The sequence below is a fragment of the Kitasatospora sp. NPDC098652 genome (assembly GCF_044760155.1).
In the GTDB taxonomy this organism is placed as follows: domain Bacteria; phylum Actinomycetota; class Actinomycetes; order Streptomycetales; family Streptomycetaceae; genus Kitasatospora.
This window is the reverse complement of sequence record NZ_JBIWAQ010000003.1, coordinates 436348-550647: the sequence shown is the minus strand read 5'-3', so window position 1 is coordinate 550647 and position 114300 is coordinate 436348. Positions and strand designations below refer to the sequence as shown.

The window sequence follows — 114300 nt, the reverse complement described above, 5'->3', positions numbered from 1 at the left end:
GGTCGCCGTCCTCCTGGTGGTCCGCTCCTACCCGCTGTTCCTGCTCGCCGTCTGCCTCTACGCCACCGCGCAGTCCGGCCTCACCGCCGCCCGGCAGGCCCTGGTCGCGGGCCTGGTCCCGACCGCCGAGCGCACCGGACTGCTCGCCCACCTCCAGTCAACCCTCAACGGGGGACTGGCCGTTGGCGCCGCCATCGGCGGCATCGCACTCACCGTCGGCACCCCCGGGGCCTACTTCGGGGCCTTCACCGTCACCGCCCTCGGCTTCCTGGCCGGTGCGCTGGTGCTGCGCCGGCTGCCCGAGGCCCCGCCCGCACCGGCCGACCCGGCCGCCGGCCCGCGACTGGCCGTGCTGCGGGACCGCCGCTACGCCGCCGTCACCCTGGTCAACACCGTGCTGCTGCTGCGGATGCCGATGCTCAGCCTGATCCTGCCGCTGTGGATCGCCCAGCGCGCCCCCGGCCTCGGCTGGCTCGGCTCGGCGCTGTTCGTGCTCAACACCCTGGCCGTGCTGGCCTTCCAGGTCCGGGCGGCCCGCGACGTCAGCGGACTGGACTCGGCCGTCCGGGCCGTGCGCTCCTCCGGGGTGCTGCTGCTCGCCTCCTGCGCGGTCTGCGGACTGTCCGTGCTGTCCGTCCCGGTGTGGGCGTTCGCCGCCCTGCTGGTGGTCGCGGCCGTGCTGCAGGTGGTGGGCGAGATGCGGCAGTCGGCCGGCTCCTGGCAGCTCGGCTTCGACCTCGCGCCGCCGGAGCGGATCGGCCAGTACCAGGGCTTCTTCGGCACCGGCGTCGCCGTCGCCCGCACCCTGGGGCCGTTGCTGCTCACCGCGCTGCTGCTCGACGGCGGGCTCGCGGGCTGGCTGGTGCTGGGCGGGGTGTTCCTGGCCGCCGGGTACGCGATGGGCCCGGTGGCCCGCTGGGCGGCGCGCGACCGCGACTACCTGCCCCCGGTCCCCGCGCCGTCCTCCTCGGCCGTCGGGGCCACCGCCGCCGAGGCGCCGTAGAGATCGTCGTCGCCGCCGTACGGCGCCGCGGGCCCGCCCGTGGGGGCCCGCCGCTCGGAGCGGTCGGCGAACAGGTCGTCCGGCGCTTCCTCCGCCAGGCCGTCCGGTACTTCCTCCACCAGGCCGTCCGACCGGACCGGCCGGCCGTCCCGCCGCTCGTTCCCGGCCATCGCACGCTCCAACCGCCGCTGCCGCTGTTCCGGATACGGCCGATGCTACTCCGCGGGCCCGCCGCGCAGGGCCCCGCGCGGGGGCATCGGAAACCGCTGGCACCGGCCCGCCGACCGCTGGCATGCTGGCCGCGTGGACAGACCCCAGATCTGGCTCGACTTCGCCCCTGAGCTGCACCTCTTCGTCTCCGCGCCCCGGCGGGCCGGCCGCACCGCGCTGCGTACCGACGGCACCTCCAGCCTCGGCCACCTGGTCGAGTCCCTGGGCGTGCCGCTCACCGAGGTCGGCAGTCTGCTGGTGGACGGCCGCCCGGTGCCCGACTCGTACGTCCCGGCCGACGCCGAGCAGGTCAGCGTCGCCGCCGTCGCCCGGCCGCAGCCCTCGCCCGCCCCGCCGCGCTTCCTGCTGGACGTCCACCTCGGCACCCTCACCCGCCGACTGCGCCTGCTCGGCATCGACGCCGCGTACGAGAACCCCGACATCGGCGACGCCGCGCTGGCCGCCCGCTCCGCCGCCGAACAGCGCGTCATGCTCTCGCGCGACCGCGGCCTGCTGCGCCGCCGCGAACTGTGGGCCGGCGCGTACGTCTACAGCCACCGCCCCGCCGAGCAACTGCGCGACGTGCTCTCCCGCTTCGCCCCGCCGCTGGCCCCCTGGAGCCGGTGCACCACCTGCAACGGCACGTTGCGCACGGTGAGCAAGACCACGGTGCGCGAACAGCTGCACGACGGCACCGAGCGCTCCTACGACGCCTTCGCCCAGTGCGCGGACTGCGGCCAGGCCTACTGGCGCGGCGCCCACCACGCCCGGCTGGAGGCCATCGTCACCGACGCGGTGCGCGAGTTCGGGGGAGTCCCGAGGTAGCGGAGCCGGGTTCTCCCGGGGTCGGATACGGACCGCTGCGGCTGGCGGGCCGCTCGGCGGGCATGGTCTGCTCTCCGGTGGGGGACGAACCCAGGAACTCCTTCGTACGAGAGAGGCCGGGCCGTCGGATGAGCGATCAGCCGGTGCACCAACCCTTCGAGAGCGCCGAGACAGCGGACGCCCCGGTGGTGACCGCGCCCGACGGCGCCGAGGTCCGCCCGCTGCTGGTCCTGGACGGGCTCGGCAGCCTCGCGGTCTTCGAACTCGCCCCCGGGCAGGTCACCCACGCCGTCTCGCACGCCACCGTGCAGGAGCTGTGGCAGGTCACGGCCGGCCACGGCGAGCTGTGGCGGCGCCAGGACGGCCGGGAGGAGGTCCACCGGCTCGCCCCGGGGACGGCCGTCTCGATCCCGCTGGGCACCGCCTTCCAGTTCCGGGCCGATCCGGACACCGACGGGCCGCTGCGCATCACCGCCGTCACCATGCCGCCCTGGCCGGGCACGGACACCGAGGCGCGCCCCGAGGAAGGCCCCTGGAAGGCGACCGGCCGATGAGCCGGGGGAGGACGGGGCGGACGGGGCGGACGGGCCACCGGCGGTCACGCCGCACCGCCGCAGCCACCCCGTTCCCGCAGGGGCGGGCGCGACGGGCGGCGATCGACCTCCGGCCGGTCTCGGTGCAGTAACTGCCGCTGGTACGAGGGCAGTTGCCCTGATCAGCCGGTCCGCAGGCCGAGCGTCCAGATGTGCGAGCTGTAGCGGCCCATCCGGGTCGGGTGGCGTTCGACCAGGGTCGCGGTCAGGCCCTCGGGGCTGCGGCGCAGCGAACCGGTGAAGCGGTGCCGGTCGGCAGGGTCGAGCGGGAGCAGTTCGGCGAGCACCGCGTCGTCCAGCTCCCGTCCGACGGCGCGCAGCACTCCGGCGTCCAGCACCAGCAGGGTGCCGTCGGGCAGCACCAGCGGCTCGGGGGCCAAGGCGTCGCACAGCAGGGGGCCGGGCTGGACCACCCCGCCGGGCAGCAGCCGCACCACCCGGCTGCCGGTGGGGTGGCGGCGGTCGGTCTCCACCACCCGCAGGCCGGTGCCGACCGCGCCGACCACGTAGTGGCCGTAGCTGCGCCAGGAGTCGACCACGGCGCCGTCCCGGTCGTGGGCCCTGGTGTCGAAGGCGCCGTAGCCCTCCAGGCCCAGGAGAAAGCGCCCGTCGCCGAGCGCCGCACCGCGCTCCCCGCGCAGCTCGGCGACCAGGGTGCCGTCGGCGAGGTCCAGCAGCAGGGCCGGGCCGAGGTGGCCCCAGGCGGTGTAGTCGAAGGAGTCGGTGGTGACCAGCACCCGGTCGGCGGAGAGGTGCGCCGCGTTCGGCCGGCCCGGGCAGGGGCGGCGCCAGCGGACCTCGCCGTTGGGGTCGACCCAGCTGAGCTCGCCGTCCCCGCCGTGCACGGCCCAGCCGTCGTGCCGCGCCAACGGCCCCGCCGGGCGTCCCTGCGGACGGCCGCCGGACTCGCGACGGTGGTTCATGACCGTGACCTGCCAGCTCCCCATGGTGCGGATGCTATCGGCCGGGCCCGAACGACGGGTGTCGTTCCGGTAGCTGCTCACGGAGCCCTGACGGCGGACAATCTTCCCAGGACCAGTGGAGGAGGCGAGGGTGGAACCCGTGGAACTCGTGGAGCCCGTGGAACCGGCGGAGTTCGAGGTGATGATCGAGATCCCGCAGGGATCGCGCAACAAGTACGTGATGGACTTCGACGCGGGCCGGATCCGGCTGGACCGCACCCTCTTCACCGCCACCCGCTACCCCGCCGACTACGGGTACGTCGAACGCACCCTCGGCGGCGACGGGGAACCGCTGGACGCACTCGTGCTGGGCGGCGAACCCGCCGTCCCCGGCTGCGTGCTCACCTGCCGGGCGGTCGGGATGTGGGTGATGCGCGACGAGCGCGGCCCCGACCAGAAGGTCCTCTGCGTCCCGGCCCGCGACCCCCGCTACGCCGAGCTGCGGGACATCGGCGACCTACCCGAGTTCGACCTGCTGGAGATCACCCACTTCTTCCAGGTCTACAAGGACCTGGAGCGCGGCAAGTCGGTCGAGGGCTCGCACTGGGCGGGGCGGGACGCCGCCTACGCCGAGATCGCCGACTCACGCGCCCGGGCGGCGGGCACCCGCTTCGCCCGCCCGGCCTGAGCCCGGGCCGCAGCTGAGCCCGGGCCCGGCCCGGGCCCGGCCCGGGCTCAGCGGGGTGCACCGACTCAGAGCCGCGCGCTGCTCAGGATCGCGCGCACCTGGGCGGCGATGGCGGCCTCGTTCTGCTCGAACGCCGCTGAGGTGACGCGGTCCTGCTGGTCCGGGAGGCCGGTGAGGACGGGGGTGTGGAGGTGGCCGCCGGGCAGCCCGGGGGCGAGGTCGAGGCGCAGGCGGTTGGACCGGTAGGCGACCTCGTTGGAGAGGTAGCCCCCGCCGCCCCCGGCGACGGCGCGGGAGCCCGGGGTCGGGCCGTCGGGGCGGTCGACCGGCTCGGTGGCGCCCGCGGGGATCTCGGTGACGGGGGTGTTGAGCAGCACGGGGTAGGGCTGCTGGACGGCCGTCATCGCGTCGGTGGGCAGGGTGGTGCGGATGAACTGCGGGCCGTCGCCGAGGCCCGGGGCGTCCACCGGGTGCTGCCAGGTGCCGCCGGAGAGCGCGCCGAGGTTGTCGGTGGCCGGGTCGGCGGAGCGGGCGCGGCCGGCCCAGGCCTCCAGGGTGAACGTGCCGGGGTAGCCCTGGCTGATGCTGGTGATCAGGTCGGCGGACTGCGGGCCGCCGGGCTCCAGATGGGGGCCGAAGGCGCGTTCCACGATGCCCTGGTCGAAGTCGCGGTAGCGCACCGGCAGGACGACGGCCCGCACCTCGGCGGTGCTGCCGTCGGCGAGGGTGATCCGCTGCCCGTGCAGTTGCAGGACGGCCGCTCCGGAGGGGTTGGCGCGGCGCGCTTCGGTGTCCAGGCCGTACGGGTCGAAGCCGCTGACGAAGATCCGTCGGGCGCCGGGGCCGGGTTCGTCGGCGAAGCCGTCGCCGAGGCCGCGCGAGGCGTCCTCGAAGCGGGCCCGCAGGGCGGCGTGGTCGACGTCGAACCGGGGCTGCCACTGGGCGAGTCGGACGGTCATGGCGAGTCGTGCCCAGTACAGCGGGCGGTCGTCCAGGGCGGGCAGTTCGCCGCCGGGGCGGCGACCCTGGGCGCGGTCGAGGCCGGCCTGCCAGAGCTTGCGGCCCCAGCTGTCGACCACCCGCTGGGCGCGGTCGGCGGTGCGGGCGGAGCAGAGCGCGGCGGGGAAGCCGTGGAGCAGGTCGGCGAGGCCGGAACGCTCGGTGAAGGCGGTGGTCCGGGCGTCCTGGAGTCGGGCCTGTTCGGCGTCCAGCGGGGCGGTGGTGACGGTCCGGCAGCCGGCCGGTGCGGCCTGGGCCCCGGCGGCGGGGGCGAGCAGCGCGGCGAGGGCGCCGGCGAGCGCGGTCACCACGGCGGCGGAGCGGCGGGCGGTCCGGTCGGCGGTGGAGCGGGTGAGGTCGGAGCGGGTCGTGTCTGAGCGGGTGGTGTCGGGGCGGGTGAGGTCGGAGCGGCGGGCGTTTGTCATGCCCACTGACACTAGGCGGCGGGCTGACACCCCGCCAGGGTGCCTGCGCCGTACCCGTAGGCTGAGCGGGTGACACCCCTCGATCCGACCGTGAAGTCCCTGATCAGCGACCCCTACGGCGCCTACGCCGCGCTGCGCGCCGAGGCGCCCGTGCACCGGGTCACCGGCCCGGACGGGCTGCCCGTCTGGCTGGTCACCCGCTACCCGGACGTCCGCCGGGCGCTGGCCGACCCGCGCCTGGCCCTCGACCGCTCGCACGCCGCCCCCGGCAACTACCGGGGCTTCGCGCTGCCGCCCGCGCTGGACGCCAACCTGCTCAACATGGACCCGCCGGACCACACCCGGATCCGCCGCCTGGTCGGGCAGGCCTTCACCCCGCGCCGGATCGCCGCCCTGCAGGCCCCGGTCGAGCGCGTCGCCGAGCAGCTCCTCGACGCCGTCGAGGCGGCCGCCGGACCGTCCGGCCGGGTCGACCTGCTCGCGGCCTACGCCGCCCCGCTGCCGATCACCGTCATCTGCGACCTGCTCGGCGTCCCCGAGGACGACCGGCAGGACTTCCGGGCCTGGACCGACACCCTGATCACCCCGGACCCGGACCACCCCGAGCAGGCCCGCGCCGCCGTCAAGGCGATGCTCGGCTTCTTCACCGGCCTGATCGAGCGCAAGCGCACCACCCCGGCCGACGACCTGCTCTCCGACCTGATCGCCGTCCGCGACGAGCACGCCCAGGGCGGACCGGGCGGGGACGCCCAGGGCACGGAGGCCCGGGGCGCGGAGGTCCAGGACCGCCTGAGCGAGGACGAACTGACCTCGCTGGCCTTCCTGATCCTCTTCGCCGGCTACGAGAACACCGTCCACCTGATCGCCAACGCCGTCCTCGCCCTGCTCACCCACCCCGAGCAGCTCGCCGCCCTGCGCGCCGAACCGGAGCTGATCGCGGGCGCCGTCGAGGAGTTCGCCCGCTTCGACGGCCCGGCCCCGCTGGCCATCCGCCGCTTCCCGCGCGAGGACGTCACCATCGGTGGGGTCACCGTCCCGGCCGGGGAGACGGTGCTGCTCGCGCTGGCCTCCGCCAACCGCGACCCCGAGCAGTTCGCCGACCCCGACCGGCTCGACCTGCGCCGCCGGGAGAACGGTCACCTCGCGCTCGGCCACGGCATCCACTACTGCCTGGGCGCCCCGCTGGCCCGGCTGGAGACGGCGCTCGCGATCACCGCCCTGCTGCGCCGCTTCCCCGACCTCGCCCTGGACGCCCCGGCCGAGGAGCTGCGCCACCGCCCCGCGCTGCGGGCCCGCGGCCTGCTGGAACTCCCCGTCCGCATCCGGCCGGAGGGGCGGGAACCGGCGTGAGCTCTACAGCGTTGTCGGGGTCGAACAGCGTGATTCGGACGGTGGTGGAGGAAGCCCCATGAGTGTGGCCCTGACGAAGGGTGGCAACGTCTCCCTGAACCGGCAGGCGCCCGGCGTGCGGTCCGTCCGGGTGTGCCTCGGGTGGACGGCCGGAGCCGGGTACGACCTGGACGCCAGCGCGCTGCTGTGCGGCCCGTCCGGGAAGGTCCTCACGGACCAGCACTTCGTCTTCTTCAACAACCTGCAGAGCCCGGACGGCGCGGTCCGCCACCTGGGCTCCGGCGGGGGCGGCGAGGACGCGGAGCGGATCGAGGTCCGGCTTGGGGACGTCTCGGCGCAGGTGGAGAAGGTCGTCTTCGCGGTGGCGATCTACGACGCGGCGCAGCGGCGGCAGAGCTTCGGCCAGGTGCACCGTGCGTACGTGCGGGTCGTCGACGCGGACGGCGGCACCGAGGTGGCGCGGTACGACGTGACGCCCGAGACGGGCAGCGAGACGGCCATGGTGTTCGGCGAGCTCTACCGCAACGGCGCGGACTGGAAGTTCCGCGCGGTCGGGCAGGGCTACGCCTCTGGGCTCGCGGGCATCGCGACCGACTTCGGGGTCGACGTCCTGCAGCCCGCGCCGGCGGCCCCGGCTCCTACCCCGGCCCCGGCCCCCGTTCCCGCGCCCGTGCCGGCCGCGCCGGTGGCACCGTCGGCCGTCCCCGCTGTTCCGAAGGCCCAGCCAGCTACCGGGAGTTCACCCGTGACGTGTTTCTTCGACCCCACCCACGGCGCCGGTTCGGCCGTGGTGCTGTGGCAGCCGCAGTGGGGCGTGCCGCGCCAGGTCGAGGCCTGCGCCGCCTGCGCCCAGCGGGTGCAGACCACCGTCCCGCCCTTCTACACCCCGCCGCAGACCGGGTACCCGCAGGCCGGGTACCCGCAGCAGGGGCAGCCGCAGGTGCCCGCCCAGCAGCACGAGCAGGGCGGCCGCCGCTTCGGCACCGGCGCGATGATCGGCGCGGGTGCGGCCGGCCTGGTCGGCGGCATGCTGCTCAACGAGGCGCTGAGCGACGACGAGCCGCAGGTGGTCGTCAACAACTACTACGAGGACGACGACTCCTTCTTCTAGGCCGTCTCCTGCTCAGTCGTTTCGCTGGGCCGTCAGCGACGCCCCCTCGCTCAGCCGGTGCGGTGCAGGTCGCACTGCTGCTGGATGGCCGAGGGGGCGTCGCTGCTGACGATGGCGACCTTCGGCACCGGGCCGGTGGTGGGGGCGTCCTCGGTGGTGCAGACGAGCTGCTGGATGGCGGGGGCGGACAGCGAGGCGGCGGGCCAGGAGAGCCGCAGGGTGACCACGCCGGGGGTGGCGGTGGCCTGGACCCGGCCGCCCTTGGGGAGGTCGCTGTACAGCCCGGCGCGCTGTTCCGTGCGGTCGGGCCCGGCGAGCAGGGTGTCCAGGGTCTGCTGGAGGTCCTCGCGCCGGGTGGCCGGGCGGATGGCGGGCCGGATGCCGTGCTGGTCGAGGAGGTACAGCCGGGTGCCGGGCTGGACGCCGGTGGCCGGCTGGCCGCTGCGGACCGAGCCAGTGGTGGAGATCGAGCAGCCGCCGGTCAGCAGCAGGGCGGCGGCCAGCGGGGCGAGTCGGCGGACGGTCACCACTCCTCCTCCCCGTCCAGCCCGCGGGGCAGGACCAGGGTGAACACCGCTCCGCCGTCCGGCACGTTGGCGGCCTCGATGAGGCCGCCGTGCAGCCGGGCGTTCTCCTGGGCGATGGCCAGGCCCAGGCCGCTGCCCTCGGAGCGGGCCCGGGACTTGTCGGCCTTGTAGAACCGGTCGAACAGGTGCGGGAGTTCGGCGGGCGGGATGCCCGGACCGTGGTCGGTGACGGTGAGCACCAGTTCCTCCTCGCTGCCCCGCAGGGCGAGCCGCACCGGCGGGCGGCCGTGTCGCAGGGCGTTGCCGACCAGGTTGGCGACGACGACGTCGAAGCGGCGCGGGTCGAGCCGGACGGGCAGGGCGGCGGGCAGGTCGAGGTCGACCTGCTCGCCCCAGCCGCGCAGGTCGAGGGTCTCGCGCACGGCGGTGGCGGCGTCGACGGTCTCGGTGCGCAGCGGGGCGGCCCCGGCGTCCAGCCGGGAGATCTCGATCAGGTCGTTGACCAGCCTGGTCAGCCGTACGGTCTCGTTGCTGATCATGCGCAGTGCGGTGGCGGTGTCGGCGGGCAGCTGCTCGGCGTCCTCGTCGAGGATGTCGGTGACGGCGAGCATCGCGGCCAGCGGGGTGCGCAGTTCGTGCGAGACGTCGGCGGCGAAGCGCCGGCCCTGGGACTCGACGGCGCGCAGTTCCTCGATGGTGCCCTGGAGGGTGCGGGCGGTGTGGTTGAAGGTCTTGGAGAGCTGGGCGAGTTCGTCGTGGCCGGTGACGGTCAGCCGGGTGTCCAGCTTGCCCTGGGCCAGGGCCCGGGCGGCGTCGCCGAGCGCCCGGACCGGCCGCAGCACCTGGCGGGCGGCCAGCAGGGCGAGTCCGGCGGCCAGTACGGCAGCGAAGGCCCCGGCCCCGGCGGCGCCGGCGAGCAGGGCGGTGGCGGCGCTCTGCTCGCGGTCGAGGGGGAGCAGGGCGTAGACGGTGAGCCCGGACGCCCCGGCGGGGCCGCCCTTCGCGTAGGTGACGGGGACGCCGACGGCGAGCCAGGGGTGGCCGTCGGCGGCGAAGCGCTGGAACGCGGCGTGGCCGGTGTCGACGGTGTGCTGGAGGGCCGGCGGGACGGCCACGGACTGGGTCCACTCGGAGTGCTCGGTGCCGTAGGAGGCCAGCACCCGCCAGTCGCGGAAGCCGCCGGTGCCCGACAACTGGACGGCCAGGCGGTCGAGTTCGCCCTGGGTGGGCGGGAAGGGCAGGGCCGGGGCGAGCACGTCGACGCGGCGGCGCAGCTCGTCCAGGGCGGTGTCCTTGGTCAGGTCGAGGGTGGAGGTGGTGGCGGCCCGGTAGGTGAGGGTGGCGGTGGCCAGTGCGCTCAGGGCGGCGACGGCGACGAAGGCGACCAGCAGGCGCGGCCGCAGCCCGGCGACGGCGCGGCGCAGCCGGACCAGCCGCGGCGGGTGCGGGCCCGGCCGCGGGGGCGGGTCGTCGGACGGTCGGGGTGCGGTGGCCGGTGCGGGGCCCGGGGTGGCGGCGGCGGTCACTGCGGCCCGAAGCGGTGGCCGCCACCGAGGCCGCAACCGAGGCCGCAGCCGAGGCCACGGCGCAGGCCACGGCGCAGGCCATGGCGCAGCCCGCAGCGCGGGCCGAGCGCCGGGGCCTCGGGTGCGGAGTCGTCGTCCTCGATCAGGAGTAGCCGTGCCATGGGAGCCAGTATCGGGGGTTGACCTGGGGGAACGCGCCACCGGTGGCGGTCGGAGCCGGGTTCTTGCCAAAAACTCATACATCGCTCACAGGCTGCGCAGGCGCCGCTCAGCCGATGACCACCGCCATGTGCCCGTAGGTGGCGTAGCCGTCGGCGAAGTCGTCCTCGGAGACGGTCGTCCGGCCCCGCGCGGGGTCGTTGAGCGACACCCTGCCGCCGCTGAACCCGGTGACCACGACGGTGTGCTCGGCCGGCCCGGCGTACAGCACGCTCCGCCCGTCGTAGGCCGTGTAGGTGGTGCTCCGGAGGTGCCGCCAGAGGTAGTCCACCCAGACGACCGCCGGGTGGCCGGCGGCCAGCTCGTCCTTGAGCTGCTGGACGGAGATGCCCGAGCCGTCCTGGCGCACGGTGAGCCCGTACGAGCGGGCGGCCTTGGCGACGGGCGGGGAGTAGACGCCGAAGCCGGTGCCGGCCGTCTCGGAGCCGTCCGGGTCGCCGACGAAGGCCTCGTAGGGGTCGCCGGAGCGCGGGCCGGAGTGGCCGAACTCGGGGTGGTCCCGGTCGACGCCGATCCGGTCCAGGATCTGCTGGTCGTCGGCGGTCACGCCGCGCGCGGCGAGGAGCATGCGCAGGGCGGCCGCCTCGCAGTCGTTGCCGAGCTGCTGCTCGTAGTACGGCACGGAGGCGGCGGCGGGGGCGGCGGGCGCGGCCGACACGGGGCCGGCGCCCGCCGCCAGGCTCGTGGTGGTCAGGGTCGCGGTGGTCAGAACGGCGAGCCAGGTCGCCCGCGCGCGTGAGGTGATCGACATGGGCATGACGCTACGAAGGATGGTCGCGCTCCGCAGCCGGTGGGCGACGATCAGGTGACGGACCGTATGCGTCGGGGCTCCCGGCTGACCGGCTGACCGGCTGACCGGCTCAGCCCGCGGCCCGCCGGTACGCCCCCGCCCGGGCGGCGGCCTCGGCGGCTGCCGCGGCACGGTCGGCGGCGGCCTCGTCCAGCGGCTCGGCGGTGGTGAGCATCCGGTAGTAGAGCGGCGCGGAGACGGCCCGGATCACCTCGAACGGGTCGGTGTCGGGCGGGAGTTCGCCGCGTTCGACGGCCTCGGTGACGCACGGCGCCCACTCCTCGACCCGGCGCCGGTAGAAGTGCCGCAGTGCCTCGGCCGTGCCCGGGTCGCCGTTGGCGGCCACCAGGACGGCGCGGAACAGCGCGCCCTGCCGGGGGTCGGCCAGGGTGCGCCGGACCAGTCGGGCGTTGGCCCGCAGGTCCTCGGTGAGCGAGCCGCTGTGGGTGCGCGGCAGGGACTGCTCCGGCCTCAAGGTCCCCGCCCTCAGCCTCGGGACCGGCACCTTCGGCGGCCGCGGCCCGCTGTTCGGCGCCTGGGGCAGCACCGACGTCCAGCAGGCCCGCCGCCTGCTCGACATCGCCCTCGACGCCGGGGTCACCCTCTTCGACACCGCCGACGTCTACTCCGACGGCGCCGCCGAGGAGGTGCTCGGCCAGGCCCTGCGCGGCCGCCGCGACCAGGTGCTGATCTCCACCAAGGCCGGCCTGCCGCTCGGCGACGGCCCCCAGGACGCCGGCACCTCCCGGGCCCGGCTGGTCCGCTCCGTCGAGGACGCGCTGCGCCGCCTCGACACCGACCACCTCGACCTCTTCCAGCTGCACGCCTACGACGCCGCCACCCCGATCGAGGAGGTGCTGGCCACCCTGGAGGACCTGGTCCGCGCGGGCAAGATCCGCTACACCGGCGTCTCCAACTTCTCCGGCTGGCAGCTGATGAAGTCCCTCGACCTGGCCGAGCGCCACGGCCGCCCCCGCTACGCCGCCCACCAGGTCTACTACTCCCTGGTCGGCCGCGACTACGAGTGGGAGCTGATGCCGCTCGCCGAACAGGAGGGCGTCGGCGCCCTGGTCTGGAGCCCGCTCGGCTGGGGCCGCCTCACCGGCCGGATCCGCCGCGGCGAGCCGCTCCCGGCCGGGAGCCGGCTGCACGACACCGCCGACTACGGCCCGCCGGTCGAGGAGGAGCTGCTGTTCCGGGTGGTCGACGCCCTGGACGAGGTCGCCGCCGAGACCGGCCGCAGCGTCCCCCAGGTGGCGATCAACTGGCTGCTGCGGCGCCCGACCGTCTCCTCCGTCATCATCGGCGCCCGCAACGAGGAGCAGCTGCGGCAGAACCTCGGCGCCGTGGGCTGGTCGCTGACCCCGGAGCAGGTCGCCCGCCTGGACGCCGCCAGCGCCCGCACCGCGCCCTACCCGTACTTCCCGTACCGCCGCCAGGAGGCCTTCGCCCGCCTCAACCCGCCGCTCGTGGGCTGATCCCGCCGGGGCCGTTCTCCAGCGGCCGCCGTGTTCAGCCCAGCCGGGCGGCGGCTTCGAGGCAGGCGGCGATCGTCGGCTGGTGGGCCGTGCCCTGGCGGACCGCGGTCTCGATCGTGCGGGTGAGCGTGGCGTCCGACACCGGCCGTACGGTCAGCGACGGCGGCAGGCGGTCGGTGGCGAGCCGGGGGATGAGCACGGTGTGGCCGCCGCTCGCGGCGAGGGCGGTCATGGCGGCGAAGTCGGTGCAGGTGTGCCGTACCCGCGGGGTGAAGCCGGCCGAGCGGCAGGCCTGGAGCACGGCGTCCCCGCAGGGGGTCTGCGGCGGGGCGGTGATCCACGAGGTGTCCGCGAGCTCCCGCAGGTCGACCGGTGTCCCCGCGCCGCCCGCGGCCGTCGCCGGGGCGGCGGCCGGGTGGTCGGCCCGCAGCACCGCGACCAGCGGGTCGGTCCGCAGGGTGCGGGTCTCGATGCCGGGGTGCGGGGGCGCGGCGAGGTTGGTGTAGCGGTAGACGAGCGCGACATCGGCCCGGCGCTGGAGCAACAGCCGTACGGCGGCCTCGGGTTCGGCCTCGGTGATGTGCACCTCCAGGCCGCGGTGGGCGCGCTCCAGGGCCTCGCCGAGCGGGGCCGCGAGCGGGACGAGCGCGCTCGGGAAGCAGGCGAGGTGCACCGGGCCGGTCGGTTCCCCGGCGCCGGTGCGCAGCCGTTCCCGGGCCTCCTCGAGCGCCGCGAGCACCGCCCCGGTGTCCGCGGCCAGCCGGTGCCCGGCCGCGGTGAGGTGGACGGAGCGTCCGGTGCGCTCCAGCAGCGCGGTACCGGCCTCCTCCTCCAGCAGCCGCAGCTGCTGGGAGACGGCGGAGGGCGTGACGCGGTGGAGTTCGGCCACGGCGGTCACCGTGCCGTGCGCCTCCAGGTCGCGCAGGAGGACGAGCCGTCGGACGTCGAGCATCAGTCCAGCTTAAGGGCCTGCTGTAGGAGATGTAGCTGGACGCGGAGGCGGGCGGACGGCGAACCTGACTGCCCCGACCCCAGTCCCCGAGCAGTAAGGGAGTGTCTTCGTGCGTGCCACCGTGATCCACGGCCCCAACGACATCCGGATCGAGGAGGTGCCCGACCCGGTGGTCCGGCGGCCCACCGACGCGGTGGTGCGGGTGGTCAACGCCTGCATCTGCGGCAGCGACCTGTGGGCGTACCGGGGCGTCGCCGCCCGGGTCCCCGGGCAGCGGATCGGCCACGAGTTCCTGGGCGTGGTCGAGGCGGTCGGCGTCGAGGTGACCGGCTTCACGCCGGGCGACTTCGTGCTCGCCCCGTTCGTCTGGTCGGACGGCACCTGCGAGTTCTGCCGGGAGGGCCTGCACACCTCCTGCCCCGAGGGCGGCTTCTGGGGCCAGGTCGGCTCCGACGGCGGCCAGGGCGAGGCCGTCCGGGTGCCGTTCGCCGACGGCACCCTGGTCCGGCTGCCCCGGGAGGCCGCCGGTGAGGAGAAGCTGCTGCCCGGCCTGCTCGCCCTCTCCGACGTGATGAGCACCGGCCACCACGCCGCGGTCTCCGCCCGGGTCCGCCCTGGTGCCACCGTCGCCGTGGTCGGCGACGGCGCGGTCGGACTGTGCGGCGTGCTCGCCGCCCACCGGCTGGGCGCCGGGCGGATCATCGCGCTCGGCCGGCATGAGCGCCGCACCGCGATCGCCCGCGACTTCGGCGCCACCGACGTCGTCGCCGAGCGCGGCGAGGCCGCCGTCGAGGCGGTCCGGGAGCTGACCGGCGGGCTCGGCGCGCACGCCGTGCTGGAGGCCGTCGGCACGGAGGAGTCGATGCGGACCGCCCTCTCCATCGCCCGCGACGGCGGGACGGTCGGCTACGTCGGCGTGCCGCACGGCGGCTCGGCCGGTGTGGACATCTCGCAGATGTTCGACCGGAACGTCTCCCTGGCCGGCGGCGTCGCCCCGGCTCGCGCCTACATCCCCGAGCTGCTGCCGGACGTGCTCTCCGGCGCGATCGACCCCGGCGCGGTCTTCGACCGCACGGTGGATCTCGACGGCGTCCCCGACGGCTACCGGGCGATGGACGAGCGTTCGGCGCTCAAGGTCCGCATCGCCTTCTGAGCCAAGTCGCCCCGGGGGCGGTCGGGTCGTGTGGTGCCGCGATCGCCGGATCGCCCTCCGCCCTCTTGTTCAAAGTTGATCGACTGCCCTATCTTCTGCTCAGCTTCAAGCAATTCATTGCAGATTCGAGCAGGGGGATCGATGGGCCACATCGCCGCCGGGAACGTTATCGCCCTGGACATCGGCGGCACCGAGATCAAGGGCGCCGTGGTGGCGGAGGACGGAACGGTCCTGCGCAGCGAGCGCCGGTCCACCCGGCCCGCCCGCGGCGGCGGCGCCGTCCTCGACACCGTGCTCGGCTGCGCCGCCGAACTCGCCGAGCTGGCCCGGCGGGCCGGAGCCCCGCCCAGGGCCGTCGGCGTCGTCGCGCCCGGCCTGGTCGACGAGACCGCGGGCACCGTGGTCAAGGCGGTCAACCTCGACTGGCACGACCTCCCGATCCGCGACCGGGTGGCCGAACACCTCGGCCTCCCGGTCGCGTTCGGCCACGACGTCCGGGCCGGCGGCCTCGCCGAGGCCCGCCTCGGCGCCGGGCGCGGCAGCGACTCCTTCGTCTTCGTCCCCGTCGGCACGGGCATCGCCGCCGCCGTGGTGACCGGCGGCCGCCCACAGAGCGGCGCGCGCGGCATCGCGGGCGAACTCGGCCACCTGGTCGTACGGCCCGGCGGCGAGCGCTGTGCCTGCGGCGGCCGGGGCTGCCTGGAGACCGTCGCCTCCGCCTCCGCGATCTCCCGCCGCCACGCTCGGCTCACCGGCGCCCCGGACCTCGGTGCCGAGGACGTACACCGGCGGGCGACGGCCGGCGAGCCCGTCGCCGCCCAGGTCTGGGCCGAGGCGGTGGCGGCCCTCGCCGACGGCCTGGCCGCCACCACCGCTCTGCTCGACCCGGAGCGGATCGTGATCGGCGGCGGCCTCGCCCGGGCCGGGGCGGCCCTCCTCACCCCCCTGGGCACGGCACTCGCCGAGCGGCTGGCGTTCCGTACCCCGCCCCGGCTGGTCGCGGCCGAACACGGCCGCAGCGCGGGCTGCCTCGGTGCGGCCCTGCTGGCCCGGGATCTGTTGGCCCGGGAGTTGTCGGCCGGGGACCTGCCGGCGGGGGACGTGCCGACCGGGGACGTGCCGACCGGGGGCCCGTTCGTCCACGCCTCGTTGCCCGGAGGCGCGTCGTGATCCTCACCGTCACCCTCAACGCCGCCGTGGACGTCACCTACCGTCTCGACCGGGTGGCCCGGCACGGCAGCAACCGGGTCGGGACCGTCACCGAACGGGCCGGCGGCAAGGGCGTCAACGTCGCCCGGGTGCTCGCCGCGCTCGGTCACCACACCGTGGTCACCGGCCTGGTCGGCGGCGCCACCGGGCAGGCCCTGCGGGCCGACCTCGCGGCCGCCGGGCTGCGCGACGAACTCCTCCCGATCGCGGGCGCCACCCGGCGCACCGTCGCCGTGGTCGAGGACGCCACCGGCGACGCGACCGTCTACCTGGAACCCGGCCCCTCCGTCACCGCCGAGGAGTGGTCCGACTTCACCTGATTCTGCCGAGGAGGCCCGGGGCTTCAGCCCCGGGAGGAATCGGCTCCTTGGATCGGAGCCGCGAAGCGGCGGAGTTCTCTTCCGTGTGCTCTGACCTCCCGATTTGAGTTTTCGATTTTGCGGGAACTACGTTCTTTCGCGTGAAGATCGTTGCCCGGGTGAAGCTGGAGCCGTCGCCGTATCAGGCCGACGCGCTTGCCGCGACGCTACGCGCGTGCAACCGGGCCGCGAACCACATCTCTCGCGTCGCTTTCGAGAAGAAGGAGATCCGGCGCAACGGCTTGCAGCCGCTGGTGTACCGACACGTCAAGAACGAATACCACCTGGGAGCGCAGGCCGCTGTCAGGTCGGTGAAGAAGGTGTGCGACGCCTACGCCACGTTGCGGGCGAACCTCAAGGCCGGGAACCTGGGGCCGAAAGGGTCGAAGCGACGGAACAAGGCCGAGTCCAAGCCGATCAGCTTCCGTGACGATGCGGCGCAGCCCTTCGATGACCGGATGCTGACGTGGAACACCGACACGAAGACCGTGTCCATCTGGACAATGGCCCGGCGGTTGAAGGGCATCGGGTTCCGCTGCTCTCCGGACACGCTCAAGATGATTGCCGACCACCGGCAGGGCGAATCCGATCTGGTGTTTCGCGATGGGTCCTGGTACCTGTTCGCGACCTGCGACATCCCCGAACCTGCGGTCCGCGAACCGGCCGGTTGGCTCGGGGTGGACCTTGGGATCGTCAACATCGCCACCACCTCCGACGGCACGGTCATGTCCGGGCGCCGTCTGGAGCGCTACCGCAAGCGCATGCGCGCCCTGACCGCCAAGTTGCAGGCAAAGAAGACCAAGAACGCCAAGCGCCGGTTGAAGGCGATCCGCCGCCGTGAGCAGCGGTTCGCCACCGACACCAACCACCGCATCTCCAAGACCATCGTCACCACCGCTGAACGCGCCTCTCGCGGGATCGCCCTGGAAGACCTCACGGGCATCCGCGAGAGGGTCAAGGCCAAGCACGACCAGCGGTACCGCCTCCACTCCTGGGCGTTCGCCCAGCTCGGAGCCTTCGTGGAGTACAAGGCCCAGCGCGTCGGAGTCCCGGTCGTGCACGTCAACCCGGCCTACACCTCCCGTCAGTGCTCCGTTTGCTGGCACACCCACAGACAGAACCGAGTGGATCAAGCGACGTTCGCGTGCCGTGCCTGCGGGACGACCATGCACGCGGACATCAACGGCTCCCGCAACATCCGCCACCGCGCGGCTGATGCGTGGCAGCGGGGCGCAGTCAACCGCCCCGGCAGCGTCTAGCGCTGCTGAGACGAGGTGACCACCGGTGGGGCGACTCATCGGACACATGGTTAACCTCAAGCCCGGTCCTTTCAGGGCCGGGTCGTTGACCGTCCGCTACCGCCGACTGCTGCGCACCGCCCGGGCCGTCGTGCTGTCCGGCTCGCTGCCCCTCGGCGTGCCGCCGGACGCCTACGGGCAGTTGGTCGCCCTCGCCGTAGAGGCGCGGGTGCCCGCCGTCCTCGACGCCGAGGGGCCCGCCCTGCTCGCCGGACTGGCCGCCGGCCCGGCACTGATCAAGCCCAACGCGGCCGAACTCGCCGCGACGGCGGGCCCGGTGGACCCGCTCACCGGCGCCCGGCTGCTGCGCGCCGCCGGTGCCCGAGCCGTCGTCGTGTCCCTCGGCCCCGGCGGGCTGCTCGCCAGCACGCCGGAGGGCGACTGGCGTGCCCGCCCACCCGAGGACGCGCGCGGCAACCCGACCGGCGCCGGCGACTCGGCGGTGGCCGCGCTCACCGCGGGCCTGGTCGCCGGGACCCCATGGCCGGAGCGGCTGGCCGAGGCCGTCGCCCTGTCCGCGGCGACCGTGCTCGCGCCGCTCGCCGGGAGCTTCGACCCGGCCGACCGGAGCCGGCTGCGGCCGCTCGTCCGGGTCGAACCCGTCCACCCGCCCGGGCCGACCCCCACCCGAACCCCGTCCCCCGGCCCGGAAGGAGGACCGCACCCCGCGTGAACGGTCGGTCCGGTTCCGGTCATACCTGCTCTCGGTAGACCCTGATCTCCACCGGCCTGTGCTCGCGGACGACCGCCCAGGCCCCTCGACCGGTCAGCCCCTCGGCCCACTGATCGAGATCGTCTTCGGTGTCGTGGAAGAACCACGACTCGAAGCTGCCCAGGGCGCTCAAGGGTGCGGCGGAGTCATACCGGAGTTCGCAGTGGACCTGCAGGTAGTGGTGGTGATCGCCGCTGCTGTCGTTGATCTCGAACTGCCGCGTGAGGTCCAGCGAGAACGTCGGCGGGCCATCGAACGAGTAGGTGCCGTACTGGAAGAGCAGCCCGTCGGCGTCAGGTGTGTCCGGGGTGTCGAAGCGGGCCCGGCCGAAACGGAGGAACGCCGACCAGGCGTCCTCCGTGTTCAGATCGGCGACCGCACGCTGCCCGGCCTGCAACTCGTCCTGCAACAGGTGCACGGCATCATCCGTCGACGCTCTCCCCGGCATGCCCTGATCTCCCAACTCGCCGAAACGGGTGGCCAGCGTAGCTGCCGCCCGGCCGGCGGACGTGGCGTGGTCGGCCTGGACGGGTGGCGGTGCGCGGTGGCGGGCCGACCGGGGCCCGCGCGGCGGTGCTCCGCGTCGGTCAGTGGTGCTCGGAGCGCTGGGCGGTGTGGCCGCCGGCGGTACTGGCGGGCGCCTCGGCGACGGTGGCGGTACGGGGCGCGGTGTGCTGGCCGTAGGCGGCCCCGAGGGACAGCAGGGCGGCGGCGGCGATCAGGAGGGCGGATATCCGGCGGGTCATCGGAGTCCAATCAGCTGAAATGGATACTGACGGCAGAAGCATGACACACCAGCAGCTCGCGGCACAGGGAAAGGCGGGGTTCAGCCCGCCCGGCGCCGCTCCAGCAGCGAACCGATCTCCGCTGCGGCGGCGTCGAGTTCGGCGCGGAAGGCGTGCAGCACCGGATTGCGGTTGGCCGGAGGGGAGCCGGGCCCGGGACACGGCACGGAGCCGGGGCCGGCCGTCGGGCGGCCCTCATCGGACCTCGGCGTTGTCCTTCGGGCGGGCGGTGGCCGGGACTCCGTTGGCGAGGTCCTCGATGAGGAGGCGCCAGGCGATGGCGTCGGCGGCGGTGCGGAGTTGGGGGCTGCGGGGGCGGCCGGCATCGGCGTCGAGGCGGGCGTTGAGCCAGCCGGACCAGGCGCGGGCGAGGGCGCGGACCTCCTGGGTGCCGGCCTCGGTGTGGGTGAGGCGGTCGCCGTCGCGGGTGAGGTAGCCCTCGGCGGCCATCCGGTCGAAGACCGGTTCGAGGACCTCGGGCGGCAGCTTCTTGCGGGTGGCGATGAGGTCGAGGGAGGCGTGGCCGAGGGCCTTGGTGTGGCCGGCCACCTCCATCAGGGCCCAGGCTCCGGCGAGGTCGACGCGGGTGTCGGCGTCGCCGACGATGGTCCGCACGGTGTCCAGGTCGACCCCGCGCACGATCTTGCCGACGGCGTACTCCAGGTGCGGGTCGGAGTCGCTGGTGGTCGGCTGGGCGAAGCCCTCGCCCATGTCGGTGGAGCCGGCCCGGGTGGTGTCGCGCAGTTGCACCTGCTTGAGGAACAGTGCGACCACGAAGCCGACCACGGCCACCGGGATGGTCCACAGGTACACGGTGTGCAGGGCGTCCGAGTACGACTGGATGATCGGCGCGGCCTGTTCGGCGGGCAGCTTGTGCAGGCCCTGCGGGCTCCCGGCGGCGTGCACCAGGACGGCCGGGTCGGCGCCGGTGAGCCGGGCGGAGGCGGCGACGCCCTCGGCCAGTTCGGTCTTGAGGCCGTTGGCGTAGATGGTGCCGAACACGGCGGTGCCGAAGGAGCTGCCGATGGTGCGGAAGAAGGTCACCCCGGAGGTGGCGGTGCCGAGGTCGGCGTAGTCGACGGTGTTCTGCACGGCGATGGTCAGCACCTGCATGCTCAGCCCGATGCCGACGCCGAGCACGAACATGTAGAGCGAGGCCAGCGCGGTGCCGGTGCCGGGTTCGAGCCGGGACAGCAGGTAGAGGCCGACGGCCATCACCAGGGTGCCGGCGATCGGGAACAGCCGGTACTTGCCGGTCTTGCTGACCACGTTGCCGCTGGCGATCGAGGCGATCAGCAGGCCGATCACCATCGGCAGCATCCGCACGCCGGAGACGGTCGCCGAGTCGCCGTCCACGTACTGGAGGAAGGTCGGCAGGAAGGTCAGCGCGCCGAGCATCGCGAAGCCGACGATGAAGCTGAGCACCGAGCAGACCGCGAACACCGGGTTGCGGAACAGCCGCATCGGCAGCATCGGTTCGGCGGCCCGGGTCTCCGCCCAGCAGAACAGTCCGAGCGCGACCGCGCCGCCGACGAACAGGGCGATGATCACCCCGGAGCCCCAGGCGTACTGGTTGCCGCCCCAACTGGTCGCCAGGATCAGGGCGCTGGCGCCGACCGAGACCAGGGCGATGCCCAGGTAGTCGATCACCGGCCGTACCGCCGAGCGCACCGAGGGGATGGTCCGGGCGGCCGCGATCACCACGACGACGGCGATCGGCACGTTCACGTAGAACGCCCAGCGCCAGGACAGGTGGTCGGTGAACAGCCCGCCCAGCAGCGGCCCGATGACGGTGGCCAGGCCGAACACCGCACCGATCGCGCCCTGGTACTTGCCGCGTTCGCGCAACGGGATGACGTCCGCGATCAGCGCCATGGCGGTGACCATCAGCCCGCCCGCGCCGATGCCCTGCACCGCCCGCCAGGAGATCAGCAGGGTCATGTTGGTGGACAGGCCGCACAGGAACGAGCCGCCGACGAAGACGATCGCCGAGACCTGGAAGATCAGCTTGCGCCCGTACAGGTCGCCGAACTTGCCCGCCAGCACGGTGGCCACCGTCTCGGCCAGCAGGTAGGAGGTCACCACCCAGGACATGTGGGCGGCGCCGCCGAGGTCCGAGACGATGGTGGGCAGCGCGGTGCCGACGATGGTCTGGTCGAGGGCGGCGAGCAGCATGCCGAGCACGATGGTGGCGAAGACGACGTTCCGCTGCCGTACGTCGAGCACCGGCGGGGCGGAGGGCTGGGTCTCGGTGGCGACGGTCATGCCGCCAGCCTCGGGGGCGTGGTGGCCGGTCGCGATCCGGTTCGTCCGTTCGGGTGAGCACCCCTCGCGCCCGGGGCCACCCGGCGTCGCCCGGCGTCGGCCGGGGTTCGGGTGGCGGCGGGGTTCGGCCCAGGTGAGGATGGGCCGGAGCAGAGCCGGGACCAGCCCCCGGGCGCCGGGAGGAGGCTCCCCATGACCGCCCCACCCGCCCGCGACGCGGAGCGCCCGTGCCCGCAGCCGCCCGGCGCCTCCGCCGTCGGCGGGCGGGCCGAGGTGCGGCGCTGGCGGGCGCTGACGGTCTGCCTGGTCGCCGGGTTCATGACCCTGCTGGACGTCAGCATCGTGAACGTCGCCCTGCCCACCGTCCGGGCCGGACTGCACATGTCCGACAGCGGCCTGCAGTGGGTGCTCAGCGGCTACGCGCTGGCCTTCGGCCTGGTGCTCGTCCCCGCCGGGCGGCTCGGCGACGCCCGCAGCCGACGGGCCGTCTTCCTCACCGGACTCGCCCTGTTCACCGCGGCCAGCGCGCTGGCCGGGGCGGCCCAGGACCAGGAGTGGCTGGTGCTGGCCCGGCTGTTCCAGGGCGCGGCCGGCGGGGTGCTGGTGCCGCAGGTGTCCGGCTTCATCCAGACCCTGTTCCAGGGCCCCGAACGCGGCCGGGCCTTCGGCGCGCTGGGCGCGACCATCGGGCTGTCCACCGCCGTCGGGCCGCTGCTGGGCGGGCTGCTGATCCACCTGTTCGGCCCGCAGGACGGCTGGCGCTGGGTGTTCCTGGTCAACCTGCCGATCGGCCTGGCCGCCCTGCCGGTCGCCTACCGGCTGCTGCCGCCGCCCCGCCCGGCCGCCGAGCGGGCCGGGCACCGGGACTTCGACCCGCTCGGGGTGCTGCTGCTCGGCGCGGGGACGGTCGCCCTGCTGCTGCCCTTCGTCCAGGAGCAGCAGTGGCACGGCCCGGCGCGCTGGCTGCTGCTGCCGCTGGCGGTGCTGCTGCTGACGGCCTTCGTCGGCTGGGAGCGCCACTACGCGGGGGAGCGGCAGGACGCCCGGCGGCGCGAACCGCTGGTCAGCATGGCGCTGTTCGCGGTGCGGCCGTACGCGGCGGGGGTGCTGCTGTCGCTGGTGTACTTCGCCGGGTTCACCGCGATCTTCTTCATCTTCACGCTCTACCTCCAGGCGGGCCTGCACTACTCGGCCCTGACGGCGGGCCTGGCGATCACCCCCTTCGCGGTCGGTTCGGGCGTGGCGGCGCCGGTGGGTGGGCGGCTGGTGGGCCGGCTCGGCCGGCGGCTGGTGGTGCTCGGGCTGCTGCTGGTGCTGGTCGGCCTGCTGGCCTCGGCTCTGGCGGTGCAGCTGTGGTCGGGGCAGTCGGTCGGCTGGGCGACGGTGGGTCCTCTGCTGGTCGCCGGGGTGGGCAGCGGTCTGGTGATCGCCCCGAACCAGACCCTCACGCTCCAGCACGTCCCGCTCGCCCGCGCGGGCAGCGCCGGCGGCGTCCTGCAGACCGCCCAGCGGGTGGGCTCGGCGGTCGGCATCGCCGTCGTCGGTTCGGTCTTCTTCGCCCACGCCTCCGGACGCCACCCGGACTGGGCGCTCGCCTTCCAACTGGGCGTCACGGTCGCGGCCGGTCTGGTCCTGGCGGCCCTGCTGGTCGCCCTCGCCGACCAGTGGGCGGGCCGGCGGGAGGCCGGACCGGGCGGTGGTCACGGCGCCGTCAGTGGTCGCGGCGCCGGATCACCGCCACCGCGATGAGCACCGAGGCCAGCGCCCACACCGCGTACGTGGTCCAGGCGCCGGCGACGGTCGCGGGGTAGTCGGTGGGGCGCATCCCGGCCAGGGTGGTGCGGGCGAGGCGCCCCCAGGCCGAGAAGGGCAGGGCGTGCAGGAGGTCGGCGCTCCAGCGGTAGCGCTCGGTGACGACGGAGGGCAGGAAGAACAGCAGCACGATGGTGCCCACCGCCGCGCCCGCGCTGTGCCGGATCAGGGTGCCGAGGCAGAGCCCGACCAGTCCGCAGACCGGGGCGAACAGCGCGGCCGCCGCCACGTACCGCAGTGCCGTCGGGTCGGTGATCGACTGTCCGATGCCCTGGTCGGCCAGCATCGCCTGGGTGAGGGCGAAGGACAGGCCCGCGGTGCCGATGCCGAAGCCGAGCAGGACGGCCGTCAGCACGCCCGCCTTGGCGAGCAGCACGGCCCGGCGGTCGGGGACGGCGGCCAGGGTGGTGCGGATCAGGCCGGTCGCGTACTCGCCCGCGATGACGATCGCGCCGAGACCGCCCGAGAGCAGCATCACGACGTCTGCGGAGCCGGTGATGAAGGAGACGTTCAGGGCCTCCTGCTTCATCGTCGCCGGGGCGCCGTCGCCGGGCGTGTAGTGGTCGTGGGTGTACTGGGCGGACTTGAGATTGGCGGCGAGGATGACCAGCGCGCCGACGGCGAGCACCCAGGGGATCGAGCGCAGTGACCAGAACTTGAGCCACTCGGCGGCGAGCAGGTCGCCGAAGCGGGCCCGGCGGACGGGGGCCGCGGATCGGGCGGGGGTCGAGGAGTGCAGGGCGGTCGAGGAGCGCAGGGGGGTGTTCAACGGGGGTCTCCGGCGAGGTATTCGACGCTGTCGGCGGTCAGTTGCATGAAGGCCTCCTCCAGGGAGGCGCCGCGTTCGGTCAGGCCGTAGAGCAACAGGCGCTGTTCCAGGGCGAGTTCGCCGATCCGCCCGGCGTCGAGACCGGTCACGTCCAGGCCGCCGTCCGGCCCGGGGCGGACGGCGGCGCCGGCGGCCCGCAGTACGGCCGTCAGCCGGTCGGGTTCGGCGGCGCGGACGCTGACGGCGGCGCGGTCGGCCCGGGCGGCGAACTCGGCGAGGCTCTCGTCGGCGATCAGCCGGCCGCGGCCGATCACCACCAGCCGGTCGGCGGTGTGCTCCATCTCGGCCATCATGTGGCTGGAGACGAAGACGGTGCGGCCCTCGTCGGCGAGCCGGCGGAACAGTCCGCGCACCCAGAGCACGCCCTCGGGGTCGAGGCCGTTGAGCGGCTCGTCGAAGAGCAGTACGGGCGGGTCGCCGAGCAGGGCCCCGGCGATGCCCAGGCGCTGCTTCATGCCCAGCGAGTAGCCGGCGATCCGGCGCCCGGCGGCGTCGGCGAGGCCGACCTCGGCGAGCACCTCGTCCACCCGTCGGCGCGGGATCGCGTTGCCGAGGGCCAGCGCCCGCAGGTGGGCGGCGCCGGTGCGGCCGCCGTGCACGTCCCCGGCGTCCAGCAGGGCGCCGACCTCGCGCAGGCCGCGCGGCAGGCCGCGGAAGTCCCGGCCGCCCACGGTGGCGGTGCCGGAGGTGGGGGCGTTCAGGCCCAGCACCATCCGCAGGGTGGTGGACTTCCCGGCGCCGTTGGGGCCGAGGAAGCCGGTGACGTGGCCGGGGCGCACGGTGAAGGTCAGCCGGTCGACGGCCGTGCGGCGGCCGTATCGCTTGGTCAGTTCGATGACTTCGATCATGGGCACCACAGTGCCGGGGGAGCCCCGGCCGCCGCATCGGACCGGTGTCGACACCACGGGTCGGCCCCGGTCGTACAACCAGGGTTGGATGACGGCGCCCGACCCCGCCGTTACGATCTTGAACCATGCCCGCGACACCTACGCCCCCGTTCATCCGGCGTGTCCCGCCCGAGGCCTGGGTCGCCCTCGCCTGGTGTGTGGCCGCCGCCTACCCCGCCGTGCTGCTCGGCGCCTCCACCCCGCTGCACCGCGGCGCCGCCCTGCACGGCGGTCTCGCCTTCACCCTGGGCGACACCGCGATCGCCTTCGTCGGCGCGGCGCTGGTGCGCCGGCTGCCGGTGCTCTCGGTCGTCGTGCTGCTGATCGCCACCTGGACGGAGACCGACGGCTGGGCCGGCCACACCCAGGTGTCCCCGGCCGCCCTGCTGGCGGTGTACGTCGCACTGTTCCTGATCACCGCCCATGCCCCGCGCCGCAGTTCGCGCGCCGCCTTCGCCGTGGCAGCGCTCTTCCTGGTGCTGCACATGGGTCTGGTGCACGGCAACACCGTCGGCATCTTCACCGGCACCCACATCGGCTCGGCCGACGGCGCCGCACTGCTCGCCCTGGTCGCCTGGCTGGCCGGGCGCTCGGTGCGGCAGAACCGGGAGCACGCCGAGACCCTGAGCAGCCGGGCCGCCGCCGAGGCGGTGACCGCCGAACGGCTGCGGATCGCCCGGGAGATGCACGACACCGTCGCGCACAGCATCGGCATCGTGGCCCTCCAGGCCGGCGCGGCCCGCCGGGTGATCGACCGCCGGCCGGAGCGGGCCAAGCAGGCACTGGGCGAGATCGAGGCGGCCGGCCGGGAGACGCTGGCCGCGCTGCGCCGGATGCTGGTCGCGCTGCGCCAGGCCGACGGCGAGGTGTCCGAGACCGTCCCGGCGGGCCTGGCCGACCTCGACCGGCTGGCCGCGACCACCACCGCGGCCGGGGTGCGGGTGGAGGTGCGGCGCACGGGCGAACCGGGCCCGCTGCCACCGGAGATCGACCTCTCGGCGTTCCGGATCATCCAGGAGTCGGTGACCAACGTGGTCCGGCACGCGCGGGCCGCCGAGTGCCTGGTGACCGTCGACCGCAGCCGGGCGGAGGAGCTCCGGGTGGAGGTCGCCGACCGGGGCCGGGGCCACGGCGACACGCCCGGCAGCGGCTTCGGCCTGGCTGGGCTGCGCGAGCGGGTCGCCCTGCTGCACGGCGAGTTCGAGGCCGGGCCGCGCCCGGACGGCGGCTTCCGGGTCGCCGCCCGGCTGCCCGTCCCCGCGGGGGTCGGCCGATGATCCGGGTGGTGCTGGCCGACGACCAGCCGCTGGTGCGGGCCGCGTTGGAGATGGTGATCACCGAGACGACGGACGTCGAGGTGGTCGGCGAGGCGGGCGACGGGGCCGAGGCCGTCCGGCTGGCCGCCGAACTGCGGCCGGACGTCGTGGTGATGGACATCCGGATGCCGGGCACCGACGGCATCGAGGCCACCCGGCAGGTGACCGCCGCCGGCGGGCCGTCGAAGGTCGTGGTGCTCACCACCTTCGACGAGGACGAGCACGTGTACGCGGCGCTGCGCGCCGGGGCCTCCGGCTTCCTGGTCAAGGACATGGCGCTGGACGACATCCTCGCCGCGGTGCGGGTGGTGGCCGCGGGGGAGGCGTTGATCGCCCCGAGCGTCACCCGGCGGCTGATCGGGGCGTTCGCGGCCCAGCAGCCCAAGCCCGCACCGGCCGCCGCCGCGCGGCGGCTGGAGGTGATCACCGAGCGGGAGCGGGAGATCCTCACCCTGGTCGGCCGGGGCCTGTCCAACACCGAGATCGCCGCCGAACTGGTGCTCAGCATCGCCACCGTGAAGACCTACATGACCCGTCTGCTCGCCAAGCTGGACGCTCGCGACCGGGTCCAACTGGTGATCCTCGCCTACGAGGCGGGCCTGGTCGCCGTTCCCGGCTGACCCGGATCGGCCCCCGGCTGACCCCGGACCGGCCCCGGCCGATCAGGCCCCGCCCCGTCGGTGAGGTCAGTCCTTGACGGCCACGCCCGCGTACATCGCGATGTCCCGGTCGCGGATCGCCGGGGCGTCCGGGTCCGGCCGCCAGTGGTGGACCAGGGTGACCCCCGGGTCGAGCAGCCGGTAGCCGTCGAAGAAGGCCTCGGTCTCGGCCTTGTCGCGGATCTGCAGCGGGATGCCGCGGGCGTTGTACTCCCGGCCGACGCCGCCCACCCCGACCGGGTCGGTGTCGCCGGTGAACACGGTGAGGGCGAGGAAGCTGCCGGGCGCCAGCGCGTCCATGAAGCGGCGCACGATGCCCTGCGGGTCGTCCTCGTCCAGCACGAAGTGCACGATGGCGATCAGCGAGAGCGCCACCGGCTGCGAGAGGTCGAGCACCTCGCGCAGCCGGGGGTCCTCGATGATCGACTCCGGGTTCCGGAAGTCGGCGTCCACGTAACAGGTGCGGCCCTGGGGCGTGCTGTCCATCAGGGCGCGCGCGTGGGTCAGCACGATCGGGTCGTTGTCGACGTAGCCGACCCGGGCCTCGGGGGCGATCGCCTGGGCGATCTCGTGCACGTTGGGCGAGGTGGGGATGCCGGTGCCGATGTCCAGGAACTGCCGCACCCCGTACTGCTCGGTGAGGTGGCGCACCGAGCGCTGCATGAAGGCGCGGGTGGTCCGCATGGACGTCGGCAGCGCCGGCCAGGCCCGGACGGAAGCGTGCGCGGCGGCCCGGTCCGCCTCGAAGTTGGTCTTCCCGCCGATGAGGTAGTCGTAGACCCGTGCGGAGTGGGGCACGTCCATCCGCAGGTCGACCGAGGGGTAGTGCTCGTCCGTCACGCTCTCGCTCCCCGTTGCTTCGGGCATCCGTCACCGGGCGCCAGGGCGGCCGGTCTTGGAGCGCATGGTAACGGTTCACCGGTGTGACGGTATGACGAAGGTTCAGGTGAGGGGCGCCTCCGGACTCCGCACCTCCAGCCCCACCGCCTGTCGGGGCAGCGCACCCGCCCGGCCGCCGCGCCCGGCCGCCAGCTCCACCGCCGCACCGATCCAGGCCGCACCGAACGCCCAGGTCGCCACCCACTCGCACAGGTACACCGGCCGCACCGCCCAGTCGGCCCCGAACCCCGACAGCCCCGTCACCACCGCCGCCAGCAGGGCGACCAGGATCAGCACCCCCGCCGCCAGGTACGCCGTGGCCACCCGGGCCGGCTGCGCCGAGCGCGGATTGCGGAAGGAGTACAGGCAGAACAGCGCCAGCATCACGAACAGCAGCCCGGCGAACACCAGATGGAAGACCCCGACGGTGCGCTGCAACCCCGTCGGATCCGACGGCGTCGTCGGGCACAGCGCGACCCCGAGCGCGAACACCCCGGCCGCCGTGCTCCACCGGTCGTCCCGCCGGTCCATCCGGTAGCAGATCAGGAACACCCCGAGCGCGCACAGGGCGCCCACGAAGATGTTCCGGGTGCCGCCGTAGTACGCGGCGCTCATCGACGCGGGCCAGAAGCCGTCCGTGGCCCGCCCGGTGAGCTCGTCCGCCAGCCAGTTGCCCAGCGGCAGGGCCGGCGGCAGCAGCACGCCGATCGCCCCGACGCCGAAGCGCAGGAACGTCACGGTCCGTTCGTCCTGGACGGTCCGTCGGGGGGAGTCGGGGGAATCGGGGGAATCGGGGATCTCGATGGTGTTTCCGGCACTCCGGTCGTCGGTCACGGATGCCTCCTCGCTGGTGAGCGCGATGGTTGGCCGTCAACTGGTGTACCCGCAGCAGGAGATCGACCCACCACCGGATCGGGTGGTTTGTCGGGCGGCCTGCGCTCCGGCCTCGGCCTACAACGCGGCCTCGGCGCCGGGTTCGAGGGCGAACTCCGCGTCGTCCGCGTCGTAGTCGTAGAGCTCGCCGTAGCGGCCCCAGTCGATGGCGGTCTCCAACTGGCGCCGGGCGTCCGCGGTGTCGTAGCCGGACCGCAGCAGGTCGAGGAAGAGGTCCTCGCGGAGCTTGTGGTCCCTGGTGGCGGCCAGCGACTGGACGACGGCGCGCACCAGCGGGGCCCGACGGGCGGCCTGGCGGGCGAACAGCTGCTTCCTGGTGAGGATGTCGGCGGCGGCGAACTCGCGGCCGGCGGGCGTGATGGCGAAGCGGCCGTCGGTGGTGCGGGCGAGGTCGAGCAGGACGGCGGCGTCGACCAGCGGGAGCAGGTCGTCGACCTCGAAGTTGAGCTCGTCGGCGATCTCGGCCAGGCCCTCCTCGCCGCCCATCGCCAGCAGGATCTCCAGCAGGCCGGCCAGCCCGCCGACGGTGGCCGGCGGCAGCGGGGTGGTGATCGGGGTGACGGCCTGCCGGGCGGCGGGTTCGGTGGCGGGCTGCTCCTCGCGACCGGTGAGGATGCCGTAGACGGTGTCGACCAGGGCCTCGAACTGGGGGGTGCGGCGGTCGCGCGGGCGGGGCAGGTCGACGGTCAGTTCGGAGCGGATCCGGCCGGGGTTGGAGGACAGCACGAGGATCCGGTCGGCCAGCAGCACCGCCTCCTCGATGTTGTGGGTGACGATCAGGATCGACTTGACCGGGGCCCCGCGGCCCTCCCACAGGCCGACCAGTTCGTTGCGCAGGTTCTCGGCGGTCAGCACGTCCAGGGCGGAGAACGGCTCGTCCATGAACAGCGCGTCCGGTTCGACCACCAGCGCCCGGGCGAAGCCGACCCGCTGGCGCATCCCGCCGGACAGCTCCTTGGGGTAGGCGCCCTCGAAGCCGTCCAGGCCGATCAGGTCGATCGCCCGCAGCGCCCGCTCGCGCCGCTCCTCCTCGCCCACCCCGCGCGCCTGGAGGCTGAGTTCGACGTTCTGCTGGACGGTCAGCCAGGGCAGCAGGGCGAAGGACTGGAACACCATCGCCACTCCCGGGCTGGCGGCCCGCAGCGGGGTGCCCCGGTAGCTGACCGTCCCGGAGGAGGGCGGGATCAGCCCGGCCAGGCAGCGCAGCAGGGTGGACTTGCCGGAGCCGGACTTGCCGAGCAGGGCGACGATCTCGCCCTCGGCCAGGTGCAGGCTGATGTCGTCCAGCACCGGCAGGGCCCGTCCGTCCGGGGTGGTGAAGGTCTTGGTGACAGCGGAGGCCTCGACGATCGTGGTGCGGGCGGGCCGGGCGGGGTCAGCCGTTCGGCGTGCCGGCCCGTTCGACGAGTGCGTTGAGCAGGGCCGCGCCGCGCTCGGCGTCGTCCACGCTGATCACGAGGTCCGTCCCGCGCCTGGTGCGGACCACCAGGCACTGGCCGGAGCGCAGGAAGACGCTGGTGCCCCCGCGGAACACCCGGAAGCCCCAGCCGCCGGCCTGCCGGGCGTTGAGCCGGCCGACCCGGGCGGAGGCGATCTCCTCGGGGGCGAGGTGCCGGGCGGGCCGGCCGAACGGGCCGAAGCCGACGTGCAGGCCGTCGTCGCCCACCCGGACCCGGACCGAGGAGCAGAGCAGCAGGGCGACGGCACCGAGGCCGAAGAGCACCACCGACGCCCAGTCCACGGACTCGGTGCGCCCGGCCGCGGCGAGCAGCAGGCCCGCGGCCGTGAGCAGGCCCATCACCGCGGCGACCACCTGCATCCAGTGGTTGGAGGCCCGGGAGAGCCAGACCAGCCGCTCGCCGGCCCTGAGTTCCAGCACCGGCCCGCCGGGCCGGGCGGGCCCGTCGGCGGCCGGCCGGGTCGCCAGCCAGGCCAGCACACCCGCCAGGCCGGCCGCGAGAACGATCAGGAGCACCTCGATGCCCATCGGTGCGGCGTCCTGCCAGCAGGCCCGGTCCAGGTTGGCGCGCACGATGGAGGCCTGCGCGCCGCTCAGCAGTACCCCGGTGCCGGCCAGCACCGGTCCGGCGGCGCCGCGGGCCGGGCCGGGCCGGAACCGCAGCGCGGTGGCCAGACCGGCCGCGACCAGCAGCCAGACGCCGGCCGGGAACAGCGCCGCGGCCGTCAGCGGCATCGAACCGTCCGGCCGGCTCCCGCTCCAGTGCGTGGCCACCTGCTCCGGCAGGCGGTCCCGGGCGGTCAGCGGCAGCGCGACCAGCAGAGCCGTCACGCCGAGGATCCAGACCCCGGCCCCCCACAGCGCCGTCCGGCGCACCGGCCGCTCCGGGGCAGGTTCCCCGGCGGCTTCTTCGTCCTTCACGACATCCCCCTGATCAGATCCACGAGTTCGTTCCTGCTGTAGCCGGCCTGGGCCGCGTCCGCGATCAACTGCCGCACCCGCTCGACCAGTTCGCTACGGGTGTCGGCATCGGTGGCGACCGTGATGCCGCGGCCCCGGCGGAACTCCAGCACCCCCTCGTCGCGCAGGGCGCGCAGCCCGCGCAGCACGGTGTTGGTGTTCACGCCGAGGGCCCGGGACAGCTCCCGGGCGGGCGGCAGCTTGTCGCCGGGGGCGCACTCGCCCTCCGCGACGGCCCGTCTGATCGCGCCCGCCACCTGCTCGTGCAAGGGGCGGGCGTCGCCAAGGTCCAGCTTCAGCAACATGGTGCTAGTGACGATAGCACCATCCGATCGTGGTGCCACCGGCCGCTTGGGGGGCGAACCGGGTCAGGGGATGAAGAGGCTCTGCGCCCCGGTGACGCGGCTGTCGTCACCGGCGGCGATCACCTCGACGACCTCTCCGCTGCAGTCCGCGCCGGAGTGGATCTCCGCCGCCCGGTCGGTGAGGTTGTCGACGACGCTGGCGGTCCCGTCCAGGGCGTAGCACCCCGAGGGATCGGTCTGGGTGGTGCCGTTGATGGCGAGGTCCCCGGTGGCCGCGGTGGCCGGAACGGAGGTCAGGGCCAGGGCGGCGGCGGTCATCAGCGGGACGCCGAGGGCGGCGCGAAGGGTGATTTTCATACCTGATGCATAACCGTCCGAGGCGCGCGCCTCGCCCGGAACGACCGGGTTGCCCCCGGAGGGCGCACCGGAGAGCGCACCGCGGGGTGGCGCGCCGGTCCGTGTATGGAGTGCGTACGGAACGCCGCCCGGGGCGTCAGGGAGGCGTCAACGAGGGCCGGGCGGGCGGCCGGAAGGCGATTGGGTGGGCAGTGACGGAGGACCGAACCACACGAGGACGGATCATGCACGGCGACGGGCGGCACCAGGACGGCACGGCACCCAGGGTGGTGGTCGGGGTCAGCGGGTCACTGGGCAGTCTGGCCGCGCTGCACCGCGGCCTGGCCGAGGCCCGCGACCGCGGTGCGGTGCTGTGGCCGGTGCTCGCCTGGGAGCCGCCGGGCGGCGAGCACGGCTACCGCCGCTCGCCCTGCCCGCCGCTGCTCGCCGCCGTGCGGGAGGCCGCCGAGCGGCGCCTGGACGAAGCCCTGGCGGCGGCCTTCGGCACGGACGGCCCCGACGTGCCGATGCAGCCCGTGGTGATCCGCGGCGAGACCGGCCCCGCCCTGGCGCACGTCGCCGACCGGCCGGACGACCTGCTGGTGCTCGGCCGCAGCGGCGGCCCGCTGCGCCGCCGGCTGCGGCGGTCGGTGTCCGCGTACTGCGCCCGCCGGGCCGGCTGCCCCGTCCTCGTCGTCCCGGTGCCCGAGCTGCTGCACGACCTGGAGGCGCTCCACCGCCGCACCCGCTGGCACCTGACGGTCGCCCCGGCGCCCGAACCGCTCGCGGCGAAGGGCCGCTGACGGGTGCGGATGTACTCGGCGCGCCCCGGCGGCGCCCGCTTCCGTCCGGTGCTGGAGCGGCTGGCGCCCGGCACCTCGGGCACCATCGCCCTGCTCGGCGGCGGACTGCTCGCGCTCGCCCTCGGCCGGCTCGGCGCCCTGCACTCCGGGGCGCCCGCGCTCGCCGCCTACCTGGCGCTGTGCGTACTGGTCGGGCACTTCTCCCGCCCGTGGGCCGCGCCGCTGGTCGGCCTGGCCGCCTGGCTGTGCTGCAATGCCTTCGCCGAGCACCGGCACGCCGAGCTCGGCTGGTCCGGCACCTGGCCCGAGACCTGGCACTACGCGGCGTTCACCGCCGCCGCACTGCTGCTCCCGCTGCCCGCGGCGCTGCCCCGGCGCCGTGTGCGGGTGGCGCTGCTGCGCCTGGACCGTACGGTCTGAGGCGCCCGTGGACGGCCCGCCCCCGCACGGGGACGGGCTGCCGCCGAACCCCCGGGCCCCGGCCGGTACTCCGGAGCCCGCGGCGACCGGTGGAGGACAGGTGAAGGCGGGGCGCCCCGGCGCCCCGCGGTGGAGTGGCCGCCGTTCGGACAGCGGGCCGCGGCCCGCAGCGGCCACTCCACCGCCACCCCGCGCACCGTCATGTCCCGCTCGTCGTGGCCGAGTTGGTGCCCCCCACCCGGGTGGCCCGGGATAAGGGCGCGGAGGATGTCCGTATGCGGATGACGAACGCGTACCGGCCGACGAGCATCACGGGCGAGGACGTCGGGCCGACCGCCCGGCTGCTGGCCCGGGCCTTCGGCGACGACCCGATGATGTGCTGGTTCTTCCCCGAGGAGGCCGCCCGACCGGCCGCGCTGGTCGGCTACTTCGACACGTTGCTCACCCGGCAGTACCTGCCGTATGGGGTGTGCGAGCGCACCGGGCACGCGGCCGCGATCTGGGTCGCGCCGCAGGCCCAGGAGAAGGCCGTGCCGGACGAGGGGACGATCCGGGAACTGGCCGCGCTGCTCGGCGACCGGGCCGGCTGGTTCCGGGAGTGCGTGGCGGCGGCCGCCGCGACCGCGCCGCAGGAGGCGCACTGGTACCTGGCGCTGCTCGGCACCGACCCGGCCGCCCAGGGCCGCGGCCAGGGCGCCGCACTGCTGCGCGCCGGCCTGGCCCGGGCGGACGCCGCGGGCCTGCCGGTCCACCTGGAGTCCTCCAAGCGGGAGAACCTCGCCGTCTACCGGCACTTCGGCTTCGAGGTGCTGGAGGAGGTCCGGCTGCCGGCCGACGGCCCGACCCTCTGGACGATGCGGCGCGCGCCGGGCGCGTAGGACAGGCGGCGGCCTCGTCGTCGCGGGTGTCGTCCGCGCCTGCGCGCGAGTGCGCCTGGGGCGGCGGGGTCAGTCCTGGGGCGGCCGGGCGATGCGCAGCCCGGCCCGGCCGAGTTGTCCGGTGATGTCCGCGAGGTACCGCTCGGCGTCGGCCACCGTTCCGATCCCGGCGGCCCGCCGGCGGATCCGGTCGTGCTCCTGCGGGTGCAGGCGCGCTTCCTGGATCGCGGCCGTCTCGACGAACCCGCGCAGCGTCGCCGTGACGGGCCGGCCGGGATCGGCCGGGCCGACGGCCTCCGCCTTCCAGGACACACCCGACTCGGCCGGGTCGGGCAGGGTGCGGGGCGCCTCGCGCGGGGCGTCGGCGGAGAGCAGGTGGAGGAAGTCGTTCGCCCGGGCGTCGCGGTCGGTGAGCGGGGCCAGTCCGAACAGCCGCTCGACGGTGGCGAGCAGCGAGCCGTGGTCGTACTGGGTGTGGTCGATCAGGTTGCAGTTCCGCCCGCCGGTGCCGCCGCCGGTGCCGCCCGTGCCGCCGGTGCCGCCGCCCGTGCCGCCGGGTGCGGCGGCCGGGACCCACGGGGAGACGACGACGGCGGGCACCCGGACGCCGAGCCGGTCGAAGCGGAAGCCGTGGGCGCTGTGCTCCGGGTCGGTGCGGTCGCCCGGCGGGACGGCGGTGGGTGGCGGCACGTGGTCGTAGAAGCCGCCGTGCTCGTCGTAGGTGATGACGAGCAGGCTGGACTCCCAGAGCGGTGAGCGCCGCAGCCCCTCGTAGACGGACTTGATCAGCGCCTCGCCGTCGGTCACGTCGCCGAGCGGGTGCTGGCTGTTGCCGCAGCGGAAGTCACCGCCGTGGGTGAGGACGTGGCCGTAGTTCGGCTCGATGAAGGTGTACGCGGCCGGGTACCCGGGGTCCTGGAGGTGTTCCGCCAGGTCGTCGAGGTGGTGGTAGTGCTCCACCGTCGTCAGCAGGTCCATCCCGGCGAGCGCGCTGACCTGGGGGAGCGCGTCGCCGGCGTAGACGCGCCACGGGAGGCCCTTGCCGTCCAGGGCTTCGTAGAGCGTCCCGCGTTCGAACGTGTAGCCGCTCAGCCGCGACCGGACGGTGTCGACCGGGTCGGGGCTGTGGTCGAGGCCGGCGGAGCTCGCCGCGTGCAGGAAGAAGCGGTTGGGCCAGGTCGGCCCGGGCAGGGCGGAGAACCAGCGGTCGCAGACGGCGAACTCGCGGGCCAGGGTGCTGAGGACGGGGAGCTGTTCGGCGGTGAAGCAGGCCATGACGGCGCCGGGGTCGGCGAGGGCCTCGGCGTTCTGCTTCACCGTCGCCTCGTTGACGTAGTTGTCGACGAAGCCGTCCAGGGTGATCGGCGGGTAGGTGCCGTCGTAGGCGCACCGGTCGTCGTGCGGACGGCCGGAGATGGCGGTCGAGGCGAGCTGGAGCTGGACGTCGCAGAACTCGTGCGGTGGGTCGACGGGCAGGGCGAAGGGCGCGCCGATCCGGACGGGGTAGTCCCTGCCCGCGTGGTGGTTGCCCGCGCGGGTGTCGGGGCCGTCGACGGTGGTCGGCGCGCCGGTCACCGCGTCCGTGCCGACGCCGTGGCGGAGGCTGCCGTCGGCCACCGTGCCGGTCGACACCCCCAGCATGTGGTCGAACGAGCGGTTCTCCAGGACGAGGACGAAGACGTGCCGGATCCGCCCCTGGGGTGCCGGCGCCCGGCCGGCCCGCAGCCCGGCGAGCCAGGCGTGCCACTCCTCCCGCTCGTGGGTGATCGCCTGCCGGATGCGTTCGATGGGCTCCATGCGCTCACCCCAGCAGTAGTGGTGACGGACCGTCAAAGATCCACGCCGGTGGGTGCTCGGTCAGTCCTCGGTGGGGAGTTCGGCCGGGACGGCGATCACGTCGACCAGGGCCCCGCCGCGCAGGGCGGTGAGCGGCAGCGGGCGGCCGATGGCGTCCGCGAGCATCAGCCGCTGGAGGGCCTGGGCGCTGCCCATGGGTTCGGCGGCGGCGGTGATCAGCAGGTCGCCCTCGAGTAGGCCGGAGTGCGCGGCCGGGGAGTCGAGGACCACCTCGATGATCCGCAGGCCGGTGCGCTGCCCGGTGCGCTCGCGCAGGGCGGGCGGCAGCGGGGCCGGGACCCCGGCCAGGCCCAGGTAGGCGCGGCGGATCCGGCCGTCGGCGAGCAGGGCGGCGATGATCCGCCGGCTGGTGGCGTTGATCGGCACCGCCAGGCCCAGTCCGTTCCCGGCCACCGCCGTGGTGATGCCGACCACCTCGCCGTCGGCGGTGGTGAGCGCGCCGCCGGAGTTGCCGGGGTTGAGCGCGGCGTCGGTCTGGATCACGTCGTCGATGATCCGTACGGCGCTGCCGGCCCGGGCGGGCAGCGAGCGGCCGAGCGCGCTGACCACGCCCGCGGTGACCGTCCCGGCCAGGCCGAGCGGGTTGCCGACGGCGACGACCAGCTGCCCGACCCGCAGCGCGGTGGCCTCGCCGAGCGCCACCGGGGAGGGGGTCGGGCCGTCGGCGCGCAGTACCGCGAGGTCGGAGAGCGGGTCGGCGCCGATGGTGTGGAAGGGCGCGGTGGTGCCGTCGGCGAAGGCCAGCGTGCCGGCGTCGGCGTGGCCGACGACGTGGGCGTTGGTGAGCAGGAAGCCGTCCTCGGTGAAGACCACGGCCGAGCCGAGCGCGGTGCTGAACCAGCCGTCCCGGCCGCGCCGGGGGACGTGCAGGGCGGCGACCCGTGGCGTCACGGTGGCGGCCACGGAGGTGACGATCCGCGAGTAGGCGTCCAGTGGCGCCTCCGCCCCGGGCGCGCGCTCGGGGCCGGGGCCGGGGATGGTGTCGGCCATGGGTGCTCACCCCTTACGGAGGTCCGGGTCCACCCGGTAGCAACAACGGAGCGTCGCCGAGGCTTCCGCCGACCGGGCTCAGTGCGCGAACGGCGGCTCGAAACAGCCGGTCTCGGGGTACGGGCCGCTCGTCCGCACCTGGTAGTTGGTCGGCTGCACGAACCCGATGACGCAGGCGTCGGGGCGGACCCGGAGGCTGATCGAGGCGCCCTCGGGGGTGACGTAGCCCCGCTCGCTCGTGAAGCGCGGCTCGCCCGGCCACACGGTGAGCGCGCCGACGGTCTGCGTGGTGTTCGGCCTGGCGTCCTCCGACGGGTACCCGAGCCGGAGCAGTGCGGTGCGCACGCTCGCCGGGTCCCAGGTGCCGGATTCCCAGAGCCCCTTGAGGACGGGCTCGATGCGGTTGGCCTCCCGGCGGGCCTCCTGCTCGGCGGCGGGGGACAGGTCGCGCGCGATCCGGGAGCCGTTGTTCTCTCGGTGGTGCGGCGCGCCGTCGCCGGCCCCGGGTTCCGCGTACGGTGTGGCGTTCGGGACGTCCGTGCTGGTCGGGGTGGTCGGCGCGGCCGCCGTCGGCTGGGTGGCGCGCTGTGTTCCGCAGGCGGTCAGGGCGAGGGCGGCGGCCAGCAGGGCGACGGCGGTGAGGCGCCCGGGCCGTCGCTGCACCGGGCTTGGTATGACGATCACAGGAATGACTTTCTCATGGGCGGGAAAGATCGCCTTCGGTGCGGCGGTGCCCACCTCCGCGCCCGGGTCGGTCCTGACGCCTTCTTGATGCGCGGGAAAATTGCAAAAGACGAGCAAAGTGAGCGTATCGTTCAGGCAAAGCCGCATCCGTGGGAGGGGCCCGATGGAGACGACCGAGCTGGAGACGACCGAGCTGGAGACGACCGAGCTGGAGTCGAACCGGCAAGCGCAGGGCGGAACGGGCGCCGAAGAAACGGGCGGCGCCGACGGGCCGGACGGCGGCCCCGCCGCCCTGTTGCGCCCGACCCGGGAGGCGCTGCTCGCCCGCCGCGCCCGCCGCGCCCACCGCGCCCCGCGCTGGAAGCGGCTGCTGTCGCCGGGGTCGGCCGGTCGGTCGGCCTGGATCCGGCTGGAGGCGGACGCCCAGGCCGAGCGCCTCGGCCGCCGCACGCCCGGCACCGAGCACGTCCTGCTGGCCCTCCTCGCGCTCCACGAAGTGGCGAGGCAGGAGCCGGAGTTGGTGCCGGAGGCGAACGCCGGTGAGCTGCTCGCCGGGCTCGGCCTCGACCACGCCCGGGCCCACGCCGCCCTCGACGCCGGACAGGTGACGCTGCCCGCCGACCCGCGCTCGGTCGAGGCCTACCTGTCCGGCGGCGCGGCGGACGGCGGTGCCGAGCCGCTGCTGAGGGTGCTGCTGGCGGAGGACACCCGGGCCCGGCGCCTGGTCGAGGCCCTGCGATCATGAGAGCCGCTCCGCGCCGATGAGGGCCGACGGGCGATGAGAGAGGAAGGACCCCCGATGCACGTCACCCTCGCCGAGGAGCTGGTGCTGCTCTCGCTGGACGACCGGACCGGCGCACCGAAGGAGGGCGCGAGCACCGCCTGGGCCGCCACCGGTGGCCTGCTGGCCGAACTGGTGCTGGCCGGACGCGTCGAGGTGGCCGACGGCCGGCTCACCGTGGTCGACCGCACCCCGACGGGTGACCCGCTGCTGGACGGCCGGCTGGAACGCCTCGACGAGTGGATCGGCGGACGGCGCCCGGGCCGGGCCAAGGCCGCGGACTGGCTCACCAAGGACCGGGCCACCGTGCTCCGGGACACCGAACTGCGGCTCTGCGACCGCGGCCTGGTCACCGAGGAGCGGCGCCGCGTCCTCGGCATCTTCCCGGTCCGGCTCTACCCGGAGGCGGACGGCAGTGTGGAGCGCGCGCTGCGCGAGCGCCTGACGGCCGTCGTCCTGGACGGCGCCGAGCCGGAGCTGCGAACCGCCGCGCTGATCGCCCTGCTGCACTCGGCCGGGCTGCACCGGCCGGCCTTCCCCGACCTGCCGCGCAAGCAGGTCGAGCCGCGCTTCGCCGAGATCGCCGCGGGCGACTGGGCGGGCGACTCCGTCCGCGAGGCGATCCGGAACATGCAGGCCACCATGGCCGCCGTGATCGCCGCGACGGCGGCCGCGACCACCGCCGCGGCGACGGCCTGAGGCCCGGGGGCCCGTGCGCGTCGGACGGGCCGGTGGGCCGGTGGCGGGGGCTCACAGCACGGCGGCACCGAGGGTGATCGAGGCCAGCACCATCAGCAGCCCCAGGGCGACGAAGCCGTACTCCAGCCGCACCCGCTCCCGCCCGTCCACCAGCACCTGCCGGGGGTCTGCCGGGTCGTAGCGCACCGGGACGTAGCCGCCGTCGGGCATGGGGTGGCGGGCGGTGGACGGGACGGGCGAGAACACCTCGACCACCCGGCCGTCCGCGGTCTCGAACTGGAGCAGCGGCCGCGGCGGCAGCGCCCGGTCCTCCGGAGTCGCGACGCGGGACCGCACCAGGGCCGGGACCGGCACCCCGACCCGGCGCAGCCGGCGCAGTTCGCGCAGCCCGACCACTCCGGCGAGGTAGGCGACCACACCGCCCAACGCCCCGAACACCACCACGGCGAACCCGGCCGTCCCACCCACCGCGCGCCTCCCAGCCCGAAGTACCAGCCCCGAGACTTCCCCACGGACCCCAGTATCGCCGAGTGCGGGCGGTCCTGACGCCCAGCAACGGCTCGGTCCACTGCGGGCGCCGGCCCGCGGTCGGAGTACCGTGGAAAGCGTCTCGGGTGCGGCGGACCTGGTGAGCGGAGGCGCCGGTGGCGCGTGAGCGGATGTCCCCGGCCGATGACTCGTGGCAGAGCCCGATCGGGGCCGTCGGCAAGGTGACGGTGCCCATTCCGCTGGACGGTCCGGGCGAGGTGCTGGTGGCCCTGAGGGGCGGTTCGGAGGTGTTCGCGGCCTGGTGCTCGGAGCCGGTCGGCCGGGACGTCCGGGTGGTCGTGGTGGACGCGCTCTCGGCCCGCTCGGTCATCGTCGAGCTACTGCCGTCGTAGCCGCGCGTCACAGCCCCAACAGGTCAGGTGGCCCAACAGGTCAGGTGGTCGATCATGTTCTTCTGGCACGTTCCCGCGCCCAACGAGGCGATGCTGATATCCGGTTCCAAGCACCAGGCGCAGGACACCCAGTTCCGCATCGTCACCGGCCACGGCAGCCTGGTCCTGCCGGTCAAGCAGAAGGTCCGGATGCTCTCCCTGGCCCTTCGGGAGGCGGAGATCGCCGAGGACTGCGTCACTCAGCAGGGGATCCGGCTCACCGTGCGCGCGGTCTGCGTGTTCAAGGTCGGCGACGACGCCGTGTCGATCGCCAACGCCGCCCGTCGCTTCCTCTCGGAACAGGAGCAGATGGAGGAACTCGTCGGCCGGATCTTCGCCGGCCACCTGCGGTCGATCATCGGCGGGCTGACCGTGGAGCAGATCATCCGGGAACGCAGCAGGGTCGCCCAGGAGGTGATGGCGGGCAGCCACGGCGAGATGGAGAAGCTGGGCATCGTGGTCGACGCGCTGCAGATCCAGGAGATCGAGGACTCGACCGGCTACATCGACAACCTGGCCGCGCCGCACGTGGCGGCGGTCGCCAGCCAGGCCCGGATCGCCCAGGCCAAGGCCGACCAGGAGGCCACCGAACGGGAGCAGCAGGCGGCCGCCCTGAAAGCCGAGTACGAGCGCGACACCGCGATCAAGCGGGCCGGCTTCCTCGCCGAGACGGAGCAGTCCAGGGCCCGCGCCGCCCAGGCCGGCCCGCTCGCCGAGGCCCGGGCCTCCCAGGACGTCATCGAGGAGCAGACCGCCCTCGCCCAGCGCCGGGCCGCGCTGGCGGCGCAGCAGTTGGAGGCCGAGGTACGGCGCCCGGCGGACGCGGAGGCGTACCGGCAGCGGACGCTGGCCGAAGCCGCCCGGGACCGGGTGAAGTTCGAGGCGGACGGCAGCGCCTACAGCGAACGGGCCCTCGCCCAGGCACAGGCGGACGCCAACACCGCCCGGGCCGAATCCCTGCGCGGCGGAAACCAGGAGCTCATCGCCGCCAACCGGATCGTGGAGAACCTCCCGCTCCTCGCGGACGCGGCCGCCCGGGGCATGTCCGGGGCCGAACTCACCGTCCTCAACGGCAGCGACGGCGTCAACCAGATGGCGGCCGGCATCGTCAGCCAGGGCCTCGCCATCCTGCACTCCCTCCAGCGTTCGACTGCCGTGGCCGCCGACGGCAAACCCGCACCCCGCCGCCCCGCGGCCTAGATCTCTGTGAGCGGGACGCTCGGGTCCGCGAGCCGGTCCACGTCCACCGTCCGCCCCGAGCGCACCAGTTCGCGGATCGGGTCGGTGACGTCCCAGACGTTGACGTTCATGCCGGCGAGCACCCGGCCCCCGGACAGCCAGAAGGCGATGAACTCCCGGGTGGCCGGGTCGCCCCGGAACACCACCCGGTCGTAGCCGTCGGGTTCGACGTAGCCGACGTACTCCAGGCCCACGTCGTACTGGTCCGAGAAGAAGTACGGGACCCGGTCGTAGACGGCGTCCGGCTGCCCCAGCAGGGCCCGGGCGGCGGTCTGCGGCTGGTTGAGGGCGTTGGCCCAGTGCTCGACCCGCAGGTGCCGGTCGAACAGCGGGTGGTAGGCGTTGGCGACGTCGCCGGCCGCGTAGACGTCCGGGTCCGAGGTGCGCAGGTGCTGGTCGGTCTTGATGCCGTTCTCCACCTCCAGCCCGGCGGCCTCGGCCAGCGCGGTGGCGGGGGAGATGCCGATGCCGACCACCACGGCGTCGGCCGCCAGCTCGGTGCCGTCGCCGAGCCGAACGCCGTTCACCGTGCCGTCGGCGCCGGTCAGTTCGGCGACCTGCACGCCGAAGCGCAGGTCCACGCCGTGGTCGCGGTGGAGGTCCGCGAAGACCTGGGCGACCTCGCGTCCGAGTACCCGCAGCAGCGGCAGCTCCAGCGACTCCAGGACGGTGACCTCGGCGCCCGCCGCGCGGGCCGCGGCCGCCACCTCCAGGCCGATCCAGCCGGCGCCCACCACCGCGATCCGGGCGCCCGGCCGCAGCACGGCCTTGATCCGGTCGCTGTCCTCGACCCGGCGCAGGTAGAGCACGCCGTCCTGGTCCGCGCCGGGCACCGGCAGCCGGCGCGGCACCGAGCCGGTGGTCAACAGCAGCTTGTGGTACCCGATTTCGCCGTCGTCGGCGAGGGTCACGGTGCGGGCGGCCGGGTCGATCGCGACGACCGGGGTGCCGAGCCGCAGCGTGACGTCGTGCTCGGCGTACCACTGCGGCGGGTGGACGTGGATCTTCTCCCGGTCCTCCTTGCCGAGCAGGTAGCCCTTGGACAGCGGCGGGCGCTCGTACGGGCGCTCGTGCTCCTCGCCGATCAGCACGATGCCGCCCCGGTACCCGGCCCCGCGCAGGGCCTCGGCCGCCTTGGCGCCGCCCAGGGAGGCTCCGACGATCACGATCGGCCGTTCGCTGCCCGCCATTGCCCGACTCCTTGCTCTCCGTCGACGATCCGGGGTCAGCCTGCCGCCGAACGGGTGGTGTGTCGAGACCGCGCCGGGCGCGCCGCGCCGCGCTCGCCCGTACGGGTGAACGGGGGCCTCACGGTGTCGCCGCCTCCCTGACCAGCGCGGTGTCGGTGAACTGCTCGAAGCGGACGATCCGGCCGCCGCGCACGACGAAGTGGTGGGCGACCCGGACCGCGAGCGGTCGTCCGGTGGCCTTGTGGACGGCCGTGTAGCGGGCCAGCACCACCACGTTCTCGCCGTCCACCACGTACAGGTCGTCGTGCGCCGTCCAGTTGTCCCACTCGGCGGCCAGCCGCTCCATCACGTTGGCGGTGACGCCCTTCGGCGTGCGGTAGGTGCCGGCCAGCGGGAAACCGGCCATCTCGGTCCACTCGACGTCGTCGGCGAGGGTGCTGCGCAGCGCGGCCAGGTCGCCCCGGGCGGAGGCCAGGTACTGGCGGCGCACCACGTCCGCGGGGGCGGCGGACTCGGCGAAGCCGGCCACGTCCCTGGGGATCTCGATCACCGCGCGCTCACCCCCACGCCATCTCCCCCATGGCGACCTTGGTACCGATGTCGACGGCGATCCGCAGCCCGAGGTCCGGGAAGCGCCGCTCCAGCGCCTCCTTCGCGGCGGCGGCGTCCGCGGCCCGGCCCAACTCGGTCTCGAAGGCCCGCAGGTAGGCGCGGGTGTGGTCGAGGGCGTTGAGGTCGGTGGGCGCGTCGGCGACCCGGTGGCCGGCCGCCAGCCAGGTCGGGCGGAGCGCCTCCATGCCGTCCAACAGGTCGATCCAGGCGGCCCGTTGGGCGGCGGTCGGGGTGTCGGCCGTCCACACGTGCAGGCCCTCGAAGAGCAGCACCCCGCCGAGCACCGCGCGGTGGTGGTGCTGCCACAGGTAGTGCCGGTCGGGGAGGTGGAAGTCGGCGCCGCGCAGTTCGAACCGGTGGCCCTCGAAGACGATCTCGTCCCCGGTCAGCACCTCCGGCCGGACCAGCCGGGTCGGCAGCTCGGGGCCCAGGTGCGACCAGGCGCGCAGCTTGTCCTCGTAGGTGTCCTGGATGTGCTGGACGGTCGAGGCGGTGGCCAGGAAGCGTGCGCGGGGGAAGGCGTCCTGGATCTCCTGGGCGCCGAAGTAGAAGTCCGGGTCGCCGTGGCTGACGAAGACGGTGGTCAGCCGCTTGCCGCTGGCGCGCACCCGCTCGACCAGCCGGCGCCCGTCGGAGCGGGTGAACCCGGCGTCCACCAGCAGGGCGTCGTTCGGCCCGGTGACCAGGACGGCGGTCTTGTTGAGCGAGCTGTCGGGGGCGTCGATGATCTCGAAGTCGAGAGCGCTCATGCTTACGGATCCTTCCTCGGGCCGGGCACGCCTCGTCGCCAGGATCCCCGCCGGGGAACCGGCGCGCATCCGGAGCGTCGACGGGTGCTGCCGATCGGGTGCTCTCCGCCCCGTGCTCGGGCGACACCCCGTGCGCGTCGTCCGTCGCCCGGGCCCCGCCCCAGCAGACTTCCAGGGCCCCATCGTGTTCACGTCATGAGAGGACCGAGGTGAAGCCCAGTCAGAGACCGGCGGTACCACCCGTCGGCTGGAGACGCCGACTAGGCAAGGCGATGAGTTCCGCCCTGGCCTTGACGCTCGTACCCTTCGCCATCTCACTCGTCGCCCCCACCCAGGCCTCGGCGGCCGGCCTTCCGGGCGGGCTCGGGCCCTGCCTGGGCGCGGACTGCCCGGCGACCTTCCCCCCGGTCAACAACGGCCCCTTCGCGGGCCGCGATGCCGGGATCAACATCTTCGTCGGCGGTGACTTCAACGTCGCCGGCTCGGCCGCCGAGGCCGAGGGCCACGTGGTGACCCTCGGCAACTTCAGCCAGAACAAGGCCGCCGGCGCCAGCTCCGGCTACAACGTCGGCATCGCCGGCGTCGGCTCGCGGGTGCCCCCGCCCGACGGTGCGGACTTCCTCACCGCCGGCGGCAACGTCACCGTCGCCCCGGGCCAGCGGCTCCTGGCCGACGGCGGCGTGGTCCGCTACGCGGGCACCGCCACCGGCACCATCACCGGGACGACGATCCAGGACGCCCAGGCCGTCGCCGCCTACGCGCCGCTGCGCGGCCAACTGCAGTCGGCGAGCGAGTGCTACGCCGGGGTCGGCACACCCCGCCCGGCCACCGGGACGGCCGTCAACCAGGGCTACCAGACCCTGTTCACCGGCGACGGCAGCTCCGCGCTCCAGGTCTTCAACGTCGACTTCGACCTGGTCGGCAACGGCGGCTCCACCCAGGGCGTCGCCTTCACCGGGATCCCCGCGAACGCGACGGTGCTGGTCAACCTGGTCGGCGGTGCCCGCACCGTCAACACCTACAGCGGCAGCTTCGACGACAACGACCCCTGGAACCAGCTGCGCCCCCGTCTGCTGTGGAACTTCCCCACCGCGAGCACCGTCACCCTCACGGGCTCCGGGCAGTTCCAGGGCAGTGTGCTGGTCGGCAACCCGGCCAGCACCAGCACGATGAACCTGCCCGGCCTGAACGGGCGCTTCTTCACCACCGGTTCGCTGCTGCACAACTCCGGTTCGGGCATGACCGGCACCGAGTTCCACGCCTACCCGTTCAACGGCGACCTGCCCGACTGCGGCAACCCGCCGGCCCCGACCGCGTCGACCAGCGTGACCAAGGTCGACTCGGCGACCTCGCAGCCGCTCGCCGGCGCCACCTTCCAGCTGTGGCGGGAGACCAACGGGGTCGCCGGGCTGCAGACCTCGGGCACCACCCCGGACAGCAAGGTCGGCGCCCCCTGCACCACCGGCGCGGACGGCGTCTGCACCGTCGGCGACCTGCCGCTGGGGACGTACTACTGGCAGGAGACGGCGGCCCCGCCCGGCTACGACCTGCCGCAGCAGCCGGTGACGACGGTGGTGCTGGACACCAACGGCCAGACCGTCCCAGTCACCGTCGCGGACACCAAGTCGCCGGTGGTGGAGACCGCGTCGACCAGTGTCACCAAGGTCGACTCGGCGACCTCCCAGCCGCTGGCCGGCGCCACCTTCCAGCTGTGGCGGGAGACCAACGGGGTCGCGGGGCTGCAGACCACGGGTGCCAACCCGGACACGGCGGTCGGCTCGCCCTGCACCACGCCCGCCTCGGGCGTCTGCTCGGCGACCGACCTGCCGCTGGGGACGTACTACTGGCAGGAGACGGCGGCCCCGCCCGGCTACGACCTGCCGCAGCTCAATGTGACCGAGGTCGTGCTCGGCACCAACGGGCAGAACGTCGGGGTGACGGTGGCCGACACCAGGACGACGGCCCCGACCGCCGCCACGACCGTCACCAAGGTCGACTCCGCCACCGGGCAGCCCTTGGCGGGTGCGGTCTTCCAGCTGTGGCGGGAGACCAACGGTGTGTCCGGCCTGCAGACCACGGGTGCCAACGCGGACACGGCGGTCGGCTCGCCCTGCACCACGGGGGCGGACGGTCTCTGCTCGGCGCAGGGCCTGCCGCTGGGCACCTACTACTGGCAGGAGGTCTCCGCGCCGAACGGCTACGAGCTGCCCGACCTGAACGTGACGACCGTGGTGCTGGACACCAACGGGCAGACCGTCCCGGTCACCGTCCAGGACACCCGGACTGTCGCCCCGACCGGTACCACCTCGGTGACGAAGGTGGACTCCGCGACCGGGCAGCCGCTGGCGGGCGCCACCTTCCAGTTGTGGCGGGAGACCAACGGGGTCGCGGGGTTGCAGACCACCGGGGCCAACGCGGACACGGCGGTCGGCTCGGCCTGCACCACCCCGGCCTCGGGCGTCTGTTCGGCCGACGGCCTGCCGCTGGGGACGTACTACTGGCAGGAGACGGCGGCCCCGGCCGGGTACGACCTGCCGCAGCAGCCGGTGACGACGGTGGTGCTGGACACCAACGGCCAGAACATCCCGGTCACCGTCAAGGACGCCAAGACGGCCACGCAGACCGGGAAGACCACCGTCACCAAGGTGGACGCCGAGACGGGCAAGCCGGTGGCCGGAGCCGTCTTCCAGCTGTGGCGGGAGACCAACGGCGTGCCCGGGCTGCAGACCACCGGGGCCGACGCGGACACGGCGGTCGGCCCGCTGTGCGCGACCGACGTCAACGGTGTGTGCTCGGCGGACAACCTCCCGCTGGGGACGTACTACTGGCAGGAGGTCGTCGCTCCCCCCGGGTACGAGCTGCCGCAGGACGCGGTGTCCACGGTCGAACTGACCAAGGACTGCCCGTGCGTGGAGATCACGGTCGCGGACAGCAGGAAGTGCCCGCCGGAGCCCTGCCCGCCGGAGCCGTGCCCGCCGGATCCGTGCGACCCGCCGGACCACCCGTGGGGTCCGAACACCGACCGCACCCCGGTGCCCGGCCTGCACGGAGGGCGCGCCTGACGGACCGTGCCCGCGCGTGAGCGCGTGAGCGTGTGAGCGCGTGAGCGCGTCAGCGCCTGAGCTGACGAAGTGGCCGGAGGAGCCGACGGCGGCGCCTCCGGCCACCGGCGTGCCCGGAGGTCAGGGCCTGCAGGTCATCCCATCGGGAGGTCCAGCTCCTCCGTCCGCGCCAGCCGCAGCACCGCCAGCGCCCCGACCGCCGTGGTCACCGCGAGCCCGCCCCACAGCAGACCCGGCCCCGCGGCCAGCAGCGCCGTCAGCACGGCCGGAGCCGCCGCCCGGCCGACCCCCATCGACAGCTCCCAGCGGGCCACCGCCCGCCCCAGCAGGTGCGGCGGCGCGATGGCCGTCACCAGGGCCGTACCGGAGCCGGAGTAGAGGATCTCGCCGAGCGTGTACGGCACGGACACCAGCACGATGCCCACCGTGCCCGGGACCCCGCCCAGCGACCCGGCCGCCCAGAAACCCAGGTACGACAGGCTCAGCGCCGCCCCCGCGGCCGCCAGCACCGACTGCCGGGAGCGCTTCGCCAACCGCAGCACCAGCACCAGCTGCAGTGCGATCACCAGCACGGTGTTGCCCACGAACAGGCCCGAGGACCAGGCCGCGGAGGCGTGCAGCTGGAGCACCAGCAGCGCGGGCAGCGCCACCTCCAGCACGTCGAAGCAGAACGCGTACGGCAGGTTGGCCAGGCTCAACAGGGTGATCCGGCGCAGCGGTTCGCCGCCGTCCCCGGCCTCCTCGGCCCGCTCCGCCACCGTCTGCGGCGCCCGGACCCGCAGTGAGGCCACCAGCGCGGCGGCCAGCAGGCAGGCCACGGCGGTCAGCCCGGCCAGCACCCGGATGACGTCCGTCCCGCCGGCCACCGCGACCGTCGCCAGCAGGGCGCCCGCGCCCAGGCCCGCGTTGCGCACCGAGCGCCCGGCGGCCAGCGCCGCGTCCCGCAGCCGGCCCTCGGTCAGGGTGCTCACCACGGCGGTGTGGGTGGCCGGCCAGGACTGGCCGCCGATGCCGAACAGCACCGCCGCCGCGGTGAACAACGGCAGCCCGTCCGCGGTGAGCAGGACCAGCGCGCCCGCCGCCCGCACCACCAGGGTGACGGCCGCGGGCAGGGTGCGGGCGCCGGTGTCGATCCAACGGCCGGTCAGCGGCACCATCACCAGCCCGGCGACCATCCCGGCCGACAGGGCCAGACCGACCGCCCCGGCGTGCAGGTGCAGCACCCCGACGCCGTAGAGCAGCAGGAACGGGTACAGCATGCCGCCGCCCACCGCGTCGACGGCGAGGGCCGCCGCGTACCGGGGACCGCCGGCGGCGGTCAGCAGGCCCAGCAGTGCGGACGGGCCGCCCCGGCCGGTGCCGGTCGGCGGGGCGGGCGGTTCGGGGGTGCGGACGGCGGCGTCGTCATGGACGGACTTCTCCTGGATCAGGCTCATGGCCGGTACGGTCCGCCCAGGTGGCGCCGCGTGTCGCGTGGATTGACGGATGGCGTCAAACGACGGCGGAGCAGGTCGGAGGGGATGGCAGGATCACAGCCGTGAGCGTGACCATCGACATCACCGGACTGCCCGAGGAGCGGCTGCTCTTCGCGCCCTCCCCGCTCGCCGAGCTGAACGCCGTGCTGCACGAACGGCGGGACGGACAAGAACGGCGAGAACGGGGGGAACGACGGGAACGGGGGAACGACGGGAACAGTGGGCGGCCGGAGCACGTTCGTCCGGTCATGACCGACGACGCCCCTGAGATCCTCCGCTACGCCGCCTTCTCGAACCGCCCCGAGGGCGGCAACCCCGCCGGCGTGGTGCTCGACGCCACCGGACTGACCGCCGAGCGGATGCTCGCCGTCGCCGCCGAGGTCGGGTACTCCGAGACCGCCTTCCTGACCCCGGGCAGCGAGCAGGGCGCTTACCACGTGCGGTACTTCAGCCCGCTGCTGGAGGTACCGTTCTGCGGGCACGCGACGGTGGCCGCCGCCGTCGCGGTCGCCGGGCGGTCCGGCCCGGGGCGGTACGTGTTCAGCACCGCGGCCGGGGACGTCCCGGTCGAGGTCGAGCCCGGCGACGACGGCCTGCGGGCGACGCTCACCAGCGTCGAGCCGAAGGTCGAGGAGGTGCCGGCGGTGGACGTCGAGGAGGCGCTCGCGCTGCTCGGCTGGTCGGCCGCCGACCTGGACCCGGCGCTGCCGCCGCGGATCGGCTACGCGGGCGCCCGGCACCTGGTGCTGGCCGCCGGCACCCGCTCCCGACTGGCCCGGCTGGACTACGACTTCGACGGGCTGGCCGCGTTCATGAACGCCCGTGACCTGGTCACCCTGCAGCTGGTCTGGCGCGAGGCCCCCGAGGTGTTCCACGTCCGCGACCCGTTCCCGGTCGGCGGTGTGGTCGAGGACCCGGCCACCGGCGCGGCCGCGGCCGCCTTCGGCGCGTACCTGCGCGAGCTGGGCGCGGTGACCGCCCCGGCGGTGCTGACGCTGCACCAGGGCGAGGACCTCGGGCGTCCGGGCGTGCTGCGGGTCGAACTGCGGGCGGAGGACACCCGGGTGCGGGTCTCCGGGACGGCGGTGGCGATCCCGTAGCGGGACCGACCCCGTAGCGGGACGGATCCCGTAGCGGGACGGTAGCGGGGGCGCCGGTCCCGGACCGGCGCCCCCGCTAACGGGTCAGGAGTTGTCGGCGAGCAGGGCGGCCAGGCCGTCCAGGCCCCGGTCGACGGTCGCCGGGTCCACCTGGCTGACGGAGAGCCGCAGTTGACGCTCCCCGCCCTCGCCGGGGTAGAAGTGGGACATCGGCGTCCAGATCACCCCGTACCGCGAGGCGGAGAGCTCCAGCAGGGCGTCGTCCACCACGCACGGCACCGTGAGCACCAGGAAGAAGCCGCCGCGCGGCTCGTTCCAGGTCACCCCGCCGCCCGGCGGGAAGCGCCGGGCCAGGCCCGCCAGCACCAGCGCGAGGTTGCGCCGGTAGAGCGCGGCGACCTCGGTGTTGGCGGCCCGCAGGCTGTGGCCGTGTGCGAGCAGTGCGCCGCCGATCACGGCCTGGGCGATCGGCGAGGTGTTCACCGTGGTCATGCTCTTGATCATTCCGAGCAGGTCGGCCAGCAGGCCGGTGCCGCCCGCGCCGTCCGCCACCAGCTGGTCCGCCACCACGTAGCCGACCCGGGCGCCCGGGAGGGCCGTCTTGGCGAAGGAGCCGAGGTGGACCACCCGCCGTGCGGTGTCCAGCGCCTTGAGCGAGGGCAGCCGCTCCTCGCCCGCGAACACGCAGTACGGGTTGTCCTCCAGGACCAGGAAGTCCTCCTCGGCGGCCAGCTCCAGCAGCTCCCGGCGCAGGTCCAGCGGCAGGCTGGCGCCGCTCGGGTTGGCCACGTCCGGCACCAGGTAGAGCGCCCGGGGCCGCAGCCCCTCGGCCCGGGCGGCGGCCAGCTGCCGGCGCAGGTCGGCCAGGTCGAGCCCGTCCGGGCCGTCGGCCACCGGCCGCACCGGCAGGTCCGCCAGCAGGGCGGCGCCGGTCAGCCCGACATAGGTGGGCGAGACGGCCAGCACCACGTCCTCGGGGCCGCGGCGCAGCGCCCGCAGCACCAGGAACATCGCCTCCTGGCAGCCGACCGTCACCACGATCGACTCGGCGGGCACCTCGATGCCCTCGTCCACCGCGAGGTGCGCGGCGATCAGCTCGTGGATGATCCCCTTGGTCCGCCCGTACTGGAGCACCTGGCGGCGGGCCGCCTCCTCGGACAGTCCGCGCTCGGTGCGCAGGTGCTCGGTGTAGCGGTCCAGGTAGCGGTGGACGGCGTCCAGGTCGAAGAACTGCTCGGCCGGGCGGCCGGCCGCGAAGGAGACCGCCTCCGGGTAGCGGATCGAGATCTCGTTGAGCAGGTTCATCGAGGTCATCGCCGGGTCGGCGAGCGAGGGGTGCAGGTCGGTCAGCCGCAGCTCGTGCGGCGGGGCGGTGACGGTCACGGGGCGCTCCAGGCGGGGCAGGGCAGGGGGGTGGTGCGCAGGGTGGCGGCGGCGGTCAGGTCGGCGCAGCCGGCCAGGCCGAGGGCGTGCCGCAGTTCGGCGGCCAGCAGCTCCAGCACCCGGGCGCAGCCCGGTTCGCCGGCGGCCGCCAGGCCCCAGATCGCCGGGCGGCCGAGCAGCACCCCGGACGCCCCGAGGGCCAGCGCGGTGAGCACGTCCGCGCCGCCGCGCACCCCGCTGTCCAGCAGCACCTGGCAGTCCCGCCCGGCCAGCGCCTCGGCGACGGCCGGCAGGGCCGTCAACGAGGGCACCGCCCGGTCGAGTTGGCGGCCGCCGTGGTTGGAGACCACCACGGCCGCGGCGCCCAGCTCGGCGGCCCGCAGGGCGTCCGCCGGGTCGAGCACCCCCTTGACCACCAGCGGCAGCCGGGTGTGCTCGCGCAGCCAGCCGAGGTCCGCCCAGGTGACGGCGGGGGAGAGCAGCTCGGCGGTGTGCGCGGCCACCGCCGAGACCTCGGCGGTGGCCCGGTGCGCCCGCCCGGCGGCGCCGCCCTCCAACAGCGCCGCACGGACGTCCCCGGGCAGGGCGAAGGCGTTGCGGGCGTCGCGCAGCCGGCGGCCCATGTACGGCACGTCGGCGGTGACGACCAGGCACTCGCTGCCCGCCGCCTCGGCCGCCGCGACCAGCTCGAGCAGCCGGGCCCGGTCGCGCAGCCAGTACAGCTGGAACCAGAGCGTGGCCCCGGTCGCGGCCAGCTCCTCGAAGCCGACGCTGCTGAGCGTGCCGACGGTGAACGGCACCCCGGCCACGGCGGCCGCCCGGGCCGAGGCGAGTTCGCCCTCGGGGTGGAACAGCCGGTGGTAGGCGATCGGGGCCACCGCCACCGGCAGGGCCGACCGGCTGGTCACCAGGGTCGCGGAGGTGTCGCAGCCGGAGACGTCGGCGAGCACCCGGGGCACCACGGCCTGCCGCTCGAAGGCCGCCCGGTTGGCGGCCAGGGTGCGCTCCTGCTCCGCGCCGCCGGCCAGCCAGTCCCAGACCTGGGGGCTCAGCACGGCCCGGGCCGCCTGCTCGTACTCGGCGACGGACAGCGGCGGCCGCGCCGCGGTGGTGCCCGCACCCGGCGGGGTCAGGACCGGGGCGCTCATCCGGCGACTTCGCTGGCGTTGCGCTGGAGTTCGACGGCCTCGTAGAGGGCGCGGATGTTGTTGCTGCCGAAGTTGCGGGCCCGGATGCGCTCGATCACCTCGAAGAAGAAGGTGCCGCGCGGGTGCTGGGAGCGGGTGAAGATCTGGAACAGCTGGCCGTCGTGGTCCTGGTCAACCAGCAGGTTGAGGTCGCGCAGCTCGTCGAGGGAGTGCCGCAGCGGGGTCAGCCGGGCGGGCAGGGCGTCGAAGTAGGTGCCCGGGGTGCGCAGGAACGGCACGCCGCGGGCGGCCATGGTGGAGACGGAGTGGACGGCGTCCGCGGAGGAGAAGGCCACGTGCTGGACCCCGGCGCCGCCGTGGTCGGCCAGGAAGGAGGCGATCTGGCCGCCGGCGTCCGGGGTGAGCGGCTCGATCAGGGTGAGGGTGACGCTGTGGTCGGGGCTCTGCACGACCATCGAGTCCATGCCGAGGGCGCCGACCTCGATCCGCTCCTCGAAGACCATCCGGAAGCCGAAGACCTCCTGGTAGTGCCGGACGGTCGCGCGCAGGCCGCCGGAGGGGACGCAGACCGCGAAGTGGTCGACGGCGCGCAGGCCCACCTGCGCGGCACCGGTCACGGGGGCGGCGTCGGGCAGGCCGGGTATCCGGTCGGCGGGGACGTCCGGGCCGCGCTCGACCAGGGTGTGCACCACGTCGCCGAAGGCGCCGACCACGGCGGTGACGCAGCCGTCCGCGGCCTGCGGCGGGCGCAGCCCGTCGGCGCCCCGGCCGGTCAGCGCGCGGTAGGCGGCGGTGGCGTCCGGGACCCGCAGGGCCAGCGCGGCCACGCCGTCCTCGTGCCGGGCCAGGTACTCGGTGGCCGGGTGGCCGGCGGCCAGCGGCTGGGTGAGCAGCAGCCGGATCGCGGCCTGGCCGAGCAGGGCGGAGACGCAGCGCTCGGCGCTCCCGCCGCGCTCGGTGGGCGGGACGAGCAGGTCGAAGCCGTACTCCGCGGTCAGCCGGGCGACCTCGGCGGTGAGGTCGGTGACGTAGAACTCGACGTGGTCCAGGGTGAGTTCGAGCGGTGCTCCGGCGGTGCTGTCGGCGGTGCTGTCGGCGGTGCTGTCGGTGGTGAGGGCGGTGTCGGGAGAGGAACGGTCGGGCATCTGAGGGGCTCTCTCGTGAGGAGTGCGCGGAGGCCCGCGCCGGCGGCGGTGCGGTGCGGCAGGGCCGCCGCCGGGGCGGGCCGGTGGCGAGATGCTTTGGTGCGGGGACGGATGGTGCGGGAACGGGTGGTGCGGGGACGGGTGGGAACGGCCCGGGTGGTGCGGGCCGGTCAGGTGGACTGGAGGCGCGGGGTGGCCTCGGCGGGCACCTCGGCCGGTTCGGCGTCCTCGGCCGGGGCCGGGGTGAGTTCGCCGACCGCCTGCTCCGCCGACTCCTCCTCGTCCTCGTCCTCGTCGATCACCGCGTCGGGCTTGCCCAGCAGGTAGAGGCCGGACAGCAGCGCGCCGATCACCATGGCGACCAGCACCGTGCGGAAGTCCAGCGCGGCCACCAGGCCTGCGCCGACGCCGATGGCGATCGCCTGCGGGGCGGTGAGGGAGAGGTTGACGGCCGCCTGGGTGCGGCCCATCAGCTGCGGCGGGGTCAGCGACTGGGCGGCGGTGGCCAGGCCGACCACACCGGCCGGCATGCCGGCCCCGGCGACCAGCAGACCGGCCGACACCACCCAGACCGAGGGCGCCAGCAGCAGCAGGGCGCCGACCCCGAAGGTGGCCGAGCCGAGCATCACCGTCTTGCGCGGGCCGAGCTTGCCGATCAGGACACCGCCCAGCACCGAGCCGGCGAGCGCCCCGACCGCCTCCACCGTCTCCAGCACGCCCAGGAACTGCGGCGAGCGGTTCAGCCCGTGCTGGATGAGCGAGAACAGCACCGGCTGGAGGAAGCTGAGTACGGTCGCGGTGGCGGTGGTCGCGATCAGCAGCGGCAGCAGCGAGGCGGTGGAGCGCAGGTGCTGGAAGCCCGCCAGCACCTCGGTGCGCCAGTGCCGACCGGACGGCTCCGGCTTGGTCTCGGGCACCCGCAGCGCCAGGAAGGCGAGCGCGGCCGAGAGCAGGATGCCGATGTCGACCAGGGCGACGGCCCGGCCGCCGAGCCACCCGTACAGGCCGGAACCGACCAGCGGGGCGACCAGGGTGGTGCCCGCCCGCATGGTCTGGGTGAACCCGACGGCCGCGCCAAAGTCCTGACGCTCCGTCAGGATCGTGCGCAGCATCGCGCTCTGGGCCGGGGTGAGGACGGCCCCGGCCAGCCCGTAGAGCACCGCGGTGCCGTAGATGATCCACAGGTGGCCGCGGCCGTCGACCAGCAGCAGCGGCGAAACCGCCACCGCCAGCACGAGGTTGACCGTGACCAGCAGCGGCCGTCGGCGGACCCGGTCGGCGACCAGGCCGCCGAGCGGCAGCAGCAGCATCGGGACGGCGTAGCAGAACATCACCAGACCGGCCGCCGAGCTGCTCCCCGTCAGGACCTTGGCCCAGATGCCGAGGGCGATGAAGAGCGCGCTGTCCCCGAGGACGGACAGCGTCTGTCCCGCGATGTAGAGCCGGAACTCCGGCCGCGCCAGAAGTGGGTGCATGTGCTGTCCTGTCCTTGACTGCTGCGTTGGCGATGGATGGTGCCGGTCCGGGGCCGGTCCGGGGCCGGTCCGGGGCGGGGCTAGTTGGGCGGCGCGGCGGCGGCCCGGTGGGCGCGGGTGAAGCCCTCGAGCACGGCGTCGTTGGCGTCCTTCTCGCCGACGGCGATCCGGATGCCCTGACCCGGGTAGAAACGGACGGCCACCCCGAGCCGCTCCAGCTCCGACTTGACCGGGAGCTGCTCCTCGGGCGAAGGCGCCGTCACCCAGAGGAAGTTGGTCAGGCTCGGCGGCACCGACCGGCCCAGGGCGAGCAGTTCGGCCCGCAGCCGGTCGCGCTCGGCGGCGATCTCGGCGATCCGCCGGTCCACCTCGTCCTGGGCGGCGACGGCGGCCAGCAGGCCCGCCTCCTGGAGCCGGTTCACCGCGTACGGCACCTGGACGCCGCGCACCCGTCGCGCCACCGATTCCTCGGCGACCGCGTAGCCGATCCGCAGCGCGGCCAGGCCGTGCGACTTGGAGAGGGTGCGCAGCACCACCAGGTTGGGCCACTCGGCGATCCGGTCCGGCACCGCCGGGGCGGCCCAGCCCCCGGCGAAGTCGACGTAGGCCTCGTCCAGCAGGATCAGCGCGGTGGCCGGCACCCGGCGGAAGAAGTCGGTCAGCTCCGCCCAGGAGTAGACCGTGCCGGTCGGGTTGTGCGGGTTGCAGAGCACGATGATCCGGGTGCGTTCGTCCACCCGGGCGGCCATCGCGGCCAGGTCGTGCCGGGCGTCCGCGCCGAGCGGGACGGACCGGGCCTCGGCGCCGGCGATCTCGCAGAACAGCGGGTAGGCGTCGAAGCAGGGGTCCGAGTGGACCACGTTGTCGCCGGGGCGGACGACGGAGTGGAAGAGGTCCAGCGCGACGCCGGCCGAGCCGTGGCCGACCACGACCTGCGCGGCCGGGACGCCCTGCCAGTCGGCGATGATCCCGGCGAAGCGCTCCGGGCGGAAGTCCGGGTAGCGGTTGAGGTCGCCGACCGCCCCCGCCAGGGCGGTCAGTACGGACGGCAGCGGCGGGTACGGGTGCTCGTTCTGGGCCAGCAGGTGTCTGGCCCCGGATGCGGCGGCCATCAGTCGGCCTGGAGGACGTAGAGCCAGCTGTGCGGGGTGGCCAGCGCCTCGACCCGGTCGATCCGCAGCCCGGCGTCGGTGAACAGCTGCTCGTAGGTCTCCTTGGTGTGCAGCGGCACGCCCATCATCGCGTGGGCCAGCTCGAAGCCGACCGAGAAGACCGGCATCGCGCTCTGGGACTCGCCCGGGCCGCGCAGCATGGTGTCGCCGAGCACGAAGGTGCGGGCCTTGGGGAAGGCCTCGCGCATCCGGGTGAAGATCGAGGAGCGGGTGCTCGGGTCGGCGAGCAGGTCGTGCAGCAGGAAGAAGCTCATCACGGTGTCGACCTCGGCCACCTCGGCGGCCTCGGCGTCGTTGTCGATCTGGGTGCCGAGCAGGCCCAGCACGTCGGCCCGGACGGCGGTGACCCGGTCCTGCATCCCGGCGGCGGCGATGTCGGCGCGGGCGATGTCGGTGGCCGGGCGGCTGATGTCGATGCCCAGGCCGCGGCTGCCCTCGCGCTGGGAGACCACCCGGCGGACCCGGGCGGAGGTGCCGCTGCCCAGGTCGGCGATGGTGCGGAAGTCGATGCCGGAGAGCACGTCGGTGAGCTGCGCGGCGAACATCGACTGGTCGCACTGGGCGGAGCCGAGGGCGACCATCGCCTCGTCGCGGAAGACGTCCGCGTTGTAGTGGTGCGAGCCGGTGCTCAGGTGCCCGGCGCGGCCGAACACGTCGTGGTAGCCGCCGACCGCCCAGGTGAAGTAGCCGCGGGCGGCGGCGATCTCGATGCCCGCCTCGGTGGGCAGGTAGCCGGCGCCGTCGGCCTTGAGGTAGCCGTAGTCGGCGGCGGCGCGCAGCACGGCCTCGGTGCGGGCGGTGTCGCCGCCCTGGGCGGCCACTGCGGCGGCGGAGAGCGCCTCGCCGCGGCCGATCTGCTCCAGCACGCCGATCCGGTCCAGCGCGAAGATCACGTTGGCGGCGATGAAGCCGTTGTAGGCGTCGGTCGACGAGATCGGCGCCGGGGTGACGCCGCGCCAGGTGTCGGGGATGACGGCAGTCTGCATCGGTGTGTCCATTCCTCGTGGTGGCCGGGTCGCGGCCGCTCGGCGTGGTGGTGCGGTGGGTGTCGCGGTGGTGCGGGGGAGCCTCAGGGGCGGGTCGTGGGGTCCTGCGCGGGGGCGCGCAGGCGGTCGGCGAGCACTGGGCCGATGACCGCGAGGGCCTCCGGGCCGGTCATCGCGCCGTGGGTGCTGGGCACTTCGTGGACCTCCAGCCGGCCGCCCACGTGGGGCCGCCAGCTCTCGGGGTCGGGGGCGTCGGCCGGGCGGTCCTTCGCGGCGACGAAGACCAGTGCGTCGCCGTCGTAGCCGGGCAGCGGGGCGTCGCCGGCCAGCGCCAGGTCGGCCAGGAAGACCTCGACCACCCGGGCCACCCCGGCGCCGCTCAGCCCGGCCAGCGGGCCGGCGCCGTGCCGGACCAGCTCCGCGTAGCCCGCCTCGTCGGCGGGCCAGTCGGTGATCTCGCCGGCCTGCTGGCCGAGGGACTCCAGGATCGCGGCGAGCAGCGCCGGGTCGCGGTCGTGGGAGCCGCCGGCGTACCGGGCGTACTCGTCCAGCTCCGGGTAGCCGTCCAGCACGGCGAGCAGGTCGACCCGCTCGCCCTGCTCCCGCAACAGCGCGGCCACGGCGTGGGCGACCGGGCCGCCGAAGGACCAGCCCAGCAGGGCGTACGGGCCCTCGGGGCGGACCGCGCGCAGTTCGGCCAGGTAGCGGTGGGCCATCTCGGCCAGACTCGCCGGGTGGCGGGAGAGGTCGGCCAGGCCGGGGGCCTGGAGGCCGTAGATCGGCTGCTCGGCGTCCAGGTGGCGCAGCAGACCGGTGTACACCCAGCTGATCCCGGCCGCCGGGTGCACGCAGAACAGCGGCGGGCGCGAGCCCCGGGTGCGGATCGGCAGCAGCACCGGGAAGTCCTCCTCGGCGGGGGCGCCGTCCCGGGCCGCGGCCAGCAGTTCGGCCAGCCCGGCGACGGTCGGTGCCCGGAACAGCGCCCGGACGCCGAGTTCGGCGCTGCCGGTCAGCTCGCGCAGCCCGGCGACCAGGCGCCCGGCCAGCAGCGAATGGCCGCCCAGCTCGAAGAAGTTGTCGTCGATGCCGACCCGCTCCAGGCCGAGCACGTCGGCGAACAGCCCGCAGAGCACCTCCTCCAGCGGGGTGCGCGGCGCCCGGCCGCCGCCCGCCCGGCCCGGCTCGGGGGCGGGCAGCGCCCGCTCGTCGAGCTTGCCGTTGGGCGTCAGCGGCAGGCGCTCCAGCGGCACCAGGGCGGCGGGCAGCATGTAGTCCGGCAGCTCGGCGGCCAGGTGGGTGCGCAGCGCGTCCAGGTCCGGCGGCCCGGCGTCCGGGGCCGGCACCAGGTAGCCGACCAGGCGCTTCTCGCCCGGGGCGTCCTCGCGCACCACCACGGCGGCGGAGGCCACCTCGGGGCGGCGGCTGAGCACCGAGCCGATCTCGCCCAGCTCGATCCGGAAGCCGCGGATCTTCACCTGGGCGTCGATCCGGCCCAGGTAGTCCAGTTCGCCGGAGGCCGTCCAGCGGGCGAGGTCGCCGGTGCGGTACATCCGGGTGCCGGGGGCGCCGTACGGGTCGGCGACGAAGCGCTCGGCGGTCAGCGCCGGGCGGCCCAGGTAGCCGCGGGCCAGGCCGGCCCCGGCGACGTACAGCTCGCCGGGCACCCCGGCGGGCACCGGGCGCAGCCGGGAGTCCAGCAGGTACAGCCGCAGGTCCGGGATGCCCGCGCCGATCAGCGACCGGGACTGCCCGGCGGCCGTGGCGGCGTCCAGCGGACGGTAGGAGACGTGCACCGTGGTCTCGGTGATGCCGTACATGTTGACCAGCAGCGGCGCGTCCTCGGCGTGCCGCCGGTACCAGGGCTCCAGCCGGGCCAGGTCGAGCGCCTCGCCGCCGAACACCACCCGGCGCAGGGCGAGTCGCGCGCCCAGCTCCGGCTCCTCCTGGTCGGCCTGCATCAACTGGTAGAAGGCGGACGGGGTCTGGTTGAGGAAGGTGACCCGCTCGCGCACCAGCAGCTCCAGGAACTCCCGGGGCGAACGGCTGGTGTCGAAGGGCACCACGACCAGGCGGCCGCCGTGCAGCAGCGCGCCCCACAGCTCCCAGACCGAGAAGTCGAAGGCGTAGGAGTGGAACAGCGTCCAGACGTCCTCCGGGCCCGGGGTGAACCAGTGGTCGGTGGCGGCGAACAGCCGGGCGACGTTGCGGTGCGGGATCACCACGCCCTTCGGCCGGCCGGTCGAGCCCGAGGTGTAGATGACGTACGCCGGGTGGTCCGGGCCGAGCGCGGGGGTGGGCGGCCCGGCGGGCGTCCGGGCCAGTTCGGCGGCCGTCCCCGGGGTGTCGAGCAGCAGCAACGGCAGCTGCGGGTCGGGCAGTCGCTCGGCGGCCGCGGTGGTGGTGAGCAGCAGTGCGGGGGCGGAGTCGGCCAGGGTGTAGGCGATCCGGTCGGCCGGGTAGTCCGGGTCGATCGGCACGTAGGCGCCGCCGGCCTTGAGCACCGCGAGCACGGCGACCACCAGCTCCACCGAGCGGGGCAGCGCCAGCGCCACCAGGCGCTCGGGGCCGACGCCGCGGTCGGCGAGGAGCCGGGCCAGCCGGTTCGCCCGGGCGTCCAGTTCGGCGTAGTCGATCCGCTCCTCCCCGTCGACCACCGCCACGGCCTGCGGGGTCCGGGCCGCCTGGGCCGCGAACAGCTCCGGGACGGTGCGGAGTTCGGCGGCGCCCGGCCGATCGGCGGGTGCGGCGTCCGGCCGACCGGCGGGCGCGCTCCAGTGGTCCAGGATCAGGGCGCGCTCGGCGGGGGCGAGGATCTCCGCCGCGTCGACCGGGCGGGCCGGGTCGGCCACCACGGCGGCCAGCAGCCGCACGAAGCGCTCGCCGATCGCCGTCACCGTGGCCGGGTCGAACAGCTCCTCGGCGAACTCGACCACCACGCCGATCCCGGCCGGGGTGGGGGCACCTCCCGGGCCGCCGGGCCCAGCGGGACCGTCGAAGGCCAGCTGCTCGCTGAATCCGAAGGCCAGGTCGAACTTGGCGAGTTCGGCCGCCGAGGGCTCCACCCGGGCGGGCAGGCCGGCGAAGTCGAGGGCGGCCTCGGCCTCGGGCCCGGCGGCGAAGGTCAGCATCACCTGGAACAGCGGGTGCCGGGCCGTCGAGCGGGCCGGGTTGAGCGCCTCGACCAGCCGCTCGAAGGGCACGTCCTGGTGCTCGAAGGCCTCCAGGTTGGCCCGCCGCACGCGCTCCAGCAGCTCGTGGAAGCTCGGATCGCCGGAGAGGTCGGTGCGCAGGACGAGGGTGTTGACGAAGAAGCCGATCAGCTCGTCCAGGGCCTCGTCGGTGCGGCCCGCGACCGGGGTGCCGAGCGGGATGTCGGTGCCCGCGCCCAGCCGGCCCAGGGTGGCGGCCAGCGCGGCCTGCACCACCATGAACACGCTGGTGCGGCTTTCCCGGGCCAACTCGACTACGGCGGCGTGGAGTTCGGCCGGGAGCCGGAACTCGACGGTGTCCCCGCGCCGGGTGGGTGACAGTGGCCGCTTGCGGTCGTAGGGGAGCGCCAGTTCCTCCGGGAGCCCGGCCAGCGCCTCTTGCCAGTAGGCGAGTTGGAGGTGCTGGGCGCCGTCCGGGTCGTCCTCCGCGCCGAGCAGCTCGCGCTGCCAGAGGGCGTAGTCGGCGTACTGGACGGGCAGCGGCCGCCAGTCGGGTTCCGCGCCTGCGTGGCGGGCCCGGTAGGCGGTGTCCAGGTCGCGCAGCAGCGGGCCGACGGACCAGCCGTCGCTGACGATGTGGTGCATCAGCACCAGCAGCACCTGCTCACCCTGCGGAAGGGAGAACAGCGTGGCCCGCAGCGGGAGTTCGGCGGCCAGGTCGAAGGCCTCCCGGCTCGCGGCGGCCAGCTCCGCCCGCAGCTCCGCCTCGTCGGCCACCGTGCGGGTGTGCAGGGCGGGTTCGGCGCTCGGGGCGATCAGCTGGTGCGGCCGGCCGTCGGCGCCGGGGAAGGTGGTGCGCAGCACCTCGTGCCGGGCGACCACGTCGGTCAGCGCCGCGGCCAGCGCCTCGGCGTCGAGGGTGCCGCCGATCCGGAGCACCAGCGGGGTGTTGTAGAGCGCGCTCGGGCCCTCGAACTGGTCGATGAACCACAGGCGTTGCTGGGCGTGGGAGAGCGGGACCAGCTCCGGGCGCGGCCGGGGCAGCAGCCGGGCGCGGACCGGACCGGTGCCCTCGCCCAGGTGGCCCGCCAGGGCGGCGACGGTGGGGTGGTCGAAGAGGGCGCGGATGGGCAGTTCGACGTCCAGGGCGGTGCGGATCCGGCTGATCAGCTTGGTGGCGAGCAGGGAGTGGCCGCCGAGGTCGAAGAAGTCGTCGTCGATGCTGAGGGCGGACAGGCCGAGGGTCTCGGCGAAGAGGGCGCAGAGGGCCCGTTCGGTGGCCGTACGGGGGGCGCGGCCCTCGGGGGTGCCGGTGTGGTCGGGGGCGGGCAGGGCGCTGCGGTCCACCTTGCCGTTGGCGGTGACCGGCAGTGCGTCCAGGGTGACGATCGCGGCCGGGACCATGTAGCCGGGCACCCGGTCGGCCAGGAAGGCCCGCAGTTCGCCGGGGGTGGCGCCGCCGGTGACGTAGGCGACCAGGCGCTTGTCCCCGGGCCGGTCCTCGCGGACCGTCGCCACCGCGTGCCCGACCGCCGGATGGGCGGCCAGCGCCGCCTCCACCTCGGCCGGCTCGATCCGGAAGCCGCGGATCTTCACCTGGTCGTCGGCGCGGCCGAGGAACTCCAGCAGGCCGTCCGCGCTCCACCGGACGATGTCGCCGGTCCGGTACATCCTCTCGCCCTTGCCGCCGAACGGGCAGGCCACGAAGCGCTCCGAGGTCAGCCCCGGGCGGCCGACGTAGCCCCGGGCCAGGCCGTATCCGGCGAGGTACAGCTCACCGGGCACCCCGGCGGGGACCGGCCGCAGGGCGTCGTCCAGCACGTACGCCCGGGTGTTGGCCAGCGGGCGGCCGATCGGCACCACGGCCGGGACGTCCCCGCCGGGCGTCATGGTGAAGGTGGTCTTGATGGCCGTGGTCTCCGTCGGCGCGTACACCGCGACCACGTCCGTCTCCGGGCACGCCCGGAACAGCTGCCGGACGGACTCCGGCGGCACCACGTCACCGCCGGTCCACACCTGGCGCACCCCGCGGAAGGCCTCCGGGGTCTCCTCGGCCATCAGCCGCAGCAGACCGGAGGGCGCCTGCACCAGGGTGACGGCGTGCCGGGTGATGGTCGCGGCCAGCGCGGGCAGGTCGAGCTGCCCGGGGGCGGCCAGCACGATCCGCCCACCGGTCACCAGCGGCGCCCACACCTCGGTGGTGGAGGCGTCGAAGGCGGTGGGCGAGTGCAGCAGCACGCTCTCGTGGTGGCCCTGGTGGAAGTGCGGGTTGGTGAGCAGGTCGACGACGTTGCGGTGGGTCACCGCGACGCCCTTGGGGAGGCCGGTCGAGCCCGAGGTGTACATCACGTAGAGCAGCTGGCCGGGGTGGGAGCGGCGGCCGGCGGGGGCGGTCCGGGCGGCGGACGCGTCGGTGACGTCGGGGGCGGTGATGTCGGGGGTGGTGATGTCGAGGGCGGTGACGCCGGTGCCGCTGTCGAGGACCGGGTGCGCGCGGTGCGCCGGGTCGACCAGGACGAGCTGCGCCCGGGTGTCGGCGAGGATGTGCCGCATCCGGTCCAGCGGGTAGCGGGCGTCCAGCGGGACGTACGTGCCGCCCGCCTTGGTGACCGCCAGGATCGCCGTCACCAGCTCGGCCGAGCGGTCCATCAGGATCGCGACCGGCTCCTCCACCGCCAGCCCGCGGGCCAGCAGCATGGCGGCCAGCGCGCCCGCCCGGGCGTCGAGTTCGGCGTAGCTCAGCCGCTCGGTGTCGGACACCACGGCCACCGCGTCGGGGGTGGCGGCCGCCCTGGCCTCGAACAGCTCGGAGAGGGTGCTGTCGGCGATCGGGACGGCGGTGTCGTTCCAGCCGGTGAGCAGCTGCTCGCGCTCGGCCGGGTCGAGGATCTCGATGGTGCCGATCGGCGCGTCCGGGTCGGTGGCGGCGGCGTCCAGGACGCGCAGCAGCCGTTCGGCGAGGGTGGCGACGGTGGCGTGGTCGAAGAGGTCCGCCGCGTACTCCACGGCCGCGGTCACGCCGAGCGGTGTGCCGTCCTCGTCGTGCTGCTCGGTGAAGTTGAAGTTCAGGTCGAAGTGTGCCTGGGACTCGCCCGCGCCCTCCAGCGCCCCGCTCACTCCGCCCAGGGTGAGCACGGGGACCGGGTCGCTGCTCACGGTGAGGACGGTCTGGAAGAGCGGGTGGCGGGCCGGGGTGCGGGTGGGGTTGAGCTGCTCGACCAGGCGCTCGAAGGGCACGTCCTGGTGCTCGAAGGCGTCCAGGTCGGTGCGGCGGACGCGGTCGAGGAGTTCGCGGAAGCCGGGGTCGCCGGTGGTGTCGGTGCGCAGGACGAGGGTGTTGACGAAGAAGCCGACCAGGTCGTTGAGGGCTTCGTCGGTGCGTCCGGCGACGGGGGTGCCGAGCGGGAGGTCGGTACCGGCGCCGAGGCGGGTGTAGAGGGTGGCGACGGCGGCTTGCAGGACCATGAACAGGCTGGCCCGGTTGGCGGCGGCCAACTCGGTGAGCCGCCGGTGCAGTTCGGCGTCCAGCCGGTACTCCACCGTGCCGGCGCGGTGGCTCGGGGCGGCCGGTCGCGGCCGGTCGTACGGGAGCGCCAGTTCCTCCGGCAGCTCGGCCAGGGCCTGCTTCCAGTGGGCGAGTTGGGTGTGCTGGGCGCTGGTCGGGTCGTCCTCGGTGCCGAGCAGGCCGCGCTGCCAGAGGGTGTAGTCGGCGTACTGAACGGGCAGCGGCCGCCAGTCGGGCTCCGCGCCCGCGCGGCGGGCCCGGTAGGCGGTGTCCAGGTCGCGCAGCAGCGGGCCGACGGACCAGCCGTCGCTGGCGATGTGGTGCAGCAGGACGACCAGGGCGTGCCGTTCGGCGTTCAGCGAGAACAGCGAGACCCGGATCGGCAGGTCCTCGGCGAGCCGGAACACCTCGCCGGTGGCCTCGGCCACGGCGGCGCGCAGCTCCGTCTCGTCGGCCACCGTGCGGGTGTGCAGGGCGGGTTCGGCGTTCGCGGCGATCAGCTGGTGCGGCCGGCCGTCGGTGGCCGGGAAGGTGGTGCGCAGCACCTCGTGCCGGGCGACCACGTCGGTTAGGGCCCCGGCCAGGGCCTCGGTGTCGAGGGCGCCGTTGAGGTGGGCGACGAACGGGGTGTTGTAGAGCGCGCTCGGGCCCTCGAACTGGTCGATGAACCACAGGCGTTGCTGGGCGGGGGAGAGCGGCACCAGTTCGGGCCTGGCCTGCGGGCGCAGCGCCGGGCGGGCCGGGGCGTCGACGGTCGGCAGGGTGGTGGCCAGGGCGGCGACGGTGGGGTGGTCGAAGAGGGTGCGGATGGGGAGTTCGACGTCCAGGGCGGTGCGGATCCGGCTGACCAGTCTGGTGGCGAGGAGGGAGTGGCCGCCGAGGTCGAAGAAGTCGTCGTCGATGCTGAGGGCGGGCAGGCCGAGGGTTTCGGCGAAGAGGGTGCAGAGGGTGTGCTCGGTGCCGGTGCGGGGGGCGCGGCCCTCGGGGGTGCCGGTGTGGTCGGGGGCGGGCAGGGCGCGGCGGTCGACCTTGCCGTTGGGGGTGACGGGGAACGCGTCGAGGACGAGGACGTCGGCCGGGACCATGTAGCCGGGGAGGCGCTCGCCGGCGAAGGCGCGCAGCTCGCCGGGGGTGGCCTCGCCGGTGACGTAGACGACCAGGCGCTTGTCGCCGGGCTGGTCCTCGCGGACCAGGGCGAGGGCCTGGCCGACGGCGGGGTGGGCGGCGAACGTGGCCTCGACCTCGGCGAGTTCGATCCGGAAGCCGCGGATCTTCACCTGGTCGTCCGCGCGGCCGAGGAACTCCAGCACACCCTCGGCGGTGCGGCGGACGAGGTCGCCGGTGCGGTACATCCGGGTGCCGGGGGCGCCGTACGGGTCGGCGACGAAGCGTTCGGCGGTGAGGGCCGGGCGGCCGACGTAGCCGCGGGCCAGGCCGGCTCCGGCGAGGTACAGCTCGCCGGGGACGCCGACCGGGACGGGCCGCAGGCCGTCGTCCAGTACGTAGGCCTGGGTGTTGGGGAGCGGGCGGCCGATCGGGACGCTGTCCGGCACCTCGGCCGGGGTGGCCATGCGGTGGTGGGTGGCGAAGGTGGTGGTCTCGGTGGGGCCGTAGCCGTCGACCACGGTCAGGCCGGGGCAGGCGGTCATGACGCGGCGGACGGCGGCGGGGGCGACCACGTCCCCGCCGGTCCACACCTCGCGCAGCCCGGCGAAGAGGCGCGGCGACTCGGTGGCCATGACGTTGAACAGTCCGGCGGTGAGCCAGGCGGCGGTGACGCCGCCGTGCTGGATGGTGTCGGTGAGTTCGGTGACGCCGAGGCGTCCGGCGGGGGCGAGGACGAGGCGGGCGCCGGAGAGGAGTGGGGCCCAGAGTTCGTAGCTGGAGGCGTCGAAGGCGGTGGGCGAGTGGACCAGGACGCGGTCGTGGGCGCCGCCCGCGAAGGTGCCGCCGAGGGCGAGGTCGACGATCGAGCGGTGGGTGACGCCGATGCCCTTGGGGGTGCCGGTGGAGCCGGAGGTGTGCATCACGTAGGCCAACTGCTCGCTGGTGATGGTGAGTTGGAGGTTGGCGGCGGTCTGCTCGCCGACCGTGAGGGTGGTCAGTTCGGCCAGCGCCGGGTGGTCGCGGTCGGTGACGGCGATCCGGGCGCCGGCGTCGGCGAGCACGGCCGCGAGGCGCTCGTGCGGCTGGGCGTCGTCCAGCGGGACGTAGCTGCCGCCGGCCTTGAGCACCGCGAGCAGGGCGATGACCAGGGCGGGGGAGCGCTCCAGCAGCAGGGCGACGGGGGTCTCGGTGCCGACGCCCGCCTCGACCAGGCGCAGGGCCAGGCCGTTGGCCCGGGCGTTGAGTTCGGCGTAGGTCAGCTCGGTGGAGCCCGCGACCAGGGCGATCGCCTCGGGCGTCGCGGCGGCCTGCGCCTCGAACAGCTCGGGGACGGTAGCCGAGGGCAGTTCGGCCACTGGCCCGTGCCAGCCGGTCAGCAACTGCTCGCGTTCGGCCGGGTCGAGGATCTCGATGGTGCCGATCGGCGCGTCTGGGTCGGTGACCACCGCCTGGAGGACGCGCAGCAGGCGCTCGGCGAGGGTGGCGACGGTGGCGTGGTCGAAGAGGTCGGCCGCGTACTCGATCGCGCCGGAGAGGCCGCCGGGTCCGCCCTGTCCGCCCTGTCCGCCCGGTCCGCTCAGCTCGGCGAAGCCGAAGGAGAGGTCGAACTTGGCCACGTTGAGGTCGAACTCCAGCTCACCGCAGGGGAGATCCCCGAAGGCCTGCGGCGCCTTCGCCTGGTTCTCCAGGGCGATGAGCGTCTGGAAGAGCGGGTGTCGGGCCGGGGTGCGGGTGGGGTTGAGCTGTTCGACCAGGCGCTCGAAGGGCACGTCCTGGTGCTCGAAGGCGTTGAGGTCGGACTGCCGGACCCGGTCGAGGAGTGCACGGAAGCCGGGGTTGCCGGAGGTGTCGGTGCGCAGCAGCAGGGTGTTGACGAAGAAGCCGACCAGGTCGTTGAGCGCTTCGTCGGTGCGTCCGGCGACGGGGGTGCCGAGCGGGAGGTCCGTGCCGGCGCCCAGGCGGGTGTAGAGGGTGGCGACGGCGGCCTGCAGGACCATGAACAGGCTGGCCCGGTTGGCGGTGGCCAACTCGGTGAGCCGCTGGTGCAGTTCGGCTCCGACGGTGAACTCGACCAGTTCGCCCCGGTGGCTCGGTGCGGCCGGGCGCGGCCGGTCGTAGGGGAGGGCCAGTTCCTCCGGAAGGTCAGTCAGGGACTGCTGCCAGAAGGCGAGTTGCTGCCCGAGCAGGCTGTCCTTGTCCTCCTCGTCACCGAGGAGTTCGCGCTGCCAGAGGGTGTAGTCGGCGTACTGGACGGGCAGCGGCTCCCACTGCGGCGCGGCTCCCTGGCAGCGGGCCCGGTAGGCCTCGCCCAGGTCGCGGAAGAGCGGGGCGACGGACCAGCCGTCGCTGGCGATGTGGTGCAGCAGGAGCAGCAGCACGTGCCGCTCGCCGGGGAGCGAGAACAGCACTGCCCGGAGCGGCAGTTCGGTGGCGAGGTCGAAGGCGTGCGAGTTCGCCCGGTCCAGCAGCCCGGCCAGCTCGGTCTCGTCGGCGACGGCGGTGACGGTCAGGGCGGGTTCGACGGAGTCGGCGACCAGCTGGTGGGGCTGCCCGTCGGCGACGGGGAAGAGGGTGCGCAGCACCTCGTGCCGGGCCAGCAGGTCGTGCAGGGCGGCGGTCAGCGCCCCGGTGTCGACCGGGCCGGTGAGCCGGAGGGCGAAGGGGGTGTTGTAGAGGGCGCTCGGGCCCTCGAACTGGTCGATGAACCACAGGCGTTGTTGGGCGTAGGAGAGCGGCACCAGCTCCGGGCGGGTGCGCGCCGTCAGCCCGGCCCGCACCGGGGTGGCGGACTCGCCGAGGTGCTGGGCCAGGGCGGCGATGGTGGGGTGGTCGAAGAGGGTGCGCAGGGGGAGCTCGGTGCCGAGGGCGGTGCGGATGCGGCCGGCGAGCCTGGTGGCGAGCAGGGAGTGCCCGCCGAGGTCGAAGAAGTTGTCGTCGATGCTCGGTTCGGCGGTTCCGAGCACCTCGGCGAAGAGCGCGCACAGGGTCTGCTCGGTGGCGTTGCGGGCCGCCCGGCCGGGGGTGGCGGCGGCGTAGTCGGGGGCGGGGAGGGCGCGCCGGTCGACCTTGCCGTTGGAGTTGACCGGCAGTGCGGCCAGCGGCACGACGGCGGCGGGGACCATGTAGCCGGGCAGCCGGTCGGCGACGAAGGCGCGCAGCTCGTCGAGCGGGGCGTCGCCGGTGACGTAGGCGACCAGGCGCTTGTCGCCGGGCTGGTCCTGGCGGACCGTCGCGAAGGCCTGCCGGACGGCCGGGTGGGCGGCGAACGCCGCCTCCACCTCGGCGAGTTCGATCCGGAAGCCGCGGACCTTGACCTGGTCGTCCGTTCGGCCGGCGAACTCCAGTTCGCCCGCGCTGGTCCAGCGGGCCAGGTCACCGGTGCGGTACATCCGGCTTCCGGGCGCGCCGTACGGGTCGGCGACGAAGCGCTCGGCGGTGAGGGCCGGGCGGCCGACGTAGCCGCGGGCCAGGCCGGGCCCGGCGAGGTAGAGCTCGCCGGGGACGCCGACCGGGACGGGCCGCAGGCCGGAGTCGAGCACGTAGGCCCGGGTGTTGGGCAGCGGGCGGCCGATCGGCACCACGGCGGCCGGCACCTCCTCGGGGGAGGTCATCGCGCGGCGGGTGGCGAAGGTGGTGGTCTCGGTCGGGCCGTAGACGTTCACCACGCGCAGGCCGGGGCAGGTCTCCAGGACGCGCCGCATGGCCGCCGGCGAGGCGATGTCCCCGCCGGTCCAGACCTCGCGCAGCCCGGCGAAGAGCCGCGGCGACTCGGTGGCCAGCACGTTGAACAGGCCGACGGTGATGAAGGCGCCGGAGACCTGCTGCCGGCCGAGCAGGTCGCCGAGTTCGGCGATCCCGAGCCGCCCGGGCGGGGCGATGACGAGACGGCCGCCGGAGAGCAGCGGCGCCCAGAACTCGTAGGTGGAGGCGTCGAAGGCGGTGGGGGAGTGCACCGCGACCCGGGCGAGGTGCTCCCCGGTGAAGGCCCCGCCGAGCGCGAGGTCGACGATCGAGCGGTGGGTGACGCCGATGCCCTTGGGCTTTCCGGTGGAGCCGGAGGTGTGCATCACGTAGGCCAACTGTTCGCCGTTGATGCCGAGTTCGAGGTTCTCTGCGGTCTGCTCGCCGACCGTGAGGGTGGTCAGTCCGGCCAGGGCGGGGTGGTCGCGGTCGGTGACGGCGATCCGGGCGCCCGCGTCGGCGAGTACGGCGGCGAGGCGCTCGTGCGGCTGGGCGTCGTCCAGCGGGACGTAGCTGCCGCCGGCCTTGAGCACCGCGAGCAGGGCGACGGCCAGGGCGGGCGAGCGCTCCAGCAGCAGGGCGACGGGGGTCTCGGCGACGACGCCCGCCTCGACCAGGCGCAGGGCCAGGCCGTTGGCCCGGGCGTTGAGTTCGGCGTAGGTCAGCTCGGTGGCACCCGCGACCAGGGCGATCGCCCCGGGCGTCGCGGCGGCCTGGGCCTCGAACAGCTCGGGGACCGTAGCCGAGGGCAGTTCGGCCACCGGTCCGTGCCAGCCGGTCAGCAGCTGCTCGCGCTCGGCCGGGTCGAGGATCTCGATGCTGCCGATCGGCGCGTCCGGGTCGGCGGCGGCCGCCCGCAGGACCCGGGTGAGGCGCTCGCCGAGGGTGGCGGCGGTGGTGTGGTCGAAGAGGTCCGCCGCGTACTCGACCGCGCCGGTCAGGCCGTTGGCGACGCCCTGCGCGTCGTGCTGCTCGACGAAGGCGAAGGACAGGTCGAACTTGGCGAGGTGCTGGTCGAGGACGTGCTCCCGGCAGTCGAGCCCGGCGAAGTCGGTGGGGAGGTCCTCGTCGCTGTCCAGCGTCAGCATGGTCTGGAACAGCGGGTGTCGGACCGGGACGCGGGCCGGGTTGAGCTGCTCGACCAGGCGCTCGAAGGGGATGTCCTGGTGGTCGAAGGCGTCCAGGTCGAGGCGGCGGACGCGCGCCAGCAGCTCGCGGAAGCTGGGGTCGCCGGAGGTGTCGGTGCGCAGGACGAGGGTGTTGACGAAGAAGCCGACCAGGTCGTCCAGGCCCTCGTCGGTGCGCCCGGCCACCGCGGTGCCCAGCGGGAGGTCGGTGCCGGCGCCGAGCCGGGTGTAGAGGGTGGCGACGGCGGCCTGCAGGACCATGAACAGGCTGGCCCGTTCCGCGGCCGCCAACTCGGCCAGGTCCGCGTACAGTTCGGCGTCCAGGGCGAGCTCGGCGGCGCCGCCGAGCCGGGTGGGCGAGCTCGGGCGCGGGCGGTCGTAGGGGAGGGCCAGTTCCTCCGGGGCCTCGGCCAGGGCGCCCTGCCAGTGGGCGAGTTGGGTGGCGAGCACGCTCTCCGGGTCGTCCTCCTCGCCGAGGAGTTCGCGCTGCCAGAGGGTGTAGTCGGCGTACTGGACGGGCAGCGGCTCCCACTGCGGCGCGCTGCCGGCCCGGCGGGCCCGGTAGGCGGTGTCCAGGTCGCGGAAGAGCGGGGGGACGGACCAGCCGTCGCTGGCGATGTGGTGCATCAGCACCAGCAGCACGTGGTCCTCGGCGGAGAGCGAGAACAGCGTGCAGCGGATGGGCAGTTCGGTCGCAAGGTCGAAGACGTGCCTGGCCGCCGCGGCCAGCCGGGCGGTCAGCTCGGTCTCGTCGGCGACCGGGACGGCGGCCACCTCGACGGCGGCGACGGCGGGGCTCCGCGGCTCGGCGATCGACTGCTCCGGGCGGCCGTCGACGGCGGGGAAGGTGGTGCGCAGCACCTCGTGCCGGGCGAGCACGTCACGCAGCGCGAGGGTGAGGACGGCGGCGTCGAGCCCACCGGTCAGCCGGACGGCGAACGGGGTGTTGTAGAGCGCGCTCGGGCCCTCCAGCTGCTCGATGAACCACAGCCGCTGCTGCGCGAACGACAACGGGATCACGGTCTGCCTCCGACGGATGACGTACTGAGCGGGGACTGGGCGGTCGGGCCACCGGGGACGGCCGGTGGCCCCGCCCGAGCTGCGACGAGCGGTGAGCTGCGTGGACCTGCGGGGACCGGTGAGGATCCGCGAGGGCCGGGGAGGGCCTGCGGGGACCGGTGAGGATCCGCGCAGGACCGGGGAGGGCCTACGCCGGGCCGCCGGGCCGGCGCATCGGCCGGAGGGCGGGCCGGGCCTTGCGGGCCGCGGGCAGCGCGTCGGCGAGCTCGCCGACCGTGGGGTGGTCGAAGAGGGTGCGGATCGTCATCTCGACGCCCAGGGCGGTGCGGATCCGGCTGACCAGCTTGGTGGCGAGGAGCGAGTGGCCGCCGAGGTCGAAGAAGTCGTCGTCGATGCTGACCGTGGCCAGCCCGAGCACCTGGGCGAACTGCTCGCACAGGCTCCGCTCCTGGGTGGTGCGGGGGGCGCGTCCTTCGGGGGTGCCGGTGTAGTCGGGGGCGGGCAGGGCACGGCGGTCGACCTTGCCGTTGGGGGTGACGGGGAGGGCGTCGAGGACGAGGACGGCGGCCGGGAGCATGTAGGCGGGGAGGCGGTCGGTGACGAAGGCGCGCAGTTCGCCGGGGGTGGCCTCGCCGGTGACGTAGGCGACCAGGCGTTTGTCGCCGGGCTGGTCCTCGCGGACCAGGGCGAGGGCCTGGCGGACGGCGGGGTGGGCGGTGAGGGCGGCCTCGACCTCGCCGAGTTCGATCCGGAAGCCGCGGATCTTCACCTGGTCGTCGGCTCGGCCGAGGAACTCCAGTACGCCGTCCGCACGGCGTCGGACGATGTCGCCGGTGCGGTACACGCGCTCGCCCTTGCCGCCGTACGGGCAGGCGACGAAGCGCTCGGCGGTGAGCGCCGGGCGGCCGAGGTAGCCGCGGGCCAGGCCGGCTCCGGCGAGGTACAGCTCGCCGGGGACGCCGACCGGGACGGGCTGGAGGCCGTCGTCCAGGACGTACGCCCGGGTGTTCGCCATCGGCCGGCCGATCGGCACCGTGTCCGGCACCGAATCGGCCGCGGGCAGCGGCAGTTGGGTCGCGCAGAGGGTGATCTCGGTCGGGCCGTAGAGCACCCGTACGCCGATCCCGGGGACGGCCGCCAGGACCCTGCGCACGGCGGGTGCGGAGACCACGTCCCCGCCGGTCAGCACCTCGCGCACCCCGGCGAAGACGCCCGGGTCCTCCTCGGCGATGACCCGGAACAGGCCGGCGGTGACGTGCACATGGGTGAGCCCGTGCGCCCGGATCAGCGCGCCGATCGCGGCCGCGTCCAGGTCGCCCGCCGGGGCGACGACCACCTGGCCGCCGGAGAGCAGCGGCGCCCAGATCTCGTAGGTCGAGGCGTCGAAGGCGTGCGGGGCGTGGAACAGCACCCGCAGCCCGTCGGGGTGCTGCCAGCACGGGTCGGTGGCGAGCTGGACGACGTCCCGGTGGGTGATGGCGATGCCCTTGGGCACTCCGGTGGAGCCGGAGGTGAACATCACGTAGGCGAGCTGTTCCGGGTGGACGGCGGGGCGGTGGGAGCGGCGCCGCAGCGGGCCGTCGAAGCACTCCGGGGTGAGCGTCCGGACGGGGCAGGGGGCGTCGGCGGCGAGCGGGTGGCCGCGGTGGGCCGCGTCGACCAGGACCAGCGCCGCCCCGGTCTCGGCGGTGATCTGCCGCAGCCGCTCGGCCGGGTGCCGGTCGTCCAGCGGGACGTAGCAGCCGCCGGCCTTGAGGACGGCCAGCAGGGCGGTCAGCAGCTCGGCGGAGCGGTCCATCAGCAGGACCACCGGGGTGTCGGCGCCGACGCCCGCTTCGGCGAGCTCGGCGGCCAGGTGTTCGGCCCGGGAGTCGAGTTCGGCGTAGCTCAGCCGTCCGCCGTCGGTGACCACGGCGGGGGCGTCGGGGGTGGCGGCGGCCCGGGCCTCGAACAGCTCGGGCAGGGTCGCGTCCGGGACGGGGACGGCGGTGTCGTTCCAGCCGGTGAGCAGCTGTTCGCGCTCGGCCGGGTCGAGGACGTCGATGGTGCCGATCGGCGCGTCGGGGTCGGCGGTGACGGCGCGCAGCACCCGCAGCAGGCGCTCGGCGAGGGTGGTGGCGGTGGCCGGGTCGAAGAGGTCGGTCGCGTACTCGATCGCCACCGTCAGACCCGCCTGCGGGCCCTGTTCGGTGAAGCGGAAGGACAGGTCGAACTTGGCGACGTCCAGCTCGAAGGGGTGCTCGGCGCAGGCCAGGTCGCCGAAGGCGGTCGGGACGGCCGCGCGGCTCTCCAGGGCGACGAGCGTCTGGAAGAGCGGGTGGCGGGCCGGGGTGCGGGTGGGGTTGAGCTGTTCGACCAGGCGCTCGAAGGGGATGTCCTGGTGCTCGAAGGCGTCCAGGTCGGTGCGGCGGACGCGGTCGAGGAGCTCGCGGAAGCCGGGGTTGCCGGTGGTGTCGGTGCGCAGGACGAGGGTGTTGACGAAGAAGCCGACCAGGTCGTCGAGGGCTTCGTCGGTGCGTCCGGCGACCGGGGTGCCGAGCGGGAGGTCGGTGCCGGCGCCGAGGCGGGTGTAGAGGGTGGCGACGGCGGCCTGCAGGACCATGAACAGGCTGGCCTGCCGATCGGCGGCCAACTCGGTGAGCGCGGCGTGGAGTTCGGCGTCGACGACGGCCGTGGCCAGGCCGCCGCGGTGGGTCGGTACGGCCGGTCGCGGGCGGTCGTAGGGCAGCGCCAGCTCCTCCGGTGCGTCCGCCAAGGCTTGCTGCCAGTGGGCGAGTTGGGCGGTGAGCAGGGCGCTGGGGTGCTCCTGGTCGCCGAGCAGCTCGCGCTGCCAGAGGGCGTAGTCGGCGTACTGGACGGGCAGGGGCTGCCAGTCGGGTGCCGTGTGCGCGTGGCGGGCCCGGTAGGCGGTGGCGAGGTCGCGGAAGAGCGGGGCGACGGACCAGCCGTCGCCGGCGATGTGGTGCAGCAGGACCAGCAGCACGTGCTCGTCGTGCGGCAGGGAGAACAGTGTGGCGCGGACGGGCAGGTCGCGGGCGAGGTCGAAGACCTCCCGGCCTGCTTCGGCCAGGGCGGTGCGCAGCGCTTCCTCGGAGGCCACCGGCTCGGCGCGCAGGGCGAGTTCGGGGGCGTCGGTGACCAGCTGGTGCGGCTGGCCGTCGGTGGTCGGGACGAGGGTGCGCAGCACCTCGTGCCGGGCCACCACGTCGCGCAGCGCCAGTTCCAGGGCGGGGCGGTCGACCGCGCCGGTGACCCGGACCGCGACGGGCGTGTTGTAGAGGGCACTCGGGCCCTCGAACTGCTCGATGAACCACAGGCGTTGCTGGGCGGGGGAGAGCGGCACCAGGGCCGGCCGGGCCTGCGGGCGCAGCGCCGGGCGGGCCGGGGCGTCGACGGCGGGCAGGGCTGCGGGCAGGGCGGTGGCCAGCGCGGCCACGGTCGGGCTGTCGAAGAGGGCACGGATCGGCAGCTCCGCGCCCAGGGCGGTGCGGATCCGGCTGACCAGCTTGGTGGCGAGCAGGGAGTGGCCGCCCAGGTCGAAGAAGTCGTCGTCGATGCTCACCGACGCCAATCCGAGGACCCCGGCGAAGAGTTCGCACAGCGCCCGCTCGGCCTCGGTGCGCGGGGCCCGGCCCTCGGCGCCCCGGTAGTCGGGGGCGGGCAGGGTGCGGCGGTCGACCTTGCCGTTGGGGGTGACCGGCAGTTCGTCCAGCGGGACGGTCGCGGCCGGGAGCATGTAGCCGGGCAGCCGGTCGGCGACGAAGGCGCGCAAGTCCTCGGGGGTGGCCTCGCCGGTCACGTAGACGACCAGCCGCTTGTCGCCGGGCCGGTCCTCGCGGACCACGGCGACGACCTGGCCGACCGCCGGGTGGGCGGTGAACGCCGCCTCCACCTCGCCGAGTTCGATCCGGAAGCCGCGCAGCTTGATCTGGTCGTCCGCTCGACCGGCGAACTCCAGTTCGCCCGTGGTGGTCCAGCGGGCCAGGTCGCCGGTGCGGTACATCCGGGTGCCGGGGGCGCCGTACGGGTCGGCGACGAAGCGCTCGGCGGTCAGGCCCGGGCGGCCGACGTAGCCGCGGGCCAGCCCGGGCCCGGCGAGGTAGAGCTCGCCGGGGACGCCGACCGGGACGGGGCGCAGGCCGGAGTCGAGGACGTAGGCCCGGGTGTTGGGCAGCGGGCGGCCGATCGGGACGCTGTCGGGCACCTCGGCCGGGGTGGTCATGCGGTGGTGGGTGGCGAAGGTGGTGGTCTCGGTGGGGCCGTAGCCGTTCACCACCCGCAGCCCGGGGCAGTGCTCCAGCACCCGGCGCAGCGCGGCCGGCGAGACGACGTCCCCGCCCGTCCACGCCTCGCGCAGCCTGGCGAAGGCCTGCGGTGCCTCGGCGGCCAGCACGTTGAACAGGCCGACCGTCATCCAGGCGGCGGTGACGCCGCCGCGTTCGATGGTGTCGGTGAGTTCGGTGACGCCGAGGCGTCCGGCGGGGGCGAGGACGAGCCGGGCGCCGGAGAGGAGTGGGGCCCAGAGTTCGTAGCTGGAGGCGTCGAAGGCGGTGGGCGAGTGGACCAGGACGCGGTCGTGGGCGCCGCCCGCGAAGGTGCCGCCGAGGGCGAGGTCGACGATCGAACGGTGGGTGATGCCGATGCCCTTGGGGGTGCCGGTGGAGCCGGAGGTGTGCATCACGTAGGCCAACTGGGCCGCCCGCCAGGGGAGATCGAGGTTGGCGGCGGTCTCCTCGCCGACCGCGAGGGTGGTCAGTCCGGCCAGCGCCGGGTGGTCGCGGTCGGTGACGGCGATCCGGGCGCCCGCGTCGGCGAGCACGGCCGTGAGGCGTTCCTGCGGCTGGGCGTCGTCCAGCGGGACGTAGCTGCCGCCGGCCTTGAGCACCGCCAGCACGGCCACCACCAGCGCGGGCGAGCGCTCCAGCAGCAGGGCGACGGGGGTCTCGGCGACGACGCCCGCCTCGACCAGGCGCAGCGCCAAACCGTTGGCCCGGGCGTTGAGTTCGGCGTACGTCAGCTCGGCGGAACCCGCGACCAGGGCGATCGCCTCGGGCGTCGCGGCGGCCTGCGCCTCGAACAGCTCGGGGACCGTACCCGAGGGCACTTCCGCCACCGGCCCGTGCCGGCCGGACAGCAGCTGCGCGCGCTCCACCTCGGTCAACACGTCCACGGTGCCGAGGAGTTCGGCCGGATCGGCGACGATCCGGTCGAGCAGGGCGAGGAAGCGGTCCAGCAGCGTACGGGCCTCGGCGGGTCCGAAGGCGTCCGGCTGGTGGTCCAGCCGCAGCTGGAGGCCGTCGCCCGGGGTGAGGGCGAGCAGCAGCGGGTAGTGGGCGCTGTCGACGTCCTCGACCAGGGTGACCCGGGTGGCGCCGCTCGGGTCGGCGGTGTCCAGGGCGGACGGGTCGGGGTAGTTGCCGTACACCGTGACGGTGTCGAACAGGCCGCCCAGTCCGGCGAGTTGCTGGATCTCGGTGAGGCTGAGGTGCTGGTGGTCCAGCAGCGCGGACTGCTCGTGCTGGAGGCGCAGCAGCAGCTGCCCCCAGGAATCGGCCGGGTCGAGGGTGACCCGCACCGGCACGGTGTTGATGAGCAGGCCCATCATCCGCTCGACGCCCGGCAGGTCGTGCGGCCGACCGGAGACGGTGGTGCCGAAGAGCACGTCGGTGCGGCCGGTGAGCCGGGCCAGCAGGACGCCCCAGGCGGCCTGGACGAGGGTGTTGAGGGTGACGCCGTAGCGGCGGGCGGTGCGGCCGAGCGCCTCGGTGACGTCCGGGGTGAGGCCGGTGTGCAGGCGCAGCGGCAGTCGCGGGGTGGCGGCGGCGGTACGGCCGGGGGCGAGCAGGGTGGGCTCGTCCACGCCCGCGAGGGCCCGGGCCCAGGCGTCGCGGGCGGCGGCGCCGTCGCGCCCGGTGATCCAGCGCAGGTACTCCCGGTAGGGGGCGGCCGGGGGCAGCGGCTGCCGGAAGTAGAGGGCCCAGAGCTCCTCGGCGAACAGCGGGGTGGACCAGCCGTCCAGCAGGATGTGGTGGGCGGCGGCGATCAGCCGGTGCCGGCCGGGGGCGAGGGTGAGCAGGGTGTAGCGCAGCAGCGGCGGCCGGGCGAGGTCGAAGCGGCGGCCGTACTCGGCGGTGGCGATCCGGTCGGCCTCGGCCTCCGGCTCGGCGTGGCCCGTCAGGTCGAGGACGGTGAAGGGCAGTTCGACCCGGTCCGGGACGGCCTGGACGGGCGGGCCGTCGGGGCGCTGGTGGAAGCCGGCCCGGAGGTTGGGCTGGCGCAGCAGCAGGGCCTCGGCGGCGGCGCGCAGCCGGTCGGCGTCGACCGGGCCGGTGAGGTCGAAGGTGCAGACGGAGGTGTAGACGTCGGCGCCTTCGGTGTCGTACGCGGCGTGGAAGGCCATGCCCTGCTGCAGCGGGGAGGTCGGCCAGACGTCCACCAGTTCCGCGGGGGCGTGGAGTTCGGCGAGCCGGTCGATCTCGTCCTGGTCGAGGGAGACGAGCGGGAAGTCCGCGGGGGTGTGCCCGCCGGCGTCCGGCCGTTCGGCGTGCTCGGCGAGCGCGCGCAGGGCGGTGAACCAGGCCTCGGCGAGCGCCCGCACCCGCTCCTCGTCGAGCAGTTCGCCGGCCCAGGACCACTGGGCGACCAGCAGCGGGCCCTGCGGGGTGTCGACGGTGGTGGCGTCCAGGCCGAGCACCCGGCCGAGCCCGAGGTCGGGGGCGGCGCCCTCGGTCATCGCCTCGGCCCCGGCGAGCACGTCCTCGGCGCTGACGCCCTCGGGCTGGAAACGGCCCAGGTAGTTGAACTCGACCTGGGGCTCGGCGTGTTGGGCGAGCACCTCGGCGGTGGCCGGGTTGAGGTGGCGCAGCAGGCCGTAGCCGATGCCGTTGTCGGGGACGGCGCGCAGCTGCTCCTTCACCAGCCCGAGGGCCCGGCCGAGGGCCGGTCCGGCGGCGGTGACCTCGGCCCAGCTGAGCGGGCCGGGGGCGAGCCGGACGGGGTAGACGGAGGTGAACCAGCCGGCGGTCCGGTGCAGGTCGACGCCCTCGACCACCTCCTCGCGGCCGTGGCCTTCGACGTTCACCAGCACGGCGCCGTCGGGGTCCGCCGAGTCGCCGCGCCAGTGGGTGAGGGCCAGGGCCAGCGCCGTCAGCAGGACGTCGTTGACCTGGGCGTGGTAGGCGGCGGTGACCTCGGTCAGCAGGGCCCGGGTGGTGTCGGCGGGCAGCACCACGCGCAGGGCACCGCCGGTGGCGTAGGTGTCCTTCGCCTGGTCCAGCGGGCGCGCGCCGAGCAGCGGGTCCGGGGTGGCCAGCGCGGCCTGCCAGTACGGGAGTTCGGCGGCCCGGCGGTCGGTGCGGGCCTCGGCGGTGAGCCGCTGGGCCCAGCGCCGGAAGGAGGTGGGCACCGGCGGGAGCTCGGGCGTGCGGCCCGCGCGGGCGGCGGCGAGCGCGGCGAGCAGGTCCTCCTCGACGATCCGCCAGGTGACGCCGTCCACCACCAGGTGGTGGATCACCAGCAGCAGCCGGGCGGGCCGGTCCGGGCCGGCGTCGAAGCGGACGGCCTGGACCATCCGGCCGTCCTCGGGGGAGAGCCGGTCGCGGGCGGCCTCGGTGGCGGCGCGCAGGGCCTCCGGCTCGGCCGGGCCGTTGGCGGTGCGCAGCAGGCCCTCGGCGGGGACGGCGCCGGGGGCGGGGACGTGCAGCGTCCAGGGGCGTTCGGCGAGCGGGGAGGTGCGGGCGCGCAGCAGGTCGTGGTGGTCGAGCAGCGCCTGCAGAGCGGTGACCAGCTCCGCGTGCCCCGTCCCGGCGGGGAGGGTGAGCAGGGTGGACTGGTAGAAGCTGCCGACGGCGCCCTGCTGCCGGGACAGCCAGTGCACGATCGGGGTGGGCGGCACCTCGCCGAGGCCGGCCCCGGCCGGCTCGACGGCGACCGGGCCCTCCAACGGGCGGGCGAGCAGGGCCAGCGACTCGACGCGGGGCGCCTCGAAGACGGCGCGGGGGGTGAGCCGGAGTCCGGCCTGCCGGGCCCGGGAGACCAGTTGGATGGCGACGATGGAGTCGCCGCCGAGCTCGAAGAAGGAGTCGGTGACCCCGACCCGGGGCAGCCCCAGCACCTCGGCGAACAGCCGGGCGAGGGTGTGCTCCACCTCGCCGGCCGGGGCCCGGCCGCCCTCCTCGGCGGTGCCGAGCACCGGCGCGGGCAGGGCGCGCTTGTCCACCTTGCCGTTGGGCGTCAGCGGCATCCGGTCCAGCACCACGACGACGGGCACCATGTGGTCGGGCAGCTGCCCGGCGCAGTGGGCGCGCAGCTCGGCCGGGTCGGCGGCGCCGACGGTGTAGCCGACCAGCCGGCGCTCGCCCGGGCGGTCCTCGCGGACCAGCACCACGGCCTGGCGGACCCCGGGGTGGGCGGAGAGGGTCTGCTCGATCTCACCGAGCTCGACCCGGAAGCCGCGGATCTTCACCTGGTCGTCGGCCCGGCCGAGGAAGTCCAGCTGGCCGTCCGGGCGGAGGGAGCCGAGGTCGCCGGTGCGGTACATCCGGCTCCCGGGGGCGCCGAACGGGCAGGCGACGAAGCGGTCGGCGGTCAGGCCGGGGCGGCCCAGGTAGCCGCGGGCGAGGTGCGGGCCGGAGACGTACAGTTCGCCGACGGCGCCCGGCGCCACCGGGCGCAGCCGCTCGTCCAGCAGGTGGATCCGCGCGTCCTGGCAGGGGTGCCCGATCGGGGGCTGCTCGGTGCCGGTGAGCGGCTCGCTCATGGTGACGATGACGGTGGTCTCGGTCGGCCCGTAGCTGTTGAGCATCAGCCGGTCCCGGCCGAGCCGGGCGGCCAGTTCGCGCGGGATGGCCTCGCCGCCGCCGATCAGGGTGCGCAGGGTCGGCAGCGGGGCGTCCGGCAGGGTGGCGGCCATCGCGGTGGCGAGGTCGGCGTGGGTGACGCCGTACCGGTCGATCAGCTCGGCCAGCGCCTCGCCGACCAGCTGGCTCTGCTCGCGCGGGAGGACGAGCGCGGCGCCGGTGGTGAGCGCCACGGCCAGGTCGGAGATGGAGACGTCGAAGCTGAGCGAGGCGGCCTGGAGCACCCGGCTGCCGGGGCCGACGCCGGTGACGGCGACCTGGGTGCCGATCATGCTGGGCAGCCCGGTGTGGGTGACGGCCACGCCCTTGGGCAGGCCGGTGGAGCCGGAGGTGTAGATGACGTACGCGGTGTGGTCGGCGCTCAGCGGCCGGACCCGCTCGGCCGCGGTGAACGGGGTGCCGGGCCGGTCGGCCAGGTCGGCGAGGTGCTCGGGGGAGTCGAGCAGCAGCCGGGGGGCGCCGGTGTCGGGCAGCCGCTCGGCGGCGCCGGCGGTGGTGAGCACCAGCGCGGCGCGGGAGTCGGTGAGCATGTGGCGCAGCCGCTCGGCGGGGTAGGCCGGGTCGGCGGGCAGCCAGGCGGCGCCGGTCTTGGCCACGGCCAGGATCGCGGCGACCGCCTCGGGGGATTTGGGCAGGGCGAGCGCGACCACGTCCTCGGTGCCCAGGCCGCGGGCGGCGAGCACCCGGGCCAACCGGTTGGCCCGGGCGTCCAGTTCGGCGTACGTGAGGGTGGTGGGCCCGGCGTACAGCGCGGGGGCGTCCGGGGTGCGGGCGACCTGGGCGTCGACCAGGGAGGTGAGGGTCGGGCGCGGGTCGGGAGCGGCCGGGGCCGGGTCGGCCAGCCGGGTGGCCAGGTCGGCCGGGGACGGCGCGTCCAGCAGCAGCGGCAGTGGCACCCGGAACCCGAGCTCGGCGCGCACCCGGGCCAGCAGCCGTACGGCCGCGGGCCGGTCGCCGCCCAGCTCGAAGAAGCCCGCCGCGGGGTCGACCGAATCCCGGCCGAGCACCTCCGCGAACAGTCGACACAGCACCTCGGCCGGTCCCGGCCGCGGGTCGGTTCTGTGCGTCTGCTGGTCCCCGGACATCTGGTTCTCTCTCCCTCGTTGCTGCGTGACCCGCGGGCGGTCGGCCCGCTCGGTGGCGGTGGTCCCGTGAACCGGTGGCCCTACTGAGGCTCCTCAGTGACGGCCGGTCAGTGGCCGGACAGGTGGGCGATCAGGCTCTTCGGCCGCAGGTCCTGCCAGTGCTGCTCCACGTACTCGACGCACTCCGGCCGGCGGGCCGCGCCGAAGACCTGGTGCCAGCCGTCGGGCACCGGGCTGAACACCGGCCACAGCGAGTGCTGGCCCTCGTCGTTGGCCAGGACGAGGTAGTCGGCCTCGGGGTCGTCGAACGGGTTCGCCATCGTCGGTTTCCTCTCTGTTCGGAGAATTACGAGGAGGGGGGAATTTCCTCGGCGCGCGGTGAACGGCTCATGTCGGTCGGCGGTTCACCGAGTTCGCCCCGAGTTTGCGCCAGCGCGTTCACGGGCCCCAGCCGGAGTCGTCCCCGTGCACGGCCGAGGGACCTGCGGCAATGGTGGACTGGTACGGTGCGGCGTGGATCTGGAGGCCGATCCCGGCGACCAGCAGAACGGCGAGAATTCCGAGCATCTTGTGAATGCGATCGGCAAGATTCGTCATGGCGAATTCCTCTTCCTGAGGCGGGCGGTGTGTGCGCTCCTCGCTGTGAATGAATCCTGCCGAGGCCCAAACTGGCGTGGAAGCTCTGGCCGTTATCGGGATCACGCAATGCGGGAACCGGAAGCGTGAACAGACTGTGCCAAAATCGGGCAGAACTGATGCAAAGAGCACCTGGGTCTGTCAGATCAGTGGTGGGAGGGCGGGCGCGCGAAGGTCCGGCCCGTGGCCGGAACCCCACCCCGGAGGTCGGGAGCCGGGGGTCGACGGAGGTCGGTGGCGCCCGCGACAGGTCACCGTCGGGCTTGCTGAGGCAGTCTCAACTACGGTTCAGACCAAGGCAGTTGGGCGTCAACGTCGAGACCCGCGGCGCAACTCCGCACGGACGGCCGGCCAGTCCCCGGTCCACGGCCGGCGGACCCCCGCCGACGACTCCAGGGCGAGGGTCGCCAGATAGACGCGCTTGAGCGCGGCCCGCTCGTCCCGCACCCGCCCCGCGGCCTGCTCGATCCGGCGCAGCCGGGCGTGCAGCCGCTCCAGCGCCCCGCCGCCCGCCAGCAGCCGCCGCGCCTCCGGGCCGAACCGGAACCCCGGGGCGAGCAGCGGCCACGCCGCCCGCCAGACCCGGAACACCTCGCGGTGGCCCGGCCCCCACTCCCGCTCGGCCCGGCCCAACCGCTCCAGCGCCGCAGCCTCGGTGGGCGCGGTACAGATCTCGTGCAGGACCTGGGCCAGCCCGCCCCAGTCCTCGCCCGGCGCGTGCCGCAGCGCGGCGTGCAGCAGATGCGCCACCGAGGTGTGCACCACGGTGCGCGGCCACCGCGCGGCCGCCGCCTCGGCCAGCCCCGCACCGGCGGCGCCGACCAGCACCCAGACCTCCCGCACCCCGCGCTCGGCCAGCCCGGCCAGCACCTGCGGCCACTGCTCGCCGTCCGCGGCCGGCCACAGGCCCAGCACCTCGCGCAGCCCGTCCGTGGAGATCCCCAGCGCCAGGTGCACCAGCGGGCCGCCCGAACGCCCGCTGCGCACCGAGTCGACGAAGACCACCGGGTACACCGGGTCCAGCGGGCGCCCGCGCCGGTCGTCGAGCTCGTCGAGCACCTGGTCGGTGATCACCGAGACGGTCTCCCGGCTGATCTCCACCCCGTACACCTCGGCCAGGTGCGCCACCAGCTCGCTCGAACTGAGGCCGCGCGCGGTGAGCGAGACCACCAGCCGGTCCAGCCCCGGCAGCCGGCGGGCCCGGGGGCGGACCGTACGGGGGGCGAAGCTGCCCTCCCGGTCCCGGGGCACCCGCACCTCGACCGGCCCGATCTCGGTCAGCAAGCGCCTGGCCCGGGCGCCGTTCGGGCCGTTGCGGCCGCGGTGGCCGGCCGGCCCGCCGGAGCCGCCGGCCGCCCCCGTGGGGTTGTTGGTGCCCGGGCCGCGCAGGTGCTCCTGGAACTCCAGCTCCAACGCACGCTCGATCAACTGCTTGGCCAGCGCCTGGAGCAGGCCGCCGTCGCCGAGCAACTGCACCGAGCCCGCGCCGACCTGGGCCGCCGCCGCCTCGGCGAGCTGCCGCACCAGCCGCTGGTCCACCAGCCCGGCCGGGTCCACCAGCCCGGCCGGGTCCCCCAGCAGGGCCGGGTCCCCGAGCAGGGCCGGGTCCACCAGTCGGGCCGGGTTCACCGGGCCGGGGGTCTCCACCGGCGGGGGCGGGTCGGGATCAGCTCGCAACAAGGGGTGCCCTCCGTCCGTCGGCCGGGCCGGTTCACCGGCCCTTCGCTCCGGCCGCCCTGACGGGGCGACGCGCGCAATGCGGCGGCCACCCGCCCGTTACCGCAACCGGGTACGGTCGTCCTCGCCGTCACCACCGTCGGACGCCGTCGCCGGGCATGCCCGGTTTCGCCGACAACCGCTGATTTCCGCGTCCTTAGCGCGTACACTCGCGGCTGTCGTGGCCCGGGGGGGATGCGTCCGAACGGCAGGTGAGCACCATCCTGCCCTTCCGGACGTCTGGCTGTTGCCGGTGCGGGCATTCGTGAAAGCGCAATGCCGAAGCCGGAAGGATGCCCAGATGTGCCTATGCCAGGACACCAGCACGGAAAAGGGGACACCCCAACTGTGTGACCGGGGGGTCGAGTTCTACCGGGTCGCACTCGCCGAGGGCGGCGCCGTCGCCGGACAGGCCCCGGAATGCCTCCTCAGTATGGGCCTGCTGCGCACCCTGCCCGGCGCCGGGCACCGGCTCGCCCCCGTCCCGCCCGACCTCGCGGTCACCGGCCTGACCCGGCCGCTCGAACTCGCCGTGCTGGCCCACCAGGAGCAGCTCGCCGAACTCCGCACCGCCTTCACCGCCGCCGAGCACGCCTACCGCGACGTGATGAGACAGGCCCAGCTCCCGATCCGCCAGCTGGCCGGCGAGGAGATCAACCCGGCGCTGGAGAAGGCCGTCGCCGACTGCACCGAGGAACTGCGCACCGCCCAGCCCGGCGGCGGCCGCGGCGCCGACCACCTGGCCGCCGCCCTCCCGCGCGACCTCGCCCTCGCCGAACGCGGCGTCCGCCAGCGCACCCTCTACCAGCACACCGTCCGCTCGCACGGCCCGACCCTGGCCTACATCGAGCAGGTCTCCGCCCGCGGCGCCCAGGTGCGCACCCTCAACGAGGTCTTCGACCGGGTCATCATCTGCGACCGCTCCACCGCCTTCATCCCGGCCGGCGCCCAGCGCGAGGCCGCCGCGGTGCTCATCCAGTTCCCGCCCCTGGTCGAGTACCTGCTCAAGATCTACGAGTTGATGTGGGAACGTGCCGAGCCCGTCACCTACCTGGAGGGCCACCACCGCCCCCAGCTGCTCACCGACCGCACCCGCCGCAACGTCCTGCGGCTGATGGTCAACGGCTTCACCGACGAGGCGATCGCCACCCGCCTCGGGATGAGCACCCGCACGGTCTCCAGCCACATCCAGAAGGCCAGCGAGCTCCTCGGCAGCCGCAGCCGGGGCCACCTCGGCTACATCATCGCGCGCGAAGGCGTCCTGGACGAGCCGCTCGACGACCTCTGACGTCGGCCCCGGTGACAGCGCCCGGGTGACAGTGCCCGGGTGACACGGACCGGGGTGGCGTTCCCCGGTGAGACGGACCGGGCGGGAACCCCAGCAGGAGGCTTCGGGCAGCGCAGCCTCACGGCGGCCCCCGGCGGCGAGCAGGTCCGGCCCCGGGGAAAACCGGTCGCCGCCGCGTCGCGCCGTGGGCGAAGCTGCTCGGATGCAGCGAGCGAACAGCCGGACCGTGACCGTCGACCTCACCCACGGAAGCGCCTACTACGGGCAGTTGGGCCCCTTCGAGACGGACCTCGGCTGGTGGTCCGCGGTGGACGGCGTGGTCGCCCGGGCCACCGAACTGGCCGGCGTGCCGGTCCTGGTGACCAGACTGCTCGACGGGCACAGCGCGGACCCGGGCCACGGCGGCCGGGTCCGCTACCACGCCGAGGCGCTCCGGGCGCCCGCCGCCCTGACACCCCGCCCGCCGGACGCCGGGACGGCCGCGCTGCTGGCCCCCGCCGCCCGGCGGGCCGCCTGGGCCACCCCGGACGGGCTGCGCTCGGCGCTGGGCTGGGCGCAGGAGCGGCTCGCCGACCTCGGCCGGCCGACCGGGCCGGCGCGGCAGATCCGGACCTGGAACCTGTCCGGCCTCTTCCGCTTCCCTTCCCCCACCGGTGCCGACGCCTGGTTGAAGACCACCGGCCCGGAGTTCAACGCCGCCGAGGGGGAGGTGATCGCGCTGCTCGGCGGGGTCGACCCCACCCTCGTCCCACCGGTGCTCGCCGCCGACCCGGCCGCCGGCCGACTGCTGCTCGACCACGTCCCCGGCGAGGACTGCTGGAGCCCGGACGAGGCGACCGTCGCCGACGTCGTCCCGCGCTTCGTCGCCGCCCAGGCCGCCCTGGCCGGACGGCCCACGGCCCTGGCCGGGCTGCGCGACCGCACGCCCGCCACCCTGCACGCCCAGCTGACGGCGCTGCTGGACCGGCTCCCCGCCGAGACCGACCTGACGGCGCCCGAACGCGACCGGCTGCACGGGTTCGCCGCCGAACTGCCCGCGCTGCTGGACGAACTGGCTGCCTGCGGCCTCCCGGAGACGCTGCTGCACGGCGACTTCCACCCCGGCAACTGGCGAACCGGCGACGCCCGCCCGGTCGTGGTCGACTACGCCGACGCCTGCCTCGGCCACCCGACCCTGGACGGGCTCCGCCCCCGTGCCTACCTCACCCCGGCGGCCTGGCGCCACCACGCCGAGGTCTGGACGGCGGCCTGGCGCGAGCACGCCCCGGGCTCGGACCCGCACCGCGCCCTCGAACTCGCCGCTCCGCTCCACCACGTGTTCTACGCGCTGCGCTACCAGGAGTTCCTGGACCACATCGAGCCCAGCGAACGCCCGTACCACGAGGGCGACCCGGCCGCCGAACTCCGCGCCGCCCTGGTCTGCGGGCGTCGGGCAGGATAGCGGGATGCCACTGGATCAGCCCGTTCCCCGTGAAGTGAAGGCCGTCGGCACGGCCGCCCTGCTGCGGCTGGAGGAGCGCGCGGACGAGTTCGTCCTCAACCAGCGGCTCGACCCGGGCTGGGTGCGGGAGCACGCGGCGCCGGACGGCACCCACCACCTGTGGCCCGTCGGGTGGAACACCGTGTTCGGCCGCCCGGAGCTGCCGCGCCAGGTGCGCTGCGAACTGCTGCTGACCCTGCGGAGCGGCGAGACGCTGTTCAGTCTGCTGGACGTGTTTCCCGAGGAGTTCGCGCCCCTGACCCGGGTGACGTCACGGGAGGAGGGGCTGCGGGTGTCGGCGCTGCTCGGCAGCAGTCCGACGGTCCTGCAGTGGTGGGAGCGGGAGGACCGGGCCGGCCAGGACGAGCCGTGGGCTCGGTGGCGGCGGACCGGGCCGGGTGCGGACTGACCCGCCGGTCCGTTTCGGTGGCGCCTGCTGCCGCAGTCTCAGCAGGCGCCACCGGGATCACGGCGCCACCGGGATCACTGGGTCACGGGGCTGTGCGGCCACCCGGCCTGGGGCGGGTCACTCGGGCGGTTCGATCCGGTGGCCGCCACGGGCCGAGAGCAGGGTGAGCGCCTCGACCGGGCAGTACTCCACCGCCTCGGTCAGCCCGTCCGTCAGCTCCGCGCCGCCGTCCGCGTACCCGGCCACCGGCCGGGCCTGCCCGTCGGTGTCGAGGGCCAGCGACTCGGGGGCGCTCAGGGCGCACATCCCGGAGCCGATGCAGCGGTCCCGGTCGACCCGGACCAGCACGGGTTCGGCCGCCGCGGTGTCGGCGGGCCCGGTCGGCCCCGTCACCAGGTGACCCTCAGCGTGTTGGGGCTGCGGGTGAGCAGCCCGCGCCGCCAGTCGATGTCCCGGGCCGCGTCGGCCATCCGCAGCGCCGGCAGCCGCCGGGCCAGCCGGTGCAGGGCGAGCTCCAGCTCCATCCGGGCCAGCCAGGCGCCCAGGCAGTGGTGCGGTCCGGCGCCGAAGGTGAGCATCGGCGCGGCCAGCGGGGAGAACAGCTCGGTGCGCAGGTCCCCGGTGAAGACCTCCGGGTCCTGGTTCGCGGCGCCGGTGTCGGCGGCGACGACGCTGCCGGCCGGGATGACCACCCCGCCGATCTCGACGTCCTCCACCGTGCGGCGCAGCAGCCCGGGCATGTGCTCGGCGGCGTCGCCGAGCGGTACGGCGCGCAGGATCTGCTCGGTCGCGGCGGCGGCGCTGGCCTCGTCGGAGGCGAGCCGCTGCCAGGCGTCCCGGCCGTCGTGGAGCAGGTAGACCAGGGCGTTGCCGAGGCTGGTCATGGTGGTCTCGTGACCGGCCACCACGAGTCCGATGACCAGGGCGATCAGCTGCCCCTCGGTGATCGAGCCGTCCTCGGCGGCGGCCGCCAGCAGGCTGCTGACCAGGTCCTCGCCGGGCGCCGCACGGCGCTCGGCGATCACCTCGGCGCCGAAGGCCGCGAACTCGGTCATCGCGGTGGCGATCGCCTCGGCGCTGTAGGCGGTGGTGGAGAGCGCGTGGTCGCTCCAGTGGGCGAGCCGCTTGCTGTCGAGGTTGTCCAGGCCCATCAGCCGGCTGATCACCAGGACCGGCAGCGGCCGGGTGTAGGTGGCGACGATGTCGGCGGGGGAGCCGTGGTCGATCAGTTCGTCGATCAGCGACTCGATCACCGAGGCGACCCAGGGCTTCCAGCGCGCGATCGCGCGCGGGGTGAAGGCCCGTTGCACGGTGCGGCGCAGCCGCTGGTGCTCGGTGCCGTCGATGTTCAGCATGCTCTGCGGGTCGTCCAGGATGTTGGGCGTGACCATGAGCGGCGGCGCGTCCGGCGCGTAGAGCGGGGCGCGGCCGAGCCGCGGGTCGGTGAGCACCTGCCGGACGTCGGCGTGCCGGCTGACCAGCCAGACCGGCGTGCCGGTGGGCAGCGCCGCGAGCCGGGGCGGACCGGGCTCCAGGTGGCGCAGGCAGTGCAGCGGAGGGAGCGGGGCGGTGCCGGTGCCGGCACCGGTCGCGCTGTTCTCGGTGGACATCCGTACTCCAGACTCCAGGGCAGGGACCGCGCGGGGCGGCCCGACGGGGGGTGGATCCGGGGTTCGTGCGGGGACGGGCGGTTCGGCCGGGGCGGCTCGACTCGGGGCCGGCGGTGCGGGTGGGACGCGGTGGGACGCGGTGGGACGCGGGAACGCTGCCCGCGCGGGGGCGCGGGCCCGTGCCCGGGATGGCGCGGGATGGCGCGAAACGTGCGGGGGCGTACGGTCGGTACGCGCCCGGCACGAGCGGCGCGCGGTGGCGTGCCGTCAGGTGGGGCGGGTGTGCTGAGCGTGGTCGCGTGGACCGTCTCTGCTACGACCGTACGTGGACGGCGGGGTGCCCGTCTGCGGCAGTTCCAGCCAACGGCGGCGCTTTCCGGGCAGTTCGTGGCACGCTGACGGGCGCTCAGCGCCGCCCGCGCGCCCCTGGTCCGGGGCCGCGCCGGGGCCGCACCGGGGGCGCACCGGGGGCGAGCGCCGGGTGGTCCGGGCAGGACTACCGGGCATGCCCGTGGCACATGCCCCCGGCCGGGCGGGCGCTACCCTTCGTAGGCACTCCTTCGGAAGTGCTTCTAGAGTTCTCCCGCAGTCGTTTGTCGCAGGTCACGCCGGTGCGTAGCCGTACCGGCCGACGGAGGTGGAATCGGATGGCCCAGCAGGTCAAGGCAGTCATCGCGCGCGCCAAGGGCGCACCCGTGGAGGTGACCACGATCGTGGTGCCGGACCCGGGGCCCGGCGAGGCGGTGGTGCGGATCCAGGCGTGCGGCGTCTGTCACACCGACCTCCACTACCGCGAGGGCGGCATCAACGACGAGTTCCCGTTCCTGCTCGGCCACGAGGCCGCGGGCGTCGTGGAGTCGGTGGGCGAGGGCGTCACCGAGGTCGGGCCGGGCGACTTCGTCGTCCTCAACTGGCGTGCGGTGTGTGGCCAGTGCCGGGCCTGCGAGCGCGGGCGCCCGCAGTACTGCTTCGCCACCCACAACGCGAAGCAGAGGATGACGCTGCTGGACGGCACCGAGCTGTCCCCGGCGCTGGGCATCGGCGCCTTCGCCGAGAAGACCCTGGTCGCGGCCGGCCAGTGCACCAAGGTCGACCCGGCCGCCGACCCGGCCGTCGCGGGCCTGCTGGGCTGCGGCGTGATGGCGGGCCTCGGCGCCGCGATCAACACCGGCAACGTCGGCCGCGGCGACACCGTCGCCGTGATCGGCTGCGGCGGCGTCGGCGGGGCGGCCGTGATGGGCTCCCGGCTGGCCGGCGCGGCGAAGATCATCGCGGTGGACATCGACGACCGCAAGCTGGCGAAGGCCCGCTCCCTGGGCGCCACCCACACCGTCAACTCCCGTACCACCGACCCGGTCGAGGCGATCCGTGAGCTGACCGGCGGCAACGGCGCCGACGTCGTGGTGGAGGCCGTCGGCCGTCCCGAGACGTACAAGCAGGCCTTCTACGCCCGCGACCTCGCGGGCACCGTCGTCCTGGTCGGCGTGCCGACCCCGGAGATGACCCTGGAACTGCCGCTGCTGGACGTCTTCGGCCGCGGCGGCGCGCTCAAGTCCTCCTGGTACGGCGACTGCCTGCCCTCCCGGGACTTCCCGATGCTGATCGACCTCCACCTCCAGGGCCGCCTGGACCTGGAGGCCTTCGTCACCGAGCGGATCGGGCTCGACGAGGTGGAGCAGGCCTTCGAGCGCATGCACGACGGCGACGTCCTCCGCTCGGTGGTGATCCTGTGACCGCCCGGGTGGACCGCCTGGTCACCGCCGGGACCTTCGAACTCGACGGCGGCAGCTGGGAGGTGGAGAACAACGTCTGGATCGTCGGTGACGACGAGGAGGCGGTGGTGATCGACGCCGCGCACGACGCCGACGCCATCGAGGCCGCGCTCGGCGGCCGCCGGCTGCTGGCGATCGTCTCCACCCACGCCCACAACGACCACATCGACGCCGCCCCGGCCCTGGCCGCGCGCACCGGCGCGCCGATCCTGCTGCACCCGGACGACCTCCCGCTGTGGAAGCTCACCCACCCCGACCGGCTCCCGGACGGCGAACTCGCCGACGGGCAGCGGATCGAGGTGGCCGGCACCGAGCTGACCGTGCTGCACACCCCGGGCCACGCGCCCGGCGCGGTCTGCCTCCACGCCCCCGGCCTCGGCACCGTGTTCACCGGCGACACGCTGTTCCACGGCGGCCCGGGCGCGACCGGACGCTCCTTCTCGGACTTCCCGACCATCATCGAGTCCATCCGCGAGCGGCTGCTGTCGCTCCCGGCCGACACGGTGGTGCGCACCGGCCACGGCGACCCGACCACCATCGGCGCCGAGGCCCCGGCCCTGCCGGAGTGGATCGCCCGCGGCCACTGAGGCCCCGGCCCTGCCGGAGTGGACCGCCCGCGGCCACCGAGGCCCCGGCCGCCTGCCGCACGCCGTACGGCCCCCGGGCTGAGCGCCGCCCCGGGGGTCGTACGATCGCGATCATGGCCCATGACCCGCGTGACCTCGACGACGCCTTCCTCGCCTTCTGGCGCGAGCGGCACATCTCCACCCTGACCACCACCCGGCCCGACGGCACGCCGCACGTGGTGCCGGTCGGCGTGACCTTCGACCCGGAGACCGGCACCGCCCGGGTGATCACCAGCCGCACCAGCCGCAAGGCCCGCAACGTGGCGGCGGCCGGCCCCGAGGGACTGCGCGTCGCGGTCTGCCAGGTGGACCGGGCCCGCTGGTCCACCCTGGAGGGCGTCGCGGTGCTGCGCGACTCGGCCGAGCAGGTCGCCGACGCCGAGCGCCGCTACGCCGAGCGCTACCGCCCGCCGCGCGAGAACCCCGACCGGGTGGTCATCGAGATCACCGTCACCGCCGTCCTCGGCCGCCCCTGACCCGACCGCCACCGGGCCGCACCCACCCTGCCCCTCGCCGCACCCCACCCCGCCCCTCGCCGCACCCCACCCCGCCCCTCGCCGCGCGCCGCGCCGGACCGGCCCCGCGTCCGCCGGCCGGGCGGGGTCCTGGTGCAGGGCGCCCATGACCTGACGGCACTTCCGTATATCGGCTGTAGATCGGCGCTTGTGAAGGTTCTCCTGTCAGCCCGAACGGGCCGACGGAACGAGAGGAAGGACCGTCACCATGGACATGCAGCTGAACTCGCTCGACCTGGACGCCCTGGACGTCACCGGCATCGAGCTCGCCGAGGGCGACGCCATCGGTTCGCTGGCCACCGACAGTGCGCACACCGAGGTCGGCGCCTCCTGCGCCCCCTACGGCTGCCACTGCTACTTCAGCCTGACCTGATCGACCGGGCAGGGCACCCGGCTCACGGGTAGCCACTGAGGAGCGTCCCGCGGGTCCCGTCCGACCCGGCGAGGGCCCGCGGGACGCTCCCCGCCAGCACGACCACCGGTGACTGACCGGCGGTACCCCTCCGGCGCGCTGGGAAGAGCCCGTCGGACCCTCTGGAGACGAAACGGCGTTCCCACCGTGATTGCCCCCACCACCCCTGCCGTCAGCCGGTTCGCCGTCCGCGTCGCGGGCCTGCCGGCCGACGCCCTGCACGAGCTGCGCCGACCGGCCGTCCGAGCCGCCGTGGACCACCTGCTCGCCGAACGCGACCGGCTGGCCCGCGAGGGCGCACTGCTGGCCGACGCCCTCCACCCGGTGATCGGCGCGCTGGCCGGCTCCGAGCTGAAACCGCGGGTGGTGGCGCTGCGCCGCAGCCTCCACGGCGCGAGCGCGCCCGGTCCGGCGGTCTGGTCGGACGCGGTCCGGCAGGCCCTGCCGGAGGTCCTCACCGAGCGGATCGACGCCTGGCTGGCGGCGCTGCGCGCCCACCGGGCGGACTTCGCGGCGCTCCCGGACCGCTACGACCGGGACCTCCCGGACGCCCTGTCAGCCGTGCGCCGCCACGCCGCGACCCCGGCCTTCCGCCACGGGCTGGTCCAGGGCAACCCGATGCTCTCGGACGCGCTCACCGCGTGGCTCGACGCCCCGGCCGGCACCGAGCCGGCCCGCCGCACCAGGCTGCGCCTGGTCAAGTACCTGGCCCGAGCGGCCGCCAAGACCAGCCCGTACGCCACCTTCGCCGTGACCGGCCTCGGCGAGTGGCGCCGCTGCGGCTCCGCCGTCGCGCCGACCGGGGCGACGGCCTGGCGCAGTGTCGTCGAGCCGAACGTCTGGGTGATGCAGCGGCTGGCGCACGCGCTGGCCGGACCGCGCACGCCGCCGCGCGGCCGGGTGCTGCGGGTCAACCCGACGCTGTGCGAGGAGGACGGCCGCTTCTGGTTCGTCGCACCGGGCTGGTCGGAGCGGGTGCTGTCGGTCGCCGCGGACGGGGCGACCCGGGCCTGCGTCGACTTCCTGCGGGCCGGCGGCCCGCGCACCGGGGCCGAACTGCGCGACCACCTCGCGGCCCGCGCCGGGCGCCCGGCCGCCCGGCCCGACACGGCGGCGGCGACGGCCTATCTCGCCAAGCTGGTCGAGGTCGGTCTGCTGGAGGCGGCGCTGCCGTTCGCCGACCAGTCCCCGGACCACCTCGGCGAACTGCTGCGCCACCTCGAACGCTGGGAACTCCCCGACGGGCAGCGGGAGTTGCAGGCCGTCCGGCGCGCCCTGGCGGCCTACCCCGGAGAGTCGGCGGCGGTCCGGACGGCGCTGCACCGGCGGGTGGACCGGGAGATCACCGGCCTGCTGGAGACCCACGGCACGCCCGGCGACCGGACCCAGGCGCCGCCCCGCAAGAACCTCTTCCACGAGAACGCCGTCTTCACCGAGGTCGTCCTGCACGGCGACCCCCGGCGCTGGGCGGGCGCGCTCGCGGACCTCGCCGCCGTCGGGCGGCTGCTCGCGCTGTTCCGGCCCGACGCCGCACTGCGGCTGGTCGCGGCCGAGGTCTTCGCCGACCACGCCGGGCCCGTCCCGTTCCCGCTGTTCCACCGCGCCCTGGTCACCCGGCTCCGGGACGCCCGGCCCGGCAGCGCCGCGGCCGAACTGGGCGCACTGCTCAACCCGGCCACGGCCGCCGGGCACCCGCCGGGCGCCAGCCCGGTGCCCGCCGTCCGGGAGCTCGCCGGGCTGCGGGCCGAGGCGATCGGCTTCCTGTGCGACCACCCCGCCGACGGGGACGGCGTCGTCCGTCTCCCGGCCGGTGCCGTCGACCGGTTGCTCGCCGGCCTGGCACCCGACCGGTCGGTCGCGGGGCGGCTGTCCTGCTACGTGCAGGAGGCCGGCCGGGACGACGACGGGGACCTCGACCTCGTCCTCAACGGCGTCGGCGCCGGCCACGGGCACGGCACCGCCAGGCTGCGCCGCGCCCTGCCGGAACTCGCCGACGGGACGGCGGACTTCGCGGACCGGACGGCGGACACCGACCTGGGTGCAGACGTCCCGGGCGGCGTGCTGTTCGCCGAGAGCGCCGGCGCCTTCGGCAGCAACCTCAACCTGCGGGCCGACGGCGTCCGCTTCGAGATCGACACCCCGGGCGTCGACAGCCGTCGGCCCGCCGCCGAACGCCTGCCCGCCGCCGAGCTCTTCGTCGACCACGACCCGGTCCGGCGGCGGCTCGTGCTGCGCCACGGACCCGACGGGCCGGAGGTCCGGCCGCTGCACCTGGGCACTATGGCCGACCGGCTGCTGCCGCCGCTGACGCTGCTCCTGGTCAGGCTGTTCGGCGAGACCCCCGGGCCCTCGGCCGGGCTGTGGGAGCTGCTGACGACCACGCCCGCCGAGCACTCCCGCGAGGTCCTGCACCGGCCGCGCACCGCCGTCGGCCGGGTCGTCGTGGCCCGGGCCTCGTGGTGCGTGCGGGCCGACGCCGTCCCACGGCAGAGCCGCGGCGAGCACGAGGCCCACTACCTGCTGCGGCTGACCGACTGGGCCCGCCGGCACGGCGTACCGGAGCGCACCTTCGTACGGGCCGTCCCCGACCGCCCCGCGCCGCAGCGGTCGGCCGGCGGACGGGAGCCGCGCCGCCCCGGGGACCTCGGCGAACTGCGCGACCGCAAGCCGATGTTCCTCGACCTCGCGAACCCCGATCTGGTCCTGCTGTTCCACCGCCTGCTCGCCCGCCCCGACCGCGTCCTGCTGTTCCAGGAGGCGCTGCCCGACCCGGCGGCCGCGCCCGTCCTCGGCGGCCTCGGACGACGGGTCGTGGAGTACGTGGTCGAGGTCGACCCGGGGGTCAACCCGGGGGTCGACCCGGGCGCCGACCCCGGTGCCGCCGCTCGGACGGCGGGGGCCGGTCGTGGCTGAGCCGGGGCCCGGGAGCGGCCGGGAGTGGCTCAGCCTGCACGCGTTCAGCACGGCCGACGCCACCGCGCTGCTGGTGCGGACCGTCCGGCCGCTGGTCGCCGAACTGCGCCGGGACGGGCTGATCGACGAGTACTTCTACCTGCGCTACTGGGAGGGCGGCCCGCACCTGCGGCTGCGGCTGCTGCCGCGCACGGCCGCCCGGGCGGCCGCGGTGCGGGAGCGGGCCCGGACCGCGCTGGGCCGGCACCTCGACGCCCACCCGTCCGCCGGGCGGATGCCGCCCGCCGACTACGCGGCCTGGGCCGAGCGGCTGGCCGCCGCCGAGGGGCTCGCCGAGCACGACCGGTCGGTGCGCGAGCACGACGCCGTCGAGGAGATCCGGTACCGGCCCGAGGAAGCGGTGTTCGGCGGGCCGGAGGCGGTCCGCGCGGTGGAGCGGCACTTCACCCTCTCCAGCGACCTCGCGCTCGGGCTGCTCGCCGACGGGGCGACCGGGCCGCAGCGTGCCGGGTTCGGCGCGGACGCGCTGATCCTGGCGCTCGCGGCCTGGGAGCCCGACCGGGGCCGGCTGGCCGCCGCGCTGCGGGCCCGCCCCGGCGGCGCGCCCGACCCCGCGACGGCGGACCGGGTGGCCCGCGGCTGGCGGCAGGCCGACGGCCCGGCCACCGGCAGCGGCCCCAAGGACCGCTGGCTGCGCTCGGTGCGCGAGCTGCGGGCCGAACTGCTCGGCCTGCACGCCCGCGGCCGGCTGCGGATCACCGCCCCCCACCCCACCGCCGTCCCGCCGCCCGGCTCCGCCGCGCCCGGGCAGCGCGCGGTGCTGGCCGTGCTGCTGCGCTGCGTCCACCTGCTGCACAACCGGCTCGGCCTCGACCACGGCGTCGAGCAGCGCATCCGGCGCGTCGTCGAGTCCGGGCTGACCGCGGCCCCCTCCGGCGCTGGCCGCGCCGACCCATCCACCGACCCCGCGAGGACCGGGTACCACCGTGACTGACACCGACTGGCGCAGCCTCCAGATCCGCTACTACCAGGACGACAAGGACGCGCTGCTGCTGGACGCCGTCCGCCCCCTGTTCGCCGAACTCTCCGACGTGATCGAGCAGCCGTACTTCCAGCGCCACTGGCGGCGTGGCCCGCACGTTCGGCTCAACTTCCGTACCACGGACAGTGCTTGGCGCGAGATCGTGCAGCCGGCCGCCGAACTCCGGCTGGCCGCCTTCCTGCGGCGCAGCCCGTCCACCGCCGTCCTGGACGAGGCCCGGGAGACCGCGGGCCACGCCCGTAGGGCGGCGCTGCTGGACGAGCGCGGCCCGCTGTCGCCGTGGTACCCCGACAACACCCTCCAGACCGAGCCGTACGAGGACCGCCGGCACGTCCTGGGGAGCCCGCTGCTGGCCGAACTGCTGGACGCGGGCCACGCCGCGAGCAGCCGGCTCGCCTTCCCCGTGCTGGAGCACGTCCGCCGCACCGGCCACAGCCGGCTGCGGCCCGCGCTGTGGCTGATGTTCGCCTTCGCGCACACCAGTCTGCCGCCGGTGTCCAGGGGCTTCATGTCCTTCGCCTCGCACGCCGAGGGCTTCTTCGCCCAGTGCGTGGACCCGGCCGCCGTCCGGGCCGCCTTCGAGGCACGGTTCCAGCAGTTGCGCGGCGAACTCGGCCGCGACCTGGCCGCGGTGCTCGACACCCTGGACGGCACCGGGCAGCTGCCCTTCGTCGCCGAGTGGGCCGGGTACGTGCGGGACCGCAAGGCCGCCGCCCTGCCGCTGCTGGAGGGCGGGCTGATCGACCTGGACCACGCGGCCCGCACCCCCCTGCTCGCCGAGCCCCGACTCGGCGAACTGCTCGGACTGCTGCTCGGCAACGAGTCGTACCGCAGCGAGGTGATGTCCACGACGTGGTTCCGCGGCCACCGGCTGGCGATCAACCAGCTGTACACCCACCTCGACCGGCTGGGCCTCTCGATGACCCAGCGCTTCCTGCTCTGCTACCTGACCGCCCGCACCGTCGAGTCCACCTTCGGGGTCAGCGCGCTGGAGCGGGCCCGCGCCTACGCCGAGCGCCACCCCGGCGAGCGCCACCCTGCCGAGCCCGCCCTCGAACCCGCCCTCGAACCCGTCCCCGAACCCGTCCCCGCACCCACCGACCCGCAGCGGAGCTGAGCCGGATGCGACCCCAACTCAACGACGACGTCCGCTGCGTGCCGGTCCCCGAGGGCGCCTACCTGCACGCCGGCCACCGCTCCCGGGTCCTGCCCGGACCACAGGCGTATGAGTGGCTGCGACGGCTGACCCCGCACCTGACCGGCCGCCACACCCTGGACGAGCTGACCGCCCCGCTCCCGGCGGACAAGCAGGGCGCCGTACGGGACCTCGTGCTGCTGCTGCACCGGCTGGGCTTCGTCAAGGACGCCCGGGAGGACCTGCCGCACGGCCTCGCCGAGCACGAACTGCGCGAGTACGCACCGGAGATCGCGTTCCTGCGCTACGCGCTGGACTCCGCCGAGCACCGCTTCCAGCGCTACCGGGAGACGAGGGTGCGACTGATCGCCGACGGGCCGCTCCGGGCGGCGGCGCTGCGCGCGCTGCTGCGGACCGGGTGCCGGGACGTCGAGGTGGTCGCCGAGGCGGCCGCGTTCGGCGAGCTGGACCGGGCCGCGTCGGCGCAACGACGGGACCGGGACCAGCGAGTGCACCTGACGGACGGGTCGGACCTGCCGGAGGGGCCGCGCGTCGGGGCCGTGCTGGAGGTCCGGACGGCGCACGGGGGATTCGGGGCCGCCCGCCGGGCGCTGATCGCGACCGCGGAGCACTGCGCCGCCGCCGGCCTGACCCCGGCCCAGCTGCTGCTCGGCGGCGGCGAGGCCTGGTTCGGCCCGGCCGACGCCGGGGCCGCCGCATCCGGCTGGCACCGGCTGCTGCCGCCGCGCGACGGCGACCGCGAGGCGCCGCTGGGCGGCGCCGTCCCGGGGCTGCTCGCCCACCGGCTGGTCCTCGGCCTGTTCCGCGCCCTGACCGGCCTGGACGACCTGCCGCCCGCCCCCGGGACCTCCGCCGCCCCCGCCCTGGCCCGCACCGACCTGCACACCCTGGCCGGCTCCCGCCACCCGGTCCTGCCCCACCCGGCGGCCGTGGCCGGCGGCGCGGCGGCGCAGCCCGCCGACGCCTACGCGGACGCCGATGCGGACGCCGACGCGGACCTGCTGGCCCGCGCGGCGCGCGTCGTCGACGCCCGGACCGGCCTGCTCGGCGCGGTGGACGAGGCCGACTTCACCCAGTCCCCGCTCTGGGTCTGCCGGGCCGTCCCGCACGGCTACCGGGGCGAGCCGCTGGACGTACCGGCCGTCGGCTCGGGCCTCGAACGGGACGAGGCGCGGGTCGGCGCCGTGCTGGCCGGTCTGGCGGCCTACGCCGCGGACGCGACCAGCGGCCGGGCCGCGGACGAGGGCCGCACCACCCTCCAGGGGGTGGACCTGGCCGACGGCCGGACCGTCCCGGTCGCGCTGTCGACCGCGTTCCCGGACCGCACCGCCGGGCAGCGGCCGCACGGCACGGCCGGCGGCCGCTCGCCCGAGGAGGCGCGCTGGCTCGGCCTCGCCGACCAGGTGGAGGCACTGCTGGCCGAGGCGCCCGGCGGCGCCCGGGCCGGGACCACCGCACTCGATCCGGCGGACTTCGCCGCCGACCCCCGCACCGGCCACCTGCTGCGGCTGCTCGGCACGGTCGGCGAGCCCGCCCTCTACGACCTCACCGCGGCGACCGGGGTGCCGGCCTGCGCCACCCGGCTGGGCGGCGACACCGTCGCCGCCGCCGGGCGCGACCTGGCCGAGGCGGTCGCCCGCTCGGCCGAACGCGCGCTGCTGGCCTGGCAGTCCAGGACGGAGGACCAGCCCGGCTACCGGCCCGAGCCGGTTCCGCCGATCGGCGTGCCCGAGCCCGCGGCCCGGCCCGCGGCCGTCGCCGCGGACCTGGCGGCGCTGGCCGTGGCGCTGCGCACCACCACCGGCCTGCGGGCCGTCGCCGTACCGCTGGACCTCGACCCGCAGGCGACCGCCGTCCTGCCCGACCTCACCCGGGTGGTGCTGCTCCGTGACTGACCTCCGCACACCCGCTCGTGGCGCTCGTGGCGCTCGTGGCACTCGTGGCGCGGTCACCGTCGCGCTGCTCGGCTCGCCCTGGCTCGCCGCCGCCCCCGACTGGCGGACCGTCACCGCCGAGGACCTGGGGCAGCCCGGCCCGGACGTCCCGAACGTCCCGAACGTCCCGGACGTCCCGGACGTCCTGGTGGTCACCACCGTCGGCCCCGGCGACCGCGAGCCGCTGCGCCGGGGACGGGACTGGGCGGCAGCGCACGGCCGCCCCTGGCTGCCGGTCCGGCTGCTCGCCGGACAGGTGGTGCTCGGGCCGGCCGGTCTCCCCGGCCGTCCCGGCTGCCCGGGCTGCGCCGAGCTGCGTGAGCGCGACAACAGCGCGGAGCCGGCCCGCCGTGAGCTGCTCCCGCCCGACCTCCCGGCGCTGCGGACCAACCCGCTGCTGCTCGACGCCGTCCGGGAGCTCGTCACCGAGGAGACGGCCCGGCTCGCCGCGTTCGCCGACCCGGCCTCCACCCCCGCCCCCGCCCCCGTCACGCCCCGCACCGCCGACGCGGTGCTGCGGGTGGCGGCGGACAGCGGCGAGACCTCCCGCAGCGCACTGCTGCCGCACCCGTACTGCCCGGACTGCGGCGCCCTGCCCGCCGACAGCGCGGCGGCGGCCGTGCTCGCGCTGCCGCCCGCGCCGAAGCTCCACCCGGACGTGCCCCGCACCGCGCAGCCGGACCTGGAGCTCCTCGCGGACCGCTACGTCGACCCGGTCACCGGCGTGATCGCATCGGTTGACACCTGGTCCACCCCCGCCGCCCTGTGCGCCACCGCCCGCACGGCCCCCTCCCGGGCCGTGCACGCCAGCGCCAACGGCTACGGCCACGCCACCGACCTCGGCTCGACCCGGCTCGCCGCCGTCCTGGAGGCCCTGGAGCGCCTGGGCGGCGAGGCGCCGCGCGGTCGGCGCACCACCGTCACGGCCCGGTTCCGCGACATCGCGGACCACGCCGTGGACCCCCGGCGGCTCGGCCTGCACCACCCCGAGCAGCACGACCTCCCCGGCTTCCCGTTCGCGCCGTACACCCCCGACCGGGAACTGCGCTGGGTCTGGGGGTACTCCTTCGCCCAGGGCCTGCCCGTCCTGGTGCCCGAGAGCTACGCCTACTACAACCGCGGCCGGCTCGACGACTCCTTCGTGTTCGAGACCTCCAACGGCTGCGCCCTCGGCAACTGCCCGGCCGAGGCGGTGCTGCACGGCCTGCTGGAGGTCGCCGAGCGCGACGCCTTCCTGCTCACCTGGTACGCCCGGCTGCCCGCGCCGGAGGTCGACCTGGCCTCGGCCGCCGACCGCCGGATCCCGCTGCTCGCCGAGCTCGCCCGGCACCGGCTCGGCTACCGGCTGCGCGCGTTCGCCACCGCCACCGAGCACCGGGTGCCCGCCTTCTGGGTGCTGGCCGAGGCCGACCCCGCCGCCGGATCCGCCCCACCGCGCGGGCTGGACCTGCTCTGCGGCGCGGGCACCGCGCTGACGGCCGAACGGGCCCTGCTGCGCAGCCTCTCCGAGCTCACCGGCTTCCTGTCCGGCGCCGACCGCCGGCACGACCCGGACCGGGCGGCCCGGATGCTGGCGGACCCGGCCGAGGTGCGGACGATGGACGACCACGCCACCCTGTACGGCCACCCGGCCGCCCGGGAGCGGTTGGGCTTCCTCGGCGCCGGTGCGCCGCCCGTGCCGCTGGCCGCCGTGGCCGCCGGTACCCCCTGGCCGGAGCACCGGGACCTGATCGGGGACCTCACCGAACTGGTCGGCCGGTTCACCGGCACCGGCCTGGACGTGGTGGTGGTCGACCAGACCTCGGCCGAACACCGGGCCGGCGGGCTGTCCTGCGTCAAGGTGCTGGTCCCCGGCACGCTGCCGATGACCTTCGGGCACCGGTTCCGGCGCACCCACGGGCTGCCGCGGCTGCTGACGGTGCCCCGGCTGCTGGGCCACCGGGACCGGGACCTCACCCCGGCGGACCTCAACCCGGACCCGCACCCGTTCCCCTGAACCGCCGCGACCCATCCGCCGCGACCCAACCGCCGTCGGCGGACCGCCGCGACCCAACCGCCGTCGGCGGACCGCCGCGACCGAACCGCCCCACCGCCCCGACACTCCGCAGAGGTCATCCGTGTCACCCAGCGCTCCTCCCACCGACCCGGCACCGGGGGCGGCGGCCCGTGCCTACCTGCCGTACGGCCGCCACCCCGGACCGCTCCCGCAGTCCCCGGGCCCGCTCCCGCCCGCGACCCTCGTCCACGCCGACCGCCCCACCGTGCCGCTGCCGTGGGAACCGGCGGACGGCCCGCCCGACTGGCCGGCCGTCCTGGGCACGCTGATGCGCGAACTGCTCGGCCGGACCAGGGCGAACTGGATGTACCCGGTGGACCCGGCGACGGGCACCGCGCTCGCCGCACCGCCCGGGCAGGGCGACTGCCGCCCGGCGCCGAGCGGGGGCGCCCGCTACCCGATCGAGGCCTACCTCGCGCTCGGCGCGGCCCCCGGACGGCCGGCGGCGGTGTACCACTACGACGGCGTCGGGCACCGGCTGGTCGCCGTCCGCCCGGGGGACCACCGCACGGCCCTGGCCCCGGGCACCGGCGAGGCGCCCGACCTGGTCCTCGTGCTCACGGCGGTGTTCTGGCGAAGCGCCGTGAAGTACCGGGAGTTCGGCTACCGGCTGCAACAGCAGGAGACCGGGGTACTGCTCGCCCAGGCCCAGACGGTCGCCGAGTCGCTGGGCGCCACCGTCGGGGTGCGGCTGCGCCAGGACGACCGGCCGGTCGATGCGCTGCTCGGCCTCGACCCGTACCGGCAGAGCGTCACGGCCGTCCTGACGCTCCGCCACCCGGCCGCCCCGGCCCCCGGCCCAGGTCCAGGCTCGGGCCTCAACCCCAGCCCCAGCCCCGCCCCCGGCCCGGGCGAACCGCCGTCGGCGCCGTCGGCAGCGGCCGTACCGGTGACACCGCCGACCTCGATCCTGGGGCTGCTGCCCTACACCGCCGCCGTGCACGGGGCCTCGCTGGCCGAACGGCCGGACGCGGTCCAGCCCGCCCGGCCGGTGCCCGCGCCCGGGGCCGGGCCGGCGGTCCCGCTGCCCGACGCCGCCCCCCTGGGTCCGGCCGGGCTCCGCGCGGGGGTCGCGCGGCGCGCCTCGGCGAGCAACGGGTTCCTCCCGGTGCCGATGGACCGGCGGGCGGTGGCGGCGGTGCTCGGTGCCGCGGCCGCCGGGTACCCCGGCGACCTCGCCGGGGTCGGGACGGCACCCGCGGCGGTCGCGCTGTGCTGCGTGGTCCGCGACGTCACCGGCCTCACTGCGGGCTGCTACGCGTACCGCGGCGGGGAGTTGGTCCCGCTGCCCGTCCCGCCCGGCGCGCCGGAACGGATCGCCGCCGGGCTGGCCGCGCCGCCGACCCGGCTGGACTACCTGGAGGCGCCGCTGACGGTCCTGCCGGTCGCCGCCCTGGAGGCGGGGATCGACGTGTACGGCGACCGCTGGTACCGCCTGGCGCACATCGAGGCCGGGCTGGCCCTGCAACGGGCCGCCCTGGCGGCGGCCGCACTGGGACTGTCCGCCCGGATCCGGTCCGACGCCTCCTGCGCCGCCACCGACGAGGCCCTCGGCCTCCCCGCCGACGGGCTGACCAGCCTGAGCGCCCTGCACATCGGCACCCCCAGGCCCGGCCCGACGCTCGGCTTCCCGGTGTAGGGCCTGCGGGCCGCCCGGGAGGCGCGTTGATCATTTGTCTATCGGCGGCTGCGAGGCTCACCGAGTCGGCGCACCTTCCGGTGCGCCTCCGCAACCGCCTCCGCAACGAACTGGAGTCCTCCCCATGAACCGCGTTCCCAAGGCCGCCGAGCGCGCCGCCACCCTGCTGGGCCTCGCCGCCGGTGCCGTCCTGCTCGCGGCCACGGCCGCCCAGGCGGCCCCGGCCGCAGCGGAGCGTTCCGTCCAGCCGTCGCCGTCGGCGGCCACGCTCCAGACCGGGACGACGGCCCCGGGCGCCGAGACCGGCAACCCCCGGTTGCGGATCGACGTGACCGACGAGTGGAACACCATCGCCTCCAGGCCGCTGCCGCCCGGCCAGCAGCTCTGAGCCCTCGGCTCCCGAGCGCGGCGGATCCCCGAGCGCGGCGGATCCCCGAGAGGTCCGGGCGATCCGGGCGATCCGCCGCTCAGGCCCCGGACCGCAGCCGGTCGAGGAGCTCCCGGGCCTCCGCCGCCTCCGGCAGCCCCAGCGCGCTCAGCGAGCCGTAGGCCCGGGCCGCGTGCTCCTCGGCCGCCGCGCGGTCGCCGAGCTCGGCCTCGGTCCGGGCCAGGACCTGCAGCGCGTACGCCAGGTCCCGTTCCCCGTCGCGCGCGCCCTCCAGGTGGGTCACCGCCGCCCGGGCCTCCGTCAGGGCCTCCGCCGGTCGGCCGGTCACCCGCAGCGTGTCGGCGCGCCGGTAGCGGGCCATCGCCTCCTGGCGGGGCAGCCCGGCCGTGCGGCACAGCTCCAGGCACTCCTGGTAGGTGGCCAACGCCTCGTCGTGGCGGCCGAGTTCGTGCAGTGCGCGGCCGCGGATCCCCAGCGCGTGGGCGGCTCCGTGGCTGTCCGGGACGTCCCGCAGGGCCAGCAGTTCCTCGTCGCAGATCGCCACCGCCTCCTCGGCGGCGCCGCTGCGCAGCCGGGCGACGGCGGCGTTCAGCGCGGTGGCGAGGGCCCCGGACCGATGGCCGAGGAGGCGGGCCAGCGCGAGCGCCTGGTCGAAGTTGCGCACCGCGTCGGCGTACCGCTGCTGGAACAGCGCGATGACGCCGAGGTCGTTGCAGGTCTGCCGGAGGATCACGGTGTCCTCCGCGCGCCGGCAGGAGTCCGCCGCCCGGGTGGTGTGCTCACGGGCCTCGTCCAGCCGGGTGGCCTGGACGGCCACGTTGCCGCAGACGAAGCGGGCCCGGCCGGCCGCCCGGTGGTGGCCGGCCGACTCGGCGGCCTCGGCGACCTCGCGGGCGACCGAACCCAGCCGGGCGGAGGAGATGTCCCGGCCGAAGGCGCTGCACGCGACCAGCAGATCGGCGGCGACGTCGAGCAGCGCGGGATCGGGGGCGGAGCGCACGGCAGCGCCGACGGCGTGGGCGATGCCGTCGAACTCCCGCACCACCCAGGCCCTGGCCCCGGCCAGGTCGGCGAAGCGGGCGGCGCCCGCGACGGTGAAGGTGGTGCCGACCGGATCCCCCGGCACGGCCCGCTGGAACGCCGCGACGGCTCCCGCCAGCAGGAAGCGCAGCAGCCGGGCGGCCACCGGTGGCCGTTCGGGCGGGAGCAACCGCTGCTCGGCGTAGTTGCGCAGCAGTTCGTGGTAGCGGTACCGGCCGGGCTGCGGCGACTCCAGCAGGGCCGCGTCCACCAGGGACTCCAGCACCTCCTCGGCGTCCTCCGGGCCTAGGCCGAGCGCGGCCGCCGCCGCGTCCAGGGCGATCGTCGGCCGGGTGAAGGGGGCGAGGGTGCGGAAGGCGTACGCCTGGACGCCGTTCAGCTGCCGGTAGCCGAGTTCGAACACGGTGGTCACGGCCAGGCCGCCGACGCGCAGCTGGTCGAGCCGGTGGCGTTCGTCGGTGAGCGCGGTGACCAGCCGGGCCAGTGCCCAGCGGGGCCGGGCCGCCAGCCGGGCGGCGACGATCCGCACGGCGAGCGGCAGCCGGCCGCAGAGGCCGACCACGTCGTCGGCCGCGGCGGGCTCGGCCGCCACCCGCGGCCCGCCGATGACCTGCCGCAGCAGGTCCAGCGCCTCGTCGACGGCGAACACGTCGAGATCGAGGTGGGCCCGGGAGGACAGCCCCGGGACCCGGGTGCGGCCGGTGACGATCACCGCGCAGTCGCCGGAGCCCGGCAGCAGGGGGCGCAGCTGGGTGAGGTCGCGGGCGTCGTCGAGCAGCAGCAGGACCCGGCGGCCGTCGAGCAGGCTGCGCAGCAGTCGGGAGCGGTCCTCGACGGCGCGCGGCAGCTCGGTGGCGGCGACGCCGAGCGCGCCGAGGAAGCTGCCCAGGACGGCGGCGGCGTCGGCCGGTTCGCCGCTGGTGCCGCGCAGGTCCGCGTAGAACTGGCCGTCGGGGTAGTGGTCGCGGACCTGGTGGGCGACCCGGACGGCCAGCGTGCTCTTGCCGATGCCGCCCATGCCGCTGATCGAGGCCACGCCGAGGACGGACCGGTCGGCGTCGGTCAGGGCCGCGGCCAGCTGCCGGACGGCCTCGGCACGGCCGCTGAAGTCCGAGATGTCCGGCGGCAGTTGGGCCGGGCGGACGACGCCCTCCGGCGCCGGGGTGAGGACTGCGGCCGGGGCGGGCGCCAGCAGGCCCGGGTCGCCGGCGAGGATCCGGCCGTGCAGCCCGCACAGCTCCGGGCCGGGGTCGATCCCCAGCTCCTCGCCCAGCGTCCGCCGGGCCCGGGCGAAGACGGCGAGTGCGTCCGCCTGTCGGCCTGCCGCGTACAGGGACCGCATCAGGAAGCCGTAGCTCTGCTCGCGCAGCGGGTGCTGCTGGACGAACGCGGTGAGGTCGGACACCAGGGCATGGTGCCGGCCGCGGGCGAGCTCGGCGGCGAAGCGCTGCTCCGTCAGGGTCAGCCGCAGCTCGGCCAGGCGGGAGCGTTCGGCCTCGGCGAGCGGCCCGGGCACGCCGGCCAGCGGCTCGCCCTGCCACAGGGACAGCGCCTCGGTGAGCAGGGTGGCGCACTCCTTCTGGCGCCCCTTGCGCCAGGCGCGGGCGGCGGTGGCGGCCAGCCGTTCCGCCCGGTGGGCGTCCACGGACTCCGGCGGTACGGACAGCCGGTAGCCGTCGCCCACCGAGCTGAGCAGCTGCGTCACGGGCGCGCCGCCGCCGTCGCCGGTGTCGTTGGGGCGGGTGCCGTCGGCGCGGGTGCCGTTGGGCCCGTCGGCGTCCGGGCCGGCCAGCCGCTGGCGGATCCGCCAGGCGTAGGTGCGCAGGACCATCACCGCGGACGAGGGCGGTTCGGCACCCCACAGCGCGTCGAGCAGCTCGTGCAGGGTGACGGGGCGACCGGCCCGCAGCAGCAGTGCCGCCAGCATGGCCCGCTGCTGGGGCGGGCCCGGGGGCACGGCCTGCCCGTCGGCCTCGATGCCGATCGGCCCCAGCAGGCTGAACCGCAGCCGTGCCGGCGCGCACTCGTCCTGAACCACGTTCCGTTCCCCCGCCCCCCGAAAAGTCGACTTACCTTACACGCACCAGCCCGATCCACCAGGGCCGCCGCGCCGGTCGGGTCAGCGCCCCTCGGCGGCGGCGACCGAGGCCGGGGTCGGGGTCCGGGCGGGGTCCGGGGCGGTGGCGGGGGCGGAACGGCACGGCCGTCCGTACCGCCCCCGCCACCGTCCGTCACTGCGACCGCAGTTCGAGGACCAGCTCGCGCGGCAGGCCGTGGGTGTCGTGGAGGTAGCGGAGGTCGTCCTCGCCGAGCGGGCCGCGGAAGCGGGGGCGGGAGAGCAGCCGGCGGCCGCGCTCCAGCAGCCGGTCGAAGCGCTGCTCCTCGTCGAGCAGCACCCGGCGCACCGACCCCGGGTCCACGTCCTGGCCGAAGCGGTCCAGGGTGTGCCGCACCAGCTCCTGCGGCAGGTCCCCGAGCCCGCGCCGCGGGTCGTCGCGCCGCAGCACGGTGAGCACCCGGCGGACCAGGCGGCGCAGCACGTAGCCGCGGCCGGTGTTGCCGGGGAGCACGCCGTCGCCGATCACCACGACGGACGAGCGCAGGTGGTCGCCGACCAGGCGCAGCGACGGCTCGTCCAGCTCCCACAGCGGCGGCAGCAGGCGGCGCCAGGGGTCGAAGACGTCGCACTCGAAGACCGAGGAGCGGCCCTGGAGCAGCGAGGAGAGCCGCTCCAGGCCGAGCCCGGTGTCCACGTTGCGCTGGGGGAGCGGCACCAGCGAGCCGTCGTCGAGCCGGCGGTGACGCATCATCACGTGGTTCCACACCTCCACCCAGCGGTCGTCCCGGGTCGGGGTCGACTCCGGCGGGGTGTCGCCGGTCCAGAGGAAGATCTCCGAGTCGGGGCCGCAGGGGCCGGTCGGCCCGTTGGACCACCAGTTGTCCTCGACGGTCAGCTCGACCGGGACCCCGCGGTCCTGCCAGAGCTCCAGCGAGCCGGTGTCCGGCCCGACCCGGTCGTCCCCGCCGAAGACGGTGACGTGGAGCCGGCCCGGGTCGACGCCGAGGCCGTCGGTGAGCAGTCCGTAGCCCCAGTCGAGGCTCTGCGGGCCCTCGTAGTCGCCCAGCGACCAACTGCCCAGCATCTCGAAGACGGTGAGGTGGGTGCGGTCGCCGACCTCGTCCAGGTCGGTGGTGCGCAGGCACCGCTGCCGGTTGACCAGCCGCCTCCCGAGCGGATGCGGACGGCCCTCCAGGTACGGGGTGAGCGGGTGCATGCCGGAGGTGGTGAACAGCACCGGGTCGCCGGGCGGGGGCAGCAGGGTGGAGCCGGTGATCCGGCGGTGGCCGCGCTCCTCGAAGTACTCGGTGAAGACGCGGACGAGCTGGTCGGTGTTCATGGCGGTGGCTCCTTCTCGGGGGAGGGAGGCGCCGGAGAACGAGCCGCGCGATCATCGGGACCGGGGGAGCGAACGCCCCGGGAACACCACCGGCGGACCGTTTCCGGTCGCCGGGGGAGGGGGTACGTCAGGCGGCGGCAACCGGCGAGCTGGCGGCTCGCGCGGCTGCGCTGGTGCTTCGGTCCATGACGTCCATGCCCCCGAGGGTAACGCCCGGCCCCACCGGCGACCACCGGTTTTCCGGGCCGCCGTCCTACCCTGGACGGCATGGACGCGTTCGCGACGACTCCAAGCGCCACGGCGGCCGATGCGGCCGGCCTGGCGGCGCTGGTGCGGCTGCTGGCCGGGCGCGGGGCGGTGGTGCTCAGCGGGGCCGGCCTGTCCACCGAGTCCGGGATCCCGGACTACCGGGGCGAGACGGGCAGCCGGCGGCGCGCGGCGCCGATGACCTTCCAGGAGTTCACCGGGAGCGCGGCGGCCCGGCAGCGGTACTGGGCGCGCAGCCACGTCGGCTGGCGGGCGATCGCGGGGGCCGAGCCGAACGCCGGGCACCGGGCGGTGGAGCAGCTGCGGCGGTCCGGGCACGTCTCGGCGGTGATCACCCAGAACGTCGACGGCCTGCACCGCGCGGCCGGCACCCGTACGGCGGTGGAACTGCACGGCGGGCTGCACCGGGTGGTCTGCCTGGACTGCCGCCGGACCAGCCCGCGCAGCGAGCTGGACCGCCGGCTGGAGGAGCTGAACGGCGGTTTCCGGGACGGCCCGGCCCGGGTCAACCCGGACGGCGACGCCGAGTTGGCGCCGGAGCCGGTGGCCGCCTTCCGGGTCGCCCCGTGCGCGGCGTGCGGGGGCGTGCTCAAGCCGGACGTGGTCTTCTTCGGCGAGAGCGTGCCCCGGCCGAGGGTCGAGCGCTGCTTCGAACTCGTGGACGCGGCCCAGGGGTTGCTGGTGCTGGGCTCCTCGCTCACGGTCATGTCGGGGCTGCGCTTCGTGCGCCGGGCCGCCCGCGCGGGCACGCCGGTGGTGATCGTCAACCAGGGCGCGACCCGCGGGGACGAGCTGGCGGTGGCCCGGGTCGACCTGCCGCTGGGCGCGGTGCTGACCGAGGCCGCCCGGCGGGTCAGGGCCGGGTGACGGGCGTCAGGCGGGCCTGACGAAGGCGTGCAGCGCGGCCTTGAGGGCGTCCACGAAGCGGTCCCGGACGGCCGGGTCGACCAGGTCGAGCGACAGGTAGGGGTTGAGGTCCTCCAGCTCGACCAGGAGCAGCTCCCCCTCCGGGGTGCGGCAGGCGTCGACCCGCTGGATGCCGTGCTCGATGCTGTTCCAGGCGATGAAGCGCCGGGCGAACTCCAGGTCGGCGGCGGTGGGTTCGTACGGTTCGAGGTGCCAGCGCCGCTCCGGGTCGGGGGCGTGCAGGGCGTACTGGAAGGCGTCGTCGACGAAGTAGAACGAGACCTCGTAGCGGAACGGCACCAGCGGCTGGATCAGGACGTCCCGGGCCTGCGCGACGGTGTCGAGCCGCTCGCGGGGGACGACCCGCAGGCCGATCGAGTCGGCGCCGAGCTTCGGCTTGACGACGTACTCGGCCACCACGGGCAGCCGGTCGAGGTCCGCGACGCGGTCGACGGTGGGGATGACGGGGTGCCCGGTGGCGGTGAGGTCGAGCAGGTACTGCTTGCCGGCCTGGTCGGCGCTCCCGGTGAGCTGGTTGTAGACGCGGGTGCCGCGGTCGAGTGCCTGTTCCCGGAAGCGCTCGTACGCGGCGCGGTAGTTGAGCACCGGACCGCTGTTGCGGACCAGTACCAGGTCGAAGCGGTCCAGCAGCGCGGCCGCGTCGAGCGGGTGGCAGAGGGCGAGGTCGAAGTCCTCGCGCAGCCGGGCGGAGAGCTGGATGTCCTCGTCGCAGTAGCGGCGCCCCCGGGCCTGGTAGGCGAGGTCGGTGACGAGCAGGACGCTGGGCTTGGCGGCGGTCATGACTCTCCTGGTGATCATTCGATCCGATCACCCTAACGCCGGTGGCTCGGACGGACGCCGGTGGGTCGGACGGATCCGCCGACGGGCTGCCGCAGAGCCTCCGGCCGATCGGCCGGGCCGTCACGGCGGCGGTGTACGCGGCGGCGGTGTGCGCGGCGGCGGAGTGCGCGGGTCCGGGCCCGGGGCCGGACCCGGCCGGGGGGTACGGGGGCCACCCCGGTCGTCCGGGTCCCGCGCGGGCGCCTCCGCCACCGGGATGCGCGGCAGCGCGTACGGGTGCCGGTCGCGCAGGTAGCCGATCAGGTGCTCGCGGAGCCGGCAGCGCAGTTCGAAGGCGTCGCTGCCGTCCGCCGCCGTGGCCAGCACCCGGACCACGATGGTGGTCGGCGTGGTGTCGACCACCTGGAGGGCGCTGCCCCGGCCGTCCCAGAGCTCGCACTTGGCCAGGTAGTCCTCGAACTCCTCGCGCAGCAGCCCGATCGGGGCGTGGTGGTCGAGGTGGAGCAGCGCGGTGCCGGTGATCCGGCTGGAGCGGCGGGACCAGTTCTCGAACGGCCGCCCGACGAAGTACGACATCGGCATCATCAGCCGCCGCTGGTCCCAGGTCTCGATCACCACGGCGGTCAGGGTGATCTCCTCGACCGTCCCCCACTCACCGGCCACCACCACGACGTCGCCGATCCGGGCCAGGTCGCCGAAGGCCAGCTGCACCCCGGCGAAGACATTGGCCAGGGTGCTCTGGGCGGCCACGCCCGCCACCACGCCGACCAGTCCGGCGGAGGCCAGCAGGCTGGTGCCCACGCCGCGCACCGCCGGGAAGGTCATCAGCACCGCGCCCAGGGTCACCACGGCGACCACCGCCTGGCAGATCCGGCCGAGCAGGACGGCCTGGGTCCGGGCGCGGCCCGCCCAGGCCGGCTCGCGGCGGTGCACGGCGAGCCGGGCGGCGCCCTCCGCCAGGATCGCCACCAGCCGGCCGCACAGCCAGCCGCCGGAGGTGATCGCCAGGATCACCGCCAGGTGCCGCAGCCCCTCGCGGGCGGCGGGCGGGGCGGCGATCCACGGCAGGGCGGCGGAGAGCAGCAGGCAGGCCGTCAGCGCCAGCACCGGGTGGCGGCACCGGCGCAGCACCTCCGGCACGTCACCGACACCCCGGGGGGCCGACAGCCGCCGGGCCGCCGACCGGACGGCCCGGTCCAGGCCGTAGGTGAGGAGGGCGGCCACGACGCCGACGACGGCCAGGCGGAGCAGGCTCCACCACATCTGCGGCTCTCCTTTCCGCTGCTGGCAAGGGAGTTGGGGAGGGGACCCGGGCCGGGGCCCGGGGGCGGGCCGGCTCGGGAGGCCGGTTCGGTCGGGCGGTTCAGTCGGGCGGCTCGACCGGGTGGGGCCGGCCCGGCTGCGGGGCGGCCGGTTCGGGGGCCGGCCGGTGCACCGGGCGCGGGCCCGGCGGGGGGACGGGCGAGCCGGGCGGGGGCGGCGGGTCGGGCAGCAGCGGCCTGGACGGCGGCGCCGGGGGCTCCGGCGCGGGCGGCGGCTGACCGGGGCGGGCGGGGGCGGTGGTCATGGGCGGGTGCTCCTCTCGGTGCGGTGCCGTACGGCGCGGCGGGTCCGCCGGGCTCGGCGGGTTCGGTGCACTCGGCGGGTTCGGTGCAGTCGGTGCGGGTGGCCGCCGGTGGTTCAGGCGGCCAGTAGGTCGTGCAGGCCGCGGTCCCAGTCGATCCGCTCGTGCTCCTGCCCCGGCGGGACCAGCCGTACGGTCCGGGCCAGGAACCCGGCGACCGCCGCCGCGGGGGCCGCGAGCAGGGCGACGCCCTCGGCGCCGGCCAGCGCGATCAGGACGTGGGTGTCGTCGAACGGCGTGACGTGGACGTCGCCCTCGCCGGCGGGCGCGTGCAGCCCGGCGAGCAGCAGGTCGCGGGAGAGCGACCAGACCGCGTTCTCCTGGTAGGAGGTGAAGTCCAGCTCCGCCGCGTGGGGTTCGTCGTCCCGGTAGGACCAGTCGACGTCCAGGTCCCGGCTGCGGTCGTCGCCGGTCATCAGTCGCATGGTGATCCGGGTGGTGAGACGTTCCATGGAGGGTTCCCCTTCCCGGGTGGTCCGGACGGGGGGAGCCTGGGGCCGCCCCCCGTCCGTCGTCGCTGACTGCTCGGTCTGTGCTTCGGGCGGCCCGGTCAGAGGATCCGGCCGCCGTAGTACGGGTCCCAGTAGGGCCCGAAGCGCCCGCGGGTGTCGATCTCCTGGTCGGGCCCGCCGGCGTCGAGGTCGGGGCTGTTGCGGATCTCGTCCCTGGAGCGGTCGACGTAGACCTTCCGCTCGCCGATCTCGATCCGGGTCACGGTCCCGGCCGGGAGCAGCACGCGTCGGCCGAGGATCCACGGCCCGGTGTCGACGACCAGGTACTGCTCGTCGACCTCCTCGGACAGCTTGTCGACCTTCCCGATCGCGCCGTCGGTGGCCTCGACGTGGAAGCCGATGAGGTCGGTGCCGGCGGTGTGGCCGGCGGAGGTGCGGAATTCCCAGATGGTGCGGCGTGCGGTCATGACTGCCTCCGTTCGTTCCGTCCCGTCCGGTCCCGTTCGGGCCGGTACGGCTCGGCTGCCCCCGATCCGGGCGTTCATGCCCCCGGGGCGGTGCCGGGCGCGGTGTCCCGCTCGACGTGGTGCTTGAAGTCGTTCAGGTCGTCGATGATCCGGCGGTCCACGAAGCCGAGCGCCTCGGCGAGGTGGGCCCAGAGCCCGTGCGGTTCGACCTCCAGCTGGAGCATGATCCGGGTGGTGCGGTCGTCCACGTGGTGGAAGGTCACCACGCCGCTGTGCCGCACCGGGCCCGTTCCGCCGTCCCAGGCCACCCGCTCGCCCTCCACCACCTCGGTGGTCACGGCCTCGAACTCCCGGCGGCCGCCGGCCGTTTCGACCACCCAGCTGCTGGCGCCGCCGCCCGTGACGTCCACGCTGACCACGCCGCGCATGAACTGCGGGAAGTCCTCGCAGTGCACCCAGTGCCGGTAGACCTCGCCGAGCGGCGCCGCGATCTCGACCGATTCCTCGATCCGTCCCATCGTCCGGTCCTCCCTCTCCTCCTCGCGCTCCGGTCCTGTCCCGTCCGGGTGCCCCGTTCCCCGGGCGGCATGCGCGGAGTGTGGCGAGTGTCACCGCAGCGCGGCCCGGGTCGTTCGTTCACGCAATCCTCACAAGGGGAACCGGCATGGAACGGTCCACGGCGGGTACCCGGGGACGGACCGTACGCCGAGGGGAAAGGACCGACATGGCCACGACCAGTGACGAACTCCTCCACCGCGTGACCGCCCCGGCCCCGGACCAGGCCGCGCCGGCCGCCCGCCGGGCCGTCGTCCACGGGCACCCGGGGCACCCGGGGCACCCGGAACTGCCCGAGCTCGCCGGCATCGAGGACCCGCAGCAGGTCGCCCCCGCAGACGCGCGGGAGCTGACCAGGGTGCTGCTGGCCCGGCTCGCCACGCTGGAGGAGGGCACCCCCGAGTACTCGTACGTCCGGGCCACGCTGATCGAGCTCAACCTGTCGCTGGTGCGCTTCGCGATCCGCCGGGTCGGCAACCGGCAGGAGCCCGAGGAGGACCTGCTCCAGGTCGGCTCGCTCGGCCTGATCAAGGCGATCGACCGCTACGACCCGGACCACGGCGCCGAGTTCGTGACCTTCGCGCTGCCGACCATCCTCGGCGAGATCCGCCGGCACTTCCGGGACTCCACCTGGGCCGTGCACGTGCCGCGCCGCCTCCAGGAACTGCGGATCACCCTTGCCAAGGCCCGCGACGTGCTGTTCCAACGGCTGGGCCGGGCGCCCACGGTGGCCGAGCTGGCGGAGCACCTCGACCTGTCGCCGGAGGAGGTGGTCGAGGGCCTCGCCGCCGCCAACGGCCACACCGCGGGATCCCTGGACGCCCCGGTGACCGAGAGTGAGGAGGAGCTGGGCCCGCTCGCCCAGCGGCTCGGCGAGGAGGACCCGCGGTTCGACACGGTGGAGAACCTGATCGTGCTCAAGCCCCTGGTCGCCGCCCTGCCGGAACGCGACCGGCAGATCCTGTCGATGCGCTTCGGCGAGGAGCTCACCCAGTCGCAGATCGGCGCCCGCCTGGGGCTGTCCCAGATGCACGTCTCCCGGCTCCTCAGCCGGACCCTGAAACACCTGCGCGCGGACCTCACCGCCGACTGAACCGCCGCACGGTCACCGGGCGCACCGCCACACGACGCACGCCACCCGCCGCAGCCCACCGCAAACCCGGTCGGTCTGCCCCCGGCCTGGTCCCGGGCCGGGTGGCGTGCGTACGCTCGTGGAGCACACCCGTTGAGGGGAACACGACGACGATGCCAGCCGAGAAGACGATGCCCGCAGAGAACGAGTCCGTGACCGTGCCGCCGACCACCGCACCCTCCGACGCCTCCGGGGCGGGCGCCCCGCTCGGGCCCGACCTGGCCGTGCACACCTGGTGCACCGACGCGGGGGCGGCCGTCTGTGCCCTGGCCGGCGATCTCGACATCGAGACCCTGGCCCCCGCCCGGAGCACCCTCGACCAACTGGTGGAGCAGCGCCCGCCGCTGCTCGTCGTCGACCTCGCCCAGGTCGGCTTCTGCGACTCCTCCGGCCTCAACCTGCTGCTGCAGACCCGGCTCTCGGCCGCGGCGGCGGACGTGGACTTCCGGCTCGCGGCGCCGTCCGTCACGGTCCAGCGGCTGCTGGAACTGACCTGCACGGACGCCGTGTTCTCGCTCCACCAAACCGTGGAGGCCGCGGCCACCGCACCCCGGTGAGCGCCGCGGCCGTCCGTCGGCACGCATAATTCGTTTGTGGTCGGGAAACCGAGCAGACGACAGCGGAACGACGTGGCACACAGCGGCACGCAGTGGTACACAGCCGTACACAGCGGCACCCGGCGCCGGGAGCACGGCGCCGGAACCGAACGGGAACCGAACCGGAACCGAAGGGGAACCCGCACATGACGACCAGCCGGGCCACCCTGGACGGCGACCGGCCGGGCACCGGACCCACCCTGCCGCCCGGCGGCCAGCGCCGGCGCCTGCACCTGGCCGGGCAGCCCAAGCCCGTCGCCCGGGCCCGGGCGTACACCGCGCAGGCCGTCGCCGACTGGTCCTGGCCGACCGGCCCGGGCGGGGCCGAGGACGACATCGTGCTGCTGGTCGCCGAACTGGTCGCCAACGCCATGTTGCACGCGGGCGGCCCCGTCGACCTCGTCCTGGACGCCTCCGCGGCCCGGCTGCGGATCGAGGTCAGCGACCGCTCGACCGACCTGCCCGAGCCGCGCCGGCCGCACCGCCCGGGCCTGCCGGGCGGGCACGGCCTGTTCATCGTGCAGAAGGCCGCCACCCGCTGGGGCGCGGTGCCGCACGACGACGGCAAGACGGTCTGGGCCGAGATCGACGCGCGGCCCCCGGATCGGCCCGGCAACTGACGGGCGCGCACTGACGGATCATCGAATCGCGCACGATCACGCGCCGACCGTTCGCCTGTGATGCGACTCTCGCGGAGGATGGGGAAGCCGACGCACCCCGGGCACCGGAGCACCCGGGCACCGGAGCATCCGGGCACCCCCGCCGCCGCGGCCGCCCCGACCGGGGTGCGCCCGGTGTCGCCCTGCGGCGAGTCCGCCACCCAGGCCCACCACCACGACGGACAGCAGTAGTCCGGTGACCTCGCTCACCGCGCTGACCGGCGTCGACAAGATCGCCGCCCCGGTCGGCGGCGATCTCAGCCTGGCCAACTGACGCTCCGGCGACGGACGACCGCCCGGCCCCGGCGTTGCCTCCCGCCGGGGCCGGGCCGTCGCGGTCGGCGGCGGACCGGCTTCGGGGGAAATGACCTGCCCTGATGTCAGCTTCCTTGTAGCATCTGCGCGTTCGCGTTGGGTTGCACAGGCAGGGGACGGGGTCCGTGGCAGGAACCATCACGTTGTGGGTGTTCGGGTTGCTCTGCTTCGTCGTGGCCTTCGCGAAGGAGGCGGCGAGCGGCGCCGGGATCAACCTGCCGGGGCCGCAGAGCGGGGGCGCCCGGGTCGGGGTGGTCGCGGTCGGGGTGCTGGCGCTGATCCTGGGGACGGCGGTCCTGCCGAACGACGGCACGCCGACGGCGCCGCCGGCGAGCGCGGGGTCGGGGCCGGGGTCGGGAGGTGCGGCTCCGGGGCCGGCCACTGCTGTGGCGACCAACGCCGGTGGGGTCACGGCCGCGC

At 75.2% G+C, this 114300-nt stretch carries 91 protein-coding genes and 3 pseudogenes (2 of these 94 cut by a window edge); 44 read left to right on the top strand and 50 right to left on the bottom strand.

From position 1 onward, the window contains the following. Positions 1-1003: the 3' portion of an MFS transporter gene (locus ACIQWA_RS10415; RefSeq protein ID WP_402480680.1), read on the top strand. 284 nt of this gene lie to the left of the window's left edge; 1003 of the gene's 1287 nt are visible here — the last part of the coding sequence; its start codon lies off the left edge, out of view; it ends in the stop codon at positions 1001-1003. Here the strand turns inward: ACIQWA_RS10415 and ACIQWA_RS10410 are convergent. Next, positions 937-1173, bottom strand: a complete 237-nt coding sequence (locus ACIQWA_RS10410) for a hypothetical protein (protein ID WP_402480677.1) — start codon at positions 1171-1173, stop codon at positions 937-939. The genes ACIQWA_RS10415 and ACIQWA_RS10410 overlap by 67 nt on opposite strands. Positions 1174-1306: 133 nt before the next feature. On the opposite strand from ACIQWA_RS10410, the gene ACIQWA_RS10405 reads away from it, so the two are divergent. Next, positions 1307-2038: a Mut7-C RNAse domain-containing protein gene (locus tag ACIQWA_RS10405; protein ID WP_360234390.1), complete on the top strand. Its 732-nt coding sequence runs from the start codon at positions 1307-1309 to the stop codon at positions 2036-2038. A 128-nt stretch (positions 2039-2166) separates the two neighbouring features. Next, positions 2167-2592, top strand: coding sequence for a cupin domain-containing protein (locus tag ACIQWA_RS10400; RefSeq protein WP_402480674.1), 426 nt, complete (start codon positions 2167-2169; stop codon positions 2590-2592). 161 nt (positions 2593-2753) lie between these two features. Here the strand turns inward: ACIQWA_RS10400 and ACIQWA_RS10395 are convergent, their stop codons facing one another. Next, positions 2754-3578 carry a hypothetical protein gene (locus ACIQWA_RS10395; protein WP_402480671.1) on the bottom strand — a complete coding sequence of 275 codons (825 nt, stop codon included), beginning with the start codon at positions 3576-3578 and terminating at the stop codon, positions 2754-2756. A 157-nt stretch (positions 3579-3735) separates the two neighbouring features. On the opposite strand from ACIQWA_RS10395, the gene ACIQWA_RS10390 reads away from it, so the two are divergent. Continuing rightward, entirely contained in the window at positions 3736-4221 is a 486-nt protein-coding gene (locus ACIQWA_RS10390) for an inorganic diphosphatase (protein ID WP_360234486.1), read from the top strand. 65 nt (positions 4222-4286) lie between these two features. On the opposite strand, the gene ACIQWA_RS10385 is transcribed toward ACIQWA_RS10390, so the two are convergent. Continuing rightward, complete coding sequence (locus tag ACIQWA_RS10385) at positions 4287-5645, bottom strand: pyroglutamyl peptidase (protein ID WP_402480669.1); 1359 nt, start codon at positions 5643-5645, stop codon at positions 4287-4289. A gap of 69 nt (positions 5646-5714) precedes the next feature. Here ACIQWA_RS10385 and ACIQWA_RS10380 point away from each other — a divergent pair, with 69 nt between their 5' ends. Both ACIQWA_RS10380 and ACIQWA_RS10375 read left to right on the top strand, forming a co-directional pair. Beyond that, complete coding sequence (locus tag ACIQWA_RS10380; protein WP_402480666.1) at positions 5715-6995, top strand: cytochrome P450; 1281 nt, start codon at positions 5715-5717, stop codon at positions 6993-6995. Positions 6996-7053: 58 nt separating this feature from the next. After that, positions 7054-8106 (top strand): TerD family protein, encoded by a 1053-nt coding sequence (locus ACIQWA_RS10375; RefSeq protein WP_402480663.1) that lies wholly within the window; start codon positions 7054-7056, stop codon positions 8104-8106. A 50-nt stretch (positions 8107-8156) separates the two neighbouring features. Here ACIQWA_RS10375 and ACIQWA_RS10370 read toward each other — a convergent pair whose 3' ends face one another. From ACIQWA_RS10370 to ACIQWA_RS10350, 5 genes and pseudogenes are all read right to left on the bottom strand, one after another. Beyond that, entirely contained in the window at positions 8157-8633 is a 477-nt protein-coding gene (locus ACIQWA_RS10370; protein WP_402480661.1) for a GerMN domain-containing protein, read from the bottom strand. Beyond that, positions 8630-10159, bottom strand: coding sequence for an ATP-binding protein (locus ACIQWA_RS10365; protein WP_402480659.1), 1530 nt, complete (start codon positions 10157-10159; stop codon positions 8630-8632). Before ACIQWA_RS10365 ends, ACIQWA_RS10370 begins: the two co-directional genes overlap by 4 nt. Beyond that, on the bottom strand, positions 10156-10320 hold the full coding sequence (locus tag ACIQWA_RS10360; RefSeq protein WP_402480658.1) for a hypothetical protein: 165 nt from the start codon (positions 10318-10320) through the stop codon (positions 10156-10158). Before ACIQWA_RS10360 ends, ACIQWA_RS10365 begins: the two co-directional genes overlap by 4 nt. 107 nt (positions 10321-10427) lie before the next feature. Further along, entirely contained in the window at positions 10428-11129 is a 702-nt protein-coding gene (locus ACIQWA_RS10355) for a C39 family peptidase (protein ID WP_402480656.1), read from the bottom strand. A 109-nt stretch (positions 11130-11238) separates the two neighbouring features. Continuing rightward, positions 11239-11634 (bottom strand): annotated as a pseudogene (locus tag ACIQWA_RS10350) (TetR-like C-terminal domain-containing protein); the annotation flags it as partial. Between ACIQWA_RS10350 and ACIQWA_RS10345 the strand changes: the two are divergent. Beyond that, the gene (locus ACIQWA_RS10345) at positions 11597-12646 is read left to right on the top strand and encodes an aldo/keto reductase (protein ID WP_402480654.1); all 1050 of its coding nucleotides are present in this window, start codon (positions 11597-11599) and stop codon (positions 12644-12646) included. The pseudogene ACIQWA_RS10350 and the gene ACIQWA_RS10345 sit on opposite strands and share 38 nt — an antisense overlap. Positions 12647-12680: 34 nt before the next feature. On the opposite strand, the gene ACIQWA_RS10340 is transcribed toward ACIQWA_RS10345, so the two are convergent. After that, a complete protein-coding gene (locus tag ACIQWA_RS10340; protein WP_402480652.1) occupies positions 12681-13598 on the bottom strand; it encodes a LysR family transcriptional regulator in 918 nt (305 codons plus the stop codon). A 109-nt stretch (positions 13599-13707) separates the two neighbouring features. Here ACIQWA_RS10340 and ACIQWA_RS10335 point away from each other — a divergent pair, with 109 nt between their 5' ends. The 5 genes and pseudogenes from ACIQWA_RS10335 to ACIQWA_RS10315 all read left to right on the top strand — a co-directional run bounded on the left by ACIQWA_RS10335 (position 13708) and on the right by ACIQWA_RS10315 (position 18290). Then, positions 13708-14751 (top strand): zinc-dependent alcohol dehydrogenase family protein, encoded by a 1044-nt coding sequence (locus ACIQWA_RS10335; protein ID WP_402480650.1) that lies wholly within the window; start codon positions 13708-13710, stop codon positions 14749-14751. 141 nt (positions 14752-14892) lie between these two features. Then, on the top strand, positions 14893-15921 hold the full coding sequence (locus tag ACIQWA_RS10330; protein ID WP_402480649.1) for an ROK family protein: 1029 nt from the start codon (positions 14893-14895) through the stop codon (positions 15919-15921). Further along, positions 15918-16274: pseudogene (locus ACIQWA_RS10325) on the top strand (PfkB family carbohydrate kinase); the annotation flags it as partial. The gene ACIQWA_RS10330 and the pseudogene ACIQWA_RS10325, both read left to right, overlap by 4 nt. Before the next feature lie 146 nt (positions 16275-16420). Further along, positions 16421-17578, top strand: a complete 1158-nt coding sequence (locus tag ACIQWA_RS10320; protein ID WP_402480647.1) for an RNA-guided endonuclease InsQ/TnpB family protein — start codon at positions 16421-16423, stop codon at positions 17576-17578. Between the two features lie 46 nt (positions 17579-17624). Further along, a complete protein-coding gene (locus ACIQWA_RS10315) occupies positions 17625-18290 on the top strand; it encodes a 1-phosphofructokinase family hexose kinase (RefSeq protein WP_402480645.1) in 666 nt (221 codons plus the stop codon). A 19-nt stretch (positions 18291-18309) separates the two neighbouring features. Here the strand turns inward: ACIQWA_RS10315 and ACIQWA_RS10310 are convergent, their stop codons facing one another. From ACIQWA_RS10310 to ACIQWA_RS10295, 4 genes are all read right to left on the bottom strand, one after another. Continuing rightward, positions 18310-18747 carry a hypothetical protein gene (locus ACIQWA_RS10310; protein ID WP_402480643.1) on the bottom strand — a complete coding sequence of 146 codons (438 nt, stop codon included), beginning with the start codon at positions 18745-18747 and terminating at the stop codon, positions 18310-18312. A 169-nt stretch (positions 18748-18916) separates the two neighbouring features. Continuing rightward, positions 18917-19075 carry a hypothetical protein gene (locus ACIQWA_RS10305; protein ID WP_402480642.1) on the bottom strand — a complete coding sequence of 53 codons (159 nt, stop codon included), beginning with the start codon at positions 19073-19075 and terminating at the stop codon, positions 18917-18919. A gap of 80 nt (positions 19076-19155) precedes the next feature. After that, positions 19156-19281 carry a hypothetical protein gene (locus ACIQWA_RS10300; RefSeq protein WP_402480640.1) on the bottom strand — a complete coding sequence of 42 codons (126 nt, stop codon included), beginning with the start codon at positions 19279-19281 and terminating at the stop codon, positions 19156-19158. Between the two features lie 28 nt (positions 19282-19309). Then, entirely contained in the window at positions 19310-21379 is a 2070-nt protein-coding gene (locus ACIQWA_RS10295) for an MDR family MFS transporter (protein WP_402480638.1), read from the bottom strand. Positions 21380-21571: 192 nt separating this feature from the next. Between ACIQWA_RS10295 and ACIQWA_RS10290 the strand changes: the two genes are divergently transcribed. Then, positions 21572-23128 (top strand): MFS transporter, encoded by a 1557-nt coding sequence (locus ACIQWA_RS10290; protein WP_402480634.1) that lies wholly within the window; start codon positions 21572-21574, stop codon positions 23126-23128. Here ACIQWA_RS10290 and ACIQWA_RS10285 read toward each other — a convergent pair. Then, a complete protein-coding gene (locus ACIQWA_RS10285; RefSeq protein WP_402480631.1) occupies positions 23091-23960 on the bottom strand; it encodes an ABC transporter permease in 870 nt (289 codons plus the stop codon). The genes ACIQWA_RS10290 and ACIQWA_RS10285 overlap by 38 nt on opposite strands. Then, positions 23957-24868 carry an ABC transporter ATP-binding protein gene (locus ACIQWA_RS10280; protein WP_402480628.1) on the bottom strand — a complete coding sequence of 304 codons (912 nt, stop codon included), beginning with the start codon at positions 24866-24868 and terminating at the stop codon, positions 23957-23959. Before ACIQWA_RS10280 ends, ACIQWA_RS10285 begins: the two co-directional genes overlap by 4 nt. A gap of 125 nt (positions 24869-24993) precedes the next feature. On the opposite strand from ACIQWA_RS10280, the gene ACIQWA_RS10275 reads away from it, so the two are divergent. Next, a complete protein-coding gene (locus ACIQWA_RS10275) occupies positions 24994-26184 on the top strand; it encodes a sensor histidine kinase (protein WP_402480625.1) in 1191 nt (396 codons plus the stop codon). After that, positions 26181-26843 carry a response regulator transcription factor gene (locus tag ACIQWA_RS10270; RefSeq protein WP_360234324.1) on the top strand — a complete coding sequence of 221 codons (663 nt, stop codon included), beginning with the start codon at positions 26181-26183 and terminating at the stop codon, positions 26841-26843. The genes ACIQWA_RS10275 and ACIQWA_RS10270 overlap by 4 nt, the downstream gene beginning before the upstream one ends. Before the next feature lie 66 nt (positions 26844-26909). On the opposite strand, the gene ACIQWA_RS10265 is transcribed toward ACIQWA_RS10270, so the two are convergent. The 6 genes from ACIQWA_RS10265 to ACIQWA_RS10240 all read right to left on the bottom strand — a co-directional run bounded on the left by ACIQWA_RS10265 (position 26910) and on the right by ACIQWA_RS10240 (position 31736). Beyond that, complete coding sequence (locus tag ACIQWA_RS10265) at positions 26910-27749, bottom strand: SAM-dependent methyltransferase (protein ID WP_402480622.1); 840 nt, start codon at positions 27747-27749, stop codon at positions 26910-26912. Between the two features lie 75 nt (positions 27750-27824). Further along, positions 27825-28595, bottom strand: coding sequence for a hypothetical protein (locus tag ACIQWA_RS10260; protein WP_402480619.1), 771 nt, complete (start codon positions 28593-28595; stop codon positions 27825-27827). Between the two features lie 117 nt (positions 28596-28712). Beyond that, complete coding sequence (locus ACIQWA_RS10255) at positions 28713-29945, bottom strand: nitrate/sulfonate/bicarbonate ABC transporter ATP-binding protein (RefSeq protein WP_402480617.1); 1233 nt, start codon at positions 29943-29945, stop codon at positions 28713-28715. An 85-nt stretch (positions 29946-30030) separates the two neighbouring features. Further along, positions 30031-31035 carry a DUF1648 domain-containing protein gene (locus ACIQWA_RS10250; RefSeq protein ID WP_402480614.1) on the bottom strand — a complete coding sequence of 335 codons (1005 nt, stop codon included), beginning with the start codon at positions 31033-31035 and terminating at the stop codon, positions 30031-30033. Continuing rightward, on the bottom strand, positions 31032-31379 hold the full coding sequence (locus ACIQWA_RS10245) for a GntR family transcriptional regulator (RefSeq protein ID WP_402480612.1): 348 nt from the start codon (positions 31377-31379) through the stop codon (positions 31032-31034). The genes ACIQWA_RS10250 and ACIQWA_RS10245 overlap by 4 nt, the downstream gene beginning before the upstream one ends. A gap of 63 nt (positions 31380-31442) precedes the next feature. Beyond that, positions 31443-31736, bottom strand: coding sequence for a hypothetical protein (locus ACIQWA_RS10240; protein WP_402480610.1), 294 nt, complete (start codon positions 31734-31736; stop codon positions 31443-31445). 224 nt (positions 31737-31960) lie between these two features. Between ACIQWA_RS10240 and ACIQWA_RS10235 the strand changes: the two genes are divergently transcribed. The 3 genes from ACIQWA_RS10235 (at position 31961) to ACIQWA_RS10225 (ending at position 33816) form a co-directional block, all read left to right on the top strand. After that, a complete protein-coding gene (locus ACIQWA_RS10235; protein ID WP_402480607.1) occupies positions 31961-32518 on the top strand; it encodes a universal stress protein in 558 nt (185 codons plus the stop codon). Positions 32519-32521: 3 nt separating this feature from the next. Beyond that, complete coding sequence (locus ACIQWA_RS10230; protein ID WP_402480605.1) at positions 32522-32938, top strand: hypothetical protein; 417 nt, start codon at positions 32522-32524, stop codon at positions 32936-32938. Positions 32939-33219: 281 nt separating this feature from the next. Then, complete coding sequence (locus tag ACIQWA_RS10225; RefSeq protein WP_402480883.1) at positions 33220-33816, top strand: GNAT family N-acetyltransferase; 597 nt, start codon at positions 33220-33222, stop codon at positions 33814-33816. Between the two features lie 69 nt (positions 33817-33885). Here the strand turns inward: ACIQWA_RS10225 and ACIQWA_RS10220 are convergent, their stop codons facing one another. The 3 genes from ACIQWA_RS10220 to ACIQWA_RS10210 form a co-directional block, all read right to left on the bottom strand. Continuing rightward, positions 33886-35613: an alkaline phosphatase family protein gene (locus ACIQWA_RS10220; protein ID WP_402480602.1), complete on the bottom strand. Its 1728-nt coding sequence runs from the start codon at positions 35611-35613 to the stop codon at positions 33886-33888. Between the two features lie 60 nt (positions 35614-35673). Continuing rightward, positions 35674-36663, bottom strand: a complete 990-nt coding sequence (locus tag ACIQWA_RS10215; protein ID WP_402480599.1) for a S1C family serine protease — start codon at positions 36661-36663, stop codon at positions 35674-35676. Between the two features lie 78 nt (positions 36664-36741). Then, positions 36742-37347, bottom strand: coding sequence for a hypothetical protein (locus tag ACIQWA_RS10210; RefSeq protein ID WP_402480598.1), 606 nt, complete (start codon positions 37345-37347; stop codon positions 36742-36744). A 163-nt stretch (positions 37348-37510) separates the two neighbouring features. On the opposite strand from ACIQWA_RS10210, the gene ACIQWA_RS10205 reads away from it, so the two are divergent. Both ACIQWA_RS10205 and ACIQWA_RS10200 read left to right on the top strand, forming a co-directional pair. Further along, on the top strand, positions 37511-38092 hold the full coding sequence (locus ACIQWA_RS10205) for a hypothetical protein (protein WP_402480597.1): 582 nt from the start codon (positions 37511-37513) through the stop codon (positions 38090-38092). Between the two features lie 54 nt (positions 38093-38146). Then, on the top strand, positions 38147-38827 hold the full coding sequence (locus tag ACIQWA_RS10200; RefSeq protein ID WP_402480595.1) for a GPP34 family phosphoprotein: 681 nt from the start codon (positions 38147-38149) through the stop codon (positions 38825-38827). Between the two features lie 51 nt (positions 38828-38878). Here the strand turns inward: ACIQWA_RS10200 and ACIQWA_RS10195 are convergent, their stop codons facing one another. Further along, the gene (locus ACIQWA_RS10195; RefSeq protein ID WP_360234279.1) at positions 38879-39295 is read right to left on the bottom strand and encodes a DUF3592 domain-containing protein; all 417 of its coding nucleotides are present in this window, start codon (positions 39293-39295) and stop codon (positions 38879-38881) included. Between the two features lie 176 nt (positions 39296-39471). On the opposite strand from ACIQWA_RS10195, the gene ACIQWA_RS10190 reads away from it, so the two are divergent. Both ACIQWA_RS10190 and ACIQWA_RS10185 read left to right on the top strand, forming a co-directional pair. Then, complete coding sequence (locus tag ACIQWA_RS10190; protein ID WP_360234277.1) at positions 39472-39708, top strand: hypothetical protein; 237 nt, start codon at positions 39472-39474, stop codon at positions 39706-39708. A 54-nt stretch (positions 39709-39762) separates the two neighbouring features. Further along, positions 39763-40947 carry an SPFH domain-containing protein gene (locus ACIQWA_RS10185; RefSeq protein WP_402480593.1) on the top strand — a complete coding sequence of 395 codons (1185 nt, stop codon included), beginning with the start codon at positions 39763-39765 and terminating at the stop codon, positions 40945-40947. Here the strand turns inward: ACIQWA_RS10185 and ACIQWA_RS10180 are convergent. The 3 genes from ACIQWA_RS10180 to ACIQWA_RS10170 form a co-directional block, all read right to left on the bottom strand. Continuing rightward, on the bottom strand, positions 40944-42176 hold the full coding sequence (locus tag ACIQWA_RS10180) for an NAD(P)/FAD-dependent oxidoreductase (protein WP_402480589.1): 1233 nt from the start codon (positions 42174-42176) through the stop codon (positions 40944-40946). The two genes, ACIQWA_RS10185 and ACIQWA_RS10180, sit on opposite strands and share 4 nt — an antisense overlap. 118 nt (positions 42177-42294) lie before the next feature. Beyond that, positions 42295-42705 (bottom strand): nuclear transport factor 2 family protein, encoded by a 411-nt coding sequence (locus ACIQWA_RS10175; protein WP_402480881.1) that lies wholly within the window; start codon positions 42703-42705, stop codon positions 42295-42297. 28 nt (positions 42706-42733) lie between these two features. Then, the gene (locus ACIQWA_RS10170; RefSeq protein WP_402480586.1) at positions 42734-43537 is read right to left on the bottom strand and encodes an MBL fold metallo-hydrolase; all 804 of its coding nucleotides are present in this window, start codon (positions 43535-43537) and stop codon (positions 42734-42736) included. A gap of 290 nt (positions 43538-43827) precedes the next feature. Here ACIQWA_RS10170 and ACIQWA_RS10165 point away from each other — a divergent pair, with 290 nt between their 5' ends. After that, the gene (locus tag ACIQWA_RS10165; protein ID WP_402480583.1) at positions 43828-46599 is read left to right on the top strand and encodes a SpaA isopeptide-forming pilin-related protein; all 2772 of its coding nucleotides are present in this window, start codon (positions 43828-43830) and stop codon (positions 46597-46599) included. Between the two features lie 134 nt (positions 46600-46733). Here ACIQWA_RS10165 and ACIQWA_RS10160 read toward each other — a convergent pair whose 3' ends face one another. Continuing rightward, a complete protein-coding gene (locus ACIQWA_RS10160; protein ID WP_402480581.1) occupies positions 46734-48035 on the bottom strand; it encodes an MFS transporter in 1302 nt (433 codons plus the stop codon). Positions 48036-48136: 101 nt separating this feature from the next. On the opposite strand from ACIQWA_RS10160, the gene ACIQWA_RS10155 reads away from it, so the two are divergent. Beyond that, positions 48137-49174: a PhzF family phenazine biosynthesis isomerase gene (locus tag ACIQWA_RS10155; RefSeq protein ID WP_402480579.1), complete on the top strand. Its 1038-nt coding sequence runs from the start codon at positions 48137-48139 to the stop codon at positions 49172-49174. 84 nt (positions 49175-49258) lie between these two features. Here ACIQWA_RS10155 and ACIQWA_RS10150 read toward each other — a convergent pair whose 3' ends face one another. The 11 genes and pseudogenes from ACIQWA_RS10150 to ACIQWA_RS10100 all read right to left on the bottom strand — a co-directional run bounded on the left by ACIQWA_RS10150 (position 49259) and on the right by ACIQWA_RS10100 (position 82388). Beyond that, entirely contained in the window at positions 49259-50488 is a 1230-nt protein-coding gene (locus ACIQWA_RS10150; protein WP_402480878.1) for a PLP-dependent aminotransferase family protein, read from the bottom strand. 65 nt (positions 50489-50553) lie between these two features. Beyond that, positions 50554-51705, bottom strand: a complete 1152-nt coding sequence (locus ACIQWA_RS10145) for an alpha-hydroxy acid oxidase (protein WP_402480577.1) — start codon at positions 51703-51705, stop codon at positions 50554-50556. Next, positions 51702-52850 carry a 4-hydroxyphenylpyruvate dioxygenase gene (gene hppD, locus ACIQWA_RS10140; RefSeq protein WP_402480574.1) on the bottom strand — a complete coding sequence of 383 codons (1149 nt, stop codon included), beginning with the start codon at positions 52848-52850 and terminating at the stop codon, positions 51702-51704. Before hppD ends, ACIQWA_RS10145 begins: the two co-directional genes overlap by 4 nt. 170 nt (positions 52851-53020) lie before the next feature. Beyond that, a complete protein-coding gene (locus ACIQWA_RS10135) occupies positions 53021-54325 on the bottom strand; it encodes an MFS transporter (RefSeq protein WP_402480572.1) in 1305 nt (434 codons plus the stop codon). A gap of 80 nt (positions 54326-54405) precedes the next feature. Further along, entirely contained in the window at positions 54406-55437 is a 1032-nt protein-coding gene (locus tag ACIQWA_RS10130; protein WP_402480569.1) for an aminotransferase class I/II-fold pyridoxal phosphate-dependent enzyme, read from the bottom strand. Further along, positions 55437-56483 carry an SAM-dependent methyltransferase gene (locus ACIQWA_RS10125; protein WP_360234239.1) on the bottom strand — a complete coding sequence of 349 codons (1047 nt, stop codon included), beginning with the start codon at positions 56481-56483 and terminating at the stop codon, positions 55437-55439. The genes ACIQWA_RS10130 and ACIQWA_RS10125 overlap by 1 nt, the downstream gene beginning before the upstream one ends. 83 nt (positions 56484-56566) lie before the next feature. Continuing rightward, positions 56567-70132 (bottom strand): annotated as a pseudogene (locus ACIQWA_RS10120) (amino acid adenylation domain-containing protein); the annotation flags it as partial. Between the two features lie 187 nt (positions 70133-70319). Continuing rightward, complete coding sequence (locus ACIQWA_RS10115; RefSeq protein ID WP_402480568.1) at positions 70320-80075, bottom strand: amino acid adenylation domain-containing protein; 9756 nt, start codon at positions 80073-80075, stop codon at positions 70320-70322. A gap of 107 nt (positions 80076-80182) precedes the next feature. Then, positions 80183-80395 (bottom strand): MbtH family protein, encoded by a 213-nt coding sequence (locus ACIQWA_RS10110; protein WP_360234230.1) that lies wholly within the window; start codon positions 80393-80395, stop codon positions 80183-80185. 118 nt (positions 80396-80513) lie between these two features. Beyond that, on the bottom strand, positions 80514-80672 hold the full coding sequence (locus ACIQWA_RS10105; protein ID WP_402480567.1) for a hypothetical protein: 159 nt from the start codon (positions 80670-80672) through the stop codon (positions 80514-80516). 348 nt (positions 80673-81020) lie between these two features. Next, entirely contained in the window at positions 81021-82388 is a 1368-nt protein-coding gene (locus ACIQWA_RS10100) for an IS256 family transposase (RefSeq protein WP_402480564.1), read from the bottom strand. 340 nt (positions 82389-82728) lie between these two features. Here ACIQWA_RS10100 and ACIQWA_RS10095 point away from each other — a divergent pair, with 340 nt between their 5' ends. The 3 genes from ACIQWA_RS10095 to ACIQWA_RS10085 all read left to right on the top strand — a co-directional run bounded on the left by ACIQWA_RS10095 (position 82729) and on the right by ACIQWA_RS10085 (position 85604). Beyond that, positions 82729-83715, top strand: a complete 987-nt coding sequence (locus ACIQWA_RS10095; protein WP_402480562.1) for a LuxR C-terminal-related transcriptional regulator — start codon at positions 82729-82731, stop codon at positions 83713-83715. A gap of 202 nt (positions 83716-83917) precedes the next feature. After that, the gene (locus ACIQWA_RS10090; RefSeq protein ID WP_402480560.1) at positions 83918-85156 is read left to right on the top strand and encodes a phosphotransferase family protein; all 1239 of its coding nucleotides are present in this window, start codon (positions 83918-83920) and stop codon (positions 85154-85156) included. A 4-nt stretch (positions 85157-85160) separates the two neighbouring features. Next, positions 85161-85604 carry a hypothetical protein gene (locus ACIQWA_RS10085; RefSeq protein WP_402480558.1) on the top strand — a complete coding sequence of 148 codons (444 nt, stop codon included), beginning with the start codon at positions 85161-85163 and terminating at the stop codon, positions 85602-85604. A 117-nt stretch (positions 85605-85721) separates the two neighbouring features. Here the strand turns inward: ACIQWA_RS10085 and ACIQWA_RS10080 are convergent, their stop codons facing one another. Both ACIQWA_RS10080 and ACIQWA_RS10075 read right to left on the bottom strand, forming a co-directional pair. Continuing rightward, positions 85722-85997: a ferredoxin gene (locus tag ACIQWA_RS10080; RefSeq protein ID WP_360234215.1), complete on the bottom strand. Its 276-nt coding sequence runs from the start codon at positions 85995-85997 to the stop codon at positions 85722-85724. Continuing rightward, positions 85994-87214, bottom strand: a complete 1221-nt coding sequence (locus ACIQWA_RS10075) for a cytochrome P450 (RefSeq protein ID WP_402480555.1) — start codon at positions 87212-87214, stop codon at positions 85994-85996. Before ACIQWA_RS10075 ends, ACIQWA_RS10080 begins: the two co-directional genes overlap by 4 nt. Before the next feature lie 647 nt (positions 87215-87861). Here ACIQWA_RS10075 and ACIQWA_RS10070 point away from each other — a divergent pair. From ACIQWA_RS10070 to ACIQWA_RS10020, 11 genes are all read left to right on the top strand, one after another. Beyond that, entirely contained in the window at positions 87862-88947 is a 1086-nt protein-coding gene (locus tag ACIQWA_RS10070) for an S-(hydroxymethyl)mycothiol dehydrogenase (RefSeq protein ID WP_402480552.1), read from the top strand. After that, on the top strand, positions 88944-89573 hold the full coding sequence (locus ACIQWA_RS10065; RefSeq protein WP_360234206.1) for an MBL fold metallo-hydrolase: 630 nt from the start codon (positions 88944-88946) through the stop codon (positions 89571-89573). Before ACIQWA_RS10070 ends, ACIQWA_RS10065 begins: the two co-directional genes overlap by 4 nt. Before the next feature lie 113 nt (positions 89574-89686). Continuing rightward, on the top strand, positions 89687-90088 hold the full coding sequence (locus ACIQWA_RS10060; RefSeq protein WP_402480550.1) for a pyridoxamine 5'-phosphate oxidase family protein: 402 nt from the start codon (positions 89687-89689) through the stop codon (positions 90086-90088). Positions 90089-90335: 247 nt separating this feature from the next. Beyond that, complete coding sequence (locus ACIQWA_RS10055; protein ID WP_360234200.1) at positions 90336-90500, top strand: hypothetical protein; 165 nt, start codon at positions 90336-90338, stop codon at positions 90498-90500. A gap of 186 nt (positions 90501-90686) precedes the next feature. After that, on the top strand, positions 90687-93452 hold the full coding sequence (locus ACIQWA_RS10050; RefSeq protein WP_402480549.1) for a lantibiotic dehydratase: 2766 nt from the start codon (positions 90687-90689) through the stop codon (positions 93450-93452). Then, complete coding sequence (locus tag ACIQWA_RS10045; protein WP_402480547.1) at positions 93445-94446, top strand: lantibiotic dehydratase C-terminal domain-containing protein; 1002 nt, start codon at positions 93445-93447, stop codon at positions 94444-94446. The genes ACIQWA_RS10050 and ACIQWA_RS10045 overlap by 8 nt, the downstream gene beginning before the upstream one ends. Further along, on the top strand, positions 94439-95611 hold the full coding sequence (locus tag ACIQWA_RS10040; protein WP_402480546.1) for a thiopeptide maturation pyridine synthase: 1173 nt from the start codon (positions 94439-94441) through the stop codon (positions 95609-95611). The genes ACIQWA_RS10045 and ACIQWA_RS10040 overlap by 8 nt, the downstream gene beginning before the upstream one ends. Positions 95612-95616: 5 nt before the next feature. After that, positions 95617-97545, top strand: a complete 1929-nt coding sequence (locus ACIQWA_RS10035) for a hypothetical protein (protein WP_402480543.1) — start codon at positions 95617-95619, stop codon at positions 97543-97545. Then, positions 97538-99580 (top strand): TOMM precursor leader peptide-binding protein, encoded by a 2043-nt coding sequence (locus ACIQWA_RS10030; protein ID WP_402480541.1) that lies wholly within the window; start codon positions 97538-97540, stop codon positions 99578-99580. Before ACIQWA_RS10035 ends, ACIQWA_RS10030 begins: the two co-directional genes overlap by 8 nt. A 121-nt stretch (positions 99581-99701) precedes the next feature. After that, positions 99702-101279 carry a SagB/ThcOx family dehydrogenase gene (locus ACIQWA_RS10025; RefSeq protein ID WP_402480539.1) on the top strand — a complete coding sequence of 526 codons (1578 nt, stop codon included), beginning with the start codon at positions 99702-99704 and terminating at the stop codon, positions 101277-101279. A gap of 124 nt (positions 101280-101403) precedes the next feature. After that, on the top strand, positions 101404-101667 hold the full coding sequence (locus ACIQWA_RS10020) for a hypothetical protein (protein WP_402480537.1): 264 nt from the start codon (positions 101404-101406) through the stop codon (positions 101665-101667). A 79-nt stretch (positions 101668-101746) separates the two neighbouring features. On the opposite strand, the gene ACIQWA_RS10015 is transcribed toward ACIQWA_RS10020, so the two are convergent. Together ACIQWA_RS10015 and ACIQWA_RS10010 are read right to left on the bottom strand one after the other, a co-directional pair. Beyond that, positions 101747-104746, bottom strand: coding sequence for an AfsR/SARP family transcriptional regulator (locus ACIQWA_RS10015; RefSeq protein WP_402480534.1), 3000 nt, complete (start codon positions 104744-104746; stop codon positions 101747-101749). A 193-nt stretch (positions 104747-104939) separates the two neighbouring features. Next, a complete protein-coding gene (locus tag ACIQWA_RS10010; protein ID WP_402480531.1) occupies positions 104940-106106 on the bottom strand; it encodes an alanine--tRNA ligase-related protein in 1167 nt (388 codons plus the stop codon). Positions 106107-106373: 267 nt separating this feature from the next. Here ACIQWA_RS10010 and ACIQWA_RS10005 point away from each other — a divergent pair, with 267 nt between their 5' ends. Beyond that, the gene (locus ACIQWA_RS10005; protein WP_402480529.1) at positions 106374-107240 is read left to right on the top strand and encodes an NAD-dependent protein deacetylase; all 867 of its coding nucleotides are present in this window, start codon (positions 106374-106376) and stop codon (positions 107238-107240) included. A gap of 6 nt (positions 107241-107246) precedes the next feature. Here ACIQWA_RS10005 and ACIQWA_RS10000 read toward each other — a convergent pair whose 3' ends face one another. The 6 genes from ACIQWA_RS10000 to ACIQWA_RS09975 form a co-directional block, all read right to left on the bottom strand. Beyond that, positions 107247-108080, bottom strand: coding sequence for a hypothetical protein (locus ACIQWA_RS10000; RefSeq protein WP_402480526.1), 834 nt, complete (start codon positions 108078-108080; stop codon positions 107247-107249). Between the two features lie 120 nt (positions 108081-108200). Next, a complete protein-coding gene (locus tag ACIQWA_RS09995) occupies positions 108201-109343 on the bottom strand; it encodes a mechanosensitive ion channel family protein (protein ID WP_402480525.1) in 1143 nt (380 codons plus the stop codon). Between the two features lie 100 nt (positions 109344-109443). Further along, a complete protein-coding gene (locus tag ACIQWA_RS09990) occupies positions 109444-109647 on the bottom strand; it encodes a hypothetical protein (RefSeq protein WP_360234161.1) in 204 nt (67 codons plus the stop codon). A gap of 113 nt (positions 109648-109760) precedes the next feature. Then, on the bottom strand, positions 109761-110156 hold the full coding sequence (locus ACIQWA_RS09985; RefSeq protein ID WP_402480522.1) for an SsgA family sporulation/cell division regulator: 396 nt from the start codon (positions 110154-110156) through the stop codon (positions 109761-109763). Positions 110157-110254: 98 nt separating this feature from the next. Then, positions 110255-110623, bottom strand: coding sequence for a PRC-barrel domain-containing protein (locus ACIQWA_RS09980; RefSeq protein WP_360234155.1), 369 nt, complete (start codon positions 110621-110623; stop codon positions 110255-110257). Between the two features lie 74 nt (positions 110624-110697). After that, entirely contained in the window at positions 110698-111141 is a 444-nt protein-coding gene (locus ACIQWA_RS09975; protein ID WP_360234153.1) for an SRPBCC family protein, read from the bottom strand. Positions 111142-111347: 206 nt separating this feature from the next. Here ACIQWA_RS09975 and ACIQWA_RS09970 point away from each other — a divergent pair, with 206 nt between their 5' ends. The 5 genes from ACIQWA_RS09970 to ACIQWA_RS09950 all read left to right on the top strand — a co-directional run. Beyond that, complete coding sequence (locus tag ACIQWA_RS09970) at positions 111348-112271, top strand: RNA polymerase sigma factor SigF (protein WP_402480518.1); 924 nt, start codon at positions 111348-111350, stop codon at positions 112269-112271. 152 nt (positions 112272-112423) lie between these two features. Then, positions 112424-112867: an STAS domain-containing protein gene (locus ACIQWA_RS09965; RefSeq protein WP_402480516.1), complete on the top strand. Its 444-nt coding sequence runs from the start codon at positions 112424-112426 to the stop codon at positions 112865-112867. Positions 112868-113052: 185 nt separating this feature from the next. Next, positions 113053-113526, top strand: coding sequence for an ATP-binding protein (locus ACIQWA_RS09960; RefSeq protein ID WP_402480514.1), 474 nt, complete (start codon positions 113053-113055; stop codon positions 113524-113526). Between the two features lie 78 nt (positions 113527-113604). Further along, positions 113605-113757 (top strand): hypothetical protein, encoded by a 153-nt coding sequence (locus tag ACIQWA_RS09955; protein ID WP_402480511.1) that lies wholly within the window; start codon positions 113605-113607, stop codon positions 113755-113757. Between the two features lie 248 nt (positions 113758-114005). Beyond that, positions 114006-114300, top strand: the 5' portion of a protein-coding gene (locus tag ACIQWA_RS09950) for a hypothetical protein (RefSeq protein WP_402480509.1). It continues 410 nt past the right edge of the window; the window shows 295 of its 705 coding nt (coding positions 1-295); its start codon is at positions 114006-114008; its stop codon lies beyond the right edge, outside the window.

Coding starts and splice junctions, on each gene's coding strand:
- ACIQWA_RS10375 (WP_402480663.1), top strand. CDS start 7,054: ATGAGTGTGGCCCTGACGAAGGGTGGCAACGTCTCCCTGAACCGGCAG.
- ACIQWA_RS10265 (WP_402480622.1), bottom strand. CDS start 27,749: ATGCCCGAAGCAACGGGGAGCGAGAGCGTGACGGACGAGCACTACCCC.
- ACIQWA_RS10225 (WP_402480883.1), top strand. CDS start 33,220: ATGACGAACGCGTACCGGCCGACGAGCATCACGGGCGAGGACGTCGGG.
- ACIQWA_RS10035 (WP_402480543.1), top strand. CDS start 95,617: ATGCGACCCCAACTCAACGACGACGTCCGCTGCGTGCCGGTCCCCGAG.
- ACIQWA_RS10360 (WP_402480658.1), bottom strand. CDS start 10,320: ATGGCACGGCTACTCCTGATCGAGGACGACGACTCCGCACCCGAGGCC.
- ACIQWA_RS10280 (WP_402480628.1), bottom strand. CDS start 24,868: ATGATCGAAGTCATCGAACTGACCAAGCGATACGGCCGCCGCACGGCC.
- ACIQWA_RS10095 (WP_402480562.1), top strand. CDS start 82,729: ATGTGCCTATGCCAGGACACCAGCACGGAAAAGGGGACACCCCAACTG.
- ACIQWA_RS10160 (WP_402480581.1), bottom strand. CDS start 48,035: ATGAGCCTGATCCAGGAGAAGTCCGTCCATGACGACGCCGCCGTCCGC.
- ACIQWA_RS09960 (WP_402480514.1), top strand. CDS start 113,053: ATGACGACCAGCCGGGCCACCCTGGACGGCGACCGGCCGGGCACCGGA.
- ACIQWA_RS09970 (WP_402480518.1), top strand. CDS start 111,348: ATGGCCACGACCAGTGACGAACTCCTCCACCGCGTGACCGCCCCGGCC.
- ACIQWA_RS10305 (WP_402480642.1), bottom strand. CDS start 19,075: ATGACCCGCCGGATATCCGCCCTCCTGATCGCCGCCGCCGCCCTGCTG.
- ACIQWA_RS10145 (WP_402480577.1), bottom strand. CDS start 51,705: ATGAGCGCCCCGGTCCTGACCCCGCCGGGTGCGGGCACCACCGCGGCG.
- ACIQWA_RS09965 (WP_402480516.1), top strand. CDS start 112,424: ATGCCAGCCGAGAAGACGATGCCCGCAGAGAACGAGTCCGTGACCGTG.
- ACIQWA_RS10395 (WP_402480671.1), bottom strand. CDS start 3,578: ATGGGGAGCTGGCAGGTCACGGTCATGAACCACCGTCGCGAGTCCGGC.
- ACIQWA_RS09985 (WP_402480522.1), bottom strand. CDS start 110,156: ATGGAACGTCTCACCACCCGGATCACCATGCGACTGATGACCGGCGAC.
- ACIQWA_RS10205 (WP_402480597.1), top strand. CDS start 37,511: ATGGAGACGACCGAGCTGGAGACGACCGAGCTGGAGACGACCGAGCTG.
- ACIQWA_RS10315 (WP_402480645.1), top strand. CDS start 17,625: ATGGTTAACCTCAAGCCCGGTCCTTTCAGGGCCGGGTCGTTGACCGTC.
- ACIQWA_RS10235 (WP_402480607.1), top strand. CDS start 31,961: ATGCACGGCGACGGGCGGCACCAGGACGGCACGGCACCCAGGGTGGTG.
- ACIQWA_RS10180 (WP_402480589.1), bottom strand. CDS start 42,176: ATGGCGGGCAGCGAACGGCCGATCGTGATCGTCGGAGCCTCCCTGGGC.
- ACIQWA_RS10400 (WP_402480674.1), top strand. CDS start 2,167: ATGAGCGATCAGCCGGTGCACCAACCCTTCGAGAGCGCCGAGACAGCG.
- ACIQWA_RS10125 (WP_360234239.1), bottom strand. CDS start 56,483: ATGCAGACTGCCGTCATCCCCGACACCTGGCGCGGCGTCACCCCGGCG.
- ACIQWA_RS10385 (WP_402480669.1), bottom strand. CDS start 5,645: ATGACAAACGCCCGCCGCTCCGACCTCACCCGCCCCGACACCACCCGC.
- ACIQWA_RS10020 (WP_402480537.1), top strand. CDS start 101,404: ATGAACCGCGTTCCCAAGGCCGCCGAGCGCGCCGCCACCCTGCTGGGC.
- ACIQWA_RS10085 (WP_402480558.1), top strand. CDS start 85,161: ATGCCACTGGATCAGCCCGTTCCCCGTGAAGTGAAGGCCGTCGGCACG.
- ACIQWA_RS10090 (WP_402480560.1), top strand. CDS start 83,918: ATGCAGCGAGCGAACAGCCGGACCGTGACCGTCGACCTCACCCACGGA.
- ACIQWA_RS10110 (WP_360234230.1), bottom strand. CDS start 80,395: ATGGCGAACCCGTTCGACGACCCCGAGGCCGACTACCTCGTCCTGGCC.
- ACIQWA_RS10060 (WP_402480550.1), top strand. CDS start 89,687: ATGGCCCATGACCCGCGTGACCTCGACGACGCCTTCCTCGCCTTCTGG.
- ACIQWA_RS10270 (WP_360234324.1), top strand. CDS start 26,181: ATGATCCGGGTGGTGCTGGCCGACGACCAGCCGCTGGTGCGGGCCGCG.
- ACIQWA_RS10105 (WP_402480567.1), bottom strand. CDS start 80,672: ATGACGAATCTTGCCGATCGCATTCACAAGATGCTCGGAATTCTCGCC.
- ACIQWA_RS10275 (WP_402480625.1), top strand. CDS start 24,994: ATGCCCGCGACACCTACGCCCCCGTTCATCCGGCGTGTCCCGCCCGAG.
- ACIQWA_RS10240 (WP_402480610.1), bottom strand. CDS start 31,736: ATGAAAATCACCCTTCGCGCCGCCCTCGGCGTCCCGCTGATGACCGCC.
- ACIQWA_RS10135 (WP_402480572.1), bottom strand. CDS start 54,325: ATGCACCCACTTCTGGCGCGGCCGGAGTTCCGGCTCTACATCGCGGGA.
- ACIQWA_RS10200 (WP_402480595.1), top strand. CDS start 38,147: ATGCACGTCACCCTCGCCGAGGAGCTGGTGCTGCTCTCGCTGGACGAC.
- ACIQWA_RS10000 (WP_402480526.1), bottom strand. CDS start 108,080: ATGACCGCCGCCAAGCCCAGCGTCCTGCTCGTCACCGACCTCGCCTAC.
- ACIQWA_RS10115 (WP_402480568.1), bottom strand. CDS start 80,075: ATGTCCGGGGACCAGCAGACGCACAGAACCGACCCGCGGCCGGGACCG.
- ACIQWA_RS10075 (WP_402480555.1), bottom strand. CDS start 87,214: ATGTCCACCGAGAACAGCGCGACCGGTGCCGGCACCGGCACCGCCCCG.
- ACIQWA_RS10130 (WP_402480569.1), bottom strand. CDS start 55,437: ATGGCCGCCGCATCCGGGGCCAGACACCTGCTGGCCCAGAACGAGCAC.
- ACIQWA_RS10355 (WP_402480656.1), bottom strand. CDS start 11,129: ATGTCGATCACCTCACGCGCGCGGGCGACCTGGCTCGCCGTTCTGACC.
- ACIQWA_RS10220 (WP_402480602.1), bottom strand. CDS start 35,613: ATGGAGCCCATCGAACGCATCCGGCAGGCGATCACCCACGAGCGGGAG.
- ACIQWA_RS09955 (WP_402480511.1), top strand. CDS start 113,605: ATGGGGAAGCCGACGCACCCCGGGCACCGGAGCACCCGGGCACCGGAG.
- ACIQWA_RS10215 (WP_402480599.1), bottom strand. CDS start 36,663: ATGGCCGACACCATCCCCGGCCCCGGCCCCGAGCGCGCGCCCGGGGCG.
- ACIQWA_RS10245 (WP_402480612.1), bottom strand. CDS start 31,379: ATGTTGCTGAAGCTGGACCTTGGCGACGCCCGCCCCTTGCACGAGCAG.
- ACIQWA_RS10410 (WP_402480677.1), bottom strand. CDS start 1,173: ATGGCCGGGAACGAGCGGCGGGACGGCCGGCCGGTCCGGTCGGACGGC.
- ACIQWA_RS10390 (WP_360234486.1), top strand. CDS start 3,736: ATGATCGAGATCCCGCAGGGATCGCGCAACAAGTACGTGATGGACTTC.
- ACIQWA_RS10290 (WP_402480634.1), top strand. CDS start 21,572: ATGACCGCCCCACCCGCCCGCGACGCGGAGCGCCCGTGCCCGCAGCCG.
- ACIQWA_RS09975 (WP_360234153.1), bottom strand. CDS start 111,141: ATGGGACGGATCGAGGAATCGGTCGAGATCGCGGCGCCGCTCGGCGAG.
- ACIQWA_RS10340 (WP_402480652.1), bottom strand. CDS start 13,598: ATGCTCGACGTCCGACGGCTCGTCCTCCTGCGCGACCTGGAGGCGCAC.
- ACIQWA_RS10055 (WP_360234200.1), top strand. CDS start 90,336: ATGGACATGCAGCTGAACTCGCTCGACCTGGACGCCCTGGACGTCACC.
- ACIQWA_RS10170 (WP_402480586.1), bottom strand. CDS start 43,537: ATGAGCGCTCTCGACTTCGAGATCATCGACGCCCCCGACAGCTCGCTC.
- ACIQWA_RS10150 (WP_402480878.1), bottom strand. CDS start 50,488: ATGACCTCGATGAACCTGCTCAACGAGATCTCGATCCGCTACCCGGAG.
- ACIQWA_RS09995 (WP_402480525.1), bottom strand. CDS start 109,343: ATGTGGTGGAGCCTGCTCCGCCTGGCCGTCGTCGGCGTCGTGGCCGCC.
- ACIQWA_RS10005 (WP_402480529.1), top strand. CDS start 106,374: ATGGACGCGTTCGCGACGACTCCAAGCGCCACGGCGGCCGATGCGGCC.
- hppD (WP_402480574.1), bottom strand. CDS start 52,850: ATGCCCGACCGTTCCTCTCCCGACACCGCCCTCACCACCGACAGCACC.
- ACIQWA_RS10330 (WP_402480649.1), top strand. CDS start 14,893: ATGGGCCACATCGCCGCCGGGAACGTTATCGCCCTGGACATCGGCGGC.
- ACIQWA_RS09990 (WP_360234161.1), bottom strand. CDS start 109,647: ATGACCACCGCCCCCGCCCGCCCCGGTCAGCCGCCGCCCGCGCCGGAG.
- ACIQWA_RS10295 (WP_402480638.1), bottom strand. CDS start 21,379: ATGACCGTCGCCACCGAGACCCAGCCCTCCGCCCCGCCGGTGCTCGAC.
- ACIQWA_RS10010 (WP_402480531.1), bottom strand. CDS start 106,106: ATGAACACCGACCAGCTCGTCCGCGTCTTCACCGAGTACTTCGAGGAG.
- ACIQWA_RS10185 (WP_402480593.1), top strand. CDS start 39,763: ATGTTCTTCTGGCACGTTCCCGCGCCCAACGAGGCGATGCTGATATCC.
- ACIQWA_RS10070 (WP_402480552.1), top strand. CDS start 87,862: ATGGCCCAGCAGGTCAAGGCAGTCATCGCGCGCGCCAAGGGCGCACCC.
- ACIQWA_RS09980 (WP_360234155.1), bottom strand. CDS start 110,623: ATGACCGCACGCCGCACCATCTGGGAATTCCGCACCTCCGCCGGCCAC.